We start from the raw sequence: 111,459 nt of genomic DNA on the forward strand, positions 1-111,459 counted from the left end.
GTCTGTTTCATCCGCAGGGTGGGGGTCAGCCCGCCGACCGGGGGTGGTTGGGGGATGCCGAGGTCGTGCCGGTCCGGGAGCGGGAGTCGGGGCTGATCGTGGCTACGGCGGCTGCGGGTGGCGATCTCTCGGGGCTCGGCGTGGGGGACTGGGTGCGGGCCCGGATCGATCTGCGGGTGCGGATGCTGCATGCCGCGCTGCACACCGCCGGGCATCTCGTCGAGGCGGTCGGGAGGACGCAGGGGTGGGAGATGGTCGGGAGCATCCACTTTCCCGGTCAGGCCCGGATCGAGTTCCGGGCGCCGGACGCGGACGCGCGGCTGGCCGACCCGGAGGGGCGGGAGGAAGTGACCGCCGTGCTGCGCGCCGCGGTGGCGGACGCTGTAGCCGACGATCTGCCGGTCTCCGCGCGGTACCTCCCCGACGGACGGCGCGTCGTGCACCTCGACACGCTGCACTCCGCGCCCTGCGGAGGCACCCATGTGCGCAGCCTCGGCGACCTGGCCGACGTGACGCTGCCGACGCTGAAGGTCAAGAAGGGCCGTATCCGCGTGTCCTGCACCGCGACCCACCGGAGCCGTTGATGACACCCCCACCGTCCGGCCGCCGGCCGGTCAGCAGTACCGCCGCCGCGGTCGGCGCGAAGATCCGGCTGCGCCGGCAGCAGCGCGGGATGAGTGCCGCGGAGATGGCCCGGCGCGCCGGCCTGAGCAAGGCCACGCTGTCGCAGTTGGAGGCCGGGAACGGCAATCCCACGATCGACACCCTGGACGCCATCGCCGTCGCCCTGCGCATCCCGATCGCCGACCTGCTGGCACGAGACGCCGACACCGGACCGGTCTTCCGGCCGGGCACGGACATCGAACCGGGCGAAGTCTCACGGGAGTTGCTACGCCGGATCAGCAGCGGCAACAGCCTGGAGATCTGGCGGCTGCGCATTCCGCCGGAGACGGAGCTGGCCGGTGTGCCGCACGCCACCGGCACCATCGAGCACCTGCTGATCGCCACCGGGCGGGTCACCGCCGGCCCCGTCGACGCCCCGGAGGACCTGGGCCCCGGCGACATGCTCGCCTTCGCCGGAGACGCGCCGCACTTCTACCGGACCGGCGCCGAGGAGGTCGACATCACCGTCGTCTTCGCCTCGCCGATCAGCACCTGAGACACGCCTCGCCGAGCAGTTGCCCGAGGCGTTCCCACGACCCAGGAAGACCCCTCATGAGCACCGCCCTCGCCACCACCCCCGCCGGCCGCGCCTTCATCAGCGACAACATGGCGGGAGCCTCCCCGCAGATAGCCCGCGCCGTCGCCGACGCGGCCACCGGGCAGGTCCTGCCGTACGGCAACGACCCGTTCACCGAGAGGGCCCGCCGCAGGCTCGGTGAGATCTTCGAGCGGGACGTCGACGTCTTCCCGGTCTCCACCGGGTCCGCGGCCAACGGCCTGAGTCTGGCCGCCCTCACCCCGCCCTGGGGCAGCGTGCTCTCCCACCCCGACAGCCACATCAACACCGACGAATGCGGCGCTCCGGAGTTCTTCACCGACGGGGCCAAGCTCGTCGGTGTCCCGGGCGGCGACAGCAGGATGGACCCCGCCGCGCTGCGGGCGGCCGTGCGCCGCCGGACCGGTGACGTGCACAGTGTGCAGCCGTCGGTGGTGAGCATCAGCCAGGCCACCGAGAGCGGCAGCGTCTACACCCTGGCGGAGATCCGAGAGATCTCCGCCATCGCCAAGGACGCCGGGCTGCGCGTCCACATGGACGGGGCGCGTTTCGCCAACGCGCTGGTCCGACTCGGCGCCACCTCGGCCGAGATGACCTGGAAGGCCGGCGTCGACGTGCTGTCCTTCGGCGCCACCAAGAACGGCGCGATGACCGCCGACGCCATCGTCTCCTTCGACCCCGCGCTCGCCGGCGAACTCGCCTTCCGCGCCAAGCGCGCCGGGCAGCTCGCCTCCAAGATGCGCTTCAACACGGCCCAGATCGACGCCTATCTCACCGACGACCTCTGGCTGCGCAACGCCCGCCAGGCCAACGCGATGGCCACCCGCCTCGGCGACGGCCTCAAGTCCATCGCCGGGGCAGGCCTGTTGGCCACCCCGCAGGCCAACATCCTCTTCTGCCGCCTGCCCCAGCAGGTCACCGAAGGACTCCTCGCCGAGGGCTACGCCTTCTACCACGACCGGTGGGAGCCCGGCATCGTCCGCTTCGTCACCGCCTTCTCCCACAGCGCCGACGACGTCGACCAGCTCCTGGACGCGGTCCGCCGCCACACCCACTGAACCGCGGCGGCAGGACCGATGAACTCCGCTTCCGTCACGGCGAGTTGATGACGGCTGCCTTTGTCAGGCGGTGACGAGTGGCTTGAGCGGTGGTGCGGGTGTCGGCACGGCGGTGTGCAGGTTCCTGGTGACCTCGGTCAGGTCGGTGATGAACATGCCCGCGAGTTCCGCGGTGAACCCGGTGCGCACCACCAGACGCAGTACGGAGACGTCCTGGCAGGGCGCGGGAAAACTGTAGGCGGGCAGATGCCAGCCACGGGCGCGCATCGCGTGGGAGACGTCGAACACCGTGAAGCCCTGCGTTCCGGGCGCCAACCGGAAGGCGAACGCCGGGAGTTCGGAGCCGTCCGTGATCAACTCGTAGGGGGCGACGGCCTGGATGCGCGCGGCGAGGGCGCGGGCGGTGGAGCGGCTCTGGGCCGCCAGATTGCGCAGCCCTTCGAAGCCGTAGCGGAGGAAGCTGTAGTACTGCGCGACGACATGCGCTCCCGGGCGGGAGAAGTTGAGGGTGAAGCTGGGGGAGCTGCCGCCGAGGTAGTCGACCTCGAACACCAGGTCGTCGGGGAGGGCTTCGGCGTCGCGCCACAGGGCCCAGCCCAGGCCGGGGAAGACATGGCCGTACTTGTGCCCCGAGGTGTTGATGGAGGCGACGCGTTCGAGCTGGAAGTCCCACATCAGGCCCGGGTCGAGGAAGGGGGCGACCATCGCGCCGGACGCGCCGTCGACATGCACGGGGATGTCGGTGCCGGTGGCGGCCTGGTAGCCGTCCAGTGCCATGCAGACGTCCGCGACGGGCTCGTAGGAACCGTCGAACGTGGACCCGAGGATCGTCACCACGCCGATGGTGTTGTCGTCGCAGTACGCGGTGAGCGTGTCGGCCGTGAGGTGGTAGCGGCCCGGTTCCATCGGGACGTAACGCGGCTCCACCTCGAAGTAGTTGGCGAACTTCTTCCAGCACACCTGGACGTTCGCGCCCATCACGATGTTCGGGCGCGCGGTGTCCTTGCCCTGGGCGCGTCGGCGCTCCTGCCAGCGGCGCTTGAGCGCGAGGCCGCCGAGCATCGCGGCCTCGCTCGAACCGGTCGTCGAGCAGCCGCGGACCTGGTCCGGCCGCGGCGCGTGCCACAGCCGGGCGAGCATCCGTACGCAGCGCTCCTCCATCGCCGTGATCTGCGGGTACTCGGCGCGGTCGGCGAGGTTCTTCTCGGCGGTCTCCGCCATCAACTCCCTTGCCTGGGGCTCCATCCAGGTCGTCACGAAGGTCGCGAGGTTCAGCCGGGCGTTGCCGTCGAGCATCAGCTCGTCGCGTACCCGACGGCAGACCAGGTCGGGCTCCGACGCGAACTCGGGCAGCTCGTCGAGGGGCTGGAGGAGGTCGGCGGCCGGCGGGAGACCGCCGGCGCGGGAAACGGTCAGGGTGTCGAACTCGGCTTCGGGCATGACGTCGGTATGCGGGATGGGCATGAGTGTCTGGATGCCTTTCTGGTCCGTGCGGCCCCGTGCACTCCGACGCTAGATCGCTGAGAGGTGCGGCGTATGTGTCGATTACACCGATCCAGTGATCGATTTGCGGACTGATGAACTGGATTTTCCCTTGTACATACTGGACATTACTTTTTGCAGAGCAGACGTCGGCCGATACGACGAGGTCAGCGCCGTCGGACCTGGCTCAGCTCCCGCACCAGCTGGTCGATTTCGCCGTGGGTGTTGTAGAAGGCGAAGGACGGGCGGACGGCGGTGGTGAGGCCGTAGCGCCGCAGGACCGGCTGGGCGCAGTGGTGGCCGGCCCGGACCGCGATACCGGCGGCGTCCAGCTTCTGGGCGATGTGGGCGGGGTCGGTGCCGTCGATGGTGAAGGCCGTCACGCCGACTCCGTTCGGGGGGCCGAGCAGGCGCAGGCCGGGCACGTCGTCGGCGAGGCGGTGTCGGGCGTGGGCGAGGAGTGCCGTCTCGTGGACGTGGGCCGTGTCCAGGCCGATGGATTCCAGGTAGTCGACGGCCGCGCCGAGTCCGATCGCCCCGGCGATGTGGCCGGTGCCCGCCTCGAACTTCTGTGGGGGCGGGGCGTATTGGGTGTGCTCGAAGCTGACGGACGTGATCATCGAGCCACCGCCCTGCCAGGGAGGCATGTCCTCAAGGAGTGCCGAACGGCCGTACAGGACACCGATTCCGGTCGGACCGAAGAGCTTGTGGCCGGACAGGACGTAGAAGTCGGCGCCCAACTCGCCGACGTCCACGCGGAGATGGGGCACGGCCTGGGCGCCGTCGACGAGCACGACCGCGCCGTGCGCGTGCGCCGCGTCGGCCATCGCGCGGACGGGGAGGACGGTGCCGAGCACATTGGAGACATGCGCGAGGGCGACGATCCGCGTGCGGGGGCCGAGAAGGGCGTCGTAGGCGGTGAGGTCCACGGTGCCGTCGTCGTGCAGGGGAACGATCCGCAGCCGGGCGCCCTTCTCGGCGCACAGCGACTGCCAGGGGACGATGTTGGCGTGGTGTTCGAGGGTGGTGAGGACGATCTCGTCACCGGCGCCCACGCGAGTGCGGCCCCAGGTCTGCGCGACCAGGTTGATGCCTTCGGTGGCGCCCCGTACGAAGACGATCTCCTCGGCCCGCCCGGCTCCGACGAAACGCGCGATCCGGCTTCGCGCGCTCTCCAGCAGGGTGGTCGCCTCACGGGCGAGGGTGCGCGCGCCCCGGTGCACGTTCGAGTTGTGGCGGGCGTAGAAGTCGCTTACGGCGTCGATGACTTGGCGCGGTTTGTGGGCGGTGGCGGCGCTGTCGAGCCAGACGAGCGGGCGGCCGTGGACGGTGCGGGAGAGGGCGGGGAAGTCGGCGCGCACGGCGTGCACGGGGAAGGCCGGCGGATGGGGTGCGGCTGTACCGGCGCGGTCCAGCCAGTACCTGGCGGTGTGCGACGCGGGGGTGCTCATGTGTACGGGTGGTAGTGGGCGACCTGGACCTGCTCCAGCATGCCGATCGCGTCGTCCACGAGCACGGCGGCGGAGAAGTACGAGCTGACCAGGTGCGAGGCGACCGCCCGCCGGTCCAGGCCCATCGGCTCCACCGCGATGCCGGGGGCGTGCTCGTGGGGCAGCCGGTCGGGGCGCAGACCGACGACACCCCGGTTCTCCTCACCCACCCGCAGCAGCAGGACGGTCGACGTGGACTCCACCGGGTCGACCGGGATCTTGTCCGTCGGGACCAGGGGCACCCCTCGCCAACTGAGAAACGGACTGCCGTACATCTCGAAGATCACCGGGGGCACACCCCGGCGCGTACACTCCCGGCCGAACGCGCCGATCGCGCGCGGGTGGGCGAGGAAGAACGCGGGCTGCTTCCAGACGACGGTGAGGAGTTCGTCCAGGTCGTCAGGGGTCGGCGGGCCGGTGCGGGAGTGGACGCGGAAGGCGGGGGCGATGTTGTGCAGCAGCCCGAACTCCGGGTCGTTCAGCAGCTCGCGCTCCTGCTGCTCCAGGATCAGCTCGACGGTCAGACGCAGTTGTTCCTCGTGCTGGTTCAACGGCACGTTGTAGAGGTCCGAGACACGGGAGTGCATCCTCAACACGGTCTGCGCCACGGCGAGTTCGTGCTCGCGCGGCTCCGGGTCGTAGTCCACGAAGGTCTCGGGCAGCTCCGCCTCGCCGTGGTGCCCCGAAGCGACGGCCGGTGTCCCCGCGCTGCCGGGCTGCCCGCCTGCCCTGAACTCCGCGAAGGCGCGGGCGAGTTCGGGATGCTCGTCCTCCAACCGCCGTAGCCGGTCCGGGTCCAGGACGAGCAGGGTGCTGTTGGTCAGGGCGACCACCGTGTACGGCCAGTCGCCGCCGCGGAGTGCGGCCTCCTCGTCGAAGAACTCCTCCTCTCCCATGACTCCGAGCACCGTCGGCTCGCCGTAGGCCCCGGTGCCGCGCCGCTCCAGCCGGCCGTGCGCGACGACGTACAGGCCGTCGGCCGGCCTGCCCGCCTCGGCCAGGGTCGTGCCGGCGATGACGTGCTTCGTACGGAACGCGGCCGCGACCTCCTCCAGCAGGCGCAGGTCCATCACGTCCCGCAGGGCGAGGAGTTCGCGCATGTCCTCGGCCATGATCCGGCTGCCGTCGGCGCCCGGGAGCAGGGTGATCCGCCCGTCGCCCACGGCGTAGGCGACACAGCGGTTGACCCGGTACGTGCCGGCCTCCACCTCGACCCAGGGGAGCAGCCTGAGTAACCAGCGCGGGGTGGTCAGCGAGAGCTGTGCCGGGGTCTTGGTGGTGGTCGCGATGCTCCGGGCGGCGCGCGTCCCGAGGCTGGTGGCGGCCGGGGTGGTGGGCTGGTTCCCGTCGTCGACGGTCCGTTCGCTCACGATGATCCCTTCGTGGATTCTCACACCCTGAATTCCCCGGTCAACCGCCTTTTAAATTACCCAATTCGGGGACTTGACCGAAACGATCGTTATGTTCACGATGGGCGCGGGGAAGTTCCTCGACCGCTCGCGGGGCTTCAATCATTCGCACGGCACGCAGGAGACTTGATGGAGATCACCGGAAATACCCGAACCCACTGGGAAGGCCCGCTCAAAGAGGGCGTCGGCCGGATGAGTTTCGGCTCGGGCGCCGCCTCCCCGGATCTGCGCTATCCCCTCAGTCCGATCCCGCCCCAGCGGCAGACGTCCCCCGAGGAGCTGATCGCCGCTGCTCAGGGAGCCTGCTTCACGATGATGCTGTCCCACGTCCTCACGGAGGCCGGCACCCCGCCGAGCAGCGTGACCACGGAATGCGACGCGACGATGAGCGTCGGCACCGGATTCACGCTCATCAACATCAGGGTCCAGGCCGCCGTGCCCGGAATCACCGAGGAGGAATTGCGCCGGGCCGCCGCGACCGCTGAGCAACGCTGTCCCGTCAGCAAGGCGTTGAGCGCTATTCCGTCGAATGTGCAGACGGAATTGGTCTGACCGCGGGCACGCTCGCGAGGCGCTGGGCGCCTGGCCTGAACCGGGCACCCGGTCGATCTCGTCGCGTATTCGGCGGTGGGATTGTCGCGACGATTAGGCGGGGGCAGGGGGGACACTTTGCCGGCCGGGGCGGAATTCTGCGCGGGCACGCCGGACGACCGGGGGCGGAGGAGTTTCGACACGGCCGTGTGCCCGCCGCGTTGCGCGTCGGTGAGGGCGGTGCCTCCCCAACGGTCCGTGGCCGCCGGGTTCGCGCCGTGGCCGATGAGGAACTGGGCGACTTCCACGTGCCCTTCGGATGCGGCGAGGTGCGGGGGCGTGCGGCCGTCGTAGTCACCCGCGCTGAGATCCGCTCCGGCCGAGGTGAGGCGGCGGACCTCGTCCAGGTCGCCCTGGCCGGATGCCCAGCACAGGGCGACGACGTTTCTCGGCGGCGCTCTGATTGCGACGCTTGCGAGGGCCTTGCGCTCAGTTCCGCCGCCGAGGGCGAAGTTCCGGTCGGCGGTCTGTCGTTCGGACAGATGGACGGCGGTGTGCCGCTGGCCGCCGACGGCGAGATCGCGAACTGTTCCGGGTCGATACGGGCCAGTTGGGGGATGTGGTCGGTCACCGCGCCGCCGCGCACCTGAATTTCGTGACTAGTTCGTCCCTGGAGAGGGTCTGGCGTCCGTCGTCGTCGAAGGCGTCGAAGAGCGCGCGATGGGCGGCTTCGAAGGGATCCGTCTCTGCCGCTGATTTCGTGGGCTGTTCTTTCCGGCGGGCGGTTGATGTCATGGTCGTCACCTCGTGCGGGAAGTGCCTGACGGATGAAGGGAGTTCGTCAGGAGAGCATGACGACTCTTATGTTTCACTTCATACCCAGGGGTGGGTTGTCCGCTACGGTCCCCTCACTCGATCAGGGAGGGCATGCGGGAGCAGAATTCGTCCTGCGAGTGCGCGGGGGCGCCCCCTGGGTGAGGTGTGCTTTTCGCGATGGGCGCCCGCTCTTCGCGTGAACAGGCGTCCATCGCGGGGGAGTTGACCCTACGTCGCGAACGACAGTGTGCCGGAGGCTGTCGTATCGCCGTTCTGGGTGACCTGGAAGGCCCAGCCGTCCTCGGCCGGTTCGCATTCGACGTGGACGGGGGAGTTCCACTCGGTGAAGCGCAGGGCCTGCATGTGACAGCCGCTCAGTCGGCCGGGGGAGGCGCCCACCAGGCAGGCCGCTTGGCGGGCCGCCTCCAGCAGGACCATGCCGGGTACGTGGTCGCTGGGGTGGTCGAAGAACCGCGGGTGGCGCAGATCCGCGGGCGCCACCAGCAGAGCTCCGGCGGGGTCGCGGACCAGCATCACATCCCCGGGGGACGGGACCGACACCTCGGTGGGCGAGGGGCGCCCGTGCACGTCGTCCGGAACGGGGTCGGCGGCGGCGTTCGGGCCGCGGAACGTCTCGTACTCCTCCTCCGACAGGACCCGGACACGTCCGAAGGCCGAGCCGAACTCGCGCCCGGCGGCGGAGAGTTGGATCCGTACGCTCAGCGCGACCGGCCACGGCACGTCGTCCACGCGGCGTACGTCGAACACCTCGGCCCGGCACAGCACATCGGTGGCGCCGTAACCGACCACCGGCTCCGTGTCGTTGTCGAGCAGGAAGCCGACGTTCCTGATGACGGGCCTGCTCGTGCTCGGGGCGCCGAGGAAGCGCTGACAGATGTACAGGCCGACCTGGCGGATGGTCTCGGCGGCCAGCATCGGGTCGTGCCGTTCGTCGGAAGCGGAACCCGAACCGCAACCGGCACCGGCACCGGCACCGGCACCGGTACGGGACGTGGCGTACGAGCGCGGCCACTGCGCGGCGAGGAGGAAACGGTCGTCGGGCAGCGCCCGGGCGTCGGTGAGCAGGACTTCGGCGACCGCTCTGCGGTGCACGAGGGTCCGGGACACACAGCTGTCCCAGCTCAGCGTCAGGTGTTCCGGGGTGGTTTCGGGCGGTGCGAGAGAGCGTGATTCAGTCATAAAATAATAGAAGCTATGGTTCTCCGGCATACGTGCGGGAAACGTCGGCCTGTCGGCTAGATTCACCGGAAAAGACGATCCGGCACGCAGGACAGGGGCGACCGAGAAAATGCAGGAACGTGCGGAAGTCACCCGGCGGGCTGTTCTGGCGACGGCCGCGGTGCTGTTCGAACAGCACGGGTACGTCGGTACGAGCATCAGCGACGTGGCGCGTACGAGCGGGTACACCAGCGGGGCGATCTATTTCCATTTCGGCAGTAAAGAAGGACTGGCCCGGGGCGTTCTGGAAGCCCATTTCGCCGAATGGCCGCGCTATGTGGAGCATTGGGAATCCCGGAATGCCCCCGTTCTGGACCGGCTGGTGGGTCTGAGTCTCGCCGTGGCCCGGGAATTCCGGGACAACGTGATCGTCCGGGCCGGCAACAGACTCTGGAGCGAGCGCAGATCCATCCCCGTGTCCCTGCCCCGGCCGTTCGTCGGGTGGATCGACGCGGCTGCCCGCATGCTGACCGCCGCCACGGAAGCGGGCGAACTCGATCCCGGCGTCGATGCGGAGCGCGCCGCGCGGGTCCTCGTCTCCAGCTTCTTCGGCACCCACACCGTCTCCGACGCACTGGACGACCGCCGCAACATCGAGGACGCGGTGACCGACCTGTGGATGATGCTGCTGCCCGGGCTCCAGGCGGCGCCGGTCGATCCGGCGAAGTGTCTGGAGGGGGCCCGGAAGCTCTTGGCGGGTACGCGGGGGCAGCCTGCGGCTGCGGTGCTTGCCCACGACGACTGACCGGCAGCCGGACTGCCCGTGCCTCCACCACAACGCCGGAACGCCACAACGCCGCAACACCTGATCACCAGATCACCGGAATCCGGTGAGGACCGCTCACCTGTCCCGCGACAAACCTGGACGTGCGACAACGCACAGGAACGGCAAGGGACTTCGGCACCGCCGGGCAACGCTCGGCAACGTCCGGCAAGGAGGCGGTCTCATGAGCGAGCGCGTAGCAGTGGTGGTCGGTGCGGGCGGTGACGTTCCTGGCCACGGCGCTGCTGCTCGCGGACGCCGGCTTCACCGTGACGGCGGTCGACCGTACGGAGAAGGCGCTGGACGCGCTGCCCGACGGCATCCGGCGGGAAGTGGGCGACGCGACCGACCCCGCCGTGGCCAGGAACGTCATCGACCGGATCGCCACCGAGTCCGGACCTCCCGAGGTGCTGGTGAACACCCTCGGAGTGTTCCGGCCGGGAGAGGCGGTCGCCGCGGCCCCCGACGACCTGCGGCTCATGATGGACGTCAACCTCGGAGCCGCGCTGTGGCTGAGCCAGGCCGTGGCGCCGTACATGCGCGGGCGCGGCGGAGGCGCCATCGTGCACGTGTCCGCGCGGCCGGCGAGCGAGCCGACCCTCGGTGTGGCCGCCTACAGCCTCAGCAAGGCGGCGCTCAACCACCTCGTCCGCGTTCTCGACCTGGAGCTGCGCCCGCACGGCATCCGCGTCAACGCGGTGGCGCCGCAGCTCCTCGACACGGCCAAGAACCGGGCGATGCTCCCTCCGGAGGTGCTCGCGCACGCCGTACCGCCGGAGACGGTCGCGAACGTCATCGCCTTTCTCGTCGGCGACCTCGCGACGGACATCAGCGGCGCGATCGTGCCGGCCTACGGCGCGTAGCCGGACAGCTCCGACGAGCCCCGCGCCTCACCTCGATGCACGTCACCGTCACCCGCGCCTCACCCCGATGCGCGTCCTTCGCCGGGACGCTGATCTGCGCGGGCGAGTTCGACCGGGGGAACAGTGGCTGGAGCGCGCCCGGCACGCCACCCGGTCCGAGGGCGAGCCGGGGGTTCGGCTGCTGGTGCATCTGATCTCCTCGACGGTTCCGGCGGCACGCGGCCAACACCGCGACGCGCTGGCCGAGTTGACCGCCGCCGAGCAGACGCAGACACACATGAGGGGCGAGCACGGGCTCCGGTCCCGGGTGATCGCCTGGACGGTGGCCACCCAGGCCCGCCTCGGCATGGTCGAGGAGGCGCGGGTCACCCTCGCCGCCCTCGACGAACGGCGGGCCGCCACCGGCGAGATCCGCACCGCCGCCGCGGTGCTCCGCCTCGCCGAGCAGGACCCCGCGGCCGCCCGCCGCGAACTCGGGCCGGTCCTCGACGGCACCGCCCCCGTCACCTCCCTCCTCACCCCGATCGAGGCACGCCTCCTGGACGCGCTCGCCTGCCGCGACCTCGGCGACGAGCACGCGACAGCGACCGCCGTGGAACAGGCGCTGCACCTCGCCGAACCGGACCGGATGATCCTGCCCTTCGCGATGACCGGCGCCTGGGAACTGCTGGAACCCCTCCAACAGCGCACCTCGCACGCCGCGTTGGTCTCCGACATCCTCGACGTCGTCCGCGGCGACACCCCGGCCGGACCGGACCGCACGGCCACGGGACCGACCGAACACCTCAGCCCGAGCGAACTGCGCGTCCTGCGCTACCTCCCGACGAACCTCACCCGCCCCGAGATCGCCACCGAACTGTCCGTGTCGCTCAACACCGTCAACACCCACATCCGGCGGATCTACGCCAAGCTCGGCGCCGGCGACCGCTCCTCGGCGGTCCAGCGCGGCCGTGAGCTGCGCCTCCTGTCGAACGGCCGGGGCTGAAAGCCGCACGATCACCGGATCCCGGCGACGCGGCCTCACCTGTCCGCCCGCGACCATGGGGCCATGGGTGATGACCCCGTCCTGTACCAGATACGGGTCTACGGCCACCTCGGCCCCACCCTGCTGATGGCGTTCCCGGCGTTCGCGCCCGAGCAGCAGGGCACCGAAACCGTGCTCACGGGGCTGCTGCCGGACGCCTCGGCGCTGTACGGCGTCCTCTCCGAGATGGAGGGGCTCGGCCTGGATCTCCTCGAAGTCCGCAGAGTGAGTGCGCGCCCGAACCCGTTCCCACCCAAGGGAGATGCTCCGTGAGCACCGAGCAGCAACAGACCCTCGACGCGATCCTGCGCCAGTCCGCCTTCCCCGTCGGCAGCACCGTCGACGAACAGCGGCTCCAGCTCGGCAAGTTGACGTCGGCGCAGCCGCTGCCCCCCGAAATCACCCTGACATCACGCACGTTGGGCGGTGTGCCGGTCGCCGAGATCACGGTCGACGGCGTCGAACCCCGGCACGTCGTCCTGTACTTCCACGGCGGCGTCTACGTCCTGGGCGACGCGGCCGGTGCCGCCGGACTGGCCTCCCAGGTCGGCCGGCGGACCGCCGCCAAGGCCTACTCCGTCGACTACCGGCTCGCGCCCGAACACCCCTATCCCGCTGCCGTGGACGACGCGTTGGCCGCCTACGAAGCCCTCCTCCAAGAAGGCGTCGCCCCCTCGGACATCGTCCTCGCGGGCGAGTCGGCAGGCGGCGGCCTCGTCGTCGCCACCCTCGTCAACGCCCGCGACCACGGGCTGCCCCTGCCGGCCGCGGCCTACGTCATGTCGCCGTACTCCGACCTCACCCTCGCCGGGGCGAGCATCGACACCAAGGGACCCGCCGACCCGCTGCTCTCCCGGGAACTCCTCGAACCCCGGATCACCGACTACACGGCGGGACAAGACCCTTCGCTCCCGCTGATCAGCCCCGTCTTCGCCGACCTCACGGGCCTGCCGCCCCTCCTCATCCAAGTCGGCAGCCACGAGGTCCTCCTCGACGACGCCGTACGCCTCGCCCAACAGGCCGCCGCCGCGGACGTGTCGGTCACCCTGGAGGTCACCCCTGGGGTGCCGCACGTCTTCCAGGCCTACGGCTTCCTCCTCGACGAAGCGACCGACGCGCTCGACAGGGCCGGGGAGTTCTTGAGAGCGCGGCTGCACGCGTGACCTCAAGTCCCTTGCCCCTGAGGTCTGTTCGCCAACACCGTTCGCATGAGGAGAAGATGACGCCCGGCGAAGCGGTCACCGACGACGAATCGCTGTCCCGGATCATCGCCGCGAACCCGGCCATCTACGGCCACCCCACCTCCACGGCACCGATGGGCGGCCCCGGAGACCCCTCGGCCGTCGTGGATTCCGTCGGTGCTGTCAAGGGAGTGGAGGGTCTGCGGGTGGTCGACGCGTCGATCATCCCCGAGGTCCCCTCGTCGACCACGAACGTCACCGTCATCATGGTGGCGGAACACATCTACCGGCGCGTCTACGGCAGTTGACCTCGGAGGCTCAGTCCGCCGGGCCCTGCTGCGCGGAGCGGGTACGCCGCGCGTCGACCACCGTGTCGGCGACCGGCACCACGATCCAGCACACGTACGCCCAGTGCGTGACGAGCGAGACCGGGATCGAGAGCAGGAAGCCCAGCGCGACCATGCCGATGCGCCGGATGGACCGGGTGAAGACCTCGGGCGGTGCGCCGACACGGTGGAGGTGGTCGCGGCGGACCTCGCGGACCATCAGGATGAACAGGAGACAGGACGCGAACTGCACGGCGGCGTAGAAGACGAACCGGGCCTGGAACGCTCCCTCGCCGCCGATCACGTCCGTCGCGAACGGGGTGATCACCAGCGTGAGCAGCCAGTACATGGTCAGGGACGTCAAGCGGCTGTTGGTCGCCGTGACATAGCGGAACACCCGGTGGTGCGAGCGCCAGTGCGCGGCGATCACCACGAAACTGATCATGAACGCCAGGTAGCTCTCACAGTGCGACGTGGCCGAGTGCCACAACTCGGAGTTGGTCGACCCCTCCGGCACCGGCAGTTCCAGAGCCAGCAGCGTGAGCGCGATGGCGACCACCGCGTCCCCGAAGAACGTGAGCCGGTCACCGGAGACCGCCCGGATCTCCATTTCCTCGTCCTCGGAAGGCAGTTGTCGATCGGTCGAGACATCCATGGCAGCAGAGAATGCCACACGCGGTGGGGAGTGGTACTGCTGGTCCTACCCAGACGGCTGGCGACCGGCGGGTGCGGAAGCGGATCATGGGAAGGGCAGGGCACGGCCCCGACCGGAGACCGCTGATCGCGCAGAACGGACCGCCACATGACCATGGCCTATCTCGCACAGCCAGAGCAGCAGCAGAAACTCGAATGGCTCGACGGCGGCGAGTTCGCCGTCCTCCTGGACGCCGCGGCCACGGGCGGACAGCTGACCGTGGGACGGTTCTCCGTCGCCAAGGGCGAGGCCCCGCCGTACCACAAGCACACCCGTGAGGACGAGGTCTTCATGCTCATCAAGGGGAGTGCGCTGCTGTGGTGCGACGACGAGGAGATGGAGATGTCGGAGGGCGGCATCGTCTTCCTGCCGCGGAACGTGCCGCACGGCTACCGGATCACCTCCGACACGGCCGACCTGCTGATGATCTGCACGCCCGGCGGCATCGAGGGCATGTTCCGGCACGCGGGACGTGACCTCACGACCCCGCGTCCCGAGGGCTTCGAGATCTCGCGGGACATCATGGCCGAGGCCGCCGACCTGTACGGCCAGGTCATCGTCGGCCCGCCCCGCTGACCGACCGCGGGCCCACCACTCCACCGCACCGACCGGAACCACGAAAGGCACCACCATGTCCCGGCAACAGCGCCAGGCCCTCGACGAGATGCTGCGGCACGGCCCGCTCGACCTCGGCGGGGACGTCGCCGAACAGCGCGCCCTCTTCCACGACATGATGACGTCCATCCCGCTGCCGCCCGACGTCTCGACCACCGAGGGCGAACTGGGCGGCGTACCGGTCGTCACCGTCGAGACGCCGGCGACCGACCCGGAAGCCGTCCTGCTGTACCTGCACGGTGGCGCGTACGTCATCGGTTCCGCGGCCGACGCGGCGGGTCTTGCCTCCGAGGTGTCCCGGCGCACCGGTGCGCGCGCCGTCTGCGTCGACTACCGGCTGGCACCCGAGCACCCGTTCCCCGCGGCCGTCGACGACGCCCTCGCCGTGTACCGGGCCCTGCTGGACGACGGCGTGCCCAGTTCCGCCATCGCCTTCGTCGGTGAGTCCGCGGGCGGCGGGCTCGTCGCCGCGACGCTGGTCGCCGCCAAGGACGCGGGGCTGCCCCAGCCCGCCTCGGCCGCGGTCTTCTCCCCGTGGGCCGACCTGAGCGTGTCCGGCGACAGCGCGAAGAGCAAGGCCGACGCCGACGCCTCCCTCACCCCGGAAGGCCTGCGCACCCGCGCCCGCGACTATCTCGGCGACACGGACCCCACCGACCCGCACGCCAGCCCCGTCTTCGCCGAACTGACCGGCCTCGCGCCCCTGTTCATCCAGGTCGGCTCCTACGAGATCCTCCTGGACGACGCCGTACGGCTGGCCGCGCGCGCCGCCGAGCACGACGTCCACGTCGAACTCCAGGTCTGGCCCCAAGTACCTCACGTCTTCCAGGAGTTCGCCGCGATGCTCGACGAGGGCGCCGCCGCGCTCGACGCCGCCGGCGCGTTCATCCGGGCCCGGTGGGCCGACGCGGACACATCCGACGGGGACGCGTCCGGCGAGTAAAGACTCCGCCGTCCGGCGGCTGAACGGCCGTGTGCGGCGCGCCAGTTGAACGACAATGTGCTCCATGGCTACGACGAACCACTTCGGCATCGCGCTGCGGGGGTGGCGCGAGCGGGTGTCGCCGCAGGACAGCGGGCTGGAGGCGGGCGGGGACCGGCGCATTCCCGGGCTGCGCCGAGAGGAACTGGCCGGGCTGGCCGGCCTGTCGGTCGACTACGTGGTCCGGCTGGAACAGGGCCGCGCCCGCAACCCCTCGGTCCAGGTCGTCACCGCGCTGGCGAGGGCGCTGCGACTCGAACCGTCCGAGCGTGACCATCTGTTCCGCTGCGCGCACCTCGCACCGCCCTCGGCCGGGAACGTGTCCCGGCAGGTGCCCGCGAGAGTGCACCGGCTGGTGGGCCAACTCGCGGGCAACCCGACCGCGGTGTTCGCCGCCGACTGGACCCTCGTCGGCTGGAACGGCATGTGGTCCGAGGCGATCGGTGATCCCCGTACGTACGGCTGGGTCGAGCGCAGTCTCGTGGCCGGCATGTTCCGGCCGAGGAGCGTACGGGGGCGGGCACCGATCGCGGCCTGGCCGGTCCGGTCCTGGGCGGGCGACGAGGTCGAGGAGGAGGACCTCGTCGCCGACCTGCGGGTGACGGCCGCCGCCCACCCCCACGACGCACGGCTCGCCGCCTTCGTCGACCGCATGCTGCACGACAGCCCGCGCTTCGCCCATCTGTGGTCCAACGGCACCGCACGCACCCATGTCGGCGACCGCAAGACCGTCGAACACCCCCGGGTGGGCGACCTCGACCTCGATCTCGACGTCGTGATGGCCGCCGGCACCGACCTCAGGATCGTCACGTACACGGCGGCCACCGGGACGACCGACGCGGAGAAGCTGGACGCCCTGCGGGCCACCTGTCCGCCGCAGACCCGCGCCATGTCGCGTACGAGCGGTCCGAGTTGAGGGGTGCGGATGAACCGGTTGCTCCGGTTTGTTACGCTCCCCAGGCCTCCCGCGGGGGAAGTCCGGTGAGAGTCCGGCGCTGACCCGCAACGGTGTGCGTGACGACCTCTGGTCGTCGCGCGAGTCCGATCGCCCGTGGGTGGTGCGACCCGTTGACTGCTCGCCGTGGACTGCGAGAGGGGACCGAGCGGCCGGCACGGTCGTCCGGGCTGTCTCCTCGATCGAGGCTCACCAGGCGGCCCCAGGTGAAGGACCGCCGACCGTGCGCCGAATACCCTTGCCGCCCTTGCTCCTTGGGCTGGTCCTCCTGCTCTGCGTGTCGCTGCTGTGCGGGGTCGGACTCGGCGCCGCCGGGATCGGCGTGGCGGACATGTTCGGGTTCCTGTGGGCCGGTGCCACCGGCGGGACCGTGCACGCGGGCGACGCCGCCGCCTACACCATCGTCTGGGAGATCCGGCTGCCGCGCGTCGTGCTCGCGGCCGTCGTCGGGGCGGGACTCTCGTCCGTCGGCGTGGCCGTGCAGGCCATGGTGCGCAACGCGCTCGCCGATCCCTTCGTCCTGGGCATCTCCTCGGGCGCGGCGGTGGGCGCCAACGCCGTGATCCTGCTGGGCGCGTTCGCCGGCCTGGGGGTATGGGCGCTGTCGGTGTCGGCGTTCGCCTCGGCACTCGCGGCCATGGTCCTGGTGTACGCGGTGGCCCGCTCGCCGCACGGCCTCACCCCGCTGCGGCTGATCCTGACGGGCACCGCGCTGGCGTACGGCTTCGAAGCCGTCACCACCGTGATGGTGTTCGGCGCGGCCCGGGGCGAGGCGGCCCGCTCGGCGATGATGTGGCTGCTGGGCAGCCTGGGCGGGGCGACCTGGGCGCAGGTGCCGTTGGCCGCCGGCACGGTGACGGCCGGTTGGGCGTGGCTGCGATGGCGGGCGGAGTCGCTCAACGCCCTCGCCATGGGCGACGAGACCTCCGCCGCGCTCGGCGTCCAACCGGGCCGACTACGACGGGAGTTGTTCCTCGTCACCGCCGCCGTCACGGGGACCGTGGTCGCGGTCAGCGGGGCCATCGGCTTCGTCGGACTGATGGTGCCGCACCTCGTGCGCATGCTGGTCGGCGCCGATCACCGCAGGGTCCTCGCGGTCGCACCGCTCGCCGGAGCCGTGCTCCTGGTGTGGGCGGACGTGCTGTCCCGGCTGCTGCTCGCGCCCGCCGAACTGCCGGTCGGCGTGATCACCGCCGTCGTGGGAGTGCCCGCGTTCCTGCTGCTGATGCGGCGCGGCGGCTATGCGTTCGGGGGGCGTTGATGCGACTCGACATCGAAGGGCTGTCGGTCGACGCGGGCGCGAAGCGGCTGGTGCACGACATCCGGCTCGTCGTGGAGAGCGGAGCCTTCGTCGGGCTCGTCGGCCCCAACGGCAGCGGGAAATCAACCCTGTTGAGGTGCGTGTACCGGGCGCTGCGACCGGCCGAGGGCGTGATCCGGCTCGACGGCGACGACGTGCACACCATGGAACCGCGCGCCGCCGCACGGCAGTTGGCCGCGCTGCCGCAGGAGTCGTCCGCCGAGTTCGACTTCACCGTCGCCGAAGTGGTCGCCATGGGACGGTTTCCGCACCGGGACCGGACCGCCGCGTCGGACCGGGAGATCTGCGCCGGAGCCATGGCACGCACCGGCGTCACCCACCTCGCCGACCGCGGATTCCTCGCCCTGTCCGGCGGTGAACGCCAACGCGTCCTGATCGCCCGTGCACTCGCCCAACAGCCGCGTGTCCTGGTCCTCGACGAACCCACCAACCACCTCGACATCGCGCACCAGTTGGACGTGCTCTCCCTGGTCCGCGGCACCGGCCCGACCGTGCTGGCGGCCCTGCACGACCTGTACGACACCCCGGGACCGGCGCGCTCCAGCTTCTGTTCGACCTGCTCCCGCCCACCCCTTAAGGACAACCACCCCCATGCGCAAGCTGCTTGCCGCCGCCCTCTGCCTCGCCGCGACCGCCACCGCCGGCTGTGGCGCCACGGTCGAGTCCACACCGCGGGACGCCAGGTCGTCCACCGTCACCCTCACCAACTGCGGTCAGCGGGTGACGTACAAGACGGTCCCGAAGCGGGTCGTCACCAATGACGTCGGCATCACCGAGCTGATGTTCGCCCTCGGCCTGGAGAACCGCATGGCCGGCTTCGCCATGCCCGACGACAAGGGCGACCTGACCGACGTGCCCTGGAAGGACGGCTACCGGAAGGTGAAGTGGCTGTCCAAGGACCAACTCACCAAGGAGAACGTCCTCGACGCCCGCGCCGACCTGGTCTTCGCCGGCTGGAACTACGGCTTCCGCGACGACAGCGGCTTCACCCCCGACGCCCTCAAGAAGCTCGGCATCCCCTCGTACATCCTCACCGAGTCCTGCCGCAACGGCCGCACCGACACCTCGCGCGGCATCATGCCGCCCCTGGACGCCCTCTACGCCGACCTCACCAACCTCGGAAAGCTCTTCGGCGTCGAGAAGCGCGCGGCCACCCTGATCGCCGACTTCAAGAAGCAGACAGCCACCGTCCACAGCGAGGCCCCCGCGAAGAGCCCCAAGGTCTTCCTCTACGACAGCGGCCAGGACGCCCCGTTCACCTCCGGCCGCTACGCCGCCCCCGACCAGATCATCAGCGAGGCCGGCGGCGTCAACGTCATGCACGACGTCAACGACTCCTGGACAACGGTCGGTTGGGAGACCGTCGTGCAGCGCGACCCCGACGTCATCGTGATCTGTAACTACGGCGACGTCAGCGCCGCACAGAAGAGGAAGTTCCTCCTCTCCTACGCCCCGCTGCGCAACGTCTCCGCCGTCAAGCACCGCCGGATCTTCGTCCTCGACTACGTCGACCTCGTCGAGAGCCCCCGCAACCCGTCGGCCATCGCTCGCCTAGGCGCGTATCTCCGGACGGTGGCTGCGGCGCGCACGGCCAACTAGAGCGTGCGTCAAGGGGCTTGGCAGGGTCTGCGTCAAGGGGCCTGGCGCAGTGCGGCGGCCATCCACTCCCGGACGGCCGCCGCCCGCTCCGGGACCCGGTCCGGGTCGGGACCCGACGTGCCGTTCACCGTCGCCACCAGGGACTGGTACCTGGCCGGCAGCTTGAGGCCGGGCGCATCGGCTGGACCCGGGGACACCCTAGGGCTCCACCGCACGCACCTGGTCGTAGCGGCCCACGAAACGGAACGCGCCGTCCTTGACCTGGTACAGGAAGCCGGTGTTCTCCGGGTCCAGCTAGTGCGTGGTGCCCTGGACGAAACGGATCGGCTTGGCCACCCCGTCGTACGCGGTGTGGAAGAGGCGCTCCGCGACCTGCGCGGGCTCGATCGAGGTGGTGGTCCCGAGCGCGTCGATGGCTCGGGCGATCAGGCCGACGGCGTCGTACGCCTCGGCGGACCACCGGCCGGGCGGCTCGCCGTAACGCGCCCGGTAGGCCGCGGTGAACGCCTTCGCCGCCGGGGTGCCGGCCGACTGCGCCTCGGTGTACGGCGCTTCGAATACCCACCCCTCGGCCGCCTGCCCCGCCGCGTCGAGGAAGTCGGCGCGCATGACGGGCTCGAAGGAGGTCACCGGCCCCGTGAACCGCGCCGTGGTCAGGGCGCGGGCGCAGGCCGCCGCACGGAGCGGTGACGTTCCGCCGTAGACCACCGCCTGCGGATGTGTGGCGAGCGCCTTGGCCACGGCCGGGCCGAAGTCGTCCTTGTCCGCGGCGACCTGGTGGACGGTGACGGTGCCGTCGCTGGGCGGTGCCTCGACCAGGTTCCGGCTGATGTCGACGGCCGGCTCGCCCGCCGCGCCGTCCTGGATGACCGCCGTGCGACGACTGGGGCGGGTCCTGGTCAGGTAGTAGAGGATCGGCAGGGTCCGTGAGGTGTCGGACGCCCTGGTCGTACAGAGGGCGCGCAGGGCCGTGGTGGACAGCCTCGCGGCGTCGTCGGCGACCGACACCAGGACCACCGGCATGGACGCGGCCGAGTAGAGCGGAGCGGCGGCGCGGGCACCGGCCGTGGTGCTCGGGCCGATGACCGCGCTGACGGCGAGCTGGGCGAGCACCCGGCGGGCCGTCTCCCGCGCTCGGGTCGCGTCGCCTCCGTCGTCGTAGGAGGAGAGAGCGAGGTGGTAGGCGACGTTCTTGCGGGCGTTGTGGGTGGCGACGGCGAGGAGCGCGCCCTGCTTCTGCGCCTGGCCCAACGTCTTCTGAGTGCCCGTCAGGTCGGCGTGGAGGGCGAGGGTGTGGGTGGGTACGTCGTGGTGTGAGCCGCTCGTCGCCGTGTGTCCTCGGGCCAGCAGGACGGCCGCGCCGGTACCGGACGCGGCGAGCACGGCGGCTGCCGAGCCGCCGACGGCCAGGATGCGGCGGCGTGAAATCCCCTGTGCGGTAGACGGGTTGAGGAGCTCGGGTGCGGACGGTCCTGCCGTGCGGGGCGGTGGGTCGAGGGCGCGGGCCGAGCGCTCGGCGACCAGCCGGAGGACGGCGGGCGGCAGCCATTCGGTCGCCGACGGCGGGCCGTCGGCCGGGTGCTGGTCGTCCGTCAGCGCGGAGTGGACGGCCGCTGCCGTCGGCCGTAGCGCGACGTCCTTGGCGAGGCAGCCGTCGATCACCGTCCGCAAGGGCGAGGGGAGTTGGGCCAGGCCGGTGGGGTCGGGGGGTTCGTGGACGGTGCGGTACAGGACCGCGGGTGCCTCGCCGGTGCCGAACGGCCGTCGGCCGGTGGCCGCGTACGCCAGCACGCAGCCGAGCGAGAACAGGTCGCTGGCCGGCCCCACCTCACCGCCGCGGGTCAGGGCCTGCTCGGGGGAGAGATAGCCGGGGGTGCCGACGACCGCGTCGGGAGCGGTGAGCGCGGTCGTGCCGACGCCCTTGGCGATGCCGAAGTCGATGAGCCGGGGGCCCTCCGGGACCAGCAGGATGTTGCCGGGCTTGACGTCCCGGTGCACCAGCTCCACGGCGTGCAACTCGCCCAGCGCCAGGGCCAGTCGGGCCCCGAGCGCGACCACCGTGTCGGCGGGCAGCGGCCCGAGGCCGTCCACCGCCTCGGCCAGCGAGGGGCCGGGGACGAACGCGGTGGCCAGCCACGGTTCACGTGCCTCGGTGTCCGCGGCCGTCACCGCGACCACCCAGCGGCCGGTGAGCCCGGTGGCCAGCCGCACCTCGCGCCGGAACCGGGCGCGGAACGCGGGATCGGCCGCGTACTCGGCGCGGATCACCTTCAGCGCGACCGGCGTCCCGTCGGCGGTCCGGGCCAGATAGACCACGCCCATGCCGCCCACGCCGAGCCGCGCGAGCACCCGGTGCCCGCCCAGGGTCTCCGGGTCCTCGGCCCGCAATGCCTGCATGCTGTGGCTCCTGTTGCCGCTCCGCGAAGTCTCCCCTGCCGGTCAGGAAGCGGACACCGCCACCGGACCGGCGTACACGAAGCGCCCGTCCTCGACCTGGTAGTGCTGCACCTGCCGGGTGACGAGCTGGTGGTCGGCGTCGAACGCGTACGTGGTGACCAGCCCCTTGAACCTGGCCTTCGCGAGCGCGTCGGCGAGCCGGGTGCGGGTGGGCCGCCGCCTGCCCGTTCCGGCGAGTGCGGTGAGCCGGTCCGCCAGCAGACGGGTGACGTCGTAGGCCTCGGCCGCCCAGTCGCCCGGCGCGGCGCCGTAGCGTTTGCGGAAGGCGGTGGCGAACGGCCGTACGGCCGCGGCGCCCGGGTCGATGTACGGAGCCAGGACCTGCCAGCCCTCGCTCGCCGCGCCCGCCGCCGAGACGAACGCGGGCGTGGCCGAGGAGACGTCCAGGAAGCGCGGGCCGGTGAAGTCCCGTGCGGCCAGGGCGCGGGCGAGCGGGGCGGCACGTTCGGGGGTGCCGGTGTAGTAGAAGCTGTCGACGCCGTGGGCGAGCATGTCGGCGACCACGGTCGACACGTCCGGTGCGAGAGCGGGGACGACCCGGGCGTACAGCGCCATGCCGACCGCGCCCGTCGCGCTGTGGACGACGTTGACGGACTCCATGCCGGTGATCCCGCCCGCGCGGTCGACCAGCAGCCCCGGTCGACGGGACCCGTGCGTGGCCAGCGCGGTGACGGTGGCGAACGCGGAGTAGGCGGTCAGCGGGGCGGCCCGGAAGTAGCTGTGCGGCTTGGCGAGGAGGGCCGACTGGACGGCGGAGACCGAGAGTTCGGACACGGTCACCAGCGGCAGCTTGGCGCTCTCGTAGACCTCCACGGCACTCTGCGCGGAGGCGTAACCGGTGGGGCCGAGCACGGCGAAGACATCGCGGTCGCCGGTGAGTCGACGGGCCACCGCCTGGGCGCGGGCCGGCTCGCCCCGGTCGTCCAGGATCCGCAGGGTGAGCGAAAACGGCTTGTCCTTGCGGGAGTTGAACTGCTCGACGGCCAGCCGCGCGGCCCGCGCCTGTGCCGTCCCCGCCGCCTTCAGCGGGCCGCTCAGATCGGCCTGCACGCCGATGGTCCAGGCCCGCCCGGTGGCCGAACTCGCCGGTGTCTTCGCGTCGTTGTCCCGCAGGGCCGCCCACAGGGCCGCGCCGCCACCGGCCGCGAGCAGTGCCGTACCGCCCGCGGCGAGGGCCAGCACCCGACGCCGGCCCGGCCCCGCGACCTCCGGTTCGCCGGAGACCTCGGTCGGTTCGATGCCGGGCAGCGCCAGCATCTCCGCCGACCGGTCGGCGACCATCCGGACCACCGCGTCCGGCAGCCAGCCGATCGAACCGGCCGGGGCATCCTCCACCAACTCCGCGTCCAGCACTCTGAGTTGGGGTCGATCCTCGGGTTCCTTGGCGAGGCAGCGCGCCAGCAGGTCCCGCAGTTCGACGTCCTCGACCCCGTCCAGTTCCGGCGCGTCGTGCACGGTCCGGTACAGCAACGCGTCCGCCGTGCCGCTGCCGAAGGGCAGCCGCCCGGTCGCCGTGTACGCCAGCACGCAGCCCAGCGAGAACACATCGCTCGCCGGACCCACCGGCAACGCCCGTGCCTGCTCGGGGGAGAGGAACCCGGGCGTACCCACGACCATGCTGTCCGAGGTCAACTCCGTCTCCCCGGCGGCCGTGGGCCGGGCGATACCGAAGTCGATCAACCGCGGCCCGTCCAGCGCGAGCAGCACATTGCCCGGCTTCACGTCCCGGTGCACCAACCCCGCCTGATGTACGGCGTCCAGGGCCCGCGCGAGCACCTTGCCCAGCACCCGTACCACCCGGGCGGGCAAGGGCCCGCACTCCAGCACCGCCTCGGCCAGCGACGGCCCCGGCACGAAGGCGGTCGCCAGCCAGGGCGCCGGGCCCTCCGTGTCGGCGCCCAGCACGGGCACCACCCACGGGCTGTCCACCCCGCGCGCGGACTCCGCCTCACGCCGGAACCGGGCCCGGAACTCCGCCTGTTGGGCGAACTCGGGCTGGATCACCTTCACCGCGGCGAGTTCCCCGGCCGCACCGCGCGCCAGGTAGACCACCCCCATACCGCCCGCGCCCAGCCGCCCGAGCAGCCGGTAACCGCCCAGCCGCGAAGGATCGTCGGGAAGCAGCCGCTCCATCACGACCCGCCCTTCGTGGCCGACGCGGAAGGGCTCGCCCCACCGGCAGTGCTTCCGATCTCCTCCTGCGCCCGCAGCAGCATTCGCGGAAGCACCTCCGCCACAAGGGAGTTGAGCTCCTCCTGGCTGCGACCGCGCCCGCCGCACACGGACGTACCGGCCACCACCGAGCCCAGCACCGCCTGTTGCCACCAGTACGGGTACGGGCCACCGTGCGTGTCACTGACGCACTGTCCGGTCTCCAGCAGCAGATCGTCGCCGCTGGTGTTGCCGCCCTCGCCCCGCGCGAACGACAGCGACTGGAGCCCCGTCAGACGCTCACCCGGCCGCTGCGTCTGCTCCGTGCAGTCGAGGTCCTCCTCCAGCATCCGGGCCTGCTCCCACGAAGCGTCCAACGCGGTGCGGTGCACGGTGACCGTGGCCGACAGCCGCACGGCTCCCTTCGCGCCGGCGGCGGGCACCTGGAAGTGCCGGGTCAGCGTGGCCAGCGCGTCCCCTGGTAACGGCTCCAGCCGCCACAGACAGTCGTCACCCAGCACCGCCCACTGTGCGGGGTCGCTCTCGTACGGCGTCGCCCGCGTCACGCCGGTCCCGAACAACTCCGGTCCGGAGATGACCCGTTCGATCAGCGCCCGGGCCTGCGCGGCGGTCTTCGGCTCCTTGCCCGGATCGGTCTCCGGGGTCGCCGACGCGGCCGACCGGGAGTCTGCGGTCGCGGTGCTGCTCCGGGACGCCCCGGACGTCGTCGGCGGCGACGCGGAACCACCGCCACCCCCCGTGCACCCCAGGACCAGCGCCCCGCAGGCCGCCGCCACCCCGCCGACACGGACTGCTCTGGCATACGCCACGACGTCGCCCCCTCTACGGCCTGTCGTGCGGCCGAACCCATGCCCGTACCGATGCGCTCGGGCAGGGGACGGTTCCCCGCCCTCCGCTTCTGTTTCCGGTTTCGCACAGGATTCGTACAGACACGTCGATCGTAGTGCTGGGAACCTCAACTCCCCCTGCGTAAAGCGAAGTTCGAAGCGGCGGTCTCACCTGGCGAGTTCGGTCGACTCGTCCAGTTGCGTCAGCTTCCGCGGATTGCGCACCACGTAGATCGTGGTGATCCGGCCGTCCTCCACCACGAGACTGATCGCGGAGGGCTCGCCGTCGACCTCCATCAGGCCTGCCGGCTCGCCGTTGAGCCACACGGGCAAGGTGTCGAACGAGGCCACCGACCGGTGCGCACGGGCGAGGATCGGCGCCACCGACTCGGCCCCGTGGACCGGGGCGAGCGCGGCGGCGACCACCCCGCCGCCGTCGGTCACCAGCACCACGTCCGGCGCCATCACCTCCAGCAGCTCCTGCAACTGCCCGGTCCGCAGCGCGCGCAGGAACCGCTCCACCACCGCCTGCTGCTCCGCCCGGCTCACCCGCACCCGCGGCCGCCGCGCCGCCACATGCTCCCGGGCACGCCGCGCGACCTGCCGTACGGCGGCCGCGGACTTCCCGACGACCTCGGCGATCTCGCCGTACGGCAGCTCGAAGACCTCGCGCAGCACGAACACCGCACGCTCGGTGGGCCCGAGCGTCTCCAGTACGGTCAGCATCGCGAGCGAGACGTTCTCCGCGAGTTCGACGTCCTCGGCCATATCGGGACTGGTCAGCAAGGGTTCCGGCAGCCACTCGCCGACATACTCCTCGCGCCGGCGCGACACCGTGCGCAGCCGGTTGAGCGCCTGCCGGGTGACGAGCCGGACGAGGTACGAGCGCGGGTCCCGCACCTGCGACCGGTCGACGTCGGCCCACCGCAGCCAGGACTCCTGCAACACGTCCTCCGCGTCGGCCGCCGACCCGAGCATCTCGTAGGCGACGGTGAACAGCAGGCTGCGGTGGGCGACGAACGGGTCCTGGCTCATGCCGTCGACGCCATGTCGGCTCCGGTGCGCCCCGCCTGGAGCGCCGGTGGAATCCCGCACGCGTCCGCGTAGCCCTGAGAGGTGATGCCGTGCGCGGTGTTGCACCTGGCCGCCATGTTGGCGAAGCCGATGAACACGGTGAGTTCGACCAGCGCCGCCGGGCCGAGCCGGTCGAGCAGGCTCTTGGACAGGTCGTCGGTGACGGTCGGCGGTGTGTCCGTCATCGCCTCCGCGTACGCGAGCACGTCCCGCTCCAGCGGCGTGAACACCTCCGACCGCCGCCAGCGCGGCACCTGGCTCGCCTTGGTCAGGTCCAGGTTCTGGTTCAGCGCCTGGAAGTAGGTGATGTCGAGGCACCAACTGCAGCCGACCTGTGCGGCCACGGCCATGTGTGCGAAGGTCTTGAGGCTCGCGTCGGCCGCGTCCCACGCGGCCACCCTGGCCGAGAACTCCTGGTTGGCCGCGGCGAGTTCGGGGTTGTTCCACAGCACCTCGACGGGCTCGGGAACGGCTCCGAGCTGCTTGATCATGTTCTCCCGCAGTTCGGCGGGAAGCTCGGCCTTCGGAACGCGAAGTGTCACGGTGTTCTCCTCGGTCTGTGCGCCAGGTCGGCGGTTCGGACATGAAGACACCGGCGGGCTCGCGGATGTGACACCGGGACGAAGATCGGCGAAGGCCCGCCGGGACGACTGACGACCCCGACTCGGGGTACTCACCGCTCCATGCGGATGAGCGTGGTGGACGTGGGCTCGAACACGGTTCGGCTGGTGGTGGCGGACCTGGTGGACGGCGTACCGCTGCCCGTGCACACGGCCAAGTGGAAGCTACGGCTCTCCGAGCACGTCGGGCAGCCGCACGGGGAGATCCCCGAGGACTCCGTACGGCACCTCGTGAAGGCGGTGTCGGACGCCGCGGAGACCGCCCGGAGCTGGGGCGCCGCAGGGCCACTCGCCTTTGCCACGGCGGTGGTTCGCGGCGCGCCGAACCGGCTCGACGTGCTGCACGCGGTGCGCGCCGAGACCGGCGTACGGCTGTGCACGCTGCCCGGAGAGGTGGAGGGCGAGCTGACCTTCCTCGGCGCCCGGCGCTGGATGGGCTGGCGCGCGGGGCCGCTGGCCCTGTTCGACATCGGCGGCGGATCCTTCGAAGTGGCCTTCGGGCGCGGCCGGTTGCCCGACTTCGTGGCATCGCTGCCGCTCGGCGCGGGCCGGCTGACCCGGGACTTCCTCGACGGCCAGGACCCGCCGCCCGAGCGCGCGGTCAAGGCGCTGCGTCGCGAGGCACGGCACCAACTCCGGGACGTGGCCGCACGGATCCGCTGGGAAGGACCCCGGACCACGGTCGTGACCTCCCGCACCTTTCAGCAACTGGCCCGGCTCTGCGGCGCCGCCCCCGGACGCCAAGGTCCCTTCGTGGAAAGGCGGTTGGCGCGGTCGGAACTGCGCGTGGGCCTCGACCGGCTGGCCGCCCGCACGGCCGCCGAGCGGGCCCTGCTCCCCGGCGTCTCGGCACCACGGGCCGCGCAGAGCCTCGCCGGAGCCGTGGTCGGGCACACAGTCATGAAGCTCACAGGCATCAGGCACGTCACCGTCTGCCCCTGGGGCATCCGCGAAGGAGTGCTGTTGCGGTACATCGAGGACGGCGGGTCGTGGTGGACGGAGATGACACGGCACAGCGACGACGCCGATGCCGGGAGAGCGGTCGCCCTGCGTATCGCGCCGGTGCCGGGGAGTTGATGCGGGTTTCGCCGGCGTGCCGGACCAGTCCTCCGACGATGGGGTCATCCTCGTCGACGTACCCTCAACGACACTGTATGCAGGGCCTGTTGAGCGATTCCGCTTGCGGTCGGGGTGAGGGCGTACAGGACGTCCCGGCGTACCGGTATGCTCTCGACTGTTGTCTGACGGCAACTATGTCGCAAGGGTCGCGGGAGACCGTTCGGTGGGGAGGGCAGGGACATGGTGGTGCCGCAGCCGCGGGGCGACGACCTGCTGTCGGTGGGTGGCGCAGAGGCCGGCCCGGAAGCCTGGGTGGCCTGGGAACCCGCCGTCCTGCTGGTCGAGGACGACGCCGGTGACGCGCTGCTGGTGGAGGAACTGGTCGCCGACAGCGCGCTGAAGATACGGCTGCAATGGGTGCGGTCGATGGCCGAGGCCGCCGAGGCGCTCGCGGCCGACGTGCCGGACTGTGTCCTGCTCGACCTGCATCTGCCGGACGCGCAAGGGCTCGAGGCGCTGTCCCGGGTACGCGCGAGCGCCGAGCGCGCGGCTGTCGTGGTCCTCACCGGCCTCGCCGAGGAGGAGACCGGACTGGCCGCCGTCGCCGCCGGAGCGCAGGACTACCTGATCAAGGGCCGGGTCGAGCCGGGACTGTTCGGACGGGCGGTGCGCTACGCGATCCAGCGCAAGCAGGCCGAGCGGGCGGCCGTCGCGCTCCAGGCCAGCCGGATGCAGGCGCAGGAGAACGCCCGCCTGGAGCGGGGCCTGCTGCCCCGACCCCTGCTGCGCGGCGAGGGCGTGGAAACGGTGACCCGCTACCGCCCCGGGCGCGCGCAGGCGCTGCTGGGCGGCGACTTCTACGACATCGTGCAGAGCGTCGACGGCACCGTCCACGCGGTGGTCGGTGATGTCTCCGGGCACGGTCCCGACGAGGCCGCCCTCGGTGTGGCCCTGCGGATCGCCTGGCGCACACTGGTGCTCAGCGGCGTCACGGGCGCCGAACAGGTGGCCCGGCTGGAGGAACTCCTCGTCGCCGAGCGCGCCCGGAGCGAGGTCTTCGCGACCCTCGTCAGCCTCTCCGCCGCACCAGGAGAACGTACGGCCCGGGTGGTGCGCGCCGGGCACCACGGACTGCTGATGCGTGACGGCTGCGGTGTGGAGTGGGTCGAGGTGTCCGGCGGTCCAGCCCTGGGCGTGGTGCCCGGCCTCGCGGACTGGCCGGTCGAGAACCTGGCCGTACCGGCACACGCCGCCGTCGTGCTGTTCACCGACGGCCTGTTCGAGGGGCATGTCGGGCGGGGCTCGGAGCGGCTCGGGGAGGACGGGCTGCTACGGCTCGCGCGGGAGCGGGCCGCGCTGGCCCCGGAGCCGTTCGTCGACGAGCTGATCGCCTGCGCCGAGAGCCTGGCCGAGGCACAGGGCGGCCTGGCCGACGACGTGGCCGTGATGCACCTGCACTGGACATGAACGTGATGCACCTGCGGCACCTGCTCCGGACGTGATTCACCGCGTCGGAAATGAGCAGATGGGACGAGAGGATGTCGGGACGGGACGAACGGTGACGGGACGAACGATGAGGGACATGGCGGGCGGAACAGGGATCGGACGACGGTTGACGGTGCAGGGATGGTTCTTCCTGGCGCTGTCGCTCATGGTGCTGCTGGTGGTGATCGGCACCGCGATCGGCGCCAACCTGCTCAGCCGGACGGCCGCCGTCACCGACGATCTGCTCCGACGCGTCCAGCCCGCCCAGACCGAGGCGTACCGGTTGCAGGCCGCCCTGGTCAACCAGGAGACCGGCGTCCGCGGCTACGCGATCGCCGCCGACCGGCAGTTCCTCACCCCGTACACCAGCGGCAAGCAGGACGAGGCCCGCTCGGCGGCACGGCTGCGCGCACAGCTCGGGGACCGGCCCGAACTCCTCGCCGATCTGCGGGCCGTGGAGCGCGGAGCGGCCGCCTGGCGACAGAACTACGCCGAGCCCCTCGCCGCCGCCGTCACCCCCGGCCGGCCGGGCGCCGTCGACCAGACCACCGTGGACAGCGGCAAGCACGAGTTCGACCACCTGCGCGGTCTCTGGGCGAAGCAGAACGTCGACCTCGCGAAGGCCGTGAAGGAGGGCCGGACCCACCTCGCCCACCAGCGAACGGTACGCAATGTCGTCCTGAGCGCCATGGTCGCCGCCTTCCTGCTCACCGGCGTCGTCCTCGCCGTACTCGTACGACGGCTGGTGACGCGTCCGCTGGAGGCGCTGACCAAGGCGTCGGAACAGGTCGCGGCGGGCGACTTCGCGCACCACATCCACGGGGACGGCCCGGCCGACCTCACCGCGGTGGCCGGAGCCGTCGAGGGCATGCGCAGACGGATCGTGGCCGAACTCGACGCCTCCCGGGAGCAGGGGGAGGTACTGAGCCGGCAGGCCGAAGAGCTGGACGCCCAGGCCGTCGAACTGCGCCGGTCCAACGCCGAGTTGGAGCAGTTCGCGTACGTCGCCTCGCACGATCTGCAGGAGCCGCTGCGCAAGGTCGCCTCGTTCTGCCAGCTCCTGGAGAAACGCTACGGCGACAAGCTGGACGACCGCGGCCTCCAGTACATCGACTTCGCCGTGGACGGCGCCAAGCGCATGCAGGTCCTCATCAACGACCTGCTGACCTTCTCCCGCGTCGGACGCCTCGACGACACCCGGGAGCGGGTTGGTCTCGGCCCGGCGCTGGACAAGGCGCTGCGGAACCTCGCGACGGCCGTCGAGGAGTCGGACGCCCGGATCGACCGGCCCGAGACCCTGCCCGAGATCGTCGGCGACCCGACGCTGCTGGCGATGCTCTGGCAGAACCTGGTGGGCAACGCCCTGAAGTTCCGCCACTCCGACCGCGCCCCGCACGTCTCCGTCACCTGCGACCCCGATCCCGAGAACCCCGGCATGTGGCGCCTGAGCGTCACCGACAACGGCATCGGCATCCCCGAGGAGTTCACGGACAAGGTCTTCGTCATCTTCCAACGGCTGCACAGCCGCGACGCCTACGGCGGCACCGGCATCGGACTCGCCCTGTGCAAGAAGATCGTCGAACACCACGGCGGCCGGATCTGGATCGACACCGAGGCTGTCGAGGGCACCCGCTTCTGCTTCACGCTCCCCTCCGCCGAGGACACCACTGAGACCACCGAAGGGGCGTCGGATTCCGAAGCCCCTGAAGCCACCGACGACGACAAGGCCCTGACATGACCCTCCCTGGCGCGACCCCGATCGACGTCCTCCTCGTCGAGGACGATCCGGGCGACGAACTGATGACCCGGGAAGCCTTCGAGGACAACAAGATCGGCAACACCCTCCACGTCGTCCGGGACGGCGAGGAGGCCCTCGACTTCCTCTACAAGCGCGGCGAGCACACCGAAGCCCCGCAGCCCGACCTCATCCTCCTCGACCTCAACCTCCCGAAGTACGACGGCCGTCAGGTCCTGGAGAAGATCAAGTCCGACCCCGAACTGGCGCACATCCCCGTGGTCGTCCTGACCACCTCGTCGGCCGAGGAGGACATTCTGCGCAGCTACAAACTCCACGCCAACGCCTATGTCACCAAGCCGGTCGACCTCGACCAGTTCATCGCCGCGGTCCGGCAGATCGACGACTTCTTCGTGCAGGTCGTACGACTGCCCCACCGGTTCGACTGAGGCGCCGCGGGGTTTCGTACGAGGTGATGCACCGGGTTGTCCGCTCCAGAGGATCGCGGCCGCTTGGGTACAGGAATCTCGGGTAGGCCACCCCCATGAGCGGCGAATCACCACACTGCCGACTTCCCTGAGGTGTCGAGGTCTTGGCAGCGGACGGGGAGGCGGACCGGATACCGGCGCGGGCGGAGGGCACGGACGCCGTCGCGGGCCGGATCGCCGATGCCGTGGACGGGCTGGCCGACCTCTGGACCACGGCGGCGACCGAGGCGTCTGTACGGCTCTCCCCGCATCAACTGCGCGCCCTGCACGCCCTGGAGAGCACACCGGGCGCGAACCTGACCATGCTGGCGGACCGACTGGAGGCCGGACTGCCCACGGTGAGCAGACTGTGCGACCGGCTGGAGGCGGCCGGGCTGCTGCTCCGGGAGGCCGCGGCGCACAACCGCAGGGAGATCCACCTGCGGCTCACCGCGCACGGCCGGGACGTCCTCGCGGAGGTCGCCGAGCTCAGGTCCCGGGCGCTGACCGAGGTCGTACGAGGTATGGCACCGGACGACCGCGCGGCCCTGGAACGCGGTCTGCGGGCGTTCGTCGTGGCGCAACGGCAGCGGCCGTCCGCCGAGGGCGGATGATCACGCCGTCGCGGGGTCGCGCCCGTTCCAGTCGAGACAGACCACGGCGGCGTCGGCGCTCAGGTCCGTGCTGCCGAAGTGCTCGGACAGCCGCGCCACCACCGAGCGCGCGACCTCCTGCGGAGCCTGTGCCGGCCCCGCGTCCAGGGCCCGGCGCAGCGCCTCCTCGCCGAACGGGGCGCCCTCCGGTGAGCGGGCCCCGTGGACGCCGGTGCTCACGGCCACGAGCCGGTCGCCGGGTCGTACGCTGAAGACCTGCTCCTCGTAGGCGGTCTCCTCGAACATGCCGAGCGGGAGCTGTGCCTCCAGTTCGATGTGCTTCACCGTGTCGCCGCGCCGGCGGTAGAGCCGGGGCGAGCCCGCGTCGACGGCCTGCACGGTGCCCGTCGCGAGGTCGAAGCGGAGCAGCAGGGTCGAGGCGTACACCTTGCCGCCGAACTGGGCGTACACGGCCTGGTCGGCCAGCCGGGCCTGGTCCGCGAGGCAGAGGCCGGCCCGGCGGGCGTTGCGCAGGGCACCCACCGTGACGCTGGTGAGCAGCGCGGCGTCGATGCCCCGGCCCATGCCGTCGGTCACCGTCACGGTCAGCCGGCCGCCGTCGGTGCTCCAGTCGAAGTTGTCGCCGCCGACGGTGTACGCGGGCTCCAGATGGGCGCCGATCACGAACTCGGGACGGTCGCAGCCGCGCCCCGGCAGGAGCTGCCACTGCATCTCGGCGGCGAGCGTGAGCCGCCGGGTGCGGCGGGCCAGGAGGTACAGGTCGGTGTCGCGCTCCGCCGTGCCGATCTCGTGGCCCAGCGCGGTGGCGAACTCGGCCAGCCCGCGCACCCCGTCCGGGTCGGCGCCGGCGGCGGGCAGCCGGGCGGAGAGGACACCGAGCCGGTCGCCGCGCACGGTCACCGGGACGTGCACGGTGACCGTCCCGTCCGCCGAGGGTTCGACGACGGGCGTCTGCGTGGTGAACGCCCGCCCCGCCGGGCCGTCGTAGGCGGACAGCGGTTCGCCGGTGCCCGGCAGCGGGGCGACCGGGCGCAGCACACGCAGGCCGTAGTCGGCGAGGAGGAGGGTGACCTCCCGGGCTCCGGCGCGGTCACCGAGCAGGCGGCGGGCCGTCTCCACCAGAGCGTGGGGCGGGGCCGATCGCAACACGCTCTCCACGGAGGGGAGCGGCTCAGAGGTGCTCACGGCGTTCACCCTTCCGGCTCAGTGTCTTCACACTAGCGTCACGCCGCAGGGTGCGGGGTACGACGGTGCGCACCTCACCGCCCCCGCCAGTCCAGACACACCACCAGGGCGTCGTCGTCCGGAGTCGGCGTGCCGCGATGGCCGGTCAGCTCGCGCAGCACGGCCCGCGGCACCTCGGCGGCGGGCAGCAGCCGCGTGTGCTGGATCGCCCGCGCCAGCGCCGTGTCCCCGTAGGCCTCGCCCTTGGGCGAGGCGACGGCGTACACCCCGTCGCTGACGAAGAGCAGCCGGTCCCCGGGCTCGACCAGGAAGTCCTGCTCGACGTAGTCGGTCTCCTCGAACATGCCCAGCGGCAACTGCGCCTCGAACGCGACCCGTTCCACCACCCCGTCCCGCAACCGCAGCGTTTGCGGCGATCCCGCGTCCACCACCCGAGCCCGCCCGGTGGTGAGGTCGAAGTCGAACATCAACACGGACATATGGCTACGGCCCCGGTAGTGCGCGTACACGGCCTGGTCCGCGAGGGCCGCCTGGTCGCCGAGCGGAATGCCCGCCCGGCGTGCGTTGCGCAGGGCGTTGACCACGAGGTTCGTCAGCAGCGATGCCTCTATGCCCTCGCCCATGCCGTTCGAGACGTAGAGCGTGAGGTGGTCGGCCGTGGCGGACCAGTCGAAGTTGTCGCCGTGGATCGCGTACGCGGGCTCCAACTGCGCGCCCAGGTCGAACTCGGAGCGCGAGCACGAGCGGCCGGGCAGCAACTGCCACTGCATCTCCGCCGCGAGGGTCAGCCGGTCCTTGCGCCGGGCCCGCAGATACAGGTCGGTGTCGCGCTCGGCGACCAGCACCTCGTGCCCCAACACCTCGGCCAGCTCGGTCAGTTCGGTCAGACACTCGCGCACGTGCCCGCCGCCGGGCAGCGTCACCGAGAGCACGCCCAGACGGTCCCCGCGCACACTGATCGGCAGATGCACCCGCACGCTGCCGTCGCCGAAGTTCCCTTCCACGAACGGCTCTTGGGCACCGAAGGCGCGGCCCGCCGGGGTGTTGTGCACGGAGACGGGCGGCAGGGTGTGCGGCAGATCGGTCACCGGCTGCAGCACGGTGAGGCCGTAGTCGGCCACGAGCAGCTCCACGGAGTCCGCCGCGTACCGCAGGCCCAGCTCCCGGCCGACGACATCGGGCAGTTCGTGGGGAGCCGCCGTGCGCAGCGCCCGCTCGACAGCCATGAATCTGTTCACGATCGTAGGTATGCCAATCTCTCGCCCGGGGCACGCGTCGCCCGCCCTGCGGTGGGCCGTACGGCCCCGTCGTCGCGTGTCGTCTCGTCCATCCGTGTTCGTCGCGCGTGCCTAGTAGGCTGGGGCTCGTCCCTGTGCCTGCGAGAGTGTGACCGTGACGTCCTTCCACCCCCGCCCCGAACCCGCCGAGGTCGCGCGTGTCACCTCAACGGCGGCGGAACTGCTGGAAGTTCTGTGGGGGCGCGCCTCGACGGCGCCCGCGTCCGCCTCGCAGCTGCGGGTCCTGTTCATCCTGGAACACCACGAGGGCATCAACCTGCGCACCCTCGCCGACCACCTCGCCTCGACCCCACCGTCGACCAGCCGGCTCTGCGACCGTCTGCAGGCCGCCGGTTTCGTCGACCGCGAGGTGAGCCCCACGGACCGGCGCGAGGTGCGCCTGTACCTCAGCAGCGTGGGGCGGTCCTTCCTGTCGGACCTGCGGGCCCGCCGCGAGGAGGCGCTCGGCGCGGTACTGGCGCAGATGCCGGCCGCCGGGCGCAACGCGCTGCTGACCGGTCTCGAGGCGTTCTGCGCGGTGGCGTCGGCGCAGATACACGACCACGACGAGTCCTCCGGCAGCCGTACCGCCTGACCGGTCAGCCCGACAGCCGACCGCTCGGCGGCTGCCCGTAGTTCGTGGCCGGCGCACGGAGTGGCCCCCGCCGACCGGGACATCCCAGATCCTTCCCCCTGCTGCGACGACACCCGATACTTTCTTGCCTCACGGCCATAGTTGTCAAACGGCAAGTTTTACGGGTGCGGGTGCCGACGAGCGGTCGAGCAGGGGGAGTTCGGTACGCGTTGCGGTCCGGTCAGCCGAGCTCGGCGCCCCGTGTCGCCGCCTCGGCCTCGGAGTGCGCGTCGCCGGTGGCGAGCGTGCCGCCCGAGCTCTCCAGGTGCGCCCGCACGAACCACTGGAACTGCTCCAGGTCACGCAGTTGCCCGATCAGCAGGTCCTCGGTGGCGGGGTCGATCCCGCCCGCCTCCTTGATCCCGATGCGCAGGTCCTCGAGCAACCCCGTGTAGACGTGGTCGAGCGCGCCGAGGTGGGCGATGGCGTCGGCCCGGCCGATGGAGTAGTCGTTCCAGGTCCGCTCGGCCACCAGCGTGCCCGGTGTGCCCGGCGCGATCCCGCCGAGCGCGGCGATGCGCTCGGCCACGTCGTCGGCCATCTCCCGTACCCGGTCGACCTGCGGGTCGATCATCTCGTGCACGGCGATGAAGTGCGGCCCGACGACGTTCCAGTGCACGTGCTTCAACGTCAGATGGAGATCGTTCAGCGAGTGGAGCCGCAGCCGCAGCACACCGATCAGCCGGCCCGCGGCCTCGCGCTCGATACCGGGAACGGTGTACTTCGGGGTCAGGTCCTTGATCTCCTCGGTCATGGTTCACCTCAGGCAATTCGGTAGGGCGTGCGGTTCCTTACCTGCACTCGGGTGCCCGGGTCCGCCGCGGTCAGACATGCGGTCACTGCGTGATGGGTCACGTGACGGTCACCACATCCGGCCAGACATGCAAAGGGCCGGAAGCCCTCGGCCTCCGGCCCGTTGTCCGACCCTGTTTCCGCGACTCAACTCCGGGCGAATTCCAGCAGATCCGCGTTGAACCGCTCGGCGAACTTCGGCACCATCGCCAGACCGTGCGGAGCGCCCGGATAAACCTTGTAGATCGCGTCCTTGACGAGCTTCGACGATTTGTCGCCGGAAGCCACGATGGGAACTATCTGGTCGTCGTCGCCGTGCACGATCAACGTGGGGACGTCGATCTTCTTCAGGTCCTCGGTGAGATCGGTCTCGGAGAATGCCTTGACGCAGTCATAAGCGCCCTTGATTCCCACGGTCATGCTCCAGAGCCAGAACTCGTCACGGGTTCCCTGGGTGACCGTCGAGTCGTCCCGGTTGGCGCCGTAGAACGAGGCACTGAGATCTTTGTAGAACTGCGAACGGTCCGTCTCCACGCCTTTGCGGATGCCGTCGAAGACGTCGATCGGCAGACCTTCGGGGTTCGCGTCCGTCTTGAGCATCAGCGGCGGGATCGCGCCGAGCAGGACGGCCTTGGCGACGCGGCCGGTGCCGTGGCGGCCCATGTAGCGGGTGACCTCACCGCCGCCGGTCGAGTGGCCGACGAGAATCACGTCGTGGAGGTCCAGGGCTTCGATGACCGCTGCCAGGTCGTCGGCGTACGTGTCGAGGTTGTTGCCGTCCCAGGGCTGGCCGGAACGGCCGCCCCCGCGCCGGTCGTGGGCCACGGCCCGGAAGCCGTTGTCGGCCATCACCTTCAGCTGGGGGTCCCACGCGTCGGCGGTCAGCGGCCAGCCGTGGGAGAAGACGACGGGCTGTCCCGCGCCCCAGTCCTTGTAGAAGATCTGCGTGCCGTCCGTACTGGTGGCGAAGGGCATGGTGTTTTCCTCCCGAAATGCTCGGACTGCTCGAGTACGTCATACGGGGAATCGACGGAAGGGGGTCGGCGGCGAGAGCCGGCCGGAATGAACACGTCGACCACAACACTCTAGGGGAGGCGAGGTGCATCCGCGTGTCGAGCGAATGCCTCGGCCGCTTCCACCGTAACCCGGGGAGCGCGCGAAAAACGTCGGACCGTGGATCGATCTTTCCCGCCCGCGCGATGGCTACGGTTTCGGCCATGCCAGAACTGACAGCGCGGAACGTCGGCCCGTCCGGAATCGAGATCGCCTACGAACGTCTCGGTGACCCGGAAGCCACTCCGGTCCTGCTGATCATGGGAGCGGGCGCCCAGATGATCAATTGGCCCGAGGGATTCTGCCGGGCGCTGGTCGACCGGGGTCTGCACGTGATCCGCTTCGACACCCGAGACGCCGGCCGCTCGACCCACTTCCCCGACGCACCCGTGCCGGACTTCGCGGCGGCCCTGGCCGGCGACCTCTCCTCGGCGTCCTACACGCTCTCCGACCTGGCGGCCGACACCGTCGGTCTGCTCGACGCGCTCGACCTCACCGACGTCCACCTCGTCGGCTCCTCGATGGGCGGGATGATCGCCCAGATGATCGCGATCGAGCACCCGGAGCGGGCCCGCTCGCTCACCTCGATGATGTCCACGACCGGCGAGCCAGGAGTGGGGGAGGCCGACTTCTCCGTGTTCGCCGGACTGGGAGCACCACCGCAGGAGCGGGAGGCCTTCGTCGCGTGGCAGGTGTGCGCCCTGCGGCTCGCCGCGTCCCCGGGCTTCGCGTTCGACGAGACCGCGGCGGCCGAGCGGGCCGGACGCGTCTTCGACCGCGGATACGACCCCCTCGGCATCCAGCGCCAGGGCCTCGCCGTCGTGGCCACCGGCGACCGGACCGAACGGCTGCGGTCACTGCGGGTGCCGACGCTGGTGGTGCACGGCGCCGACGACCTCGTGTGCGACGTCAGCGGGGGTCGTGCCACGGCCGCGGCGATTCCCGGTGCCGAACTGCTGATCCTGGGCGGAATGGGCCACGGCCTTCCGCAGGAACTGTGGCCCGAACTCGCCAACCACATCAGCGAGTTCATCCACCACGTCGAGACGGTGACCGCCTGATCGCTACCCCTGCCCCGAGCCGCCGCGCGCCCACCGCGCGGCGCGGACCTTGCCGTCCCTGATGTCCTGCCGGGGGAGTTGGAGACCGAGCGAGACCTCCAGAGCGTGGAAGTACAGCTCGAAGTCGTCGACCAGATAAGGGTGGTCCAGTTCGGCGCGGCGCAACGCTCGGTTGAGGAAGTCGAGTTGGCCGCCCCGGTAGTAGGGGGCCCTTCCCCGTTCGTACCCGAGCAACTCCGGTGTGCCCCGGCCCTCGTCGATGCGACCGCCCTCGCGCGTGTAGGTGAAGGTGTAGAGGCCCTTCGCGGACGTGGCGGTCAGCCGCACGGTCTCCGTGACTCCGAGCCGGGCGAGAGCCGCGCTGTCGGGCCGGGAGCCAGGTGGGATCTCGTGGTACATCAGGAACGCCCAACCGCCCGACTCCCCGAAGCAGAAGGTCTGCCAGACCTGGTCCCCGTACTCGCGGCCCGGCTCGTCCATGTCATGCAGGTCCGACAGGCGTGTCCCGGCGGCGACTTGGGCCGGGTCGGCTCCGTGGAGCAGGGCGACCTGTTCGGCGCCGACGTCCGCGCCGCGGAAGAAGGCCAGGGTGGTGTAGGGATTCTGGTCGCGCCATTCGCCGACGATCCAGGCGAAGCGCTCCAGCGGATCGCGTCCGCAGGGCCGCGCCGGGTCCGTACCGTCCATGCCGCCGTCGCGGAATCTGCTGCCCCACGCGGGGTTGATCCGGTCCAGCAACTCGGCCTGCCCGGTGACGAGATTGACGGCGGGCCCGCGGCCGGGGGAGTGGGCCACGATGTGTTCGGCGAGATCGCGGACCGCTTGCTCCGCGACGAAGTACAGCACCTGGTCGTGGTCCCGGGTGGCGAAGAACTCCCAGTGCGGACCGCGAAGTCCGCGCACGGTGCCGTCCTCGTCCAGAACGAGGAAGAGGCCACCGGAGTCGCCCCTGCTCCGCGTGTACTGGTCCGCCGATGTGCCGACGGGCGGGAACATGATGTCGTCGAGCAGGTCGGAGCCCGCCGTCATGGTGTGCCACGCGCGTCTGAGTGCGCGCTCCGTTGTCCGCATGGGCGTCAGTATGCAATGCACCGCTGGTCCGTCCGCCGACCGGCCCGCACCTCAAGTCGCGGGACAGGCAACGTAGTTACGGAGGTGTGCGAGGGCGTGCCCGCCAAGCGCGGCAGGGAGACAACACGATCTCGAACCCGTAACCGCCTCAACCCGGCGGCATGAGCGGGGATGTGGCGCCATCCGGGGCGTCCGTCAACGGGATGCGGGCGGTGATGCGTTTGCCGACGGGTTCGCGCCGGGCCTCGAAACCTCGTGCCACCGCCCGTACGATCTCCAGGCCGTGCTGCCCCACCCGTTGGGCGTCCGCGGCACGGGCGGCCGGCAGCACCGGGTCGGAGTCCCACACCGCCACCTCGACCAGGGCATCGACGATCCGTAGCTCCATCAGCACCGGACCGGGCGCGTACTTACGGGCGTTGGTGACCAACTCGCTCACCACCAACTGCGTGAGATCCATGGCACGGGCCGACACCGGCAGCCCGTACTCGGTCCGCGCCCGGGCGAGGAACAGCGCGGCCAGTCGACGGGCCTCGGCGATGCACGAGCCGTCCCCGTCCAACGCCACGGTGGACCGCAGGGCCCGGGCCTGCGGCGCTGTGTCGTCGTCCGCCGACGAATCTGGTTCCATCCGGATCGTTTCACCGCCTTCCGCGTGCCCGGCGCATACCCCGTGAAGCAAAGGGCACTCCGTCATTTTCTGTCGGCTCCACCGGACACAAGCATCAACCGTACGATGCGGGGCAGCACTTCGGATGAAAATCCTGATCCGTCGAAAATCCTGATCCGTATCGCTCAGCGACTTGTGTATGAGGACAGATGGTGAACACCGAACAAGCGGGGCAGCCGCGGCGGTTGTCGGTCAGGACCGACATCGTCGGCGGCACCCTGGTCGTGGCCGCGGCCGGAGAGATCGACCATCAGTCAGGCGGTGCGCTGAGGGAGGCGCTGGACCCGCCGGAGGGCGCCGCGCCGCGCGTCGTCGTCGACCTGAGCGATGTCACCTTCATGGACTCCAGCGGCATCAACATCCTCATCGCCGTGCACAGCGCGCTCGCCGAATCGGGCGGTTGGCTACGACTGGCCGGAGCCGCCCCGGCCGTGCTGCGCATCATCCAACTCGTCGGGATCGACGGATTCATCGACTGCCACCCGACCGTCCAACAGGCCCTCGAGAACTGACCGTTGCCACCAGCTGCGCGGGGCCCGTCCACCGGTCGTACGAGATCGGCGGACAGGCCCCATGCCGTACTACCCGCGACGGCCCGTCGGACCCTGGGTGACCGAGTCCTGCTCCCCGGTGCCGGCGGAGGTGTCGGAAACGGTGTCCGGGTCGGCCGGGGTCTCTTGGGAGCGGTCGGCGTTGCCGGGCCACCACGCGGCGTGGCCGATCAGGGCGGTGAGGCTGGGCGTGAAGAACATCGCCATCACGAACGCGGCGACGGCGATGCCGAAGGAGACGGCGAAACCCATCTCGGTGAGCAGCGCGTTGCCCGCCAGCATCATCGTCGCGAAGGTCGCCGCGAGGATGAAACCGGCCGCGGCCACGGTGGGCCCCGCGTGCCGTAGCGCCATGCTCGCCGCCTCCCGCGGGTCGCGGCCCTCGCGGGCCTCCTCGCGGAGCCGGGCGATCATCAGGATGTTGTAGTCCGTGCCGATGGCGACCACGAACAGATACATGATCACCGGGAGCATGAACATCAGCCCCGGATGTCCCTGCGCGTCCTGGAAGATCCAGACGGTCGCGCCGAGGGTGGCACCGAAGCCGAGACCCACCGAGGCGATGAGGTACCAGGGCGCGACCACACTGCGCAGCAGCAGTCCCAGGATCAGCATGATCAGCAGGGCGGCGACCGGGAAGACGGTCCGGTAGTCGTGGTTGACCGCGGAGTTGATGTCCTTGTAGATCGAGGACATACCGCCGACCACGGCCTCGGTGCCGTCGGGCGCGGCGGAGTGCGCGACCTCGCGCACCCGGCCCACGGCGTCGATCGCCTTCTCCGTGGACGCCTCGTACTTCAGCGTGACGGTGAAGTCGGCCGTGGTGCCGCCCTGGTTGACCTGGCTCATCCGGGCGCTCGCCACACCGTCGACGGCCCCGAGCTTCTCCGCGTAGGAGGTGAAGGCGCCCTTGTCGAGCGGCCCGCCGTCGGTGCTGGAGAGATAGACGTCGGTGGGGGCGGCGGCGCCCGCCGAGTACGCCTTCTGCATCTCGTCCTGGACGACCATCGACTCCTTGGTCTTGGGCATGGAACCCGAGGCCAGGTCGAAGGTGGCCTTGTAGCCGAGGGTGCCCAGCGACAGCGCCACGAGGACCAGCCCGGAGAGCGCGGCCGTCAGCGCGGGCCGGCGCTGCACACCGCGGCCGAGGGCAGCGAACCGGGCGTTCTCCGGCTCCCGTTGCCACGACTTGGAGGGCCAGAAGACCTTCGGCCCGATCAGCGACACCACGGCCGGGATCAGGGTCAGGCCCGCGATCAGCGTGACGGTGACCGAGATGGCCAGCGCCGGACCCATCTGCTTGAGGAAGCCCAGCGTGGACAGCACCAGCGCGAGGAACGCGATGATCACCGCGCCGGCGGCCGACGCGATGGCCTCGCCGACCCGGGCGACCGCGTTGACCATGGCCTGCTTCGGTTCGTCACCGGATCGCAGGCGTTCCCGGTAGCGGAACATCAGGAACAGGAAGTAGTCCGTGCCCACGCCGAACAGCACGACGATCAGGATCGACGAGACGGAACTGTTGGCCTGGAGGCCGAACAGCTTGGTGGCGTACGCGATCAGCCCGTTGGCGATGGACGCCACCACGCCGATCAGGACCAGCGGCAGGAACGCGAGGATCGGCGCGCGGAAGATGATCAGCAGGGTCACCAGGATGATGAGGAAGGTGCCGATACCGATCAGCGCCTCGCCGCGTTTGGAGGAGTCCTGCTGGTCGAGCGCCTGCGCGGCGGAACCGCCCAGCTTCACGTCGAGGTCCGTGCCCTTGGCCAGTTGCTTGACGTCGTCGCGCAACACCTTCGCGGCATCGGCCTGTACGGGCTGACCGGCGTTCTTGCTGTCCATCTGGACCAGGGTCATGGTGTACCTGCCGTCCTTCGACGGCTGGCCGGGGACCACCTTCTGCACCTGGTCGATGTGCTTCTTGCCCAGTTCGGTCGTGATCCGGGCGACGTCCTTCTTGTCGGCGGCGGTGAGCCTGCCGCCGTCGGTGCGCTGGTACAGCGCGATCGCGGACGGGGTGAAGGCGCTGGGGAACGCCTTCGCCTGGAGATCCGCCGCTTTGATGGACTCGTAGCTCTTGGGCAGGAAACTGCTCTCGTCGCTGTTGGACGGCAGACCGGGGGCGGTGGCGACAATCGCCACCGCCGCGATCAGCCATGCCACGATCGTCCAGACGGGGTGTCTGACGACGCCACTGCCAATACGTCGAAACATGCGGGAGGTCCTCCTGGGAAGGAAGATCACCGCAGCCCGGGGAGCGGACCCCGGCATCGGCGACCCCGACCGGTCCTCACCCGTGGGGCCGGTCGAACGGTTGTCTGTCTTCTTGTCCTATCGGTCACGCGTGCCGATTCATAACACGCGCACTGCTGCGGCACAGGGTCCGCACGAACGGGTGGTTGTCGGTGACCCGTCCTCCTCCGCCCCGTTGAGCCGCTGGGCGGCACGACCGCCGGCCCGGCGGGTGCGAGGAGAGGGAATCATGGGAACAGCGAAGTGGTCCACGGCTTTTGGAGCCGCGGGGTTGGTCCTCGTGGCCGTCACGACCTCCGCCGCCGCTCAGGGGCAGCCGCCGCACGCACGCCAGGCCGGACGCGCCGTGCTCACGAACGCGGACAACGGCCGGACGGTGCCCGCGAGCTCCGGTGGCGATGTCGAGATCCGGCTCACCCACTCCCGCGAGCGCGGATTCACCTACACCTGGACCGCTCCGGAATCCGGCAACTCCGCGGTGCTCGCCCATGCCGCCGACGCCACGTACCCGTCCGGAGACGCCACGGCCGTTTTCCACGCGGCATCCGCCGGTGTCGCCACCGTCAGCGCACAACGCCGCTGCGTCCCTGACCCCGGCAGCCTCTGCCCCCTGATCGTCGAGACCTGGAAGGTGACGATCGAAGTGAAGTGACCGACTGTCGGTCGGCCGAGCCCCCGGCATCGATAGGGTGCATCCGGAGGTGGTCAAGTGGCCGACAGTGTGCGGGAGTTGAGCGGGTCGCCGGAATCCACGACGGTGGTGGTCATCGGCGCGGGCCCGGCCGGACTGACCGTCGCGAACCTGCTGCGGCGCAGCGGGATCGACTGCGTCGTCCTGGAACGGCAGACCCGTGAGTACGTGGCACAGCGCCAGCGCGCCGGCATCGTCGAGACCCGCGCCGTCCGCATGTTCGACTCGTGGGGGCTCGCCGACCGCGTCCTGGGCGGTGTCCCGCACGACGGCATCCTGGAACTCCGCGTCGACGGCGAGACCCACCTGGTCTCCGACTACGACGGCTCCGAGGGCCCCACCGCCCGCCTCTGCCCCCAGCAGATGCTGGTCCAGAAGCTCACCGCCGCCTTCCTGGAGGACGGCGGCGACCTGCGCTTCGAGGCCGCGGACGTCTCCCTGCACGACCTGACCGGCGACCGCCCCACCGTCCGCTACCGCACCGCGGACGGCGAACTCCGCACCATCGCCTGCTCCTTCGTCGCGGGCTGCGACGGCGACCACGGCATCAGCCGTACGTCCGTCCCCGACGGGGTCCTCACGCCGTACGCCTTCGATCACGGGATCGGCTGGCTGACGGTCATGGCCGACGCCCCGCCGCCTGCCCATCCGCTGCTGGCCGTCAGCGCGCAGGGCTTCGCCGCGCACTTCCCGCGCGGCCCGTACGCCAGCCGCTACTACCTCCAGTGCCCGCCCGACGACCACCCCGACGCCTGGACCGACACCCGCGTCTGGGACGCGCTGCGCACCCGGCTCGGCGACCCGGCCCTCGTCTCCGGCCCGATCACCGACCGCGAGATCTTCCGCCTCCGCAGCCTGGTCCACGACCCGATGCACTACGGCCGTCTCTTCCTCGTCGGCGACGCGGCGCACATCGTCTCGCCGATGGGCGGCAAGGGCATGAACCTCGCTCTCTACGACGCCGATCTCTTCGCCCGGGCCGTACGGGACTCCGTGCACGACCACGACGACACGGCCCTGCGTACCTACTCGCAGCGGTGCCTGCGCCGGGTCTGGAACGACCAGGAGTTCTCGCACTGGATGACCCGCATGCTTCACGACGCCGGTGATGCCACCGACTCGGGTCCTTTTCACCGGAGTTTGGCGCGCGCCCGGCTCGACCGGCTCTTCACGTCGCCGGGTGCGGCCGGCGCCTTCTCCGAACTCATGACGGGGATGGACTTCGGAGAGGACGCCGGGCCGCAACCGCGGTGACCCGTCAGGCCGTTGAGCCGCCGGCGGTCAGGTGCCGGGCGAAGAACCGGACCGCGCTGTCCGCCTCGAACCGGGGCAGTTCCTTGTGCGCGCCCGAGTTGATGTGCAGCGACTTCTCCTTCGAGGCGAAGGCGTCGAACAACGCGAGACCGGACGGGCGCGGGATGTGTTCGTCGTCCCACTGGAGCGCGAACTCGATCGGAACGGTGATCCGTCGCGCCGACTCGGCGAGGGACTCGTCGTACCAGAAGAGCCCGAACACCGCGGCGGTGATGCGGGGTTCGGCCGCCGTCAACGGCACTCCGATCGCGGTGCCCATGTTCAGGCCGTAGTAGCCGACCGGACCGTCGGCACCGATCTCCGGCAGTTCCTGGAGGGCGTCGAGAGTGGCCAGCCACTCCGGTACGGCGCGCTCCGCGAGGTGGGCGTTGTAGCGGACGACGATCTCGCCGACCGGTTCGCCCGCCGCCATCGCCCGCTGCATCATGGCGATCTCCCGCTCGTCGTGCGCCGTGCGGGGGCGGCCGCCGTGGCCGGGTGCGTCGATGACGGCGACGTGGAAACCGCCCTGCGCCACGAGGAGTTGGGCGCGGCCCGTCATGGCGGGGGACTTCCTGTGGTTGCCGCCGCCGTGCCCCATCAGGACCAGGGGTGCGCGGTCGGCACCGGATTCGGGCGACCAGAGGGCGCCGGTGACCTCGCCCATGGTGAAGTCGTGCTGGATGACACCGTCGGACGTCGTCTCGGCGGTGAAGTGGAAGTGCGGTGAGTTCATGGGGTGCTGCCTTTCGGGATCGCCTTGTCGTGCGGCGCTCCCGGCGACCTCTAGGTCGCTGGCCCAACCGTGGAGAAGAGGGGGAGCACCCACCTGGATACTGCGTTCATGAGTCTCACCTCCTCGCGTGCTGTCACGGCCTACGGCAAGTTAGCAGCACGCTCGTGAGCGCGGCCAACGCTTTATCGCCCGCGGGCCGCCGCCGCACTATCGCATGCGCGTGCATCTAATGTCTTGACATCTTCCGGGGTCGACGACGAAGGTTGAGGAGATCGCTCCCGGACGGGTGGAGGCCCCATGCGCGCACGTGACGCCGCACCTCACGGTGTCGTCCCGGGCGCGCGGCTGATCATCCGGCGGCATGTCGACTACTGCCGTACCGCCTCCGCGGTCTGTCCTTCCGTACATCCCTGACCCGTGCCGGTCCATCGGGCCGGCCGTCTCCGCGCGTTCTCGGAAGGAACCACCATGTCCGGCCCCGCCCTGCGGCTCGCCCTCGAAATCGACGGTGACGGCGCCCATCCCGCGGCCTGGCGCCGCGCCGCCCACTCGCCCGACCATCTGCTCAGCCCGCGCCGGGTGGCCCGGGTCGCCGCCGACGCGGAGAACGCCGGGTTCACCCTGCTCACCCTGGACGACGGGGCACTCCCGCCCGGCGCCGGACCCGACACGGTCGGCCGGATCGGCGCGGTGGAACGGGCCGCGTTCATCGCCGCGTCGACGAGTGTCGTCGGCATCGCGCCGGTCGTACCGCTCACGTATGCCGAACCCTTCCATGTCTCAAGCCAGTTGGCGTCCCTGGACCACATCTCGGTCGGACGCGCCGGGTGGGTGGTGAGCGAGGAGTCACGGCCCGAGGCGGCCTCCGTCTGGGGACGCCCGCTCGTCGACGGAGCGGCGGCCCGCGCTCGCGAGTCCCGTGACGGCGTCGAGGTCGTCCGGGAGCTGTGGGACTCCTGGGAGGACGACGCGGTCATCCGCTCCGTCGCCACCAGCCGCTATCTCGACCGCGACCGGCTGCACTACGTCGACTTCACCGGCGACACCTACACGGTGAAGGGCCCGGCGATCGTGCCGCGTCCGCCGCAGGGCCAACTCGTCGTGCTCGGCCGCCCCGACCGCGTGCCCGGCCACCTTCTCGACATCGCCCTCGTCGACGGCCGTGACCTCGCGGCCGTCACCGCGAGCGCGTCCGCCGCCGGAACACCCCGTACATTCGCCGAGATCGAGATCGCCCTCGACACCGCGCACGCCACCGCCGAGGAACGCGTCGCCGACCTCGAACAACACACGCCCTGGACCGACCGCGGACGGCTGCGCCACATCGGCTCCGCCGCCGGACTCGCCGCGCTCCTGGGGGAGTTGAGGGACGTGGTGGACGGAGTGCGCCTGCACCCGCTGGTCCTGGACGAGGACCTGCCGGAACTGTCCCGGCTGGTCCTGCCCCACCTCTTCGAACGACGGCACGCGCTACGGCCCCTGCCCGCCGCGACCTTGCGCACACACCTGGGCCTCGACCGGCCCGCGAACCGGTACGCCGCCGCGGCCGCCCAGGAGGAAGCCCGATGACCCGCACCGACCCTCTCGACGTCCCCCGCCCCGATGCCCGACTCCACTTCGGGGTCTTCTTCCAGGGCGTCAACCACTGGACGGTCTGGTCCGACCCGGCCAGCGGCTCCCAGATCGACCCCGCCAACTTCCGGCGCGTCGCCCAGACCGCCGAACGCGGCCTGTTCGACGCGTTCTTCCTCGGGGAGGGGCTGCGGCTGCGCGAGGTCGACGGACAGATCCACGACCTCGACGTCGCCGGACGGCCCGACGCCATCACCCAACTCGCCGCGCTGGCCGCCGTGACCGACCGCATCGGCCTGGTCAGCACCTCCAACACCACCTTCAACGAACCCACCGACCTCGCCCGCCGCCTGTCAGGCCTCGACCTGCTCTCCGAGGGCCGCGCCGGCTGGAACGTGGTGACCACCGACAACGCCTGGACCGGCGCCAACTTCCGCCGCGGCGGCTACCTCGACCACGCCGACCGCTACCGGCGCGCCGAGGAGTCCCTCACCGTCGCCCGCGCCCTCTGGGACGGCTGGACGGACGGCACCGTGTCCGGCTCGGCCGCCGCTCCGGCCTGGGCGGCACCTGGCGCCGTACGCCAAGTCCGCCACCAGGGACCGCAGTTCGACGTCGACCTCGCCCCCACGCTGCCGCGCAGCGCCCAGGGACACCCGGTGATCTTCCAGGCCGGGGACTCCGCGGAGGGCCGGGACTTCGCCGCCCGCAACGCCGACGTCATCTTCTCCGCGCACGGCAACGACTTCGACGACGCGCTCGCCTTCGCCGACGACCTACGGGCCCGACTGCGGGCCGCCGGCCGTCCCGAGGACGACCTGCGCATCCTTCCGGGCACCGAGATCATCATCGGCGCCACGGAGGAGGAGGCCCTGGAGAAGAAGCGCTGGATCCGCCTCCAACAGGTCACCCCCGCAACGGCGTTGGGCATCGCCGGCCTGCTGTGGGGCATCGACCTCTCCGGCCGCGACGCCGACGGACCGCTGCCCAAGGAGGACCCGGTCGTCGCCGAGAACGACGGTTCCTTCGGCGCACGGCGCATCGCCGATCCGCGCCAAGTCGTCGCCGAATGGCGGGAGAAGGCCGACGCCAACCGCTGGTCGCTGCGCGAGACCGTCATCGCGCTCGGCCCCCAGCGCGGCCATGTCGGCACCCCGGAAGGCCTCGCGGACAAGTTCGCCCACTACGTCCGGCACGGCGCGGTCGACGGCTTCAACGTCACGCCGTACCTGATCCCCGACGGCCTGGACGACATCGTCGACCTGCTCGTGCCCGCACTCCAGGAACGCGGCGTCTACCGCACCGACTACACCGGTACGACGCTCCGCGAACACCTGGGCCTGCGCGAACCCCTCACCTGCCGCGCTCGGTAGACCAACTCGGCGCACCCGTCGGCGCGTTCACCGCTCGTCAAGGAGGCGCAGACCCAGGGGAGTCGCCGAGTGCCGTACGAACTGGCCCTCCCGGCGGCTGGCGATCAGCCCTCCCTCGCGCAGGATGCCGAGCTGGTAACTGGCGCCGGGCAGCGAGATGTCGGCCGCCGCGGCCACCTCGGACGTCGTCCGCGCGCCATGGTCGGCGAGATGCGCCAGGACGACCGTCCGGGTACGGCCCAGGAGCCGCTCCAGCCCGTCCTGGTTCGCGCGGACGATCTCCAGGGGATGTTTGGCGACCGGGTAGACCAGCACCGGCCCGAGCGTGGGGTCGGCGAGCGCGGTGGGCCTGCGCCAGCAGAAGTACGACGGGACGAGCAGCAGGCCGCGCCCCTCGAGGTGGAGGTCCCGGTCGACGGGATAGTCCACCTCGAGGACGGGGTCGTGCCAACGGGCGTGCGGGCGCAGCGTGTTGAGCAGCGCGGAGGTGCCACCGTCCAGGAGCGCGCGGGACCGCAGCTCGACGTCGTCGCCGACGGCTGTCCGGACGCGCGGCCAGTACGGTTCGAGCAGCGTCTTGGCGGACAGCTCCACGGCTCGCGTGAACGTCACCAGGCCTTTGGAGCCGGGCCTGTCGAGGGTGGACACCCAGGGCGGCAGCGGCTGCGACTCGGCGAGCCGGGACAGCTCACGGGTCAGCCGGGTGCGGGAGGTGGCCCGCACCTCGTCGAGACCGGCGGCCAGACCGCCGTCGGGGACCGATGGCGTGAGGAAGTCGGGGATGTAGCCCACGGAGGGAATCAGCGTCTGCAACGGCGACAGGGCGCGCCGGGCCCGCGGATCCGCCGCCAGCCCCGCACGCACCGACCGGCGCCAGTGCCCGAACTCGAGCGCCCCCTGCCGCGTGTCCAACCGGCAGACACCGCACACGAGTTCCCACAGAACATGCGGCCGGCGGGCGACCCGGATGTGCTGCAGGTCCCGCGAGGTGAAGTGGATACGGAGCATGCGGCCTCTTTCCTGCTCGACATCGGTACGCAGTGTCGGTGAGGGACAGGGCCGCGCGAGAACCGGCGCGCCCCTATGAGGGGGACGACTGAGGGGCGCGCATGGTTGTCGACGGGGGACGGAGGGCCGTGTCAGGCGGTGCCTCCCCGCTCACGGGGCGTCTTCTGGCCGGCCTCGACGGCCACCGGCAGCCGGTTCTCCGCCGGCGGCAGCGGGCAGGTGGCCAGGTCGGTGTAGGCGCACGGCAGGTTCGTCGCGCGGTTGAAGTCCAGGACGACCGTGCCGTCGGCGGCCGGCGGGGTGAGGGCGAGGGCCCGGTTTGCGGCGTAGGTGGTCACCCCGGAGGTGGCGTCGGTGAAGAGCAGCAGCAGGCTGCCCGGCACCCGTCCGGGGAACGCGGTCAGGGCCAGCGGACGCCCGTCGAGTTCGAACTCGACCCGGCCCGGCGCGTCGTACACGTGCTCAAGGCCCTCGACCGCCGCGCCCACCGTCGTCGGACGCGGTGTGTCGAAGGCCGTGTAGCGGCCCTGGACCACCCAGCGGGGATCCGGCGCGTAGGCGGGCGTACCGGCGAAGTCGGTGCGCAGCGGCGCGTCCGGATGGCGGGGCCGCACGATGTCGTTCCCGCCGCGCTTGGCGACCTCGATCACGGCATCGCCCCAGACCGCGTCGACCCCGCCCCGCTCGGGCAGCACACCGAAGCGGTGCTCACCCCGCACCGGCGTTCCGTCCACGACGAGTTCCTCACCGTCGTCCAGGGCCACGGCGACCCCGGCCGCGTCGGTCCACCAGGTGCCCGGCGCGTCCGGGAAGCGCTGCGGCCGGTCGTCGAGCCAGTGCAGCCCGGTGATCGCCAGGAACCCGTGCGGAGTGGCGAGCCGTTCCTCCTGCCCGCGATACCACTCCAGCCAGTCCTGGGTGAAAGCCTGGAGATCCGTCGTCGTCAGGTCAACGGTCATGGTCGTCGCTCCTTCGTCGTGCGGGCCCCGGTCTCGAAGCGGGGTCGTACCAGTGCCAACCCCGGCCGCCCGGCGGGGGATTCCGGTGCGCGTGTGACAGCTTTGTGTCAGCGGGGGCACCTTCCACCCGTACGTGGGACGGCATTGTTCGAATTCCGGCCGCTAGCATTTCTTCACGTCGCGCCATGAAATTGCATGACGGGATTTCATGGGGCTGTCGTGTGCGCCAGCCCAAAATCGTGTGCCGGCCGAAAAGCGGTCTTGTCGAACGGAGAGGGTTCGCCCCTGATGCAGAACTTCACGAACGGAATGGCCTCCGACCTCATCCCGGGAACATGGGTGAAGAGCCGTATGTCCGAAGCGAACGGCATGTGCGTCGAACTGGCCGCGCTGCCCCGGGGCGGCGTGGCCGTACGAAACTCGACCGATCCCGCCGGACCCGCGCTGATCTTTACAGCCGAGGAGATGAGCGCTTTCCTCGACGGTGCGAAGAAGGGCGAGTTCGACACCCTTGGTAGTCCCAACTAGGCGGCGGAGTACACAAGTTAGGGCAACTCCTCCGACCTGGGCGTGTCATCATGTGAAGCTGACTGCCCGTCGAAGGAGAAGGCGTGTCCCGGGATCCGATTCCGATCAATCGTCTGGCCCGGCATACGGCCGGGCCGGACACGACAAAGACGGCGGCCGTCATCATGCTTGGTCTTGCCGTCAAGGAATTGCGCGACGCTGCCGGTCTCACGCAGAAAGAGCTGGCGAAGGCCACCCTCGTTTCGAATTCGACAATCAGCCGGCTGGAAAACGCCGACTCCATGCCGGAAAGGCGCACGGTCGAAGCGGTGATGACACATCTGAAACTCGACGGACCGGCCCGGGACGAGTTGACGATGTTGTTCTCCCGCGCGCAGGAACCGGAATGGTTCCAGAACAGATTCGACGACTGCACCCCCGACTATCTGCGGCGGCTCCTCGGCCTCGAGTGCGTCGCCATCGGGCTCACCACGTACGACGTACGTCTGGTGTCGGGCCTGTTGCAGACTCCCGAGTACGCGAGCTGCATCCTCCGCACGGGTCTGCACCTCACGGAGTGGGGCGGCCCCGAGATGGCGCTCCGAGTCGCCATGCGCCGGGAGCGCCAGGAGCGGGTGTTCGGCCAGGCCGAACCGCCGCGCTGTGTGTTCCTCATGGACGAGTCCGTCCTCTTGCGGCGGGCCGGCTCGGACCAGGTGATGCGCGACCAGATGCGCCATCTGGCGGCGATGGCCCAACTCCCGCACATCACCATCAGGTTCGTGCTCCTCGACCGGATGATCGCCGGCAACGAGGCCTCGATGGCGGGCGGCATGGCCCACCTCCAGTTCGGCCGCGGCGGCCTTCCCGACCTCGTCTACGTCGAGGGCTACCGCAAGGCCGACTACTACAACAAGCCCGCGCTGAGCGCAGAGGAGCGGGCCAAGCCCTGGCCGACGAAGGAGAACGACTTCGAGCGGCACCTCCAACTCCTGCTGCGCATCCAGGGCGAGGCATGTGCCTCACCCATGGAGAGCCGACGCATGCTGGACGAGGCCGTCGAGCGGTACTCCTAGTCGCCGAACAGGACCTGCTACCGGGGCGGTACTCTCCCCAGCCCGCCGAACTCGGTCCACTCGATGCTGCGTTGACGCTGCTGGAGCTCGGAGTCGGGGCGCCAGTCGGTCACATCGACGAGTCCCGGATCCTCCACGACGAGCCCCTCGAAGATCTCCGCCACATCGGCCTCCTCCCGGACCCGGCCCCAATGGCCCCCGGTCTGGACCCGCATGAGCTCGGTGACGTCGTCGCGGACCTTGGGATCGTCGCTCACGAGCTGGCACACGACGACGAAGCTGCCCGGGACGAGCCGGTCAACGACCCGCTCCACCAGGGCCTTTGGGCCGGCGCTGTCCGGCAGGCAGTGCAGCACGGAGACGAACAGGGCGGCCGCCGGCTTGGTGAAGTCGATGAGCCGGGTGAAGTCCGGGTGCCCGAAGACCGTGTCGGTGTCCGTCATGTCGACCGACAGGATCGCGGTGTTGTCGTTCTCGTCGAGCAGGGACTGACCCAGCGAGAGGACCACGGGATCGTTGTCGATATAGACGACATGGGAATCGGGGTCGACCTCCTGCGCGATCTGGTGCACATTGCGCTGCGTCGGAAGACCCGAGCCGAAATCGATGAACTGCCTTGTCCCGTGCTCCTCCGCCAGCACCCGGACCACGCGCTGGAGGAACCACCGGTTGTTCAGCGCGATCTCACGCGAGGTGGGTGCCACTTCGAGCAATAACTCGCAGGCATTCCGGTCCGCTTCGAAGTTGTTGCTGCCGCCCAGCAGCCAGTCGTACATCCGTGCCGCGCTGGGCAACGACAGATCGACATGATGGTGCTCCACCAACGGCCCGTCCCCTCGCCGATTCCGCCCCGTCCGCAGGGGAGTTGCCCATCCTAGGAGGGCGGCGCTCAGCCGCACCAGCGCTGATTCGGGTGAAGCGCGGCGTGGGATGGCGCGAACGTGGCGGATCGGAGTGACCGCGAGGAGACAGCGCACGCCGGGGGTCACAGGTGCCTCAAGGGCGCCTCCGTGTCGCTGAGTTGAGGGAGGGCCCGGCGCGCGGCGGTGAGCGCCGCCTCGACCGCGGACGGTTCGACGCCCATCAACTCGGCCGCCTCCGCGACGGGGAGTGCCAGCAGGCGGCACAACACCACGCTGTCCGCGGACACGTGGGGGAGCCGCCGGTACAGCTCGGCCAGAACCGGGTTCAGCGCGGCGACACGTTCGCCCTGTCGCTCCACCTGAAGCCGGAGTTGTTCCCAGACCTCGGCCGCCGGGCAGGGCCCGCTCATCAGCCACTGCCAGTCTTCGCGGGCGGAGGCGAGCGTGTTCTCCACCGCGGCCGAGGAATGCTCCTCCGCGGAGAGGCGGGCCTGGGCATAGAGCGTGTAGCGGGGGCGGTTGCGTTCGGCGAAAGCCGCGAACCCGAGGTCCGCGATCACCGGATCAACCGCCGATGACGTAAGGCGGCCGGTGTGGATTCGGTGCGGTGACACGGTCGGTCGCACGTTCGGTGGCACGGAGGAATGAGAGGCTCCTCGAAGGCGAGCTGTTTCGTCCCCGGGGATTTCCGTCGAGCGTTTTCCCGGGTGGGCCCTCAATCGTGCCCGAAAGGAAACTACCGCGTGGAACAGAGCGACCGAACGGCTCCGGCTCTCCATGCAAAGTCATTTTTACGCACTGAACGTGGCGATCGGTCGACGTCTCATTCCATTACGGTTCGATCATTTCCGATCAACCGCACCGCTGATTGCGCACCCGGTCGTATTGGGTCGCATTCACTCGACCTCGTTGAGCTTCCCGGTGGCCACGTCGAAGACGAAGCCCCTGATGCCGTCCTTGTGCACGATGAAGGGGTCGGCCTTGATACGGGCGATCGACTGCCGTACGTCGGTGTCCAGATCGCCGAAGGCCTCCGCCGCCCACGACGGGCGGATACCGGTGTCCTCCTCGATCGCGGCCTTGAAGCCGTCGTCCGTGAAGGTCAGCATGCCGCAGTCCGTGTGGTGGACGAGGATGATCTCCTCGGTGCCCAGGAGCCGTTGGCTGATCGCGAGCGAGCGGATCTCGTCCTGGGTGACGACACCGCCCGCGTTGCGGATGACATGGGCCTCGCCCTCGTTCAGACCGAGGATCGCGTACACGTCGAGCCGCGCGTCCATGCAGGCCACCACGGCGAGGTGCTTGGCGGGCGGAAGGGGGAGCGGGCCTTGGAAGGTCTCGGCGTAACGGGCGTTGTTGGCCAGCAGTTCATCGGTCACGGACATGGTGGACCTCGGTTCTCGTGTGCTCTTACGGGTGCCGTGCGGGAGTCGGGGACGCGGCACGGCAACAGAACACGTCGAACACGTGGACACGACGCGAGGGCCAGAAGCCCGTCAGCGTGGTGGTGAAGCTCGGCACCCGACCAGTGAACCCTCCCCTACCGGAAACTGGCAAGGAGCGGTCCGCCGCATCAGCCCCCGGGCCGCCTCACCCCCTACGGATCACGGAGCAAGGGATGAGCACCTTCCCCACCGCACGAGACGTCAGGACCACCCCCGAAGGACTCCTGTGGGAGCCGAGCAACCGCTGGGTACGCGGCCGCAAGGGCGACACCACCGTCGTGGACAGCAGGCACCCCGTCCTCGTCTGGGAACCGGACGTCCCCGTACCGACCTACGCCTTCCCGCACGACGAGATCCGCGAGGACCTCCTCCACCCCGCGAAGAATCCCCCGACCGGCACACACACCGGATCACGCATCTTCTACGACCTCGAACTCGCCGGTGAGTCGACGGAGAACGCGGCCTGGACCTACCCGGCCGACGACCTGGCCGGACACATCGCCTTCGAGTGGTTCCGGCGGGTCGGCCGGGGCCTGGACCACTGGTACGAGGAGGAGGAAGAGATCTTCATCCACCCCCGGGACCCGCACAAACGCGTCGACGCCATCCCCAGCAGCCGGCACGTCCGGGTCGCGATCGACGGCGCGGTCGTCGCCGACACCCACCGCCCGGTCCTGCTCTTCGAGACCGGCCTGCCGACCCGGTACTACATCCCGCGCGAAGACGTCCGCCTGGACCTGTTCGAACCGACCGACCACAGCACCGGGTGCCCCTACAAGGGCACCGCCACGTACTGGTCGTGGCAGGGGGAGGCCGGAGTTCCCAGTGCGCCCAGTGCTCCCAGTGTTCCTGGTGTTCCGCCGAACATCGTCTGGAGCTATCCGGAGCCGCTGCCCGCGGTCGGCGCCGTGAAGGATCTGCTCGCCTTCTACAACGAGGCGGTCGACATCGTCGTGGACGGCGAGACCCTGGAGCGCCCGGTCACGCCGTTCACCGAGACGCTCGCGGAGCGGTCGCCGAGGTGACGTACTGATGAAGTCCGGCCCTGTTGGTGCGCGTTGAGGTTAAACAGCGCCAACAGGGCAGTCGACATTGATGGAGAGTCACACCAAGGACGAGAAGAAGAAGCAGGAGCCGAAGCGCAAGGTGCTCGATCTGACCGCTGTACAGGTGGTGGCGAGTGCGCTCGCGACCGTGGTGGGCGCCGTGTTGGCGTCCCTGCTGGGGGTGACCGGGACGATCATCGGCGCCGCCGTGGTCAGCACCAGCGCCACCACCGGCGCGGCGGTCTTCCAGCACGCGTTCCGGCGAACGGGCGAGGGGATTCGCAGAAGAGTGCCCTCGGTGGCGCTCGCGCTGACGCCGAGTGAGGAGCGGGCGTTGCAACGCGCGGACGCCCGGGCGGCGTTCGCCTTACCGGACCGTCCCTCGGCGGGTGCCGCGCCACCGTCCGACGACGAGTCGGTCACCATCTATGGGACCCGTCGTAGCGGCTCCTTCTGGAAGTCCATCGGCTGGAAGAAGTTCGCCCTGGCGACAGGCCTGGTGTTCGCCCTGGCGATGGTCACGGTGACCGTGGGGGAACTGATCATGGGCAAGCCGATCGCTGCGGCGGTCAGAAACGAATCCGGTACGGGAACCTCGTTGGGCGGCGGCTCGGCGGGAACGCACGCTCCCGCGAACAGCCCGACACCCACGCCGCTCACGTCCAGCAGTACGGGGTCGTACTCGGGCGGCACCGCCTCACCGTCCGCGAGCGCGGAGCCCGGGACCGGTTCAAGCTCCGGTGCCCGCCCGAGCCACAGTGCCGCCTCCAGCCCCGCGGCCTCGGCGTCGACGGTGCCGTCGGCGAGCGGCGACGTCGTGAACAGCCCCGACGCCACCGCCCGTTGAGCGGGCCCGACCCTACTGGGGCGTCCGGTTCGCGTCCGCCAACGCCGGCTGATCGGGATGGCCGGGAAGGTCCAACTGCCTCCCGAACCGCCGCGAGGCCAGCAGCGCGAGCAACGCCGTGAGCGCCGCCAGCGCGGCGAGTACGGCCATCAGCCCCGCGAACCACGACGGTGCCGCAGTGATCCGCAGCGCATCGGAGAGGCGTGTGGAGTGGAACCGCCCGTCGAACAACTGGAGGGCGGCCAGCGCGGCCGGCACCACCATGGACACGGCGAGCACGGACAGGCCGCCGTGCAGGATCACCGCAGGCGCCAGCAGGACGCACAGGATCGAGACACCCAGCACGCATCCGAAGGCGGTGCCTGAGGCTCCCGCACGGTGCAGCGGGAAGTACAACAGCCCGCACAGCACGAGCGCCGCCGCCGCGATCAGCCTCGGCCAGAGCGGGGGAGCGGCCCGCCGGGTCGCCGTACGCACACGTCGTGGCCGGTGTTGACGAACAGCCGGACGGTGGCCGTCCGTACTTTCCGGATCGGGCGCGTCGTGCGCGTCCTGTCCCGGAGCGGTGGACCTCGGGGTGTTCTGGTCCGCCGCACGTTCCGAGCCACGAGCGGATACGTCCTGCTCCTCGGCCAACCGGCCGATCAACTGGACGAGTTCCTCGACGGGCCTGCCCGCCGCGGCCCGTACCGCCTCCTCACCGCAGTGCGGTTCCAGCGGCGCCTGCTGCAGCAGGGCCATCAGCCGCGTGACGTCCTCCACAGGCCGGCTCTCGGCGGCGGCGCGGATCGCCTCGTCGGCGCAGTCGGGATGGCGCGGCGGCCGGGTCAGCAGGGTCACCAGGCGCGTCACGTCCTCCACGGACCGGTCGACACCGACCGCCCGCAGGGCGTCGACGGTGGCCTGGGCGTACTTCGGCGACTGCTCCAGCAACGTGATGAGCTGGAGGACCTCGTCGAGCGGCCGGTCGGCGACGGCGGCCTGCACCAGGCGGTGCATCGGATCGGAGTTCTCGCCCTCGTGGCCGGTGCGGGCGGGACCCTCTTGCGACGGACGTGACGTCGGCGGCGATCCGTCGGCCGGCCCTCCGTCGGAGGGCGCGAGCGGGTCGACGGCGGTGCCGTGAGGTATATCGGGTCGGTCCGGGCTGGGCGAGAAAGAGCGGGTGGTCATGCTCGGCTCTCCATGAAGAGGGTGATGCTGCTATCGCCCCCCGAAGCGCGATGAACAAGCTGATCCCGTCCATTACTAGGTCCCCGCCCGCCACCACGCCACGCGAATACGCCACCCGTGTGACCCCGGCCCACCTGCCGGACGCCTCCGCGAGACCCGCCCGCTCATCCGTTCGGTCGCTCTGTCAGGAGCTGTACGGCGAACGGGCCTGATTGACGGCCCGGAGAGACGCGCCGTACTCTCCCCCTGTAGTGATGGCATAAGGAAGCTGGTGGAATTCCAGCACGGTCGCGCCACTGTGAGCCCGCCGCCGGAAGGTGGAGGGCGAGTCAGACACTGAACCTTCACTCGCCCGTACACGCAAGGGACGCACGATCCCGAAGGAGGGCTCACCTTGAGCAGCGTTTCCACATCCCGTCCGGTGTCCACGCCGGTTGTCCTGCCCGTCTCGAAGTCGATCGTCTGGCTGGTCGGCACCGCGCTGATCGCGCTGGCGGTCTACTACTTCATCGGTGTCGACCAGGGCGCCGTGTCGGTGTTCGGCAACGACATGCACGTCCACGAGTTCGTCCACGACGCCCGCCACTTCCTCGGCTTCCCCTGCCACTGACCCTCCGCCGGCACCTGGACGTACGGACAACTCGACATGGAAAAGAAGCTCATACTGCGCGGCGTACTCGCCGGCGCAGTCGCGGGCCTGCTCGCCTTCGTGTTCGCGCGCATCTTCGCCGAGCCACAGATCGCCAAGGCCATCGACTACGAGAGCGGCCGTGACGCCGCCCAGAACGCCCTGGACAAGGCGGCCGGCCTGCCCGTCGAGGGCCACGAACACGAACTCTTCAGCCGCACCATCCAGGCCAACGTGGGCATCGGCGCCGGCATGATCCTCTTCGGCATGGCGATGGGCGCCCTGTTCGCCGTCGCCTACGCCGTCTGCCTGGGCCGCACCGGCGGGCTGCGGCCGCGCAACCTGGCGCTTCTCGTCGCCGGCGGCGGATTCCTCGGCATGTACCTGGTGCCGTTCCTGAAGTACCCGGCCAACCCGCCCGCGATCGGTCACGAAGAGACGATCCAGCAGCGCAGCGCCCTGTACCTGATCATGATCGTGTGCTCCGTCGCCTTCCTCGCCGGAGCGGTCTATCTCGGAAAGCACCTCCAGGCACGCTTCGGCAACTGGAACGCCACCCTCCTCGCCGGCGCCGCGTTCGTCGTGGCGATCGGGATCGTCATGCTGCTTCTGCCGCAGCTCGGCCATCTCTCGTACAACAAGGCCAACTTCGGCAACCAGGCCACCGAGACACCGCTGCCGCTGAAGGACACCAAGGGCAATATCGTCTACCCGGGCTTCCCCGCCGACGTGCTCTTCACCTTCCGCTTCTACTCCGTCGCCGCGCAGCTCATCCTCTGGACGGCCCTCGGCCTGATCTTCGCCCCCCTCGCCGAACGCCTCCTCAACCCCACGCGCCCGGACGCCCCCGCACCCTCCCAGGAACCGGACCCCGTCCCGGCCTGACGGGCCTTTTCTACGACGAGCGCGGTGACCGATGCGATCACCGCGCTCGGTGCTTTTCCGCCCGCCTCACGGTCTGCGTGCGACTCCGACGTACAACGGGATCCGGCCGGTGTCGCCTTGTTCTGCGCCCGGGGCGCCCAACGGCCTGTGTCGCGAGGTGAGTTCAAGCCCGCGAGTGTCGCGGTCACGGCTGTGCCGGTGCCTCCGTGCCGCTCCCCCCGTGCCAGGAGCCGTTCGTCGATCTTGATACGTTGTGCGGGCCAGTCGTGCCACAACCGAGGCCAGGGAATCCGGTGGAAATCCGGAACTGACGCGCAGCGGTGAGGGGGACGGGCGGGGCACTGATGCCACTGGGGCGACACGGGCCGGCCGAAGGAGCCGGTGTGCGATGTGCCGGGAAGGCGCTCCGTCCGGACGAACCCGAGTCCGAAGACCTGCTGGCGCCTTCTCGCCCTCGGCGAGGGGGAGTTCACAGGCCAGGCTCCGCGTTCGAGCCCCGACAGGCAAGGCATGCCCGTGATCCGTACCGCCCCCGTCCCGCTGCGCCGCCGTACCGCGGCCCTCCTCATCGCGCCCGCCCTGCTGCTCACCGCGTGCGGCGGATCCGACGGCGACAGTGCCGACGGCGAGACGGAGAAGTCCGCCGCCGGCTTCCCGCTCACCCTCACCGACTGCGGGAACAAGGTCACCTTGAAGTCCGCGCCCGAGCGGGTCGTCTCCCTCAACCAGGGCACCACCGAGATCCTGCTCTCCCTCGGCCTCGCCGACCGCCTGGCCGGCACCGCCACCTGGACCGACCCGGTGCTCAAGGGCCTGGAGAAGGCGAACGCGACCGTGCCGCGCCTCGCCGACAACGCCCCCTCCTTCGAGAGGGTCCTCGACGCCGAACCCGACTTCGTCACCGCCTCGTTCGTCTCGACGCTCGGCAAAGGCGGCGTCGCCACCCGCGAACAGTTCGAGAAGCTGGGCGTGCCGACATACGTCTCGCCGGCCGACTGCGCGGGCAAGGACAACGACAGCGGCGGCGACGGTTCGCGCAGCACACCGCTCACGCTCGACACCGTCTACGGCGAGATACGGGACCTGTCGCGTGTGATGGGCGTCGAGGCGCGCGGCGACAAGCTCGTGGCGCAACTCAAGGAGCGAGTGCGCAAAGCGACGGCCGGGCTCGACGCCTCCGGCACCTCCCTCATGTACTGGTTCGCCAACTCCCAGTCGCCCTACCTGGCCGGCTGCTGCGGCGCCCCCGGCGCCATCACCCGTACCGTCGGCGCCGAGAACGCCTTCTCCGACACCCATGACGAGTGGCCCCAGATCAACTGGGAGACCGTCGCCGACCGCGATCCCGACGTCATCGTCCTCGGCGATCTGACCCGTAAGTCACAGACCGCCGAGACCGCCGAGGCGAAGATCCACTTCCTGGAGACCAACGCGGCCACCCGCAACCTCACCGCCGTCAAGAAGAAGCGGTACATCCTGCTCAGCGGTCAGGCGATGAACCCGTCCATCCGTACCGTCGAAGGGATCGAGCAGGTCGCCGCCGGCCTGCGCGACTTCGGACTCGCCAAGTGACCGTCCGCACCCTGCTGTTGACGGGTGGCGGGCTTATCGCGCTGCTGGTTTCCGTGGCCTTCGCGGTGACCGTCGGACCCGCCGACATCTCCACGGCCGACGTGTGGGCGTCCGTCGCGTCCCACCTCGGCGGCGGCCGGAGCACGCTCGCTCCGCTGCGGGACGGCATCGTCTGGGACCTGCGTATGCCCCGTACGCTGCTCGCCGCCGTGTGCGGGGCCGGGCTCGGGCTGTGCGGCGCGGTCATGCAGTCGCTGTTGCGCAATCCGCTGGCGGATCCGTTCGTGCTCGGTGTCTCCACCGGGGCGGTGGCGGTCGTGGTGCTCGGCGTGGGCGGCGGAGCCGTGTCGCTGTCGGCGGGCGCCTTCGTCGGGGCCCTGCTCTCCTTCGGGCTGGTGATGCTGCTCAGCCACAGCCTCGGCGCGAGCATGGACCGGGTGGTGCTGTCCGGCGTGGCCGCCATGCAACTCTTCTCCGCGCTGACCTCGTTCACGGTGCTGACCTCGGCGGACGCCGAGACCACCAAGGGCGTGCTGTTCTGGCTGCTCGGCTCGCTCTCCGGTGCGGACTGGGGGCAAGTGCTGCTGTGCGCGGGCGCGTTGGCCGTCGTCCTGGTCGTGTGCCTCGGCCATGCCACCACCCTGGACGCGTTCGCCTTCGGCGAGGAGGCGGCGGCCGGCCTCGGCGTGAACCTGGCCCGCGCCCGTCTGATCCTGCTGTGCGCGACGGCGCTGCTCACGGCGGTCCTGGTCAGTTGCGCCGGCGCGATCGGCTTCGTGGGGCTGGTCCTGCCGCATGTCACGCGGGCACTCACAGGTTCCGGGCATGTACGCCTGCTGCCGGTCACCGCGCTGACCGGAGCCGTCTTCCTGGTGTGGGTGGACACCCTCGCCCGTACCGTCGTCGATCCCCAGGAGGTACCGGTGGGGGTGGTGACGTCGCTGATCGGCGTGCCCGCGTTCGTGGTCGTGCTGCACCGGGGCCGGAGGAAGGCATGAACACACCCGCAGACGGCGACATGAGCACCCCCGCACCGGACACCGGCCTCCACGCCGACCGTGTCTCCCGCCGCACCGACGGCCGCCTCATCGTCGACGGCGTCACCCTCACTCTGCGCCCCGGCGAGACCGTCGGCCTCCTCGGCCCCAACGGCTCAGGAAAGTCAACGCTGTTGCGCCTGCTCGCCGGAGTACTCCCCGCCTCCACCGGCGTAGTGACGCTCGACGGACGGCCGTTGCCCGAACTCGGACGCCGCACCACCGCCCGCCGTATCGCCGGCGTCGAGCAACACACCCACACCCAGACCGAGTTGACCGTCCGCGAGGTCGTCGCCCTCGGCCGCATCCCGCACCGGCGCGCCTGGTCACCGGCGACGGCCGCCGACTCCCGTGCCGTCGACGAGGCGTTGGAACGCACCGGGCTGACCGACCGCGCCGCCCAGTCCTGGCACACCCTCTCCGGCGGCGAACGCCAACGCGCCCAGATCGCCCGGGCGTTGGCCCAGGAACCCCGCGAACTCCTCCTCGACGAGCCGACCAACCACCTCGACATCCAGCACCAGTTGGACCTGCTCGACCTGATCGCCGACCTCCCGGTCACCACCGTGATCGCCCTGCACGACCTCAACCTCGCCGCGATGTACTGCGACCGCCTGCTCGTCCTGAACATCGGCCGCACGGTGTCCGAGGGCACCCCGACCGACGTCCTCACCCCCGCCCTCATCAAGGACGTCTACGGCGTCCACGCGGAGGTCGGCCATGAGCCCGGACATCCGGTGATCCGGTTTCTGCGGCGGGGGAGGGGGACGTCGTAGCCGCGGGTGACTCGTGTCTGCAACTGGCCCAGGCGCAGCCGGTGTTGGGCTAGTGCACGGAGAACCCACCGTCCACGAACACCGACTGCCCGGTGACATAGGCGGAGGCGCCGCTCGCCAGGAACACCGCCGCGCCCGCGAAGTCCTCGGCGAGGCCGTTGCGGCCGACCATGGTGCGTGCGGCCAGTGCCGCCACCTTTTCCGGGTCCGATGACAGGCGTTCGTTGAGCGGTGTCATGACGAAGCCCGGGACCAGGGTGTTGCAGGTGACACCGTGCGGCGACCAGGCCTCTGCCTGGGAGCGGGCCAGGGACTCCAGTGCGCCCTTGGAGACGCCGTAGGCGCCGCTCTGCACGAACGCTCGGTGTGCCTGTTGGGAGGTGATGTGGATGATGCGGCCGAAGCCCCGTTCGGCCATGCCGGGGCCGAAGCGGCGGCCCAGGAGGTAGGGCGCCTCCAGGTTCAGCGCCATCGTGGTGTCCCACACCTCCTCGCTCAACTCGCCCATCGGCGGCCGCAGGTTGATGCCGGCGCTGTTCACGAGAATGTCCGGCTCCCCGAACACCTCGGCCGCGGCCTCCGCCGCCGTCCGCACCCCGTCCCGGGTCCCCAGATCGCCGCGCACCCAGGCCGCCCGGCAGCCCGCCGCCGTCAACTCGTCGACCGTGGCGGCCAGTTCCCGCTCCTTGCGGGCCACTACGACCACCGCGGCCCCCGCCCGTGCGAGGGCTCCGGCGACGGCCCGGCCGATGCCGGAGCTGCCGCCCGTCACGACGGCGACCCGGCCGTCCAGAGAGAACAGTTCGGAGAGATAGTCGCGAGAGATCATTCCCGCACCCTAGGGGCTACCCGGATCCGGTTCCGAGGACGGGCCCCTCGCACCGGCGGCACCAAGTAGGTACCATCGCTGTATGCCATCGCTGAATGTGTCCTTCACCGAAGAGGAACTAGAGGGAGTCCGGGCCGCCGCCGCGGCCGAGGGGAAGAGCCTCAAGCAGTACCTGCACGACCTCGGCGTCCGCGAGATGCAGCGCGGACTGTTCGTCGCCGGCGCGTCCGCGTGGGCCGAGCGGTTGCGCGGCGAGTTCGACGACGCCTTCCCCGACGAGGTGCCGCCCGCCGAGCGTGACGGGGTCGCGGCCGCCTGATGCACCTGTACATCGACGTCTCCTGGCTGCTCGACGTCCAGGAGGCCGCCCTCGGCCACGAGGACATGTCGATCTCCGACTACTCCGCGCTCGTGGCCGCCGTGTCCCGGCACAAGACCAAGCTGCCGACGCTCGCCGTTGCCGACCCGGACGCCGCCTGGCGGGCCGCCGCGCTCATGCACACGATCGTGCGCCTGGAGCCGCTGCCGCACCGCAACAGCCTCTACGCCGCGTTCGTCGCCGCCCAGTACATGGGCCAGTCCGGCGAAGGCATCGACCCGCCCTACGGCGCCCTCTCCGACCTCGTCCGCAAGATCCGCGACACACGTGTCGGTGTCCTCGCCGTCGCCGACCAGCTGCGGTCCTGGAAGGTCTGACCTGCGCGGGACCGTACGGCGCCGGTGACCGCGCGGCCGTGGCCCTGCGTAGGCTGTCCCCGTGTCCACCGCCCGTCTGCGTCGCGTCGCCGTCCTCGTGCTCGAAGGCGCCAAGCCGCTCGATGTCGGAATCCCCGCGCAGGTGTTCACGACCCGGGCGAGCATGCCGTACGAGGTGCGGCTGTGCGGTGCGGCGCCCGGGCTGGTGACCGGCGGCGACGGGCTGTCGTACCACGTCGCCGACGGTCTCGACGCGATGAACTGGGCCGACATCGTGTTTCTGCCCGGCTATCGGTTCCCGGACCGGGAGGACCCGCCGCAGGCGGTCCTCGACGCGCTGATCGCCGCGCACGAGCGGGGCGCGAGGCTCGCCGCGATCTCGACCGGCGCCTTCGCGCTCGCCGCCACGGGGCTGCTCGACGACAGGCGCGCCACGACGCACTGGCACTACACACGGGCGCTCGCGGCGAAGTACCCACTCGTCAAAGTTGACGAGAACGTCCTGTTCGTCGACGAGGGCAGCGTGCTGACCTCGGCGGGCGCCGCCTCCGGTATCGACCTGTGCCTGCACATCCTGCGCGGCGACCTCGGAGTGGCCGCGTCCAACCACGCGGCCCGGCGCCTGGTCGCGGCCCCCTACCGCAGCGGCGGTCAGGCACAGTACGTGCCGCGCACCGTGCCCGAGCCGCTCGGTGAACGGTTCGCCGCCACGCGCGAGTGGGCGCTGCACCGGCTCGGCGAGCCCCTCACCCTGGAGACGCTGGCCCGGCAGGCCGCCGTCTCACCGCGCACGTTCTCGCGCCGTTTCGTCGAAGAGACCGGCTACACCCCGATGCAGTGGGTCATGCGCGCCCGTATCGACATGGCCCGCGAACTCCTCGAACGGTCCGAGCGCGGTGTCGAGCAGATCGCCGTCGACGTCGGTCTCGGCACCGGCGCGAATCTCCGGCTGCACTTCCACCGCCTCCTCGGTACGACCCCGAGCGAGTACCGGCGCACCTTCGCCCAGGGCGAGTAGCTCCGCCCTTTCCCACGTGGCTCCGCCGTTTCTCACGGTGTGGCGAAATCCTTTTGAACCATGGCGATCACGCCACTGTCCCCGACGGCCCCCGCGCGCGAGCCTGGTGGAGAACCGAAGGGACTCAACTCATGACTCGCATTGCCATCAACGGATTCGGCCGCATCGGACGCAATGTGCTGCGCGCCCTGCTCGAACGCGACACCGACCTCGAGGTCGTCGCCGTCAACGACCTGACGGAGCCCGCGACGCTGGCGCGCCTGCTCGCCTTCGACACGACGTCCGGCCGGCTCGGCCGCCCCGTGACCGTCGACGGGGACACCCTTGTCGTGGACGGCCGGCGCATCAAGGTGCTCGCCGAGCGCGAACCGGCTGACCTGCCCTGGGCCGCGCTGGAGGTCGACCTCGTCCTCGAGGCCACCGGCCGTTTCACCTCCGCCAAGGCCGCCCGCGCCCACCTCGACGCGGGCGCCCGGAAGGTACTCGTCAGCGCGCCCTCGGACGGCGCCGACGTCACGCTCGCTTTCGGGGTCAACAACGACGCCTACGACCCGGCCACGCACACGATCGTCTCGAACGCCTCCTGCACCACCAACGCGCTGGCACCGCTCGCCGCGGTGCTCGACGAACTCGCCGGTATCGAGCACGGCTTCATGACCACGGTGCACGCCTACACGCAGGAGCAGAACCTCCAGGACGGCCCGCACCGCGACCCCCGTCGCGCCCGTGCCGCCGCCGTCAATATCGTGCCGACCACGACCGGCGCCGCCAAGGCGATCGGTCATGTCCTGCCGAACCTCGACGGCAAGCTCTCGGGCGACTCGATCCGGGTCCCCGTACCGGTGGGCTCGATCGTCGAACTCAACACCACCGTCTCCCGCGACGTGACCCGCGAGGACGTGCTGGCGGCCTACCGCACGGCGGCCGAGGGCCCCCTCGCGGGTGTCCTCGAGTACTCCGAGGACGCGCTCGTCTCCTCCGACATCACCGGCAACCCGGCCTCGTCGATCTTCGACTCCGCCCTCACCCGCGTCGACGGCCGCCATGTGAAGGTCGTCGCCTGGTACGACAACGAGTGGGGCTTCTCCAACCGGGTGATCGACACACTCGAACTCCTCGCCGCGGGCTGATCGAGCGCACGGGGCTCGGAACCGCGGGACGTCACCGGGACGTGGGGTGCCGTACTGTCCGGCCATGCCGACGTTGCCGAGCCCCGATCCGCTTCCGCCCACCGAACCGCGCCGAGCCCGTCAACTCGGGCTCGGCGTCGGTCACTTGCCAACCGGGCCACACAACGCGCTCACGGACGTGCCCGGCATCCGCGTCGGACACACGACACTGATCCGCCCGCCGCGCGTGCACAGCGGCGTCACCGCGATCGTGCCCGAAGGCGTGGGCCCCGACAGCCCGTTGCCCGCCGGGGTGTTCGCGGGCAACGGCTACGGCAAGCTCCTCGGCACCACCCAGATCGCCGAACTCGGCGCGCTGGAAACCCCCGTGCTGCTCACCTCGACCCTGTCCGCCTTCCGGGTCGCGGACGCCCTGGTCGGCTGGATCCTGGAACGGCCCGAGGGCGCAGCCGCGCGCAGCGTGAATCCGGTGGTGGGGGAGTGCAACGACGGACTCCTGTCCGACATCCGCGCGCGCCCGGTCCAGGAGGAACACGTCCGCGCCGCACTCGACTCGGCGTCCGCCGGGCCGGTCGCCGAGGGCTCGGTGGGCGCGGGCACCGGGATGACCGCGCTCGGCTTCAAGGCCGGCATCGGCACCTCCTCGCGCCGGGTGCCGGTCGAGGGCCGCGAGGTGACGCTCGGCGTACTGGTGCAGGCCAACTTCGCCGGCACGCTGCGGGTGTCGGGCCGTACGGTCGCTCCCGCCGATGTGGGTGTCCCCGCCGAGGCATCCGCATCCGGCCCGGAGATCGGCTCGTGCATGATCGTGACCGCGACCGACGCGCCTCTCGACGCCCGCCAGTTGACCCGGCTGGCCCGCCGCTCGGTCTACGCGTTGGCCCGGGTCGGCGCCGGCTACGGGCACGGCAGCGGCGACTACGGCCTCGCGTTCGGCACCCGACCCTTGGGCACACCCGCCGGGCCCGCGGTGGTGCCCGATGCCGGGCTCGATCTTCTCTTCGGCGCTGTGCTGGACGCCGTGGAGGAGGCGGTGCTCAATGCGTTGCTGACGGCGACCGTTGTGACTGGTCCGTACGGGCACACTCGGTATCCGCTGCCTCCGGCGCCGCTTCTTGCCCTGCTGGGGTGAACGCGAGGGTCTGGAGGTCGCGCTCGTACCAAGTGCCTTGCTTGCCGCCCAGGTCGGAGGGGTGGGCGGGGCCGACCGGAGTGAAGCCGGCCTTGGTCAGCACCTTTTGGGACGCGATGTTCGTGTGGGAGGTGGCCGCTCTGAGCGTGCGCAGGCCGTGCCGTTCGGCCGCCAGTCGGCACAGTTCCCCGACGGTCGCGGTGGCCACGCCCTGGCCGGCCACGTGCTGGGCGACCCGGTAGCCGAGGTCCGCCGAGTGATCCTCGGTGAGGTCGAACAGGTTGAATCGGCCGAGGACCGAGCCGTCGTCGGCCACGAGGACGTAGAAGGCACAGACACCGGCCTCCTGTTCGGCGAGCAAGGCTTCGTGGCGTGCGGCGAACTCCTCGAAGTAGTCGTCGCCGCGGTCGGAGATCGAGGCGGCGAACCAGGCGCGGTTCGCGAGTTCGAAAGCCAGGACGGCCGGGGCGTGGTCGGCGCGCAGGCGCTGCAGTTCGGGCATCGGCCGTCTCCGTCCCGCCGTCACTTTCTGACCAGGAAGCAGATCGCGTCGGCGTCCCGTGTCTCCGGCACGCCCCGGTGGGCCAGGTCCTGGATGAAGCGTTGCCGGGAGACGGGAGTGTCGCCGGCCGAGTACGGACAGCTCGCGTACATGCGCTCGGTGGGCTCCTGGCCGGACCAGGTCAGCTCCTCGGTCAACCAGCGCACCACACCGGGATCGACCGGGCGGACCTCGCCGGAGTCGAAGGTGTGATGACACCGGGGGCATTCGACTTCGCTGGGCATGTGCGCCATTGAAGCCGCCGACCGCTTGCGCCACATCCGCCTGAGGTCGTAAGGGACGCCCGGAATGGTTCTCCGGGACATCCCTTCGTACACGGATGCGGTGACCGCGCCCGAAACGGCAGGCGGTGGGCCACAGTTGGAACTTCGCGAAGATCGTCTCGTCGCTCACCGACGACTTCGTCGATCACACCCCGCAGCCCGGCCCCAGCCCCGCGTCCCGCGCCAACAGCGCCGCCTGCACCCGGTTCTCGCACCTGAGCTTCGTCAGGATCCGGCTGACGTACGTCTTCACCGTCGCCTCGCTCACATGGATCCGCTCGCCCGCGTCGGCGTTCGACAAGCCCTCGCCGAGCAGCGCGAGCACGTCGAGTTCCCGCGTGCTGAGCGCCTCCGCTCTCCGCGGCGCGCGGCGACCGCGGACCGTACGGCAGCACGCCCGCGACGCGGAACCCGCCGTCCGCCACGGACCCCGCGTTCACCATGCCGCCGACCAGCCGGGCCCGTTCCTCGCCCCCGCCGACCAGCTCATCACCAGCAGTGCGATCCCGAAACCGCTGAGCAGACCGCCGATCGCGCCGGTGGCGACCAGGACGCCCGCCGGGAAGATCCGTCGCAGTGGAGAGAGCACCGCGGCCGCCAGTGCCGCGACGGTCATCCACAGGGGGCCCTCGGCCGTCTGGCTCGCTGCCATGCCCAGGGCCAGGACGACGGCCAGCACCGACTCGCCGACGATCTGCCTTCGGGACCACATGCGTACCGTGCTCAGTCGGTTCCGGACGCCGAGGGCCATCGTCTTCGCGTTCACGCGGCCACGGTATGCACCATGGTCCGCGCGCACAGCATCCGTTCGTCTCGTCCACGTGCGACCAAAGTCGTACGGGCCGTGCGGGGCGCGGGCTCGCCCACGTGCTGTTTCCGTGCCGGTCAGGCGTCGTTCTCGAAGGACTTGACCTGGCACTCGACCTTGTACTTGTCGTAGTCGGGCAGGTTCATGCTGTCGCCGCTGGCCATGGCCCAATTCCCTTCGGAGACAACACTCTTGATCCCGTGGGCGTTCATGCACTTGACCATCGCCCGCACCCCGTCGCTGTAGCGCGGATTCCTCGCCGGGTCCATTTCCACCGGCTGGAGCGGGTACTTCGACACGCACGCCTTGACCGCGGGGTTGCTGTCCACGGCCTTCTGGCCCTTGGGCAGTCCATGCTCGGTCAGGCAGTGTGTCCAGGCGTCCCAGAGCCTGTTGACGTCGTCCTGATCGTCGTCGAGACGGATCCGTACGTGCCCGGCGTCCGGGGCGGCCGTCGTGCGGGCGACGCTCGCGGAGGGACTGGCGATGGAGGCCACACCTTCGTCGCGGGTGCCGCCCGCGCCATCGCAGGCGGCGAGCAGGACGAGGGTCGCACCCGAGGCCGCGACGGTCAGCAGGGGGCCCACGACGCCGTGGCGGAGGGGAGGGATGGAGGATGACATGGCCTCAACGTGCCGTCCCCGTATGAAGATTCTGTCAGCGACCGGTCAGCGATCCGTCAACGTCCTGACCACCACGACGGCAGTCGCTTCCCGGCCGTCGCGACGGCCGGGAACAGTCACTCGTGTCACCACTTCCGTGCCCTCCTGCCGCAGGCCCGATCGGCGGACGACGCCCCGACAACTTCTGTCCCGACGCTGTACGGGCATCCGGTGTTCGAGATACCGTCACCACGCAGCTGCCGACTGAAACGATTCAATCCACTGCCGCGCAAGGGGACAGCATGGCCTCGAACAGCACACCGGACAAAGGCATTTCCCGTCGCACAGCTCTGGCCGCCGCGAGCACCGTCGGACTCACCGCGATGTCCCTCTCCACCGCACTCCCCTCGGCGGCCGCGGTCCCCGCCGAGCAGGCCTCCGCCTCCCTTTCCGGCAGCCCGACCCGTCGTCCCGGCGGCTGGCACCGCTACGTCCAGGGCCCGTCCTCGCGTACGGTCCGCCCGGTGTGGATCACCTCGTCGAGCGGGGACGTGAAGAACCCCGACGCGCTGCTCAGGCCCGGCGGAACCAGATCCGTCCTGCGGCGCCCGCAGCCCGTGGCGGCACCGACCTGGCCCGCCGGCACCACCGCCGAGGCCTCCTCGTCCCACGCGGGCAACAACGGCAACGACGGACAGCCGCGCACCTACGACGCCTCCAACGCGATCGACGGCGACCCGGACACCTTCTGGAACGACGACACGCTGGGCGTGTTCCCCGACGTCCTCACCGTCACGCTGCCGCAGGTCACGTCCTTGTCGGGCATCACCATGATCTCCAACAGCGACGGCGTGCCGACCGACTACACCGTCGACGTGTGGCGCGACGGCGACTGGCACACCGCCGCCACGGTCGCGGGCAACAGCGCGGTGCAGAAGGCCGTTCCGTTCGCGGACAAGGCCGACACCGATCGCGTACGGATCACCGTGACGAACGCGCAGGACACCTCGCACGGGAACTTCACCCGGGTCAACGAGGTCTGGCCCGCGCCGGTCGAGCCGATCCCGGTACCGAGTGTCACCGTGGACTTCGGCAAGGTCGTGGTCGGATATCCGCAGATCCGGTTCACCTCCGCCTCCGCCAACTCCCCGGGCGTACGCGTCGCGTTCTCCGAGACCCGTCAATTCCTCACCGACCGCTCGGACTTCACCCGCGCCGACCAGGCGGGCGGCGCCGGAGGGGGCACGGACCAGTTCGCCGTCCCCGCGAAGGGCGCCAACTGGACCGACCACAAAGGCTTCCAGGCCGGTGACAAGGTCTTCGCGGACGGCCTGCACGGATTCCGCTACCTCAAGATCAGCCTCGACGCGCTCGCCTCGGACAGCCCCGCCGCGCAGCCCTGGGGGACGGTGGAAATCGACTCCGTGGCGCTTCAGTTCACCGCGTACGTGGGCACACCGAGCACCTACCGCGGCTGGTTCCTGTGCTCCGACGACGAGTTGAATCGTTACTGGTACGGCGCCGCGTACACCAACGAACTCGTCACCGACACCTTCCGTCAGGACGACGTCGACCCCCGCAACGCGTGGAGCGCCACGCTGGAGGGGAAGTTTATCCTCCAGGACGGTGCCAAGCGCGACCGCGACCCGTACGTCGGCGACCTCGCCGTCTCGGCGCGCACCCTCTACCTGACCCACGACGACGCCGCCGCGGCGGCCCGCAACGTCCTGGCCGACCTCGCCGACCACCAGCGCGCCGACGGCTGGATACCGCCCGCCTCCATCGGCAACTACACCCTGCCTCTCTTCGACTATCCGCTGTACTGGGTCACTTGCAGCTGGGACTACGTCCTCTACACCGGGGACCGCGCGTACGCGACGCGCTACTACCCCACCCTGCTGAAGGTCCTGGACACCTGGTACCCGAGCGTCACGGACGACGCGGGCCTGGTCAGCAAGGGCCTCAACGGCACCGGCGGATACGGCGACTACGCCTTCCTCGGCCGCACCGGACGCGTCACCTACTACAACGCGCTCTACGTCCAAGCCCTCCAGAACGCCGCCCAGTTGGCCCGCCTGCTGGGGCAGCAGGCCGACGCCACGCGGTGGAACACGCGCGCCGACACGGTCGCGCAGGCCGTCAACTCACTTCTGTGGGACGCCGGTTCGGGCGCCTTCCTGGACTCCTCGACGGGCGCGGTACGGCACGCGCAGGACGGCAACGCGCTGGCCGTCGTCACCGGCATCGCCGACGCGGACCGCGCCGCATCGGCGCTCGCCCATCTCGACGCGACCACGAAACGGCCGTACGGGAACGCCTTCATGGACAACGACACCATCTTCGACCAGGCCTCCCAGCGGGTCTACGCCTTCACCTCCTACCCGGAGATCGAGGCCCGCTTCCTGGCCGGTCGGGCCGAGTCGGCTCTGGACCAGATCCGCCGTACATACGGCTGGATGGACCAGAACGACCCCGGCATCACCAACTGGGAAGGCATCGGCCCGGGCGGTTCTCTTTACGAGGGTGCCTACACCAGCATGGCCCATGGCTGGTCCACCGGTGTCCTGCCGGCCCTCACCCATAACCTGCTGGGAGCCCGGCCGACTTCGCCCGGATACGCCACGTGGGAGGTGCGTCCGCAGCCCGCCGGTGTCGACTGGGCCACGGGCCAACTTCCCACCCCGCACGGCCCCTTGGGTGTCGAGTGGGAGAACGGCGACCGCGTCTTCCGCCTCACCGTCCATGTGCCCGGGCACACTCAAGGTTCGGTCGCCTTCCCCGGCGACGCGCGCGGGCAACGCGTGAGCGTCGGCAAGCGGACGCTCTGGGACGGGCGTCGCGCGGCGACCCGGGACGTGAGTGTGGTCGACGGCACGGTCACCGTGTCGGGCCTCGGCCCGGGTGAGCACAGTTTCGTGAGCGAGCAGCGTGGCAACTGACGCCTTACGCAGGAATGTTGTCCGGTGTCGCGCGAGCGCGGCACCGGACAACGGGGCGAACATGGCGTGACCCGCGTCCCGTTGGGGATGGCTCAGAGAGCCCGTGCGCGTTCCGGCACGACGACCGGCTCCAGTCGGCGCACTCGGTGCCGGGCGCGGCGGGCCAGGGGCCGTTCGACGAGGGCGTACGAGGCGAGGGCCGCGGCGAGCGTGGCCGCGAGGCCGGCGGGGAGCAACAGGTCGCCCCGCACACCGAGATCGTGCAGCAGCCGGATGACCGGGTAGTGCCACAAGTACATGCCGTAGCTGAGGTTGCGTCCGATCCAGACCGGCGTGGACAGTGACAGCAGACGCGAGGGCCAGGACTCGGGGCACAGTTCGAGGGCGGCCACCACGCAGGCCGTCAGTACGGCGGCGATCAGGAATCCGACCGTGTACCAGACCGGGTTCCACCCGCTGACCTCGGTGATCGGGATCTGCCAGGCGATCAGCCCCAGCAGTGCGAGCGCGGGCGGGCAGAGTCGTCCGGCCCAGCGGCGCATTGACGCCAGCCGGGGGTCGTCGGCGCGCAGCCGGGCCAGGACGAGGGCCAGCAGCGCGCCGATGAGGAGCTGGTCGGCGCGGGTGTCGGGGCCGTTGTAGATGCGGTGCGCGGCCGAGGGATCCCAGAGCACCGTCCGCCAGATCACCGGCAGGACGCACAGCACCGCGACACAGGCCAGCACCGCGCGCGTCCTCGCGTACCGCAGCAGGGCGAGCAGCAGGAGCGGCCAGGCGAGATAGAACTGCTCCTCCACCCCCAGGGACCAGGTGTGGCTGAGCGGCGCGGTGAGATCCGAGTACGTGCCGGAGTCCCCGGCCCGGACGAGATTCACCACCGACCCCGCGGCCAGCGCCGCCGCCATCCACGCCCCGCGGAACAGCGGCAGCGCGAACACCACGGACAGCAGGGCGGTGACCGCGCACATCACCAGCAGGGCCGGCATCAGCCGCAGCCACCGCCGCCGGTAGAACGACCACAGGCCGATGCCGCCGGTACGGGCGTACTCGCGCACCAGCAGCCGCGTGATGACGAAACCGCTGATCGTGAAGAACACGTCCACGCCCACCGAGCCGCCGGGCACCAGGTCCGGCTCCACGTGGTAGACGATCACCAGCACCACCGCGATCGCCCGCAGGCCGTCCAGTCCCCCCACCCGGCCACCACCGCGCAGGGCCGACGCGAAGCCCCGTCCGGCGCCTCTGCCCCGCCCCGCGGACAAGGGGACGTGCGGCGGCGCCGCATCAACTTCAGGGCGCTGCTCCGTGGCCTCTTCTGCCGTGCTCCGTTGGAGGGTGCTCATAACCGCGTCGTCTGCCCGGACGAGCGGGGATCACACAAATTCTCATGTTCCCCTCAGGCGGGCGCCGCCTTCCGGGCCCCGAGGACCGGCCGTGGGGGCGTCAGCCGTATTCCAGCCGGGCCGCTCTATCCGCTAACATAGAATAATTAGCTAGATGAATAGCCTAGTGCTGTCGAGGAGTGGCCGTGGACTTCGGGCTGACCGACGAGCAGGACCTGTTGCGCGCGACGGCACGGCAGTTCGTCGCCGACGTGTGTCCGGCCGAGAAGGCCAAGTGGTGGGACGAGGAGGGCGTCGTACCGCCCGAACTGTTCCGTGGCATGGCCGATCTGGGGTGGTTCTCCCTCCCGTTCAGTGAGGAGGAGGGCGGTGACGGCGGCAGTCCGCTCGAACTCATCCTGATCGCCGAGGAGTTGGGGCGGTCCAGTTTCGACGTCGCCATGTGCTACATCGGGGTGCTCATCCCGGGGATCACCGTCTTCCGGTGGGGCGACGAGGCACAGCGCGACTTCATCCGCGAGCAGGTGATGACCGGGCGCCACCGGCTCGCCGTCGGCCTCAGCGAGCCGGACAGCGGATCCGACGCCGCCGCCCTGCGCACCACCGCCGAGGAGCATGGGGACCAGTTCCTCGTCCGGGGCCAGAAGGCGTGGTGCACCGGCGGCGGACTGCCCGACACGACCATCGCGACCTACGTGCGTACCGGCCCTCGCGAGCCCAAGCACGGCGGCATCAGCCTGTTGCTCGTCGATCCCGCCACGGAGGGCGTCGAGGTGCGCCGGACGCCGACGCTGGCCCGGCACATCCTCGGCACCAACGAGGTCTTCTTCAACGACGCCCTGATCCCGAAGGAGAACCTCGTCGGCCCGCGCGACGAGGGCTGGAAGGTCATGCTCTCCAACATCGAACTGGAGAAGGTGATCATCACCGGGGGATATCTGGGCGCCGCGCAGGCCACCCTGGACGAGATGCTGGAGTACTCCCGCACCCGGCACGCCTTCGGCCGTCCGATCGGCAACTTCCAGGCCCTCGCCCACGCCATGGCCGACCTGCAGACCGAGATCGACTCCGCCCGACTGCTCGCGTACCGCGCGGCCTGGCTGCTCGCGCAGGGCAGACCGTGCACACGGGAGGGCTCGATGGCCAAGCTCAAGGGGTCCGAGACATATGTGGCGGCCGCCCGGCTCGGGATGCAGGTCTGCGCCGGGCACGGCTTCTCGACCGAGAGCGTGATGAGCTTCCGCTACCGGGAGTCGATCGTGGCCACGATCTCCGGCGGAACCAGCCAGATCCAGCGCAACGGGATCGCGCGGAGCATGGGGCTGCGGTCCTACTGACCCCCACCCGGAGTCTCTTGCTCCGCCAGCCACGCCTCGTGCCGCGCGAAGTGGCCCTGGTCGCGGGTCACCCAGATCCCGGAGACCCGGGCCAGCACGGCCCGGGTCGGCAGCAGCACCATCTCGCCGGCGATGTACCAACGCCGGCCCTCCCGCCGCTCGACCCACGCCCGGACCTCCAGCGGCCGTTGCACCGGTACGGGCTTGACGAAGCTCACGCTCAGTTCCGCCGTGACGCTCAACACCCGGTGCAGCAGCGGGAGATGACCCAGGCAGTCGTCCAGTACGGCCGCCGTCCAACCGCCGTGCGCCACATTCGGGCCACCCTCCTGGTCGCGGGGGCAGGCGAGTTCGAACACCGCCACGCCGTCGGCGTCGAGTCGTTCGCCCTCGACACCCAGTCGGCAGGAACCCGCGACGCGGCACGCACCGCACAGCGCCACACCGCCCGGGGTGCGGGGCGGCTCCTGGAAGTCCGCACCCGCCCAGGGCCCCGTCGGCGTCCTCGCCCCACCAGTCGTACTCGTCACGCTGCTTCTCCTCGGATCAGACGCATGGATCAGACGCATGCATCAGGCATGCGGGTCAGACATCGGCGAGCAGCGGGCGCAACTTTCCGGCGATCAGCTGGACTTGGCGTGCCACCATCTCCTCGGGCATCCCGGCCAGCGAGGCCCACAGGAACACCCCTTCCACCGGCAACCCCGCCACGTACGCCCTGATGGCCTCGGCGATGTCCTGCGGGGTGCCGTACAGGAACTGACCGACACCGGTCGCCCGCAGTCCCGTCTCCCGCCACTTCTCGGGGTCGATGGGGCGGGGGGCCGGCTGGTCGGTCCCCTCGACCATGTACCGGCGATAGCTGTCCCACTGGTAGCTCAGGTGCTTGCGGACCACCGGCCAGTCGCCGTCGGGGTCCTCGGTGACGAACGTGGTGAACGAGCCCTGCATCCGCGCCGCCGACACGTCGTAGCCGCTCTCGGCGAGCCCGTCCCGGTACGGCGCCAGCAGCGCGGGGTTGAGGGACAGCAGTCCCGTGCCCAGCCGTCCGGCCCGGCGCGCTCCCTGCGGGCCCTGGTAGCCGAGCCAGATCGGCAACGGGTCCTGGACCGGGCCGGGGGTGACCAGGGACTCGGACCACAGGCCCCGGATCTCCCGCACCCGCTGGTCCGTCGTGGAGTACCGCTTGGCCAGGTCGCCGCCGTAGAGGCGGTATTCGGGTACGCGGTAGCCGGTGCCGAGCCCGAGGTCCAGGCGGCCGTCGCTGATGATGTCGACGATCGCGGCCTGTTCGGCGATCTCGGGGGCCGCGTGCAGGGGCGCGGGGATGACCGCGGTGCCCAGCCGGATCCGGCGGGTGCGGGCCGCGACGGCGGCGGCCATGGTGAGCGGCTGCGGGAGGTATCCGTCCTCGAAGCCGTGGTGTTCGGAGAACCAGACCGAGTCGATGCCGAGCCGGTCCGCCTCCTCGCACATCTCCAGGGTGAAACCGTAGACGCGGGCCCAACTCTGTTGCCAGGGCGGGGGGTTGCGCATGTCGAAATAGATGCCGACCTTCATGAGGGGCCACCTCTCCTTGTGTCGTCGGCGAGTCGGATCGTCGCGCGGGCGACGGCGACGCCGTCCCCGGGCGGCAGCAGCCGTACCGGACGCAGATCCATCGACTCGATCTCGGGCAGGTCCTCGACCATCGCGGAGATCCGCAGCACGGTGTCTTCGAGGGCTCTCAGGTCCACCCCGGGGCCGCCCACCCGGCCGTCGAGGAGCGGAGCGGCCCGCAGCGAGCGGACCATCTCCCGGGCGTCGCGGTCGCTGAGCGGGGTGACGCGGTGGGCGACGTCCGCCATCAGGTCGGCGTAGTCGCCCGTGAGACCGAACGCGATCACCGGGCCGAACACCGGGTCCGCGCCCACGGAGAGGAACGCGTCCGGGCCCCGGGAGTCCGCGTCCTGCACGGAGATGCCGTACGCGTCCAGCAACTCGGCGGCGATCCGGGCCGGCACGGGTCCGGGAGCGCGGTCGGCGACCAGTGCGCGGGCCCGTTCGGTGTCGACGCCCGCGAGGTCCGGTATGACGCCCGCCGGGGTGCCGCGCCAGGTCTGGTAGGCGGCGGCGTGACCGAGCGAGGTGGCCGCGGACTCGGGGAACGCGTAGGTCGGTACGACGAGTTGGCCCCGGTGCAGGAGATCGGCGACGCCCGCGCCGCCCAGGAAACTCGCGACCACCGTCTTCGAGGGTGCGGCCTCGGCCGCGTCGAGGATCGCCGCGGCCACCTCGTCGGGCTTGTCGGCGAGCGGGGGCATGAAGAGGACCACGGCCGCGTCGATGTCGTCGTCGGCCAGTACGGCGTCCAGCGCCTGCCGGTAGTGCGCGGCGGTGGCCATGGGGGTGAGGTCCACCGGGTTGGTGACGTCCGCACGGGGCGAGAGGGCCGTACGGAGTGACTCCCTTGTGTGCGGGGCGAGTTGGGGCACCCGCAGTCCGCTCGCGTCGCACGCGCCGACGGTCAGGGCGGCGGGACCGCCCGCGTTGGTGATCACGGCGACGCGGTTGCCCGGCGGGGGTGGCTGATGCGCGAGCAGGAGCGCGACGTCGAAGAGTTCCTGGAGGCTGCGGGTACGGATGACGCCGGACTGGGCGAAGAGCGAACCGACGGCCGCGTCCGCGTGGCCCGGGTGCACCGCGACGATCGGCTTGCGCGGGGCGACCCGGCGGGCGACGCGGGCGAACCGGCGCGGGTTGCCGAAGGTCTCGACGTGCAGCAGGATCACCGAGGTCTCGGGATCCTCCTCCCACCACTGGAGCAGGTCGTTGGTCGAGACGTCCACGGCGTGGCCCACCGACACGAACCCGGAGAAGCCCAGCCGCAGTCTCCGGGCGAAGTCGAGCACCGCGAGTCCGAGCGGTCCGGACTGGCTGGACATCGCGACCCGGCCCGGCGTCGGCAGTGCGGGGGAGAAGGTCGCGGCCAGCCGGGCCGCGGGCGTCGTGTTGACCACGCCCATGCAGTTCGGGCCCACCAGCCGCATCCCGGAGGCGCGGGCGAAGCGGGCCAGCTCCAGCTCGGTCGCCCGGCCTTCGACTCCCGTCTCCCCGAAGCCGGTTGAGACCACGACCACGGCCTTGACGCCGGCCGTCGCACACTCCCGTACGACATCGGGGACCGCCTCGGCCCGTACGGCGACCAGCGCCAGGTCCGGTACCTCGGGCAGCTCGCGGACGCTCGGGTACGCGCGGACCCCGGCGACCTGGTCCGCTCGCGGATTGACGGGGAACACCGTGCCGCGGAAACCGCCCCGCAGCAGGTTGGCCACGATCTCGTGGCCGATCGTCAGGGGGCTGCGATTGGCGCCGACCACCGCGACCGAGCCGGGTTCGAGGAGCGGTCGCAGGGAGCGCCGTACGGCCGTGTGCTCGCGACGTTCGGCGCGGGCGACGGCCTGGGCCTGCGGGTCGACGGCGATCTCGAAGTGGACGATCTGGCCCGGCGGCCCGGACTCGACGCGGTAGCCGGAGCCGAGGAACACGTTGATCATGCGGGTGTTGTCGGCGAGGACGTCGGCCTCCAGGACCCGGATGCCCCGGGCCCGGGCGGCAGCGGCGATGTGCTCCAGGAGCAGCCTGCCGAATCCCTCGCTCTGGTGGTCGTCGCGGATGGTGAAGGTGACCTCCGCGTGTTCCGGCTCCTCGGGATCGCGGACATAGCGCACCAGACCGGCGATCTCGTCACCGGCCAGCGCGACCAGCGCCAGTTCGTTGAGGTAGTCCACGTGCGCGCCGCGCCGGATCACGTCGTCGCGGGCGCGGACCACCGGACCGAGCGAGCGATAGGCCAGGGTCGCCCGGGACAGGCCGCCGACGAACGCGACCAGGCGGTCGGCGTCCTCCGGCCGCACGGGCCGGACGAAGGTCGACCGGCCGGTGCGCACGAGGCCCGGTCGTTCCAGATCCTCGGGATACGGCGGACTGCTCATCGGGGTGTCGCCGCTCAGACGGCCGCCTCCTGAGGACTCTGCTCGGGCAGGTGGAACAGTTCGTCGAAGGTGCCGCGGGTTACGCGCTCGCGGATGTCGGCGGGCACGCCGTCGAACAGCTCGTGCAGGGTGGACTGGGTGTGGCCGTAGGTGCCCTCGAGGTGGGGGTAGTCGTCGCCCCACATCACGTTGCGGTAGCCGGTCGACTCGACGATCTCCACCGAGCTCTTGTCGTGCTGGAAGGAGGCGTACACCTGCTGCCTGATGATCTCGCTGGGCAGCCGGCTGAGCTTGGGGCGCACGAACATGCCGTGCTGCCGGTAGGCCTCGTCCATCCGGTCGCCGATGGCCGGCACCCAGCCCGCGCCGCCCTCCGCGATGAGGATCTTCAGGTCGGGGTGGCGGTCCAGGGCACCGCCCGCGACCATGTGGGACACGACGCGCATGCCCGGATAGGTGGTCTCCATGTAGTTGACGACCGCGCCGCCGGGCCCGCGGAAGACGACGTTCTCGCCGCCCGTGCCGATGTGGAAGCCCAGCACCAGTCCGGCCCGTTCGGCCGCCGTCCACAGCGGTTCCCAGCGGTCCAGGGCGTACTCCTCGCCCGGCCGGGTCTGGCACGGCAGGAACACCGACTGGAAGCCCATCTCCGCCACCCGCTCGACCTCGGCGACCGCGTCCTCGACGTCGGCGGTCGACACACAGGCGGGAGTGATGATGCGCTTCTGCTTCCCGAGGACCTCGGAGTGCGCCCAGTCGTTCCAGGCCCGCACGGTCTCCCGGGCGAGTTCCCGGTCGGTGATCGACACCAGCCAGAACCCCATGGAGGGGAAGGCCAGTTGACCCCAGACGCCCTCCTGGTCCAGGTCCTTCAGCCGGACGTGGAGGTCACGGGCGCCCGGCGGTCGCATGGCGTCCATGAAGTCGTTGAGCTGGCGGTCGATGCGCTCGCCGTCGATGTACAGCACCTCGTACTTGTCACCGCGCTCACTGCGCGGCGCCCGGTCGGCGAGGCGCGGCGGCAGCGCCTGGACCCACAGATCGTCGGGTTCCATCACATGGGAGTCCCCGGAGTTGACCCAGATCTTCGTCATGACGCTCCTTCGGGTCAATAGATGCAATCAGTTAGCGAGTTTAGTGGTATCGGTTGCCGGTTGGAAGGCCGGGCGGGGTGGAGATCAGCTCCGACGCCGCTCGATCTCCTCCGCCAGCTGCGGAAGCACCTGGAAGAGATCCCCTACGACGCCGTAGTCGGCGAGTTCGAAGATCGGGGCGTCCGCGTCCTTGTTGACGGCGACGATGGTCTTGGAGGTCTGCATGCCCGCGCGGTGCTGGATCGCCCCGGAGATCCCGGCGGCGAGGTAGAGCTGCGGGGAGACCTGGGTGCCGGTCTGGCCGACCTGGTGGCTGTGCGGGTACCAGCCCGCGTCGACGGCGGCCCGGGACGCCCCGACGGCCGCGCCCAGGGTGTCGGCGACGCGCTCGATGAGCGCGAAGTTCTCGGCGCCGTTCACACCCCGGCCGCCGGAGACGACGATGTCCGCCTCGGTCAGCTCGGGACGGTCCCCGCGCTCGCGGGGCGTGCGGGACAGGACCCTGACGGCGGTGGAGACGGGGCCGAAGGTGATGTCCCGCTTCTCCAACTCCGGTGTGACGGGAGAGGGTTCGGGTGCGACGGCGTTCGGCTTCACCGTGATCACCGGGGTGCCCCGGGTGATCTGGGCCGTCACCCGGTAGGTCGCCGCGAACGCGGACTGCTCGGTGACCGGGCGGCCGTCCGCGCCCACCGTGATGTCCACGGCGTCCGTGACCAGCCCCGACCCGAGCCGGAGCGCGAGTCGTGCGGCGATCTCCTTGCCGTCCGGTCCCGAGGGCAGCAGGATCGCCGCCGGGGCGGTGCCTTCGGCGATCTGGGCGAGGGCGTCGACGGCCGGGGTGACGAGGAACTCCTCGACCTCCGGCGCGTCGACGAGGTACACCTTGTGCGCGCCGAACCGGCCCAGGACCTCGGTCGCGGTGTCCGCGCCCGGGCCGAGGAGGACGGCCGTCGGCTCGCCCAACCGGCGTGCCAGGGTGAGGAGTTCGAGGGTCGGCTTGCGGACGACGCCGGCGGTGTGATCGACGAGTACGAGGATCTCGGCCACGGTGCTGTGCTCCCTTGGGTGGGTCAGGCGAACTTCTTGGCGGTGAGGAACGCGGCCAGCCCGACGCCGCCCGTCCCGTCGTCGGAGACGAGTTCTCCCTTGGTGCGCGGCGGACGCCTGGTGGCGGTGTCCACCGCCGACCTCGCGGCCGTGCGGCCGACCTGTCCGGCGTCGATGCCGAGGTCGGCGAGGCCGAGGGTCTCCAGGGGCTTCTTCTTGGCGGCCATGATCCCCTTGAAGGAGGGGTACCGGGCGTCGCCGGAACGGTCGGTCACCGACACGACGGCCGGCAGGGTGCCCTGGACGCGCTCGGTCGCGGAGTCGCCTTCACGGCGGCCGGTCACCGTGCCGTCCTCGACGGTCAGTTCCTCGATGTGAGTGACGGCCGGGACGCCGAGCCGCTCCGCCAGCAGCGCCGGGACGACCGCCGAGCCGCCGTCCGTCGAAGCCATCCCGCACAGCACGAGATCAAAACCGTGGCGCTCGATCGCCCGGGCCAGGACGAGCGAGGTGGCGAACACGTCGCTGCCCTCGATGTCCTCGTCGGCCACGTGGAGCGCCGAGTCCCCGCCCATGGCGAGGGCCTTGCGCAGGGCGTCCTTCGCGTCGTCGGGACCGACGGTGAGGTAGGAGACCTGGACATCGGATCCCGACTCGGCGATCCGCAGGGCCTGTTCGACGGCGTACTCGTCGAGTTCGGACAGCAGCGAGTCGACCGACGCGCGGTCGGTGGTGCCGTCCTCGGTGAAGGTGCGGTCCGCCGTGGCGTCGGGCACGTGCTTCACACAGACAACGATCTTCACGATGCTCTCCCGAGGATGTCCACGATGCCCTCCGAGGTCTAATGAGTGCTAATAGTTAACTATATAGATCGAGCAAGCGCGAGACTTCCCCGCTAATCCGTCGAATTGGTTGACTGATTGCGCTGATAGCTGGAAGATCTGGGCAGCTGAGCCGCGAGGAGGCGCCATGGCCGGGCACACGGACACCGGGGACAGGTACTTCGAGCCACAGGTGGAGACCATGGCCCGGGACCGGCTGCGGGCCGGACAGGAAGAGCGGGTGGTGGAACTCGTCGAGTACGCCTACGCCCACTCCGCCTTCTACCGGCAGCTCTGGGACGAGCACGGGGTCCACCCGCGCGAGGTCCGCTCGCTGGACGACTTCCGGGCGCGGATCCCGTTCATCACGAAGGACATGGTGCGCGCTTACCGGGCCCGCACCGGCGACCCCTTCGGCGGGCTGCTCTGCGTCCCGACCGAGGAGCTGACCTCCGTCTCCTCCAGCTCGGGCACCACCGGTGACCCGGAGTTCTTCGCGGAGATCTGGGAGGGCGCGCCGCCCCTGGTCACCGCACAGGTGCGTGACCTGTGGGAACTCGGCCTCAGGCCCGGAGACCGGGTGTTGAGCCCGCCCGGCACCTTCCGCAACCTGATGGACCCCGGCTACCAGGCGCTCGGCGCGGTCGTCATCGAGGTGGACACCTGGCTCGGCAGGATGGACGAGGTGATCGAGGCCCTGCGCACCTACCGCCCGGCCTACCTCCAGATGATGTATCCGCAGATGGTCGAGCTGGAGCACCTGGCCGCCACGACCGACCTCAAGGAGGCCTTCTCCTCCCTCAAGGGAGCCTCCTGCGCCGGGCAGCCGCTCAGCCGCAAGATGCGCGAGCGGATCCGCGACGACTGGGGCATCGACGTCTACGAGTACACCAGCGCCGCCGACACCGGCACCGCGTGGGAGTGCCGCGAACACGACGGCTTCCACCTCTGGGAGGACACCGTCTTCGCCGAGTGCGTCGAGGTCGACGAGCACGGCTGGCGCGACGCGGCCGAGGGCGACCTGGGCGAACTCGTCGCCACCGACCTGGACAACCGGGCCGCGCCACTGATCCGTTACCGCAGCGAGGACCTCGTCCGGCTGTCCCGCGACCGCTGCGGCTGCGGACGCACCCACGCCCGGATGTGGGTCGCCGGGAGGCGCGGCGACGAGACGCTGGTCCACGGACGTTCCGTGGTCCTGCGTGACATCTGGCAGGCGGTCGAGGACCAGCCGGAGACCGTCGCCGGCGTCTTCCAGATCGTCCGCGACCGCCGCGAGGTCGACGAACTACGACTGCGCGTCGGCTACGACCCCCGTCTCACCGGGGACGTCGACGCCCTGGCCGGACGCCTGAGCGAGGCCGTGCGGGAGCGGACCGGCGTCAAGCCGGTGCTCGACATGCGCACCGAGGAGGACCTGTTGAAGACCATGACCAGCGTCGCCAAGTTCCCCCGGGTGGTGAAGAGTTGATGGCCCGCGCCGACACCCTCGCCCGCGCCCGGACCCTGGACCGGCCCCCACTCGCCTACCTCGTGCGCTTCCCCACCCCCGACGGCAGCCGGGACATGGAACTGACCTGGGCGGAACTCGCCCGCGACACCGCCTGGGTCACCGCCCGCCTCCGGGAGCACGGACTGACCGCAGGACAACGGGCGTTGCTGACCACCTCCGGCTTCGAGGGTTTCTGGGGCCACGCCGTGATCGGCGCCCTGCGCGCGCTGAAGGTGCCGTACGGCATCGCGGAGGCGATGGGCTGGGACCACCGGCGGACCGCGGTCTTCCATCGCGAACTCGCCCCGCACGCGGTCATCGGCCTCTCGGCGGAGACCCTGGAGGGACTCGCCGGCGCGGCCGACCTCGGGGAGATGTTCCGGACGACGCCGCTCGTGCTGGCCCGGCCCGCCGCCGTACCGGTGCTGCGCGGGGTGGGCGTGACCGCCTCGGTGATCGCGACCGTGGGACCGGCCCTCGCCCTGGAGTGCCCCGAGCGCGGCGGCGCGCATGTCAACGCGGCCGAGTGGCGGGTCGGCGTGCGGGACGGACAGCTGTCCGTGGCGGCGGGGGAGGAGCGCGTCTCACCGCTGCCGGAGACCCCGCTCGGCATCGCCGGAGACGTGCTCACCGGCCGCTGCGCCTGTGGCAGCGAGGACCCACGGGTCCTGTTCGCCGAGGCCAACCAGTCACTGTCAGCGAGGAGTTGAGAATGTCCGCAGGAGTGGTCGACGGCCGGGTCGTGGTCGTCACCGGTGCCGGGAACGGCATCGGCCGGGCCCATGCCCTGGCGTTCGCCGCGCACGGGGCGAAGGTCGTGGTCAACGACCTGGGCGGCGGGCGCGACGGAGGCGGCGCCTCGGCCGGGCCCGCCCAGGCCGTGGTCGACGAGATCGTCGCGGCGGGCGGCGAGGCGGTGGCCAACACGGACGACATCTCCGCCTGGGACGGCGCCGGCCGGCTCGTCCGGCAGGCCGTGGACACCTACGGAGGTCTGGACGTCCTGGTCAACAACGCCGGCATCCTGCGGGACCGGATGATCGTGTCGATGACCGAGCGGGACTGGGACAGCGTGATCGCCGTCCACCTCAAGGGCAGCTTCGCCACCCTGCACCACGCCGCCGCGTACTGGCGCGAGCGTGCCAAGTCCGGCCACGACAACGACGCCCGGATCATCAACACGACCTCCCCGTCCGGCATCTTCGGCAACCCCGGCCAGTCGAACTACGGCTCGGCCAAGGCCGCCATCGCGAGCCTCACCGTCATCGCCGCCGCCGAACTCGCCCGCTACGGCGTGACGGTGAACGCCATCGCGCCCACCGCTCTCACCCGGCTGACCGAGGACATCGAGATGATGAAACGGGCGGCCGAGGCCCAGGACCTCACCCCCGAAGCCATCTCGCCGCTCGTGGTGTGGCTCGGCTCGGCCGCCTCGCGCGAGGTCACCGGCCGGGTCTTCGGCGTGGTCGGCAACCGCGTCACGGTCCTGGAGGGCTGGGTCAACGGACCCGGCGCGAGCGCGGAGTCGCGCTGGACACCCGAGGAACTGACCTCGGTCGTCCCGAACCTGGTGGCCAAGGCGGCTCCGAACGCCGACGCACTCGGCAACAGGAACGGGGCGTGAGGAACATGACGAGCACTCAAATACCCGTGGCGGAGGGCCTGTTCACCTGGCCGCCCGACGAGAGCACCCCCCTCCGCCTCATCGGCTCCGAGTGCGCGGCCTGCGGCCTGGTGAGCTTCCCGGCCGCCCCGGACTGCGTCCGCTGCGCGAGCACGGACTCCAAGGAACGGCTGCTGTCGGAGCGCGGGACGCTCTGGACGTACACCACCCAGGACTTCCGCCCGCCCTCCCCGCCCTACGACGGCCCCGAGGCCTTCGAGCCGTACGCGGTCGGGTACATCGAACTCCCCGGTGAACTGCTCGTCGAGGCCCGGCTCACCGAACCCGACCCGGACAAGCTCAGGCTCGGGCAGGACATGCGGCTGACCCTCGTGCCCTACACCGTCCAGGACGACGGCACCGAGGTCATGACGTTCGCGTTCGCCCCCGTCGAGGAGGAGACACCGTGACCGAGGCCGTCATCATCGGCGCGGGGCTCCACCCCTTCGGCCGGTTCCCCGGGAAGTCCGCACTGGACATGGGTGCGGACGCGGTACGGCTCGCGCTCGCCGACGCGGGCGTCAACTGGCCGCACATACAGGGTGGTTACATCGGCAGCTACGAGGTCGCCAACCCCGACGCGATCGTCTCCCGGCTCGGCCTGACCGGCGTACCCCTGCGCGGGGTGTTCAACGGATGTGCCACGGCCGGTACGGCGGTGGCACTGGCGGCCCGCGCCATCGAGACCGGCGAGCACGACCTGGCCATCGCGATCGGCCTCGACAAGCACCCACGCGGCGCGTTCGCCGCCGACCCGTCCGTGGCCGGCATCCCCTCCTGGTACGGACAGACCGGCCTCTTCCTCACCACCCACTTCTTCGGCATGAAGATCAACCGCTATATGCACGACCACGGCATCTCGCACGAGACGCTGGCGCGCGTGGCGGCCAAGAACTTCGGCAACGCGGCCCGGAACGAGAAAGCCTGGCGCCGAACTCCGTTGTCCGTGGCGGAGATCCTCGCCTCGCCGGTCCTCAACTATCCCCTCCGCCAGTTCATGTACTGCGGCCCGGACGAGGGTGCCGCGGCCCTCGTGCTGTGCCGGGCCGACCAGGCCCACAAGTACACCGGGCAGCCCGTACGGATCCGGTCCACCGCCCTGCGCAGCCGTCGGCTCGGTGCCTTCGAGGTGCAGAGCCCGTCCTTCCCGGTCGGGGAGATCGTCGTGAGCCCGACCGTGGACGCCTCGCGGGAGGCCTACGAACGCGCGGGCATCGGTCCCGAGGACGTCGACGTCGCCCAACTCCAGGACACCGACGCCGGATCGGAGATCATCCACATGGCGGAGAACGGCCTCTGCAAGGACGGCGAGCAGGAACGCCTCATCGCCGAGGGCACCACCGAGATCGGCGGCCGGCTCCCGGTCAACACCGACGGCGGACTGCTCGGCAACGGCGAACCGATCGGCGCGTCCGGACTGCGCCAGATCCACGAGATCGTCCACCAGCTCCGTGGCACGGCCGGCGACCGGCAGATCCCCGGCACACCCCGCGTCGGCTACACCCACCTGTACGGCGCGCCGGGCGTCTCGGCGGTCACCATCCTGAGCACCTGAGGGCAGAGCGGACATGGCAGACGACATGCAGGACCTCGCGGCCGAGGCACGCGCCTTCCTCGACGCCCACGCGCCGAAGGCCCCCGACCGCACCGCCCCCGTCTGGGGCGAGGGCGACGACTCGATGGCGTACTTCAGCAGCCTCCCGCCCGAGGCGGAACGCGAGCACGTGCAAAAGGCGCGCGACTGGCAGCGCGTCCGCCACGAGAACGGCTTCGGCTGGATCACCGGCCCGGTCGAGTACGGCGGCCGGGGCCTGACCCCGGTCCACGACCTGCTCTACGACGCCGTCGAGTCCGAGTACGACGTCGCCGACACCGGAGTGCTCAGCGTCATCGGCCTCGGCATGATCGGACCGACGATCCTCGCCCACGCCCAACCGCACATCAAGGAGCGGTGGTTGCCCGCGATGTACCGCGGGGACGCCATCGCCTGCCAGCTGTTCAGCGAACCCGGCGCGGGCTCCGACCTGGCGAGCGTGGCCACCAAGGCGGTGCGCGAGGGCGACCACTGGGTGCTCAACGGCCAGAAGGTGTGGACCTCGGTCGCCCAGCACAGCCAGATCGGGCTCGCCCTCACCCGCACGAACCCGGACGCGCCCAAGCACCGCGGGATCACGGCCTTCCTGGTCCCGATGGACGCCCCGGGCGTCGAGGTCCGGCCGCTGCGGCAGATGACCGGCGGCGCGGACTTCAACGAGGTCTTCCTCACCGACGTCCGCATCCCCGACGACCACCGGCTCGGCGAGGTCGACGGCGGCTGGAGCGTCGCCCTGACCACCCTGATGAACGAGCGCGCCACCGTCGGCAGCGAGGGCGCGGGACCGGTCGCCGCCGCCCTTTCCCCCGACCATCTCTCTGCCCTGATGCGCGCCACCTGGACCTGGGACGACCGCGCCCTGCGCGCCCGGCTCGCGGAACTCCTGGTGGACGTCCTGGCGACCGGGCATCTCAACTCCCGTGCCCTGCGCGGTCTGCGTGCCGGCGGCACACCGGGTCCCGAGAGGTCCGTCTCGAAGCTGATGTACGCCCAGAACCTCACCCGCGCCGCACACTTCGTCTCCGATGCGCTCGGACCCCGGATCATCGCCGACACCGGGCAGTGGGGAACGTACGCCTGGTCCGAACTCCTCCTGGCCACCCCGGCGTTGCGCATTCTCGGCGGCACCGAGGAGATCATGAAGAACATCCTCGCGGAACGCGTGCTCGGACTGCCCAAGGAGGTGCGGTCATGACCGCCGACGACAGTGAACTCCGCGAACTGCGGGCATCCGTACGAGAGTTCCTCGACGCCAAGTCACCCGAGGAAGCCGTGCGCAAGCTCATGGAGAGCGAGCCGCGCTTCGACCCGGCCGTGTGGGCGCAGGCCTCCGAACAACTGCGGCTGCCGGGCCTGGTGATCCCGGAGGAGTACGGCGGTGACGGCTTCGGACTGGTCGAACTCGGCGTCGTACTGGAGGAGATGGGCCGCGCCCTGCTGTGCGCACCCTTCTTCGCGACGGTCGTCCTCGCGGCCCAGGCACTGCTCGCCTCCGGTGACCGCGATGCCTGCGCACATCACCTCCCCGGCATCGCGGCCGGCACGACGACGGCCGCACTCGCGGTGTCCGAGGACAGCGGGTCCTGGGACCCCGCCCTCATCTCCGCGCGCGCGGTGCCGGACGGGGAGGGCGGCTGGAAGCTCAGCGGACGTAAGTCCTTCGTCATCGACGGCACCACCGCCGATCTGGTCCTGGTCGTCGCCCGTACCGTCGCCGGTCCCTCGCTCTTCGCCGTCGACCGGGACGCCCCCGGCCTCGCGGCCGAACCGATGGAGACCCTCGACGCGACCCGGGCGATGGCACGCCTGACCTTCGACGCGGTGCCCGCGACGCTCGTCGGCGCGGACGGACGAGCCGGGCTCACCATGGCCAAGGTCCTCGACATCGCGTCGATCGCACTCGCCGCCGAGCAGTCGGGCGGGGCCCGCCGGTGTCTGGAGGCGAGCGCCGAACACGCCCGCACCCGGCACCAGTTCGGCCGGCCGATCGGCTCCTTCCAGGCGGTCAAGCACAAGTGCGCGGACATGCTCGTCCAGGTGGAGCTGGCCGAGGCCGCGTCCAGGGAGGCGGCGCGACTGGCCGACGAGGGCTCCGCGGAGTTCCCCGTCGCCGCGGCCGTGGCACACGCCTGCTGCTCACGGGCGTACATGTTCGCGGCGATGGAGAACATCCAGGTCCACGGCGGCATCGGCTTCACCTGGGAACACCCTGCCCATCTCTACTTCCGGCGGGCCAAGTCCTCGCAACTGCTCTTCGGCGGTCCTGCGGTCTACCACGAGCGGCTGCTGGACCGGCTCGGGATCTGAGCCGGGAAGGGCACGACGACGAAGGCCCCGGGGCTGTCCCCGGGGCCTTCGTCGTCGCTGCCGGTCAGCCCCGGGCGGCCTCGCCCAGCAGCGCCTTCGCGATGATGACCTGCTGGATCTGGCTCGTGCCCTCGTAGATGCGGAAGAGCCGGGCGTCGCGGTAGAAGCGTTCGACGGCGACCCCGCGCATGTAGCCCGCCCCGCCATGGACCTGGACCGCGCGGTCCGCGACCCGCCACACCATCTCGCTGGCGAAGTACTTCGTGCAGGACGGGCCGATCTTGGTGTCCGTTCCGGCGTCGAACGCGCGGGCCGCCTCCAGGACCGTGGCGCGTCCGGCGTAGTAGTCGGTCATGGAGTCGGCGATCAGCCCCTGGACGAGTTGGAAGGAGCCGATGAGCTTCCCGGACTGGCGGCGGGTGCGGGCGTACTCCACGGACTCGTCGACCAGCCGCTCGGCCATGCCCACGCACAGGGACGAGATGTGCACCCGGCCGTGCGCGATACAGCCCATCGCCGTGCCGAAGCCCCGGTTCAGACCGGCCTCGCCGCCGACGAGCGCGGACGCCGGCACGCGGACGTCGTCGAAGTACACGTCCGCCGTCCAGGCGCCGAACTGGCCCATCTTGTGGTCCTTGGGAGCCACGGTGAGGCCCGGGGTGCCGGCCGGGACCAGGAACGTCGAGATGCCACGGGTGCGCGGGGCGTCGGGGTCGGTGCGGGCGAAGACCATGAAGACATCGGCGAGCGGGGCGTTGGTGATGTACCGCTTGGCACCGTTGATCACCCAGTCCTCGCCGTCCAGGTGTGCCCTCGTGGTCAGGGTCGAGGGATCGGAACCCGCCTCCGCCTCGGTGAGCGCGAACGACGCCAGGACGTCGCCCGAGGCGATCCTCGGCAGCCACTCCGCCTTCTGTTCCTCCGTGCCCCCGACCATCAGGACGTGCCCGGCGATGCCGTTGTTGGTCCCGAACATCGAGCGCAGGGACGGGGTGGTGTATCCCAGCTCGAACATCAACTGGGCCTCCTCGTACATCGACAGGCCCAGCCCGCCGTACTCCTCGGGCAGCGCGAACCCGAACAGGCCCATCTTCTTGGCCGCCTCGCGGATCTCCGCGGGCATCTCGTCCTTCTCGTCGATCTCCGCCTCGACCGGCACGACGCGCTCGCGCACGAAGCGCCGGACCTCGGACAGCACCGCGCTGAAGTCAGCAGCGTCCATGTCGACTCCCTTATTGCCCTTGGTTATCTGTTTCTGTCTCGTCCGGCTTGCGCTCCGGCCGGTAGCACGCGGCCAGCAGCGCCGCGGCGCTCGCCGTGCCGATGCCCACGGCCAGCAACGCGGGCCCCGCGCCCGCCCGTTGGCGGCGCAGCACTCCGTCCAGCGAGTACCTGCCGGGGCCCAGTGCCGCGAGGGCCACAGCCGCGCCGCCCACGACACCGACGTACTCCCAGCCGCCCTTGAAGACGAAGAAGCCCTTGCCGCGATGGTCGGTGCGGGCCGCCACGGTCATCAGCCCGACGGCGGCCGCCGCCGGGAGGGGGCCGGCCGCGCCGAGCGCGATCCCCACGCCGGCCGCCATCTCGGTCCCGGCCGCCATCCGTGCGTGCACCTCGGCGGGCCGCAGACCGAGCGCCTCGAACCAGCCCGCCGTGCCCTTCAGTCCGCCCGGCCCGGCGACCTTGTTCCAGCCGTGCGCGAAGAGCATCGGGCCGAGCGTCGCGCGCAGGACGAGCGCGGCGATGTCGTGGCCCCGCTCCTTCACTGGCCGACCCCTGTGGCCCGTCCGGCGGGGACGGCACCGTACAACTGCGGGACGGCGTCCACGAGTTCGTCGTACGTGAGGGCCCCTCCCGACCGGCTGGGATGGACCGCGGCGACGGTCCAGCCCTGGAGCCGGTTCAGCCGGTCGCCCTCGATGCGCAGGACCTGGCCGGTGAGCCAGGCCGCGCTGTCGGAGGCCAGGTAGACGACGACCCCCGAGGCGTTGGCGGGGTCACGCGGGTCGAAGCCCTCCACGGCCTGGAGGGAGGCGCCGACGTCCAGTCCGTCCGTCATCCGGGTCGCCGCGATCGGCGAGATGGCGTTCGCGGTGACGCCGTACTTGCGCATCTCCAGAGCGGTCAGGACCGTGAGACCGGCGATTCCGGCCTTCGCGGCACCGTAGTTGGACTGCCCCTGATTGCCGAACAGACCGGTTCCCGACGTCGTGTTGATCACGCGGCCGGTGACGCGCTCACCGCGCTTCGACGCCTCGCGCCAGTACGCGCACGCGTGCCGGGTGAGCGCGAACGTGCCCTTGAGATGGACCGCGATCACGGTGTCGAACTCGGCCTCGGTCATCGAGAACAGCATGCGGTCGCGCACGATCCCCGCGTTGTTCACGACGATGTCGAGGCGTCCGAACTCCGCGACGGTGTCCGCGACCATGGTCTCGGTGGCCGACCAGTCCGTCACCGAGGAGTGGTTGGCGACCGCCTGTCCGCCGAGCTTGGTGATCTCGGCGACGACCTCGTCGGCGGGGGAGTCGCCGGTCTGTTCCCCGTGCACGCCGGCGCCGAGGTCGTTCACCACCACGGTCGCGCCGGCCTCGGCGAGCGCCAGACAGTGCGCCCGGCCCAGCCCCCTGCCGCCGCCCGTCACGATGGCGACCTTGTCGTCGAGGATGCCCACCTGCTACCTCCCGGTTGAGTCGAGTTCGCGGAGTACGTCGTCGGTGTGCTCGCCGAGCGTCGGCGCGCCACCGCGCGGCTTGTCGTCAACACCCCAGAAACTGACGGGTGTTGCCACCGTCCGCAGCGGTGGCGCGTCACCCATGCCGGGCTGCTCGACGAACGCCCCCACGGCTTCGGCCTGCGGATCGGCCGCGACCTCCGCCAGCGTCTGCACCGGCGCCCACCACACGCCTTCGGCGTCGAACCGCTCCGCCCACTCGTCGAGCGGTCGCCTCGCGAACTCCGCGTCGAACTCGGCGATCAGTTCGCGTACATGGCCACGTCGCGCCTTGCCGGTGGCGAACCGTTCGTCCGTCTCCAGGTCCGCGCGGCCGAGCGCCTTGACGACGCCGGGCCAGTGCCGGTTGCCCTCCAGACCGACCAGCCAGAACCAGCGGTCGTCGGCGGCCCGGTAGGAGTTGTAGAGCGGGGACTCGTGTTCGGTGCGGTGCCGGGTGCGGCCGCGCCTGCCGAAGAAGTTCTGCAGGGCGAGGTCGTTCCCGTTGGCGTAGGTGCCGGACCGCAGCAGCGACACGTCCACCACGCCGCCCTCGCCGGTGCGTTCACGGCGCAGGAGCGCGGCGAGCACGCCCGCCACCAGGTTCGACGCGGCCGTACGGTCACCAAGTCCCGGCCGGATCCCGGGCGGTGGCTCGCCGGCCGGGTTGAGCATGGCGGCGATGCCGGGCCGGGCCCAGAAGGCGGAGACGTCGTACCCGGCACGGTCGCGCTCCGCGCCTGCCCAGCCGTAACCGGTCAACGTGCCGACGACCAGGCGGGGATGACGCACGCGCAGTTCGTCCGGGGCCAGGCCCAGCCTTTCCAGCGCGCCGGGCCGGAGGTTGGTGACGAAGACGTCGGCACGCTCCAACAGCCGTTCCAGTACGGCCTTCCCGTCCTCCGAGCGCAGGTCGAGGACGATCCCGCGCTTGCCGCGGTTGTCGGTCTCGAACGGGGGCGCGCTGTCGATGTCCTGGCCGACGTGCCGGAGCGTGTAGCGGTTGGGATCGCCGGTCGGCGCCTCCACCTTCACCACGTCCGCGCCCCAGTCCGCGAGCATCGTGGCAGCGGCCGGCGCCGCCACCCACATGCCCAGCTCGACGACCGAAATGCCCTCCAGTGGCCGCACGACCCACCTCCCTGTCTGTCGGTCCGCCCGCTACTTGCCCTGGAAGTCGCCGGGACGGCGCTCCCGGAAAGCCTTGAGTCCCTCGACCCGGTCCTCGGTGGAGAACAGCACCGAGACGGTCTCGCGCTCGTACGAGATCGCCGCCTCCAGGTCCATCCCGAGGCCGTAGTCGACCAGCCGCTTGCCCGCCGCCAGGGCCAGTGGGGCCCCGGCCGTCAGCGCGGCGGCGAGTGCCTCGGCGGTGCCCAACGCCTCGCCGGGCCCCGCGAGTTCGTTGACCAGCCCGAGGGCGTGCGCCCGCTCCGCGTCGATCGGTTCGCCGGTGAGGATCATCTGCTTGGCGATCGCGGGCGGGATCAGCCGCGGCAGCCGCTGGGTGCCGCCCGCGCCCGGCAGTACGCCGAGCTTCATCTCGGGCAGGCCCAGCCGGGTGCCCCGTTCCGCCACCCGCAGGTCGCAGGCGAGCGCGAGCTCGAGACCGCCGCCGAAGGCGAACCCGTGGACGGCCGCGACCGAGGGCTTGGGGAAGTCCTCCAACAGCGCGTACGCGTCGGTCAGTCGCCGCACGAAGGAGTGGAACTGCCGTGGCGCCGTGAACGACTCGATCTCACCGATGTCGGCCCCGGCCGAGAACGCCCGGCCCGCCCCGGCCACGACCAGGGCGCGTACGTCGTCGTTGTCGCGCAGTTCGTTCAGCGCGAGGGTGAGCCGGTCCACGGTTTCGGACCCGATCGCGTTGAGCCGATCCGGCCGGTCGAGGGTCAACACGGCGATGTGGTCCCGGAGTTCGACACGCAGCACGGTGCCCACCTCAGACCATCGTCAGGCCGCCGCTGACCGAGAGCGTCTGCCCGGTCAGGTAGGCGGCGTCGTCGGAGGCGAGGAAGGCCACCGTGCCGGCGATGTCGGCGGGCTGGGCGACGCGGCGCAGCGGGATCGCCCGCACGGTCGCGTCGTACATCTTCTGGCTGTACTCGGCGACCTGCCCGAGCAGCGCGGTGTCGGTCGGCCCCGGGCAGACGCTGTTCACGGTGATGCCGTGCCGGGCCACCTCGCGGGCGAGTGCCTTGCCGAAGGCGATGACACCGCCCTTCGTCGCGGAGTACACGACCTCACCGGAGGAGCCGACCCGGCCCGCGTCCGAGGCGATGTGGACGATCCGGCCGCCGCCGCGCTCGATCATCGGGTCGAGGACGGCCCGGGTCACCGTGATCGTGCCGCGCAGATTGACGGCGATGATCCGGTCCCAGGTCTCCTCGGCGCTGTCGACGAACCGGCCGATGACATCGACGGCCGCGTTGTTGACCAGGATGTCCACCGGGCCGAGTTCGGCGGTCACGCGCTCCACGGCCGTGCGGACGGCCGTGCTGTCGGAGATGTCCGCGCCGACTCCCGTGGCGCGCACGCCGTACCGCTCGGTGAGGAGGCCCGCGACCTTGCCGGCCGCCTCCGCGTCGAGGTCGCAGACGGCGACCGCGGCTCCCTGGGCGGCGAGCCGGTCGGCGATCGCTTCACCGATGCCACGGCCCGCTCCGGTGACGAGTGCCACCTTGTCCCGTACGCTCACGCGGCCTCCCTCGCCCGGCTGTCGATACCGCGCTATTGTATAACTACTTCAGCTGAATAAGCGAGATGCCTGAGCGGAGTCGAGCATGCGCCGTACGATCTTCACCGAGGAGCACGAGCTGTTCCGGGACACCGCCCGCTCCTACTACCTGCGGGAATGCGCCCCGTACGGCGAGCAGTGGGAGCGGGACGGACAGGTGAGCCGGGCCGCGTGGGCGGCCGCGGGCAAGGCCGGGCTCATCGGCTGGCAGTTCCCCGAGGAGTACGGCGGCCAGGGGATCTGGGACTTCCGCTACAACGCCATCATGGCCGAGGAGATGGCGGCCACCAGCTCGGTCGGCATCGGGCTCGGGCTCCAGAACGATGTGATCCCGCCCTATCTGGCACGCCTCACCACCCCTGAGCAGAAGGCGCGTTGGCTGCCCGGAGTGACCAGCGGCGAGACGATCTGCGCACTCGCGCTGTCCGAGCCGGCCGCCGGATCCGACCTCAAGGCCATCCGCACCACCGCCCGCCGGGACGGCGACGAGTGGGTGATCGACGGGTCCAAGACGTTCATCACCAACGGCATCCTGGCCGACCTGGTCATCGTCGCCTGCAAGACCGACCCCGACGCCGGACACAAGGGCATCAGCCTGATCGTCGTCGAACGCGGCGCCGAGGGCTTCGAGCGCGGGCGCAAGCTCGACAAGGTCGGCATGAAGGCACAGGACACCGCCGAACTCTTCTTCCACGAGGTCCGGGTCCCCGCCGAGAACCTCATCGGGCAGGAGGGGCGCGGTTTCTACCACATGATGGGCAACCTCCCCACCGAGCGCCTCGCCATCGCCGTCTCCTCGCTGGCGGCCGCCGAGCGCGCCTTCGAACTGGCGCTGGACTACGCGAAGACCCGCACCGCGTTCGGGCAGCCGATCGGCGAGTTCCAGGCGAACCGGTTCGCCCTCGCCGACATCAAGGCCCGGCTGGGTGCCGCCCGCGTCTACCTCGACGGCTGCATCATGGCCCTGTTCCAGGGCGAGTTGACGGCCGAGGAGGCCGCCGCGGCCAAGTACTGGACCTCGGAGACCGGCTGGCAGGTCATCGACCGCTGCATGCAGCTCTTCGGCGGCTACGGCTACGTCAACGAGTACGAGATCGCCCGGATCTGGCGCGACAGCCGGGTGCAGCGGGTCTTCGGCGGGACCTCGGAGATCATGCAGGAGATCATCGGGCGGTCTCTGGGGCTCTGACTGCTGATACATGCATTGACTACCTTGGGTAAATAGGTTAGCTATTTAACCTGATGGATGCACGGTAACGGACGGGCTGAAGGAGGCATCCGTGGTCGACGTCGATGTGAAGTTGCACCAGGACAGGGCGGAGAACGACCTGCCGCAGCCCAGGCTGGTCATCGGCGGCAGGCACATCGCCGACGCGAGCGGTGGCCTCTACGAGCACCGCAACCCGGCGACCGGACTGGTGCAGGCGCACATCCCCCTCGCGGGCCCCTCCGAGGTGGACCGGGCCGTGGCCGCCGCCCGCCAGGCCTTCGAGGTGTGGGGAGCCATGCGCCCCGCCGAGCGCCGCCGACTGCTCACCCGTTTCGCCGGGCTGCTGCGCGACCACATCCCCGACTTCGCGGCGATCTGCCCACTGGAGAACGGCGTCTGCATAGGCGGCTGGGCGGACAACGTCGGTCCACACGTCGCCGAGTGGACCGAGTACTACGCCGGCTGGGCCGACAAGATCGAGGGCATGGTCGGCGCGGCCTACAGCTCGCACGAGAACGTCGAATACACCATCGCCGAGCCCTACGGCGTCATCGGCCACATCATCACCTGGAACTCGCCCGCGCTGTCCCTGGCGATGAAGGTCCCGCCCGCGCTCGCCGCCGGCAACACCGTGGTCATCAAACCGGCCGAGTCCACGCCGTTCTCCGCGCTGCTCTTCGCCGACCTGGCCCATGAGGCGGGTATCCCCGACGGAGTCATCAACGTCGTCACCGGACTCGGCGACGCCGGATCGGCCCTGGTCACACACCCCGGCGTGGACAAGATCTCCTTCACCGGCGGCCCCGCCACCGCGCGCCGCATCATGGCCGACGCCGCGCTGAGCCTCAAACCCGTCCTCTTCGAACTCGGCGGCAAGTCGGCCAACCTGCTCTTCGCCGACACCGACCTGGACACCGTCGTGCCCTACTGCGCGGCCTTCGCCATGAGCAACACCGGCCAGGGCTGCGCACTGCCCACCCGACTGCTCGTCGAACGGCCGGTCTACGACGAGGTCGTCGCGCGCGTCGCCGGTGTCGTGGCCCACCTGCCCGTCGGCGATCCTCTCGACCCCACGACATACATCGGGCCGCTCATCACCGAAGCCGCCCGCAACCGCGTCCAGAGCATGATCGACAAGGCGGTCGAGGCCGGCGCCGGGCGGCTCGTGCTCGGCGGTGAACGCGTCGACACCGAGGGCTACTTCGTTTCCCCGACGGTGTTCGCCGACGTGGACAACCGGAGCGACCTCGCCCAGCAGGAGATCTTCGGTCCCGTCCTCGCCATCACCCCCTTCGACACGGAGGACGAGGCCGTCGCCCTCGCCAACGACACCCAGTACGGCCTGTCCGCCTACATCCAGTCCCGTGACATCGCACGTGTCAACCGCCTGGTGCCCCGTCTGAGAGCCGGGACGGTCTACGTCAACCCGGGCCCGAACCCCATCACTTCGCCCGCCACGCCGTTCGGCGGCGTCGGGATGAGCGGGTTCGGCCGGGAGGGCGGCAAGGCCGGTCTGGACGAGTTCGTCAGCGTCAAGGGTGTCGGCGTCGGCCGCGTCTGACTCCCCATCTCCCGAAAGCCTTTGGAGCCAAGAGCATGCATTCCGCCCGCCGCCTGACGTTCGGCGACATCATCCGTGAGCACCGCAGGTCCTTTCCCGCCGGCGTCGCCCTCGTGGACGGCGAAGTCCGGCTGACCTGGCCGCAGTTGGACGAGCGCACCAACCGCCTCGCCCAGGCCCTCGCGGCCGCCGGGGTCGGCCCCGGCGACCGCGTCCTGTGGCTGGGGCAGAACTCCTTCCGCATCTGGGAACTGCTCGGCGCCGCCGCGAAGATCGGCGCCATGGTCTGTCCCGGCTACTGGCGCTGGGCCGCCCCCGAAATGGCGTTCGCCGTCGAGGACTTCGACCCCAAGGTCGTGGTCTGGCAGGACGAGGAGATCGGCGACACGGTCGACAAGGCCAGGGCCGAACTCGGCAGCGACCACCGGGCGTTGTGGCTGCGCCACGACACTGAGGGCCCCGGCTCCTACGAGTCCTTCCTGGCCTCCGGCACGGATGCGGACCCGGCCGTCGACGTCGACCCGGACTCCGCGCTCCTGGTCATCTACACCGCGGCCATCTCCGGACGCCAGTCCGGCTCGATGCTCTCGCACCGCAACCTCCTCGCCATGGGCGCGAGCGCCGCCTGGATGGGGGACATCGGCACCGAGACCGCCTTCCTGGGCGCCGGACCGATGTTCCACATCGGCAACTACCAGTTCTGGGGCGTCCCGGCCTTCGTGCACGGCGGCAAGAACGTCGTCGTCCGCCGCGTCGTCGCCGAGGAACTGCTCCCGCTGCTGGCGGCGGAGCGGTGCACGCACGCGTACCTGATGCCGCCGACCATCGCCCAACTCGTCGCCCTCAACCGGGAGGCGGGCCACGACCTCTCGCATCTGCGGGCCAGCGTCGCCGCCCCCCTCTGGCAGGGCACGGTGCCCACCGACACCAGCCGCTTCACCCGCAACGGCGGCGGCGAGGGCCGCGGCTACGGCCAGACCGAGGTGACCGGCTTCGCCGTGACCGGCGCCTACGGCGGCGCCGGCACCGGCAACGCGGGACGGCCCGGCCCCTTCACGGCCGTACGCATACTGGACGGCGCAGGCGGGGAGTGCGAGATCGGCCAGGCAGGCGAGATCTGTGTGCGTGGCGACCTGGTGCACCTCGGCTACTGGAATCGCCCCGAGATCAACGAGGACCGTTTCCGCTTCGGCTGGTGGCACACCACCGACCTCGGCCGGCGTGAGAGCGACGGCACGATCAGCTTCCTCGGCACCACGACCCGCATGCTCAAGTCGGCGGCGGAGAACATCTTCCCGGCCGAGGTGGAGAACTGCATCGAGTCGCACCCGGCCGTCAAGGAGGCCGCCGTGATCGGCGTGCCCAACGAACGCTGGGCCCAGGACGTCAAAGCGGTCGTCGTCCTGCACCCCGACGCCGGACCGGTCACGGCCGCGGACGTCATCGAGCACTGCCGGGCGCGGATCGCCTCGTACAAGAAGCCGAAGACGGTCGAGTTCGTCGACGTGCTCCCGCGCACCAAGGACTTCGCCAAGGACTACGAGGTGCTCGACGAGCGCTTCGGCGGGGGCGGCTATCCCGGCGGCGACACACTCGGCGCGGGGCGGTGACGCCGTGAGCGACCGCCAACCCGTCGTCGTCGGCGTCCATGCCACCGAACAGGCCCTGTCCCTCCCGCACCGCGACGCGATGGGTCTCGCCCTCGAAGCGGTGCGCGGCGCGATCGAGGACGCCGGGCTGGCCCCGTCGGACGTCGACGGCGCCCAGGTCGACTGGCCGGGTCCGGGCGGAGTCCCCGGCGAGGGCAGCTCGTGGGCCCGGATGCTCGGCCGGGACCTGCGCTGGACCAGCGACTCGATGCTCGACAACGCGGGCTCCCGAGGCCTGCTGAAGGCGGCGGCGGCCGTACGGGCCGGGCTCGCCGACACCGTCGTCGTCGGCGGCTGCAAGTTGGTCGCGCGTGGTGCGGGCCCCGTCGGCGCCGGGGTCCCGCTGGAGTTCGCCGACGTCTGGGGCAGCTATGTCGTCGCTCAGTTCGCCCTGGTGGCGGCCCGGCACATGCACGAGTACGGCACGACCTCCCGCCAGCTCGCGGAGGTCGCCGCCACCGTCCGCAACAACGGCACCACCAACCCCGAGGCGATGATGTACGGCCGCGGTCCGTACACCGCGGACGACGTGCTCGCCTCCCGCATGGTGGCCACACCGTTCCACCTGCTGGACTGCTGCATCGTCGGCGAGGGCGGCGCCGCCCTCGTGGTGACCACCGCCGAACGCGCCCGCGACCTGCCCCACCCGCCCGTCGCCGTGCTCGGCGGCGGCATGGAGTACCACCAGGCCGCGTACGCCAACCCCGCCCTGTACCGCGAGGTCGGGCAACTCGGGCGGGACGCGGCCATTCGCGCGTACGCCATGGCAGGCGTCGGCCCGCAGGACGTGGACGTCTTCTCCCTCTACGACCCCAACTCCTTCGAGATCATCCGCCAGTTGGAGATCCTCGGCCTGTGCGGCGAGGGCGAAGGCGGGCCGCTGGCAGCCAGTGGTGCCATCGCCGTCGGCGGCAAGCACCCCGTCAATCCCGACGGCGGCTGCCTGGCGTACGCGTGGAACGGAACCCAGCAGATGACCCTCAAAGTCGTCGAGGCCGTACGGCAGTTGCGCGGCACGGCCGTCCACCAGGTCGAGGGCGCGGAACTGGCGGTCGTCGGCAACGCGGGTTCAGGCGCGCAGCACTACGAGATGAGCGTCCTGGGGAGGACACGATGAGCCGCCCCGTGCCCGTGCCCACCGAACTGTCCCGGCCGTTCTGGGACGCGGCCCGGCGCGGTGACCTGGTGATCCCGTACTGCCCGGCCTGCGGGCTGCGCTTCTTCGTGCCAGAACCAGCCTGCCCCGGCTGCATGTCGACGGACTGGCGGTACGTGCCCAGCGCCGGCCGGGGCACCGTCTACTCCGTGACCGTCGTGCACCGCGCACCCGGCCCCGGCTTCGACACGCCCTTCGCGCTCGCCGTGATCGACCTCGACGACGGCGCCACCCTGCTCACCCACGTCGACGCCGGCGACCCGGACGACGTCGTCATCGGCCTGCGCGTACGCGTGGACTTCCGGCCGCTCACCGACGACATCACGCTGCCGTACTTCGTACCGGTCCCAGCCGATTGAAGGAGATGGATGCCGTGACCAACACGCCGGTACGGGTCCCGAAGATGGCCGAGCTGGTGGCGGCACAGCTGCGCCGCAAGATCGTGCGCGGGGAACTGGCCGAGGGAGAGGCGCTGCCCGCCGAGACGGCCCTGATGGCGGAGTTCGCTGTCTCCCGGCCGACGCTGCGCGAGGCGTTCCGGGTACTGGAGTCGGAGTCCCTGATCAGTGTGCGCCGGGGTGCCCGGGGCGGGGCCCGGGTGCAGATCCCGGAGGGCACGGTGGCCGCGCGCTACGCGGGAGTGGTCCTCGAGTACCGCGGTACGACCCTCAAGGACGTCTACGACGCCCGGACGGTCATCGAGGCGCCCTGCGCCCGTCTGCTGGCCCAGCGCCGCACCGACCAGGACCTGGAGCGGCTTCGGGCCTCCGTCGCCGAGGCCGAGGGACTCATGGACGACCCCTCGGCCTTCATCCGGGCCCACATGGAGTTCCACGCCCTCGTCGTCGAACTCGCCGGCAACGAGACGCTGAGCGTCCTCAACGGCATGGTCAGGAACATCATCGACCAGGCGAACTGGTCCCATGTCGACCTCGACGCCGGCACCCCCGAGAACATCCGGGCCAACCGCCGGGGCTTCCGCGCCCACGGCGCGCTCGTCGAGCTGGTCGCCGGGCGCCGGGCCGAGGCCGCCGAGGAGCTGTGGCACCTCCATCTCCAGGAGGCCGAGGACTACCTGCTGCGGAGCAGGTCCATGACGACGGTCCTGGACCTGCTCGGCTGACGACCCGTCAACTGCCGCGCAGGTCCCGCACGATCGGCTCCCACACCTCGGCGTCGATGTCGTACGCGGTGTAGAAGGACACCCGGTCCACCAGAGCCCCGTAGCGACGCCTGATCTCGTCCGCCACCCGCTCCGGCTCCGCGACGACCGCGAAGGTGTGCAGGACCTCGTCGTCGACGAGGCCGCCCATCGCCTCCCACTTGTCCTCGCGGGACGACTTCGACAGCGCGTTCAGCTCGTCGCCGAGTTCGCCCCAGCCGTGGAGTTCCAGGACGCCGCGATAGGCGGGTGTGCTGCCGTAGAAGGCGATCTGGCGGCGGGTGCCGTCGATCGCGCGGGCCAGTTCCTCCTCGGTGCGGCCGGTCGCGGTGAGCAGCAGATGGGAGACGGAGAAGTCGCCCCGGGCGCGGCCGGACCGTTCGAGGCCCGACTCGACGGTCGGGAGGGTCACTTCCCGCAGATAGCGCTCGGTGGTGAAGCCGTGCGCCAGGAGCCCGTCGGCGACCTCGCCCGCCACCCGGGTCATGGCCTCGCCGACCGCGGCCACGAAGACCTTCGGGGCGCCGCCGGGAGCGGGCGGGGGCGAGAAGAACGGGGACATGAGCGTGTGCGTGTAGAAGTCGCCGCGGAAGTCGAGCTTCTCGCCGTCGTTCCAGGCGGCCCAGATGGCACGCAGCGCGCTCACGTACTCCCGCATGCGGGCCGCCGGACGGCTCCACGGCATGGCGAAGCGCCGTTCGATGTGCGGTTTGATCTGGCTGCCGAGACCGAGCGAGAAACGGCCCCCCGAGTAGGCCTGCAAGTCGTGTGCGGTGTACGCGAGTTGCATGGGCGAGCGGGCGAACGCCACCGCGATCGCCGTGCCGACCTCCAGCCGGTCGGTGTGCTCGGCCGCGAGCAACAGCGGCAGGAACGGGTCGTGTTGCGACTCCGATGCCCACAGACCGTCGTAGCCGGCCTTCTCGTGGTGCCGCGCCTCCGCCACGACCTCCGTGGTGCCCCACACACTGAGCTTGCCGTCGACCTTCATGCCGCTCCCTCTGCTGTGACCGCGTCCAACCCGATCCGCCCCGCGAGCAGTTCGCGGTGGTACGCCGGGTCGCCGAACAGGAGTTGAGATGTCTTGGCCCGCTTCAGACAGAGGTGGGCCGGGTGTTCCCAGGTGAAGCCGATGCCGCCGTGGACCTGGATGTTCTGCTCGGTCGCGGACAGGCACGCGTCGGAGCAAAACGCCTTGGCCAGACTCGCCACCGCGGACAGGTCCGGGTCCTCGTCGGCGGCGGCGAGCAGCGCGTAGTGCGCCGCGGCCCGCGCCGACTCCACGTCGAGCAGGACATCGGCGAGAAGGTGCTTCACGGCCTGGAAGGAACCGATCGGCCGCCCGAACTGGTGCCGCACCTTGGCGTACTCGACCGCCATGTCCAGCGCGCGGGAGGCCACTCCGACCTGCTCGGCGGCGAGTGCCACCGCGCCCCGGTCCAGCACCTGGGAGACGAGGTCCCAGCCGTCGCCGTGCGTACGCAACCGGGTCGCCGGTACGTCGTCGTAGTCGAGGCGGGCCTGTCGGCGGGTGGGGTCCATCGTGGGCAGGGGGGCGCGGGTGAGACCCGGCGCGTCGCCGTCCACGCAGAAGACGCCGATGCCGTCGTCGGCGCGGGCGACGGTCAGGACGACATCGGCGGCAGCACCGTCCAGCACGAACGTCTTGTGTCCGGTCAGCAGCCAACACCCGTCCGACGCACGGGCGTTGAGCTGGACGCCGGTCGCGTCCCAGCGGGCGGAGTCCTCGGTCAGGGCCAGTGCCCCGACCGACTCGCCCGAGGCCAGCCCCGGCAGCAGTCGCTTGCGGGCGTCCACGTCGTCGCAGCGCAGCAGCGCGGTCGTCACCAGCACGGCCGAGGAGAGGAAGGGTGCGCACAGCAGGGCCCGGCCCAACTCCTCCATGACCACGCCCACTTCGACCGGGCCGCACCCCGCACCGCCGTACTCCTCGGGAACGGCCAGCCCCTGAAGGCCGAGTTCCGTGCCCATCCGGCGCCACAGCGCGCGGTCGAAGCCCTCCGGCGTCTCCATCAGCCGTCGCGTCTCGGTCTCGGGGGAGGTGTCCGCGAGGAACGCCCGTACCGTGCGCCGCAGTTGTTCCTGCTCGTCACTGAACGCGAAGTCCATGGCGCTCAGCCCTCCGCACCGGCGCGACGACGACCGCGCGAAGCGATGATCTTCTCCACCGCGGCGATGTGGTCCGGGTCGTGCATGCTGTCCCGCTCGGCGAGCAGCGCGGGCTCCAGTACGGCGGCGATGGCCTGCTCCAGATGCAGGTTCACCGCCCGCTTGGTGCCGCGCAGCGCCTGCGCGGGCAGCGCGGCCAGCCGTCCGGCCAGGTCCATGGCCTCGTCCATGAGCTTGTCCTTCGGTACGACGCGGTTGGCGACGCCGAGCCGGACCGCCTCCTCGGCGCTCACCCGCTCGCCCAGGAACAGGAGTTCCTTCGCCCGGGGCAGGCCGACGAGCAGCGGCAGGACGAGGGCGCCGCCGTCACCGGCGACGAGACCGACCTGGACGTGAGGGTCGGCCACATAGGCGTCGTCCGCGATCAGCACCAGGTCGCTCAGCAGGGCCAGGCTGCAACCCAGGCCCACGGCGGGCCCGTTGACCGCCGCGATCACCGGCAGCGGGCAGCGGACCAGACCGGTGATGATCCGCCGGGCCTCGTCCACGTTCCGCTGCCGGAAGGCGGGGTCGCGCTGGACCCGGGTCATGATGTCGAAGTTGCCGCCGGCGCTGAACGCCCTGCCGCGTCCGGTGAGCACGACGACCCGCGCCTGCGGGTCGTCGGCGACCGTGTCCCAGACCGACGCGAGGCCCGAGTGCAGTTCCTCGCTCATCGCGTTGAGCTGGTCCGGCCGGTTCAGCTCGATCAGCCGGACCGGCCCGAGGGCCGTCACCACCAGATCCGTCATCTTCACCGCCACCGTTCAGGAACAGGTCAGTAGAGTTGAATGCTATAACTAATTGAGCTTTATGAGAACCGGATCGCAGGGTGACGAGGACGACGGAGGACACGCATGCCGGAGCAGGAGTACGAGACCGTGCGGGCCGAGGTGGCGGACCGGATCCTCACCGTCACGCTCGACCGGCCCGAGAAGCTGAACGCCTTCAACCCACAGATGATGAGCGATCTCCTCGACGTCCTGGACGCGGCCGACGCCGACGACGAGGTACGGGTGATCGTCGTGACCGGCGCCGGTCGCGGCTTCTGCGCGGGCGCCGATGTCAGCTCCGGCGGTTCGTCCTTCGACCACCGCAGGGCGGGCGCCTGGCACCGGGACACCGGCGGCCGGGTCGCGCTGCGGATCTTTTCCAGCACCAAGCCGGTCATCGCGGCGGTCAACGGTCCGGCGGCGGGCGTCGGGGCCAGCATGACCCTCCCCATGGACATCCGGCTGGCCTCGACCTCGGCGAAGTTCGGGTTCGTCTTCGCGCGCCGGGGCATCGTGCCGGAGTCCGCTGCGAGCTGGTTCCTGCCGCGGGCCGTGGGGATGCAGCGGGCCATGGAGTGGGTGGCCACCGGCCGTGTCTTCGGCCCCGACGAGGCACTGTCCGCGGGCCTCGTCCGCTCCGTGCATCCCCCCGAGGAACTGCTGCCCGCGGCGTACGAACTCGCCCGAGAGATCGCTGAGAACACTTCGGCGATCTCCGTGGCCCTCTCCCGCCAGATGATGTGGCGGATGCTCGGCGAGCCCCACCCGATGGCCGCGCACCGCCTCGACTCGCGGATCATGAGCCAGATCGGCGGCGGCCCGGACCCCGTGGAGGGCGTCGAGTCGTTCCTCGCCAAGCGGCCCCCCGTGTTCCCCGGCCGCGTCAGCAAGGACCTGCCGGCCGTCTACCCCTGGTGGCAGGAGGAGGAGTTCCGGCCCTTGGGGGAGTAGGCGTCACCGGGGGCCGGGCAACGTGCCCGTGGTCGGCCGAACTCCGAGGGATGGAAGGCTCGTTGCCCACCATGTCCGCGCCGAGGCAGGCCCTGCCGAGTGCCGGCTCTCCGGCGACCCGCCGCGGACGGACTGCCGCCCCCGGCTTCCGCACCGTCGCCTTCTGGAAGGGGCGTCCCTCCTTCGGGACCGGCCTTTGAGGGACCGGCCCGATCGCGGCCCGGATCGTGGCCGAAACCGGCCGATCGCGATCCCGGGCAACCGCAACGGGTCGATCATGACCGCGGCCAGGTGGGCGCCCTACCTCGCCCTGGACAAGGGACGGCCCCCGGCACGACACTTTGGCAGACCGATGAGACCTGTCTGAAACATTGTCGTCGTTTCCCTGAAGTGTTAGCGTCCGGATGGCGGGCATTCAGTTGAATGCGTTAGCTATTCCGCTCCAGGACGGTGACCATGAGCGATGGTTTCCTGCATGAGTCCTTCCACGGTGTCGACTGGGGAGTCGCCACCGCGGACGCCATCGCGGCCCCGCCGCCGCCCCTGGCGGAGCGCGGGGGCCACTTCCGGCAGTGGACCGACGACATCCGGCATCTGGTCGGCGTCACACCCGACACGCACCGGATGGTCGCCGGCTGGCCCCTCCTCCAGCCCGACGGACCCGACAGCTGGGACCGCGCGGCCCTGGACCGCTGCGACCGCGAGCTCGACTCCCTGCTCGCCCTCGGCCTGCGCCCGTGTCTCACCCTGTTCGACCGGTCGCTGCCGCCCTGGCTGGAGGACGCCGGAGGCTGGCTGGAGCGCGACACCGCCGAGCACTTCGCCGCCTTCGCCGCTGAACTGGGCCGCCGCTACGGCGACCGCGTGACCCGCTGGATCACCTCCACCGACCTGGCCGGACCCACCCTCGCCGACCATGTGGCCGGGATGTACACACCGGGCCGAGGCATCGGACGCGCGGGCCTGCCCGCGGTCCACCACATCCTGCTCGCCAACGGACTCGCCACCCGCGCTCTCCGCGCGGCCGGTGCCGGCGGCCGGATCGGGACCACGGTCACCCTCGTCGGCGGCTACCCGGCCACCGAGGACCCCTTCGACCGGCTCGCCCTGGACCGCCTGCTGAGCTGGACGAACCGACTCTTCCTCGACCCCCTGCTGCTCGGCGAGCACATGGTGACCGAGGACGACGTCGCACCGATCGAGGACACCGGCTGTGTGCGCCCCGGGGACCTGGACGTCATCGCCACCCCACAGGACCTTCTCGGCCTGTCCTGGCACACCCCGTTCCGCGTCACCGCACCGGAGAACCTCGCCCGCGCGCTGCCGGCCGACAAATGCCAGAGCAGGCTCAACGAGGTCAACCGTCTCCTCGTCGGCCTGGGCTTCGCGGTCGTCCCCTTCGACGACGTGGAGACGACGGCGTACGGCTGGCCCCTCCTCCCCGAGGGCCTGGCCGACGCGGTCGCGGACCTCCACGACCTCTACGGCGAACTGCTGCCGCCGCTGTCCGTCGTCGACAACGGCATGGGCGATCTGGACCTCGTCGACGAGGCCGGCTACAGCGACGACGCCCGCCGCCGGTCCCTGCTGCGCGCCAGGCTGTCCTGGCTGGGCCGGGTCATCGAGCGCGGCGTGGACGTCTGCGGCTACGAGTACTGGTCGGTGCTCGACAACCTGGAGGCGAAGTTCCGCTACACCCGCCTCTACGCGATGGCCGTCCCCGACCACGAGCCGCCGCCGCGCCCGCCGATGCCCTCGGACTGGCTGCGGGCCGGAGCCTTCGCCGGCCCCGAGGCACCGGGCCCGGGGCCCGGGCTCACCCTGGTCCCGCCCGGCCCCGGGGATCAGCGGGTCGGAGCCTCGTAGTCCCGGCCCCGGATCAGCCGCACCGGCGTGTAGACGAGCACGTCCTCGTCCCGCTGGTTGCGTACGGTGATCCGGCTGGTGACCACGCCCCGGCCGGGTTTCCCGGACGGCCGGGAGGCGGTGGTCTCGACGACGGCGTACAGCGTGTCGCCGACATAGACAGGGCCCTGCACGGTCATTTCCATGTGCAGGAACGCCAGCCCGGTCCCGTGCAGCACGTTCGTCTGGAGTACGAGACCTTCCGCGATGCAGTACGTCAACGCGCCCGGGACCAGCCGTCCCGTGTAGCCCCCGTCGGCCGCGTGCGAGGCGTCCCAGAAGAGCGGCTCGTTGAAGCCGCCCCAGGTGACGAAGTTGACCAGGTCGGTCTCGGTGACCGTGCGGCGGGCGGTCCGGAAGATCTGTCCGACCGGCATCTCCTCGTAGGTCAACCCCCGTACCAGCGGCGGGATGTCGGTGCGGGTCTGCTCTGCTGTCATCGGGCGCTCCTCGTGCGTACGGGCGGTCACAGATCGATCGGGTGCTTGTCGCCGACGCCCTCGAAGTCGGGGGCGCGCTTCTCGCGATGCGCGGCGAGTCCCTCGACGACCTCGTGCCCGCCGAACCCGAAGAACTCCAGCCCTAGTGAGGCCTCGAAGAGCGGCTGGGCCGTGCGGTACCAGTGGTTGAGGGACCGCTTGGTCCAGCTGATGGCGCTGGCCGGACCGGCGGCCAGCAGGGACGCGACCCGCAGCCCCTCGGCGTGCACGTCCTCGTCGTCGACGCACTTCGACACCAGGCCGATCCGCTCGGCCTCCTCGCCGGTGAGCGCCTCGCAGGTCAGCAGGTAGTACTTGGCCTTGGCCATCCCGCACAGCAGCGGCCAGCAGATGGCCGCGTGATCGCCGGCCGCCACCCCGAGCCGGGTGTGCCCGTCGACGATCTTCGCCTTGCGTCCGGCGATCGAGATGTCCGCGAGCATGCCGACGACCAGCCCCGCACCGACCGCCGGTCCGTGGATCGCGGAGACCACGGGCTTCGAGCAGTTGATCACCCCGTAGACCATGTCCCGTGCCTCCCGCATCGTCCGGGCGCGCACGGCGTAGTCCTCCGTCATGGCCTCGATGGAGTCGAAGGTCCCGCCGGCCGAGAAGGCCTTGCCAGCTCCCTGGACCAGTACCGCGCGGGTCTGCTCGTCCCGGTCGACGACCGGCCAGACATCCGCCAGCTCGCCGTGCATGCGCGGATCTACGGCGTTGAGGTTCGGTGCGTCGAGCACGATGCGCAGCACACCGGGCGCGGGCCGCTCGAAGGTCAGACTCGTGAACGGGGCGTAGGAATCGGTCACGTCGCACTCCTGGTGTATTCAGTGCGGATACTATAATTATCTAACTGTATCGAGGGGCGGGCGGCAAGCGGCCGGTACCCGTGCCGTACCGAGGACGGGAAGCTCGGCATGGATCTCACCTTCAGCGAGGAACAGGACGAACTGCGCAAGGTCGTACGGTCGTTCCTCACCCGGCACGCCACCGAGGCGGACGTGCGCCGCCTGGCCGCCGACCCGCGCGGCTACGACGTGGTCGTGTGGCGCCGCCTGGCCACGGAGATCGGACTGCAAGGACTCGCCGTACCGGAGGAGTACGGCGGCTCGGGCTTCGGCTACGTCGACCTCGGCGTCGTCTTCGAGGAAGCGGGCCGCGCCCTGCTGTGTGCCCCGTACTTCGCCACCGTCGCCCTGGCCGCCGAGGCACTGCTGCGCTGCGACGACGAGGCCGCCCGCGCCGAGCTGCTGCCCGGCATCGCCGCCGGCCGGACGCTGGCCACTCTCGCGCTCACCGAGGACGAAGGACGCTGGGACGCCCCGGGCATCCGCCTCAACGCCCTTGAGGGACCGACCGGTTGGCGGCTCACGGGCGCCAAGACCTACGTCCCCGACGGACACCTCGCCGACCTGATCCTGGTCGCCGCCCGCACCCCCGCCGGCATCAGCCTCTTCGCGGTCGAGGCGGCCGACGCCCCAGGCCTCACCCGCACGCACCTCCCCACCCTCGACCAGACCCGCAAACAGGCGCGCATCACCTTCACGGACACCCCGGCCCGCCTGCTGGGCACCGACGGCACGGCCTGGCCGGTGCTCGAACGCACCCTCGCCACGGCCTCCGTCCTCCTGGCCGCCGAACAGGTCGGGGGAGCCGCAGCCGCTCTCGACATGGCGGTCGCGTACGCCAGGATCCGCGAGCAGTACGGCCGCCCCATCGGCTCCTTCCAGGGCATCAAGCACAAGTGCGCCGACATGCTCGTCGAGATCGAGTCCGCCCGCTCGGCGGCCTACGCCGGACTGTGGGCCCTGGACGCCGGTGACGCCACGGAGATCGCCGTGACCGCCGCCGTCGCGCAGGCCTACTGCGCGGAGACGTTCACCAGGGTCGCCGCCGACACCATCCAGGTCCACGGCGGCATCGGCTTCACCTGGGAGCACCCCGCACACCTCTACCTCAAGCGCGCCAAGAGCTCCGAGGTGCTGCTCGGCACCCCCGCGTACCACCGGGAGCTGCTCGCGGCCCGGCTCGGCATCTGACCCCCAGGAGAAGCAGACATGGAAGTGGACTTCGGGCCCGCCGTACGCGACTTCCGCGACGAACTGCGGGACTGGTTCGCGGACCACCTCGTGGGGGAGTTCGCCGAGCACCGGGGCGTGGGCGGCCCCACCGACGGCGCCGCCTGGGACGTACGCCTCGCCTGGGACCGCGAGCTGTCGGCCGGGAACTGGCTGGGCGTGGGCTGGCCGAAGGAGTACGGCGGACGCGGCCTCGGACTGCTCGAGGAGATCGTCTTCGAGTACGAGTACGCCCGCGCGAACGCCCCCTACCGCGCCACCGTCAACGCCCTCGACCTGCTCGGCCCGCTGCTCCTCGCGACGGGCGACGAGGCCCAGAAGAAGCGCTTCCTGCCCCCGATCCTCGCCGTCGAGGAACTCTGGGGACAGGGCTTCAGCGAACCCGGCGCGGGCTCCGACCTGGCGTCCGTCCGCACCCGCGCCGAACGCGACGGCGACCAGTGGGTGGTCAACGGGCAGAAGGTGTGGACCTCGTTCGGCATCCACGCCGACTGGCTCTACGTCCTCACCCGCACCGACCCCGACTCCCGGCGCCACAAAGGCCTGACCCTGCTCCTCGTCCCGACCGACCAGCCCGGCGTGGAGATCCGTCCCATCCGCAACCTCGCAGGCCAGGACGAGTTCGCCGAGGTGTTCCTCTCCGACGCGCGCACCGGCGCGGACATGGCCGTCGGCGAGGTCGGCCAGGGCTGGCGCACCGCGATGGCCACCCTCGGCATCGAACGCGGCACCACCCTGCTGCCCCAGCAACTCGGCTTCGAGCGCGAGGCCGAGGCACTGATCGAACTGGCCCGCGCCCGGGGCGCGTTGGACGACCCCATGCTGCGCCGCCGGATCCTGGACGCCTGGATCTCCGTACGCATCATGCGCACCACCAACCTGCGCACCCTCGCCGAACTGACCGCCGGCCGCACACCCGGCGCGCAGGCCACCACGGCGAAGCTGTACGCCTCGACACGGCACCAGCAACTCGGCCACCTGGCCATGGAGTTGGCCGGACCCGCCGGACAGATCGTCGGCGAGGACTACGAACTCGACACCCGGCAGCGCTCGTTCCTGCTCTCCCTCGCGGAGACGATCTACGGCGGTTCGAGCGAGATCCAGCGCAACATCATCGGCGAACAGCTCCTAGGTCTGCCCAAGGAGCCGCGCCCATGACCTCGATCGAGGACCGCCTCGACCGCGTCGAGTCGCACCAGGCCATCCAGCAACTGCCCATCCGCTACGCCCTGGCCGTCGACTCCCGCGACCTCGACGCCTGGGTCGGCTGCTTCCGCCCCGACGTCGACATGGGACGCCACGGCCGGGGACGGCAGGTCCTGCGGCAGCACATCGAGCCGCTGGTGCGCGGCTTTCACCGTTCGATACATCAAATCTGCGGCCACCGCATCGAGTTCACCGGCCGCGACACCGCGACCGGCGCGGTCTACTGCCGCGCCGAGCACGAGGTGGGGGACCGCTGGATCGTGATGGCGATCTGCTACTTCGACGAGTACGCGCGCGTGGACGGCGACTGGTACTTCTCCCGGCGCCGCGAACAGCACTGGTACGCGGCCGACGTGACCGACCGCCCGCAGGCGGTCGGATTCAACGGCTGGGAGGGCGCGGGAGAACCGGCACTGCCGGACGCCTTCCCCACCTGGACGCCCTTCTGGAAGGAGACGTGATGGCACGGTTGTCGAGCAGGACGGCATTGGTCACCGGTGGAGGCCAGGGTGTGGGCCGTGGCATCGCCCTGGCGCTCGCGGGCGAGGGCGCGGCCGTGGTCATCACCGGCCGCACCGAGAGCAAGCTGAAGGACACCGCAGGGGAGATCGCCGAGCGCGGCGGGCGGGCGTACACCGTGGTCGGGGACGTGGGGGAGCGGGACGACATCGACCGGATGGTGGCCGAGACGGTACGGGAGTTCGGCGGCCTCGACGTGCTCGTCAACAACGCCCAGTCGTCGGTGCAGCGACCGCTGGAGAAGACGTCGTACGACGATGTCGAACTCACCTACCGCAGCGGGCCGTTGGCCGTCTTCCACGCGATGCAGGCCGCCCTGCCCCACCTGCGGGAGAGCCGGGGCAGTGTGGTCAACCTCGGTTCCTCGGCGGCGGTGCAGGGCGAGGCGACCTTCGCGGCGTACGCCATGGCCAAGGAGGCGAT

109 protein-coding genes, 4 pseudogenes and 3 riboswitches (1 of these 116 only partly in view) are annotated in these 111,459 nt (G+C 70.8%); of the genes and pseudogenes, 63 read left to right on the forward strand and 50 right to left on the reverse strand.

What is annotated here, in order from left to right:
* The 3 genes from JHN63_RS00830 to JHN63_RS00840 all read left to right on the forward strand — a co-directional run.
* Positions 1-584: metal-dependent hydrolase (locus JHN63_RS00830; protein ID WP_200676671.1), on the forward strand; the 584-nt coding region annotated here is incomplete at its 5' end.
* The gene (locus JHN63_RS00835; RefSeq protein WP_200676672.1) at positions 584-1,159 is read left to right on the forward strand and encodes a helix-turn-helix domain-containing protein; all 576 of its coding nucleotides are present in this window, start codon (positions 584-586) and stop codon (positions 1,157-1,159) included. The genes JHN63_RS00830 and JHN63_RS00835, both read left to right, overlap by 1 nt.
* A gap of 56 nt (positions 1,160-1,215) precedes the next feature.
* A complete protein-coding gene (locus JHN63_RS00840; protein WP_200676673.1) occupies positions 1,216-2,277 on the forward strand; it encodes a low specificity L-threonine aldolase in 1,062 nt (353 codons plus the stop codon).
* Positions 2,278-2,340: 63 nt separating this feature from the next.
* Here the strand turns inward: JHN63_RS00840 and JHN63_RS00845 are convergent, their stop codons facing one another.
* From JHN63_RS00845 to JHN63_RS00855, 3 genes are all read right to left on the reverse strand, one after another.
* A complete protein-coding gene (locus JHN63_RS00845; protein ID WP_200676674.1) occupies positions 2,341-3,741 on the reverse strand; it encodes a glutamate decarboxylase in 1,401 nt (466 codons plus the stop codon).
* A 185-nt stretch (positions 3,742-3,926) separates the two neighbouring features.
* Positions 3,927-5,210 (reverse strand): SufS family cysteine desulfurase, encoded by a 1,284-nt coding sequence (locus JHN63_RS00850; RefSeq protein ID WP_200676675.1) that lies wholly within the window; start codon positions 5,208-5,210, stop codon positions 3,927-3,929.
* Positions 5,207-6,619 (reverse strand): family 2B encapsulin nanocompartment shell protein, encoded by a 1,413-nt coding sequence (locus tag JHN63_RS00855; RefSeq protein ID WP_200676676.1) that lies wholly within the window; start codon positions 6,617-6,619, stop codon positions 5,207-5,209. Before JHN63_RS00855 ends, JHN63_RS00850 begins: the two co-directional genes overlap by 4 nt.
* Before the next feature lie 168 nt (positions 6,620-6,787).
* Between JHN63_RS00855 and JHN63_RS00860 the strand changes: the two genes are divergently transcribed.
* Complete coding sequence (locus tag JHN63_RS00860) at positions 6,788-7,210, forward strand: OsmC family peroxiredoxin (RefSeq protein WP_200676677.1); 423 nt, start codon at positions 6,788-6,790, stop codon at positions 7,208-7,210.
* A 224-nt stretch (positions 7,211-7,434) separates the two neighbouring features.
* On the opposite strand, the pseudogene JHN63_RS54175 reads toward JHN63_RS00860, so the two are convergent.
* A pseudogene (locus JHN63_RS54175) lies at positions 7,435-7,731 on the reverse strand (ankyrin repeat domain-containing protein); the annotation flags it as partial.
* A 502-nt stretch (positions 7,732-8,233) separates the two neighbouring features.
* On the reverse strand, positions 8,234-9,205 hold the full coding sequence (locus JHN63_RS00870; RefSeq protein WP_234475732.1) for a ScbA/BarX family gamma-butyrolactone biosynthesis protein: 972 nt from the start codon (positions 9,203-9,205) through the stop codon (positions 8,234-8,236).
* A gap of 109 nt (positions 9,206-9,314) precedes the next feature.
* Here JHN63_RS00870 and JHN63_RS00875 point away from each other — a divergent pair, with 109 nt between their 5' ends.
* The 6 genes and pseudogenes from JHN63_RS00875 to JHN63_RS00900 all read left to right on the forward strand — a co-directional run.
* Positions 9,315-9,989, forward strand: a complete 675-nt coding sequence (locus tag JHN63_RS00875) for a ScbR family autoregulator-binding transcription factor (protein WP_200676678.1) — start codon at positions 9,315-9,317, stop codon at positions 9,987-9,989.
* A gap of 239 nt (positions 9,990-10,228) precedes the next feature.
* Positions 10,229-10,870, forward strand: coding sequence for an SDR family oxidoreductase (locus JHN63_RS00880; protein WP_307781779.1), 642 nt, complete (start codon positions 10,229-10,231; stop codon positions 10,868-10,870).
* 67 nt (positions 10,871-10,937) lie between these two features.
* Complete coding sequence (locus JHN63_RS00885; RefSeq protein WP_234475734.1) at positions 10,938-11,855, forward strand: helix-turn-helix transcriptional regulator; 918 nt, start codon at positions 10,938-10,940, stop codon at positions 11,853-11,855.
* 63 nt (positions 11,856-11,918) lie between these two features.
* Positions 11,919-12,167, forward strand: coding sequence for a hypothetical protein (locus JHN63_RS00890; RefSeq protein ID WP_200676679.1), 249 nt, complete (start codon positions 11,919-11,921; stop codon positions 12,165-12,167).
* Positions 12,164-13,057, forward strand: a complete 894-nt coding sequence (locus JHN63_RS00895) for an alpha/beta hydrolase (protein WP_200676680.1) — start codon at positions 12,164-12,166, stop codon at positions 13,055-13,057. Before JHN63_RS00890 ends, JHN63_RS00895 begins: the two co-directional genes overlap by 4 nt.
* A pseudogene (locus JHN63_RS00900) lies at positions 13,042-13,383 on the forward strand (GMC oxidoreductase); the annotation flags it as partial. The gene JHN63_RS00895 and the pseudogene JHN63_RS00900, both read left to right, overlap by 16 nt.
* A gap of 10 nt (positions 13,384-13,393) precedes the next feature.
* Here the strand turns inward: JHN63_RS00900 and JHN63_RS00905 are convergent.
* Positions 13,394-14,056, reverse strand: a complete 663-nt coding sequence (locus tag JHN63_RS00905; protein WP_200676681.1) for a TMEM175 family protein — start codon at positions 14,054-14,056, stop codon at positions 13,394-13,396.
* Positions 14,057-14,203: 147 nt separating this feature from the next.
* Between JHN63_RS00905 and JHN63_RS00910 the strand changes: the two genes are divergently transcribed.
* The 6 genes and pseudogenes from JHN63_RS00910 to JHN63_RS00935 all read left to right on the forward strand — a co-directional run bounded on the left by JHN63_RS00910 (position 14,204) and on the right by JHN63_RS00935 (position 19,567).
* The gene (locus JHN63_RS00910) at positions 14,204-14,671 is read left to right on the forward strand and encodes a cupin domain-containing protein (RefSeq protein WP_200676682.1); all 468 of its coding nucleotides are present in this window, start codon (positions 14,204-14,206) and stop codon (positions 14,669-14,671) included.
* A gap of 55 nt (positions 14,672-14,726) precedes the next feature.
* Positions 14,727-15,653, forward strand: coding sequence for an alpha/beta hydrolase (locus JHN63_RS00915; protein WP_200676683.1), 927 nt, complete (start codon positions 14,727-14,729; stop codon positions 15,651-15,653).
* A gap of 64 nt (positions 15,654-15,717) precedes the next feature.
* A complete protein-coding gene (locus JHN63_RS00920) occupies positions 15,718-16,608 on the forward strand; it encodes a helix-turn-helix transcriptional regulator (protein ID WP_200676684.1) in 891 nt (296 codons plus the stop codon).
* Positions 16,609-16,662: 54 nt separating this feature from the next.
* A riboswitch (cobalamin riboswitch) is annotated at positions 16,663-16,743 on the forward strand.
* Positions 16,744-16,885: 142 nt separating this feature from the next.
* Entirely contained in the window at positions 16,886-17,908 is a 1,023-nt protein-coding gene (locus JHN63_RS00925) for an iron ABC transporter permease (RefSeq protein WP_234475768.1), read from the forward strand.
* Positions 17,908-18,339 (forward strand): annotated as a pseudogene (locus tag JHN63_RS00930) (ABC transporter ATP-binding protein); the annotation flags it as partial. The gene JHN63_RS00925 and the pseudogene JHN63_RS00930, both read left to right, overlap by 1 nt.
* A 220-nt stretch (positions 18,340-18,559) precedes the next feature.
* On the forward strand, positions 18,560-19,567 hold the full coding sequence (locus tag JHN63_RS00935; RefSeq protein WP_200676686.1) for an ABC transporter substrate-binding protein: 1,008 nt from the start codon (positions 18,560-18,562) through the stop codon (positions 19,565-19,567).
* A 32-nt stretch (positions 19,568-19,599) separates the two neighbouring features.
* Here the strand turns inward: JHN63_RS00935 and JHN63_RS00940 are convergent, their stop codons facing one another.
* From JHN63_RS00940 to JHN63_RS00965, 6 genes are all read right to left on the reverse strand, one after another.
* On the reverse strand, positions 19,600-19,764 hold the full coding sequence (locus JHN63_RS00940) for a hypothetical protein (protein WP_200676687.1): 165 nt from the start codon (positions 19,762-19,764) through the stop codon (positions 19,600-19,602).
* Between the two features lie 97 nt (positions 19,765-19,861).
* Positions 19,862-21,964, reverse strand: coding sequence for a bifunctional serine/threonine-protein kinase/ABC transporter substrate-binding protein (locus JHN63_RS00945; protein WP_307781780.1), 2,103 nt, complete (start codon positions 21,962-21,964; stop codon positions 19,862-19,864).
* 42 nt (positions 21,965-22,006) lie between these two features.
* Positions 22,007-24,157, reverse strand: coding sequence for a bifunctional serine/threonine-protein kinase/ABC transporter substrate-binding protein (locus JHN63_RS00950; RefSeq protein WP_200676688.1), 2,151 nt, complete (start codon positions 24,155-24,157; stop codon positions 22,007-22,009).
* Entirely contained in the window at positions 24,157-25,005 is an 849-nt protein-coding gene (locus tag JHN63_RS00955; protein WP_200676689.1) for a hypothetical protein, read from the reverse strand. Before JHN63_RS00955 ends, JHN63_RS00950 begins: the two co-directional genes overlap by 1 nt.
* A 186-nt stretch (positions 25,006-25,191) precedes the next feature.
* Entirely contained in the window at positions 25,192-26,058 is an 867-nt protein-coding gene (locus tag JHN63_RS00960; protein ID WP_200676690.1) for an RNA polymerase sigma-70 factor, read from the reverse strand.
* Positions 26,055-26,639 carry a carboxymuconolactone decarboxylase family protein gene (locus JHN63_RS00965; protein ID WP_200676691.1) on the reverse strand — a complete coding sequence of 195 codons (585 nt, stop codon included), beginning with the start codon at positions 26,637-26,639 and terminating at the stop codon, positions 26,055-26,057. Before JHN63_RS00965 ends, JHN63_RS00960 begins: the two co-directional genes overlap by 4 nt.
* A 141-nt stretch (positions 26,640-26,780) precedes the next feature.
* Between JHN63_RS00965 and JHN63_RS00970 the strand changes: the two genes are divergently transcribed.
* The 5 genes from JHN63_RS00970 to JHN63_RS00990 all read left to right on the forward strand — a co-directional run bounded on the left by JHN63_RS00970 (position 26,781) and on the right by JHN63_RS00990 (position 32,077).
* Positions 26,781-27,794: a Ppx/GppA family phosphatase gene (locus tag JHN63_RS00970; RefSeq protein WP_200676692.1), complete on the forward strand. Its 1,014-nt coding sequence runs from the start codon at positions 26,781-26,783 to the stop codon at positions 27,792-27,794.
* A gap of 222 nt (positions 27,795-28,016) precedes the next feature.
* Positions 28,017-29,243, forward strand: a complete 1,227-nt coding sequence (locus tag JHN63_RS00975; RefSeq protein WP_200676693.1) for a PP2C family protein-serine/threonine phosphatase — start codon at positions 28,017-28,019, stop codon at positions 29,241-29,243.
* A gap of 115 nt (positions 29,244-29,358) precedes the next feature.
* Positions 29,359-30,999: an ATP-binding protein gene (locus JHN63_RS00980; RefSeq protein ID WP_200676694.1), complete on the forward strand. Its 1,641-nt coding sequence runs from the start codon at positions 29,359-29,361 to the stop codon at positions 30,997-30,999.
* Complete coding sequence (locus JHN63_RS00985) at positions 30,996-31,445, forward strand: response regulator (protein WP_200676695.1); 450 nt, start codon at positions 30,996-30,998, stop codon at positions 31,443-31,445. The genes JHN63_RS00980 and JHN63_RS00985 overlap by 4 nt, the downstream gene beginning before the upstream one ends.
* Before the next feature lie 143 nt (positions 31,446-31,588).
* Positions 31,589-32,077 (forward strand): MarR family winged helix-turn-helix transcriptional regulator, encoded by a 489-nt coding sequence (locus JHN63_RS00990; RefSeq protein WP_200676696.1) that lies wholly within the window; start codon positions 31,589-31,591, stop codon positions 32,075-32,077.
* Here the strand turns inward: JHN63_RS00990 and JHN63_RS00995 are convergent, their stop codons facing one another.
* Entirely contained in the window at positions 32,078-33,271 is a 1,194-nt protein-coding gene (locus JHN63_RS00995) for a PP2C family protein-serine/threonine phosphatase (protein WP_200676697.1), read from the reverse strand. It lies immediately after the preceding gene.
* Positions 33,272-33,336: 65 nt separating this feature from the next.
* Positions 33,337-34,488: a PP2C family protein-serine/threonine phosphatase gene (locus JHN63_RS01000; RefSeq protein ID WP_200676810.1), complete on the reverse strand. Its 1,152-nt coding sequence runs from the start codon at positions 34,486-34,488 to the stop codon at positions 33,337-33,339.
* 160 nt (positions 34,489-34,648) lie between these two features.
* On the opposite strand from JHN63_RS01000, the gene JHN63_RS01005 reads away from it, so the two are divergent.
* Positions 34,649-35,134 carry a MarR family transcriptional regulator gene (locus JHN63_RS01005; RefSeq protein WP_200676698.1) on the forward strand — a complete coding sequence of 162 codons (486 nt, stop codon included), beginning with the start codon at positions 34,649-34,651 and terminating at the stop codon, positions 35,132-35,134.
* 220 nt (positions 35,135-35,354) lie between these two features.
* On the opposite strand, the gene JHN63_RS01010 is transcribed toward JHN63_RS01005, so the two are convergent.
* On the reverse strand, positions 35,355-35,927 hold the full coding sequence (locus JHN63_RS01010; RefSeq protein WP_200676699.1) for a Dps family protein: 573 nt from the start codon (positions 35,925-35,927) through the stop codon (positions 35,355-35,357).
* Between the two features lie 185 nt (positions 35,928-36,112).
* Complete coding sequence (locus JHN63_RS01015) at positions 36,113-36,940, reverse strand: alpha/beta fold hydrolase (RefSeq protein WP_200676700.1); 828 nt, start codon at positions 36,938-36,940, stop codon at positions 36,113-36,115.
* Between the two features lie 242 nt (positions 36,941-37,182).
* On the opposite strand from JHN63_RS01015, the gene JHN63_RS01020 reads away from it, so the two are divergent.
* The gene (locus JHN63_RS01020) at positions 37,183-38,079 is read left to right on the forward strand and encodes an alpha/beta fold hydrolase (RefSeq protein WP_200676701.1); all 897 of its coding nucleotides are present in this window, start codon (positions 37,183-37,185) and stop codon (positions 38,077-38,079) included.
* Between the two features lie 3 nt (positions 38,080-38,082).
* On the opposite strand, the gene JHN63_RS01025 is transcribed toward JHN63_RS01020, so the two are convergent.
* A complete protein-coding gene (locus tag JHN63_RS01025) occupies positions 38,083-39,150 on the reverse strand; it encodes a hypothetical protein (protein ID WP_200676702.1) in 1,068 nt (355 codons plus the stop codon).
* A gap of 148 nt (positions 39,151-39,298) precedes the next feature.
* The gene (locus JHN63_RS01030) at positions 39,299-39,781 is read right to left on the reverse strand and encodes an ATP-binding protein (protein WP_200676703.1); all 483 of its coding nucleotides are present in this window, start codon (positions 39,779-39,781) and stop codon (positions 39,299-39,301) included.
* A 188-nt stretch (positions 39,782-39,969) separates the two neighbouring features.
* Between JHN63_RS01030 and JHN63_RS01035 the strand changes: the two genes are divergently transcribed.
* Positions 39,970-40,332, forward strand: coding sequence for an STAS domain-containing protein (locus tag JHN63_RS01035; protein WP_200676704.1), 363 nt, complete (start codon positions 39,970-39,972; stop codon positions 40,330-40,332).
* Between the two features lie 69 nt (positions 40,333-40,401).
* Here JHN63_RS01035 and JHN63_RS01040 read toward each other — a convergent pair whose 3' ends face one another.
* Positions 40,402-42,588 carry an MMPL family transporter gene (locus tag JHN63_RS01040; protein ID WP_200676705.1) on the reverse strand — a complete coding sequence of 729 codons (2,187 nt, stop codon included), beginning with the start codon at positions 42,586-42,588 and terminating at the stop codon, positions 40,402-40,404.
* A 268-nt stretch (positions 42,589-42,856) separates the two neighbouring features.
* On the opposite strand from JHN63_RS01040, the gene JHN63_RS01045 reads away from it, so the two are divergent.
* Both JHN63_RS01045 and JHN63_RS01050 read left to right on the forward strand, forming a co-directional pair.
* The gene (locus tag JHN63_RS01045; protein WP_200676706.1) at positions 42,857-43,279 is read left to right on the forward strand and encodes a hypothetical protein; all 423 of its coding nucleotides are present in this window, start codon (positions 42,857-42,859) and stop codon (positions 43,277-43,279) included.
* Between the two features lie 57 nt (positions 43,280-43,336).
* Positions 43,337-44,572 carry a 4-hydroxybenzoate 3-monooxygenase gene (locus JHN63_RS01050; RefSeq protein WP_200676707.1) on the forward strand — a complete coding sequence of 412 codons (1,236 nt, stop codon included), beginning with the start codon at positions 43,337-43,339 and terminating at the stop codon, positions 44,570-44,572.
* A 4-nt stretch (positions 44,573-44,576) separates the two neighbouring features.
* Here JHN63_RS01050 and JHN63_RS01055 read toward each other — a convergent pair whose 3' ends face one another.
* Positions 44,577-45,347, reverse strand: a complete 771-nt coding sequence (locus JHN63_RS01055) for an alpha/beta hydrolase (RefSeq protein WP_200676708.1) — start codon at positions 45,345-45,347, stop codon at positions 44,577-44,579.
* A gap of 468 nt (positions 45,348-45,815) precedes the next feature.
* Here JHN63_RS01055 and JHN63_RS01060 point away from each other — a divergent pair, with 468 nt between their 5' ends.
* Together JHN63_RS01060 and JHN63_RS01065 are read left to right on the forward strand one after the other, a co-directional pair.
* On the forward strand, positions 45,816-46,916 hold the full coding sequence (locus JHN63_RS01060; RefSeq protein ID WP_200676709.1) for an LLM class flavin-dependent oxidoreductase: 1,101 nt from the start codon (positions 45,816-45,818) through the stop codon (positions 46,914-46,916).
* Positions 46,913-48,292, forward strand: coding sequence for an NtaA/DmoA family FMN-dependent monooxygenase (locus JHN63_RS01065; protein ID WP_200676710.1), 1,380 nt, complete (start codon positions 46,913-46,915; stop codon positions 48,290-48,292). The genes JHN63_RS01060 and JHN63_RS01065 overlap by 4 nt, the downstream gene beginning before the upstream one ends.
* Before the next feature lie 27 nt (positions 48,293-48,319).
* Here JHN63_RS01065 and JHN63_RS01070 read toward each other — a convergent pair whose 3' ends face one another.
* Together JHN63_RS01070 and JHN63_RS01075 are read right to left on the reverse strand one after the other, a co-directional pair.
* Positions 48,320-49,300 (reverse strand): helix-turn-helix transcriptional regulator, encoded by a 981-nt coding sequence (locus tag JHN63_RS01070; protein WP_200676711.1) that lies wholly within the window; start codon positions 49,298-49,300, stop codon positions 48,320-48,322.
* A gap of 131 nt (positions 49,301-49,431) precedes the next feature.
* Positions 49,432-50,259, reverse strand: a complete 828-nt coding sequence (locus JHN63_RS01075) for a DUF1684 domain-containing protein (RefSeq protein ID WP_200676712.1) — start codon at positions 50,257-50,259, stop codon at positions 49,432-49,434.
* A gap of 288 nt (positions 50,260-50,547) precedes the next feature.
* Between JHN63_RS01075 and JHN63_RS01080 the strand changes: the two genes are divergently transcribed.
* A complete protein-coding gene (locus JHN63_RS01080; RefSeq protein WP_200676713.1) occupies positions 50,548-50,787 on the forward strand; it encodes a DUF397 domain-containing protein in 240 nt (79 codons plus the stop codon).
* A 164-nt stretch (positions 50,788-50,951) separates the two neighbouring features.
* Positions 50,952-51,842 (forward strand): helix-turn-helix transcriptional regulator, encoded by an 891-nt coding sequence (locus tag JHN63_RS01085; protein WP_267953690.1) that lies wholly within the window; start codon positions 50,952-50,954, stop codon positions 51,840-51,842.
* A 17-nt stretch (positions 51,843-51,859) separates the two neighbouring features.
* Here the strand turns inward: JHN63_RS01085 and JHN63_RS01090 are convergent, their stop codons facing one another.
* From JHN63_RS01090 to JHN63_RS01100, 3 genes are all read right to left on the reverse strand, one after another.
* A complete protein-coding gene (locus tag JHN63_RS01090; protein ID WP_200676715.1) occupies positions 51,860-52,663 on the reverse strand; it encodes an SAM-dependent methyltransferase in 804 nt (267 codons plus the stop codon).
* A 164-nt stretch (positions 52,664-52,827) separates the two neighbouring features.
* Positions 52,828-53,265, reverse strand: coding sequence for a sigma factor-like helix-turn-helix DNA-binding protein (locus tag JHN63_RS01095; protein ID WP_200676716.1), 438 nt, complete (start codon positions 53,263-53,265; stop codon positions 52,828-52,830).
* A 336-nt stretch (positions 53,266-53,601) separates the two neighbouring features.
* On the reverse strand, positions 53,602-54,090 hold the full coding sequence (locus JHN63_RS01100; protein WP_200676717.1) for a carbonic anhydrase: 489 nt from the start codon (positions 54,088-54,090) through the stop codon (positions 53,602-53,604).
* 233 nt (positions 54,091-54,323) lie between these two features.
* On the opposite strand from JHN63_RS01100, the gene JHN63_RS01105 reads away from it, so the two are divergent.
* Positions 54,324-55,175 carry a DUF427 domain-containing protein gene (locus tag JHN63_RS01105; RefSeq protein ID WP_200676718.1) on the forward strand — a complete coding sequence of 284 codons (852 nt, stop codon included), beginning with the start codon at positions 54,324-54,326 and terminating at the stop codon, positions 55,173-55,175.
* Between the two features lie 70 nt (positions 55,176-55,245).
* Positions 55,246-56,043: a hypothetical protein gene (locus tag JHN63_RS01110; protein WP_200676719.1), complete on the forward strand. Its 798-nt coding sequence runs from the start codon at positions 55,246-55,248 to the stop codon at positions 56,041-56,043.
* Positions 56,044-56,055: 12 nt separating this feature from the next.
* Here the strand turns inward: JHN63_RS01110 and JHN63_RS01115 are convergent, their stop codons facing one another.
* On the reverse strand, positions 56,056-57,216 hold the full coding sequence (locus JHN63_RS01115; RefSeq protein WP_200676720.1) for a hypothetical protein: 1,161 nt from the start codon (positions 57,214-57,216) through the stop codon (positions 56,056-56,058).
* Between the two features lie 263 nt (positions 57,217-57,479).
* Positions 57,480-57,553, forward strand: a riboswitch (cobalamin riboswitch).
* A gap of 57 nt (positions 57,554-57,610) precedes the next feature.
* Between JHN63_RS01115 and JHN63_RS01120 the strand changes: the two genes are divergently transcribed.
* The 5 genes from JHN63_RS01120 to JHN63_RS01140 all read left to right on the forward strand — a co-directional run bounded on the left by JHN63_RS01120 (position 57,611) and on the right by JHN63_RS01140 (position 62,114).
* Positions 57,611-57,826, forward strand: coding sequence for a CbtB domain-containing protein (locus JHN63_RS01120; RefSeq protein ID WP_234475736.1), 216 nt, complete (start codon positions 57,611-57,613; stop codon positions 57,824-57,826).
* Positions 57,827-57,862: 36 nt separating this feature from the next.
* A complete protein-coding gene (locus tag JHN63_RS01125; RefSeq protein WP_200676721.1) occupies positions 57,863-58,729 on the forward strand; it encodes a CbtA family protein in 867 nt (288 codons plus the stop codon).
* 244 nt (positions 58,730-58,973) lie between these two features.
* A riboswitch (cobalamin riboswitch) is annotated at positions 58,974-59,186 on the forward strand.
* A gap of 53 nt (positions 59,187-59,239) precedes the next feature.
* Complete coding sequence (locus JHN63_RS01130) at positions 59,240-60,301, forward strand: ABC transporter substrate-binding protein (RefSeq protein ID WP_200676722.1); 1,062 nt, start codon at positions 59,240-59,242, stop codon at positions 60,299-60,301.
* On the forward strand, positions 60,298-61,299 hold the full coding sequence (locus JHN63_RS01135) for an iron ABC transporter permease (RefSeq protein WP_200676723.1): 1,002 nt from the start codon (positions 60,298-60,300) through the stop codon (positions 61,297-61,299). Before JHN63_RS01130 ends, JHN63_RS01135 begins: the two co-directional genes overlap by 4 nt.
* A complete protein-coding gene (locus JHN63_RS01140) occupies positions 61,296-62,114 on the forward strand; it encodes an ABC transporter ATP-binding protein (RefSeq protein WP_200676724.1) in 819 nt (272 codons plus the stop codon). The genes JHN63_RS01135 and JHN63_RS01140 overlap by 4 nt, the downstream gene beginning before the upstream one ends.
* A gap of 49 nt (positions 62,115-62,163) precedes the next feature.
* Here the strand turns inward: JHN63_RS01140 and JHN63_RS01145 are convergent, their stop codons facing one another.
* A complete protein-coding gene (locus JHN63_RS01145) occupies positions 62,164-62,943 on the reverse strand; it encodes an SDR family NAD(P)-dependent oxidoreductase (protein WP_200676725.1) in 780 nt (259 codons plus the stop codon).
* Between the two features lie 82 nt (positions 62,944-63,025).
* On the opposite strand from JHN63_RS01145, the gene JHN63_RS01150 reads away from it, so the two are divergent.
* From JHN63_RS01150 to JHN63_RS01170, 5 genes are all read left to right on the forward strand, one after another.
* Entirely contained in the window at positions 63,026-63,262 is a 237-nt protein-coding gene (locus JHN63_RS01150; RefSeq protein ID WP_200676726.1) for a hypothetical protein, read from the forward strand.
* Entirely contained in the window at positions 63,262-63,639 is a 378-nt protein-coding gene (locus JHN63_RS01155; RefSeq protein WP_200676727.1) for a toxin Doc, read from the forward strand. The genes JHN63_RS01150 and JHN63_RS01155 overlap by 1 nt, the downstream gene beginning before the upstream one ends.
* Positions 63,640-63,700: 61 nt before the next feature.
* A complete protein-coding gene (locus JHN63_RS01160) occupies positions 63,701-64,657 on the forward strand; it encodes a GlxA family transcriptional regulator (protein ID WP_200676728.1) in 957 nt (318 codons plus the stop codon).
* A 131-nt stretch (positions 64,658-64,788) separates the two neighbouring features.
* Positions 64,789-65,787: a type I glyceraldehyde-3-phosphate dehydrogenase gene (gene gap, locus JHN63_RS01165; RefSeq protein ID WP_200676729.1), complete on the forward strand. Its 999-nt coding sequence runs from the start codon at positions 64,789-64,791 to the stop codon at positions 65,785-65,787.
* Positions 65,788-65,851: 64 nt separating this feature from the next.
* The gene (locus tag JHN63_RS01170) at positions 65,852-66,919 is read left to right on the forward strand and encodes a P1 family peptidase (RefSeq protein ID WP_200676730.1); all 1,068 of its coding nucleotides are present in this window, start codon (positions 65,852-65,854) and stop codon (positions 66,917-66,919) included.
* Here JHN63_RS01170 and JHN63_RS01175 read toward each other — a convergent pair.
* The 5 genes and pseudogenes from JHN63_RS01175 to JHN63_RS01195 form a co-directional block, all read right to left on the reverse strand.
* Entirely contained in the window at positions 66,825-67,421 is a 597-nt protein-coding gene (locus JHN63_RS01175; RefSeq protein ID WP_200676731.1) for a GNAT family N-acetyltransferase, read from the reverse strand. The two genes, JHN63_RS01170 and JHN63_RS01175, sit on opposite strands and share 95 nt — an antisense overlap.
* 20 nt (positions 67,422-67,441) lie before the next feature.
* Positions 67,442-67,705, reverse strand: coding sequence for a hypothetical protein (locus tag JHN63_RS01180; protein ID WP_200676732.1), 264 nt, complete (start codon positions 67,703-67,705; stop codon positions 67,442-67,444).
* 184 nt (positions 67,706-67,889) lie between these two features.
* Positions 67,890-68,129 (reverse strand): annotated as a pseudogene (locus JHN63_RS01185) (response regulator transcription factor); the annotation flags it as partial.
* A gap of 51 nt (positions 68,130-68,180) precedes the next feature.
* Positions 68,181-68,510, reverse strand: coding sequence for a hypothetical protein (locus tag JHN63_RS01190; protein ID WP_200676733.1), 330 nt, complete (start codon positions 68,508-68,510; stop codon positions 68,181-68,183).
* 119 nt (positions 68,511-68,629) lie between these two features.
* Positions 68,630-69,175: a hypothetical protein gene (locus JHN63_RS01195; protein ID WP_200676734.1), complete on the reverse strand. Its 546-nt coding sequence runs from the start codon at positions 69,173-69,175 to the stop codon at positions 68,630-68,632.
* Positions 69,176-69,456: 281 nt separating this feature from the next.
* Between JHN63_RS01195 and JHN63_RS01200 the strand changes: the two genes are divergently transcribed.
* Entirely contained in the window at positions 69,457-72,093 is a 2,637-nt protein-coding gene (locus JHN63_RS01200; protein ID WP_200676735.1) for an alpha-L-rhamnosidase C-terminal domain-containing protein, read from the forward strand.
* A gap of 92 nt (positions 72,094-72,185) precedes the next feature.
* On the opposite strand, the gene JHN63_RS01205 is transcribed toward JHN63_RS01200, so the two are convergent.
* The gene (locus JHN63_RS01205; RefSeq protein WP_200676736.1) at positions 72,186-73,436 is read right to left on the reverse strand and encodes an acyltransferase; all 1,251 of its coding nucleotides are present in this window, start codon (positions 73,434-73,436) and stop codon (positions 72,186-72,188) included.
* Positions 73,437-73,621: 185 nt separating this feature from the next.
* On the opposite strand from JHN63_RS01205, the gene JHN63_RS01210 reads away from it, so the two are divergent.
* Complete coding sequence (locus JHN63_RS01210; protein ID WP_200676737.1) at positions 73,622-74,773, forward strand: acyl-CoA dehydrogenase family protein; 1,152 nt, start codon at positions 73,622-73,624, stop codon at positions 74,771-74,773.
* On the opposite strand, the gene JHN63_RS01215 is transcribed toward JHN63_RS01210, so the two are convergent.
* The 6 genes from JHN63_RS01215 to JHN63_RS01240 all read right to left on the reverse strand — a co-directional run bounded on the left by JHN63_RS01215 (position 74,767) and on the right by JHN63_RS01240 (position 81,676).
* Positions 74,767-75,303: a PaaI family thioesterase gene (locus tag JHN63_RS01215; protein ID WP_307781781.1), complete on the reverse strand. Its 537-nt coding sequence runs from the start codon at positions 75,301-75,303 to the stop codon at positions 74,767-74,769. The two genes, JHN63_RS01210 and JHN63_RS01215, sit on opposite strands and share 7 nt — an antisense overlap.
* A 55-nt stretch (positions 75,304-75,358) precedes the next feature.
* Positions 75,359-76,333, reverse strand: coding sequence for an LLM class flavin-dependent oxidoreductase (locus tag JHN63_RS01220; RefSeq protein WP_200676738.1), 975 nt, complete (start codon positions 76,331-76,333; stop codon positions 75,359-75,361).
* Entirely contained in the window at positions 76,330-78,747 is a 2,418-nt protein-coding gene (locus JHN63_RS01225) for a GNAT family N-acetyltransferase (RefSeq protein ID WP_200676739.1), read from the reverse strand. The genes JHN63_RS01220 and JHN63_RS01225 overlap by 4 nt, the downstream gene beginning before the upstream one ends.
* Positions 78,748-78,761: 14 nt before the next feature.
* On the reverse strand, positions 78,762-79,841 hold the full coding sequence (locus JHN63_RS01230) for an amidohydrolase family protein (RefSeq protein ID WP_200676740.1): 1,080 nt from the start codon (positions 79,839-79,841) through the stop codon (positions 78,762-78,764).
* Positions 79,842-79,925: 84 nt separating this feature from the next.
* Positions 79,926-80,891: an electron transfer flavoprotein subunit alpha/FixB family protein gene (locus tag JHN63_RS01235; RefSeq protein ID WP_200676741.1), complete on the reverse strand. Its 966-nt coding sequence runs from the start codon at positions 80,889-80,891 to the stop codon at positions 79,926-79,928.
* A 23-nt stretch (positions 80,892-80,914) separates the two neighbouring features.
* A complete protein-coding gene (locus JHN63_RS01240; protein WP_374222881.1) occupies positions 80,915-81,676 on the reverse strand; it encodes an electron transfer flavoprotein subunit beta in 762 nt (253 codons plus the stop codon).
* A gap of 184 nt (positions 81,677-81,860) precedes the next feature.
* Here JHN63_RS01240 and JHN63_RS01245 point away from each other — a divergent pair, with 184 nt between their 5' ends.
* The 7 genes from JHN63_RS01245 to JHN63_RS01275 are packed head-to-tail and all read left to right on the forward strand — an operon-like array spanning position 81,861 to position 88,768.
* Positions 81,861-83,183, forward strand: coding sequence for a phenylacetate--CoA ligase family protein (locus JHN63_RS01245; protein ID WP_200676743.1), 1,323 nt, complete (start codon positions 81,861-81,863; stop codon positions 83,181-83,183).
* Positions 83,183-83,914, forward strand: a complete 732-nt coding sequence (locus JHN63_RS01250; protein WP_200676744.1) for a hypothetical protein — start codon at positions 83,183-83,185, stop codon at positions 83,912-83,914. The genes JHN63_RS01245 and JHN63_RS01250 overlap by 1 nt, the downstream gene beginning before the upstream one ends.
* A gap of 2 nt (positions 83,915-83,916) precedes the next feature.
* Positions 83,917-84,828 (forward strand): SDR family oxidoreductase, encoded by a 912-nt coding sequence (locus JHN63_RS01255; RefSeq protein ID WP_200676745.1) that lies wholly within the window; start codon positions 83,917-83,919, stop codon positions 84,826-84,828.
* A 5-nt stretch (positions 84,829-84,833) separates the two neighbouring features.
* The gene (locus JHN63_RS01260) at positions 84,834-85,277 is read left to right on the forward strand and encodes a Zn-ribbon domain-containing OB-fold protein (RefSeq protein WP_200676746.1); all 444 of its coding nucleotides are present in this window, start codon (positions 84,834-84,836) and stop codon (positions 85,275-85,277) included.
* Complete coding sequence (locus JHN63_RS54180) at positions 85,274-86,422, forward strand: thiolase family protein (RefSeq protein ID WP_200676747.1); 1,149 nt, start codon at positions 85,274-85,276, stop codon at positions 86,420-86,422. The genes JHN63_RS01260 and JHN63_RS54180 overlap by 4 nt, the downstream gene beginning before the upstream one ends.
* A 13-nt stretch (positions 86,423-86,435) precedes the next feature.
* Positions 86,436-87,656, forward strand: coding sequence for an acyl-CoA dehydrogenase family protein (locus JHN63_RS01270; RefSeq protein WP_200676748.1), 1,221 nt, complete (start codon positions 86,436-86,438; stop codon positions 87,654-87,656).
* Positions 87,653-88,768: an acyl-CoA dehydrogenase family protein gene (locus JHN63_RS01275; RefSeq protein WP_200676749.1), complete on the forward strand. Its 1,116-nt coding sequence runs from the start codon at positions 87,653-87,655 to the stop codon at positions 88,766-88,768. Before JHN63_RS01270 ends, JHN63_RS01275 begins: the two co-directional genes overlap by 4 nt.
* A gap of 64 nt (positions 88,769-88,832) precedes the next feature.
* On the opposite strand, the gene JHN63_RS01280 is transcribed toward JHN63_RS01275, so the two are convergent.
* Genes JHN63_RS01280 through JHN63_RS01305 form a run of 6 tightly spaced genes read right to left on the reverse strand, consistent with a single transcriptional unit; the run spans position 88,833 to position 94,179 of the window.
* The gene (locus tag JHN63_RS01280; RefSeq protein ID WP_200676750.1) at positions 88,833-89,990 is read right to left on the reverse strand and encodes an acyl-CoA dehydrogenase family protein; all 1,158 of its coding nucleotides are present in this window, start codon (positions 89,988-89,990) and stop codon (positions 88,833-88,835) included.
* Between the two features lie 10 nt (positions 89,991-90,000).
* Complete coding sequence (locus tag JHN63_RS01285) at positions 90,001-90,534, reverse strand: DoxX family protein (RefSeq protein WP_200676751.1); 534 nt, start codon at positions 90,532-90,534, stop codon at positions 90,001-90,003.
* Positions 90,531-91,442, reverse strand: coding sequence for an SDR family NAD(P)-dependent oxidoreductase (locus JHN63_RS01290; RefSeq protein ID WP_200676752.1), 912 nt, complete (start codon positions 91,440-91,442; stop codon positions 90,531-90,533). The genes JHN63_RS01285 and JHN63_RS01290 overlap by 4 nt, the downstream gene beginning before the upstream one ends.
* Before the next feature lie 3 nt (positions 91,443-91,445).
* Positions 91,446-92,612 (reverse strand): CaiB/BaiF CoA-transferase family protein, encoded by a 1,167-nt coding sequence (locus JHN63_RS01295; protein WP_200676753.1) that lies wholly within the window; start codon positions 92,610-92,612, stop codon positions 91,446-91,448.
* A 30-nt stretch (positions 92,613-92,642) separates the two neighbouring features.
* On the reverse strand, positions 92,643-93,413 hold the full coding sequence (locus tag JHN63_RS01300) for an enoyl-CoA hydratase/isomerase family protein (RefSeq protein ID WP_307781782.1): 771 nt from the start codon (positions 93,411-93,413) through the stop codon (positions 92,643-92,645).
* A 10-nt stretch (positions 93,414-93,423) separates the two neighbouring features.
* Positions 93,424-94,179, reverse strand: coding sequence for an SDR family NAD(P)-dependent oxidoreductase (locus JHN63_RS01305; protein WP_200676755.1), 756 nt, complete (start codon positions 94,177-94,179; stop codon positions 93,424-93,426).
* Positions 94,180-94,264: 85 nt separating this feature from the next.
* On the opposite strand from JHN63_RS01305, the gene JHN63_RS01310 reads away from it, so the two are divergent.
* The 6 genes from JHN63_RS01310 (at position 94,265) to JHN63_RS01335 (ending at position 100,917) form a co-directional block, all read left to right on the forward strand.
* On the forward strand, positions 94,265-95,407 hold the full coding sequence (locus JHN63_RS01310; protein ID WP_200676756.1) for an acyl-CoA dehydrogenase family protein: 1,143 nt from the start codon (positions 94,265-94,267) through the stop codon (positions 95,405-95,407).
* Positions 95,408-95,498: 91 nt separating this feature from the next.
* Positions 95,499-96,989: an aldehyde dehydrogenase gene (locus JHN63_RS01315; protein ID WP_200676757.1), complete on the forward strand. Its 1,491-nt coding sequence runs from the start codon at positions 95,499-95,501 to the stop codon at positions 96,987-96,989.
* A gap of 35 nt (positions 96,990-97,024) precedes the next feature.
* Complete coding sequence (locus tag JHN63_RS01320; protein ID WP_200676758.1) at positions 97,025-98,599, forward strand: AMP-binding protein; 1,575 nt, start codon at positions 97,025-97,027, stop codon at positions 98,597-98,599.
* Between the two features lie 4 nt (positions 98,600-98,603).
* Positions 98,604-99,755, forward strand: a complete 1,152-nt coding sequence (locus JHN63_RS01325; RefSeq protein WP_200676759.1) for a thiolase family protein — start codon at positions 98,604-98,606, stop codon at positions 99,753-99,755.
* Positions 99,752-100,153, forward strand: a complete 402-nt coding sequence (locus JHN63_RS01330; protein WP_200676760.1) for a Zn-ribbon domain-containing OB-fold protein — start codon at positions 99,752-99,754, stop codon at positions 100,151-100,153. Before JHN63_RS01325 ends, JHN63_RS01330 begins: the two co-directional genes overlap by 4 nt.
* 5 nt (positions 100,154-100,158) lie before the next feature.
* The gene (locus tag JHN63_RS01335; RefSeq protein WP_200676761.1) at positions 100,159-100,917 is read left to right on the forward strand and encodes a FadR/GntR family transcriptional regulator; all 759 of its coding nucleotides are present in this window, start codon (positions 100,159-100,161) and stop codon (positions 100,915-100,917) included.
* Between the two features lie 7 nt (positions 100,918-100,924).
* Here the strand turns inward: JHN63_RS01335 and JHN63_RS01340 are convergent, their stop codons facing one another.
* From JHN63_RS01340 to JHN63_RS01350, 3 genes are read right to left on the reverse strand one after another with little or no spacing between them, the layout of a single operon-like run.
* Positions 100,925-101,947, reverse strand: a complete 1,023-nt coding sequence (locus tag JHN63_RS01340) for an LLM class F420-dependent oxidoreductase (protein WP_200676762.1) — start codon at positions 101,945-101,947, stop codon at positions 100,925-100,927.
* A complete protein-coding gene (locus tag JHN63_RS01345) occupies positions 101,944-103,086 on the reverse strand; it encodes an acyl-CoA dehydrogenase family protein (RefSeq protein WP_200676763.1) in 1,143 nt (380 codons plus the stop codon). Before JHN63_RS01345 ends, JHN63_RS01340 begins: the two co-directional genes overlap by 4 nt.
* A 5-nt stretch (positions 103,087-103,091) precedes the next feature.
* Positions 103,092-103,877: an enoyl-CoA hydratase/isomerase family protein gene (locus JHN63_RS01350; protein WP_234475738.1), complete on the reverse strand. Its 786-nt coding sequence runs from the start codon at positions 103,875-103,877 to the stop codon at positions 103,092-103,094.
* 105 nt (positions 103,878-103,982) lie between these two features.
* Between JHN63_RS01350 and JHN63_RS01355 the strand changes: the two genes are divergently transcribed.
* Both JHN63_RS01355 and JHN63_RS01360 read left to right on the forward strand, forming a co-directional pair.
* Positions 103,983-104,849, forward strand: a complete 867-nt coding sequence (locus JHN63_RS01355) for a crotonase/enoyl-CoA hydratase family protein (protein ID WP_200676765.1) — start codon at positions 103,983-103,985, stop codon at positions 104,847-104,849.
* Positions 104,850-105,305: 456 nt separating this feature from the next.
* The gene (locus JHN63_RS01360; RefSeq protein ID WP_200676766.1) at positions 105,306-106,715 is read left to right on the forward strand and encodes a family 1 glycosylhydrolase; all 1,410 of its coding nucleotides are present in this window, start codon (positions 105,306-105,308) and stop codon (positions 106,713-106,715) included.
* Here JHN63_RS01360 and JHN63_RS01365 read toward each other — a convergent pair.
* Together JHN63_RS01365 and JHN63_RS01370 are read right to left on the reverse strand one after the other, a co-directional pair.
* On the reverse strand, positions 106,694-107,194 hold the full coding sequence (locus JHN63_RS01365; protein ID WP_200676767.1) for a MaoC family dehydratase N-terminal domain-containing protein: 501 nt from the start codon (positions 107,192-107,194) through the stop codon (positions 106,694-106,696). The genes JHN63_RS01360 and JHN63_RS01365 overlap by 22 nt on opposite strands.
* A gap of 26 nt (positions 107,195-107,220) precedes the next feature.
* Entirely contained in the window at positions 107,221-108,042 is an 822-nt protein-coding gene (locus JHN63_RS01370; RefSeq protein ID WP_200676768.1) for an enoyl-CoA hydratase/isomerase family protein, read from the reverse strand.
* A 108-nt stretch (positions 108,043-108,150) separates the two neighbouring features.
* Between JHN63_RS01370 and JHN63_RS01375 the strand changes: the two genes are divergently transcribed.
* The 4 genes in view from JHN63_RS01375 to JHN63_RS01390 are tightly spaced (at most 18 nt apart) and all read left to right on the forward strand, a layout consistent with a single transcriptional unit that may run on beyond the window.
* On the forward strand, positions 108,151-109,272 hold the full coding sequence (locus JHN63_RS01375) for an acyl-CoA dehydrogenase family protein (protein ID WP_200676769.1): 1,122 nt from the start codon (positions 108,151-108,153) through the stop codon (positions 109,270-109,272).
* 18 nt (positions 109,273-109,290) lie between these two features.
* The gene (locus JHN63_RS01380; protein ID WP_200676770.1) at positions 109,291-110,469 is read left to right on the forward strand and encodes an acyl-CoA dehydrogenase family protein; all 1,179 of its coding nucleotides are present in this window, start codon (positions 109,291-109,293) and stop codon (positions 110,467-110,469) included.
* A complete protein-coding gene (locus JHN63_RS01385) occupies positions 110,466-110,978 on the forward strand; it encodes a nuclear transport factor 2 family protein (RefSeq protein WP_200676771.1) in 513 nt (170 codons plus the stop codon). Before JHN63_RS01380 ends, JHN63_RS01385 begins: the two co-directional genes overlap by 4 nt.
* Positions 110,978-111,459 carry the 5' portion of an SDR family NAD(P)-dependent oxidoreductase gene (locus tag JHN63_RS01390; protein WP_200676772.1) on the forward strand. Its footprint extends 274 nt past the window's final position, so only the first 482 of its 756 coding nucleotides appear in the window; the start codon lies at positions 110,978-110,980; its stop codon lies off the right edge, out of view. The genes JHN63_RS01385 and JHN63_RS01390 overlap by 1 nt, the downstream gene beginning before the upstream one ends.

The sequence above is a fragment of the Streptomyces sp. MBT65 genome (assembly GCF_016612545.1).
In the GTDB taxonomy this organism is placed as follows: domain Bacteria; phylum Actinomycetota; class Actinomycetes; order Streptomycetales; family Streptomycetaceae; genus Streptomyces.

Excerpts from the sequence above, each read along its gene's own strand:
- JHN63_RS00920 (WP_200676684.1), top strand. The coding sequence starts at position 15,718 with ATGGCTACGACGAACCACTTCGGCATCGCGCTGCGGGGGTGGCGCGAG.
- JHN63_RS00860 (WP_200676677.1), top strand. The coding sequence starts at position 6,788 with ATGGAGATCACCGGAAATACCCGAACCCACTGGGAAGGCCCGCTCAAA.
- JHN63_RS00975 (WP_200676693.1), top strand. The coding sequence starts at position 28,017 with ATGGTGGTGCCGCAGCCGCGGGGCGACGACCTGCTGTCGGTGGGTGGC.
- JHN63_RS01375 (WP_200676769.1), top strand. The coding sequence starts at position 108,151 with ATGGATCTCACCTTCAGCGAGGAACAGGACGAACTGCGCAAGGTCGTA.
- JHN63_RS01205 (WP_200676736.1), bottom strand. The coding sequence starts at position 73,436 with ATGAGCACCCTCCAACGGAGCACGGCAGAAGAGGCCACGGAGCAGCGC.
- JHN63_RS01145 (WP_200676725.1), bottom strand. The coding sequence starts at position 62,943 with ATGATCTCTCGCGACTATCTCTCCGAACTGTTCTCTCTGGACGGCCGG.
- gap (WP_200676729.1), top strand. The coding sequence starts at position 64,789 with ATGACTCGCATTGCCATCAACGGATTCGGCCGCATCGGACGCAATGTG.
- JHN63_RS01280 (WP_200676750.1), bottom strand. The coding sequence starts at position 89,990 with ATGGACGCTGCTGACTTCAGCGCGGTGCTGTCCGAGGTCCGGCGCTTC.
- JHN63_RS01055 (WP_200676708.1), bottom strand. The coding sequence starts at position 45,347 with ATGAACTCACCGCACTTCCACTTCACCGCCGAGACGACGTCCGACGGT.
- JHN63_RS01385 (WP_200676771.1), top strand. The coding sequence starts at position 110,466 with ATGACCTCGATCGAGGACCGCCTCGACCGCGTCGAGTCGCACCAGGCC.
- JHN63_RS01025 (WP_200676702.1), bottom strand. The coding sequence starts at position 39,150 with ATGCGGACAACGGAGCGCGCACTCAGACGCGCGTGGCACACCATGACG.
- JHN63_RS00885 (WP_234475734.1), top strand. The coding sequence starts at position 10,938 with ATGCGCGTCCTTCGCCGGGACGCTGATCTGCGCGGGCGAGTTCGACCG.
- JHN63_RS01035 (WP_200676704.1), top strand. The coding sequence starts at position 39,970 with ATGGTGAACACCGAACAAGCGGGGCAGCCGCGGCGGTTGTCGGTCAGG.
- JHN63_RS01015 (WP_200676700.1), bottom strand. The coding sequence starts at position 36,940 with ATGCCCTTCGCCACCAGTACGGACGGCACGCAGATCTTCTACAAGGAC.
- JHN63_RS00970 (WP_200676692.1), top strand. The coding sequence starts at position 26,781 with ATGCGGATGAGCGTGGTGGACGTGGGCTCGAACACGGTTCGGCTGGTG.
- JHN63_RS00950 (WP_200676688.1), bottom strand. The coding sequence starts at position 24,157 with ATGGAGCGGCTGCTTCCCGACGATCCTTCGCGGCTGGGCGGTTACCGG.
- JHN63_RS00850 (WP_200676675.1), bottom strand. The coding sequence starts at position 5,210 with ATGAGCACCCCCGCGTCGCACACCGCCAGGTACTGGCTGGACCGCGCC.
- JHN63_RS01150 (WP_200676726.1), top strand. The coding sequence starts at position 63,026 with ATGCCATCGCTGAATGTGTCCTTCACCGAAGAGGAACTAGAGGGAGTC.
- JHN63_RS01000 (WP_200676810.1), bottom strand. The coding sequence starts at position 34,488 with ATGGCTGTCGAGCGGGCGCTGCGCACGGCGGCTCCCCACGAACTGCCC.
- JHN63_RS01355 (WP_200676765.1), top strand. The coding sequence starts at position 103,983 with ATGCCGGAGCAGGAGTACGAGACCGTGCGGGCCGAGGTGGCGGACCGG.
- JHN63_RS01140 (WP_200676724.1), top strand. The coding sequence starts at position 61,296 with ATGAACACACCCGCAGACGGCGACATGAGCACCCCCGCACCGGACACC.
- JHN63_RS01220 (WP_200676738.1), bottom strand. The coding sequence starts at position 76,333 with ATGAAGGTCGGCATCTATTTCGACATGCGCAACCCCCCGCCCTGGCAA.
- JHN63_RS00935 (WP_200676686.1), top strand. The coding sequence starts at position 18,560 with ATGCGCAAGCTGCTTGCCGCCGCCCTCTGCCTCGCCGCGACCGCCACC.
- JHN63_RS01360 (WP_200676766.1), top strand. The coding sequence starts at position 105,306 with ATGAGCGATGGTTTCCTGCATGAGTCCTTCCACGGTGTCGACTGGGGA.
- JHN63_RS01195 (WP_200676734.1), bottom strand. The coding sequence starts at position 69,175 with ATGTCATCCTCCATCCCTCCCCTCCGCCACGGCGTCGTGGGCCCCCTG.
- JHN63_RS01230 (WP_200676740.1), bottom strand. The coding sequence starts at position 79,841 with ATGACGAAGATCTGGGTCAACTCCGGGGACTCCCATGTGATGGAACCC.
- JHN63_RS00960 (WP_200676690.1), bottom strand. The coding sequence starts at position 26,058 with ATGAGCCAGGACCCGTTCGTCGCCCACCGCAGCCTGCTGTTCACCGTC.
- JHN63_RS00905 (WP_200676681.1), bottom strand. The coding sequence starts at position 14,056 with ATGGATGTCTCGACCGATCGACAACTGCCTTCCGAGGACGAGGAAATG.
- JHN63_RS01130 (WP_200676722.1), top strand. The coding sequence starts at position 59,240 with ATGCCCGTGATCCGTACCGCCCCCGTCCCGCTGCGCCGCCGTACCGCG.
- JHN63_RS01010 (WP_200676699.1), bottom strand. The coding sequence starts at position 35,927 with ATGACCGAGGAGATCAAGGACCTGACCCCGAAGTACACCGTTCCCGGT.
- JHN63_RS00835 (WP_200676672.1), top strand. The coding sequence starts at position 584 with ATGACACCCCCACCGTCCGGCCGCCGGCCGGTCAGCAGTACCGCCGCC.
- JHN63_RS01040 (WP_200676705.1), bottom strand. The coding sequence starts at position 42,588 with ATGTTTCGACGTATTGGCAGTGGCGTCGTCAGACACCCCGTCTGGACG.
- JHN63_RS01270 (WP_200676748.1), top strand. The coding sequence starts at position 86,436 with ATGGCAGACGACATGCAGGACCTCGCGGCCGAGGCACGCGCCTTCCTC.
- JHN63_RS01250 (WP_200676744.1), top strand. The coding sequence starts at position 83,183 with ATGGCCCGCGCCGACACCCTCGCCCGCGCCCGGACCCTGGACCGGCCC.
- JHN63_RS01030 (WP_200676703.1), bottom strand. The coding sequence starts at position 39,781 with ATGGAACCAGATTCGTCGGCGGACGACGACACAGCGCCGCAGGCCCGG.
- JHN63_RS01170 (WP_200676730.1), top strand. The coding sequence starts at position 65,852 with ATGCCGACGTTGCCGAGCCCCGATCCGCTTCCGCCCACCGAACCGCGC.
- JHN63_RS01335 (WP_200676761.1), top strand. The coding sequence starts at position 100,159 with ATGGATGCCGTGACCAACACGCCGGTACGGGTCCCGAAGATGGCCGAG.
- JHN63_RS01020 (WP_200676701.1), top strand. The coding sequence starts at position 37,183 with ATGCCAGAACTGACAGCGCGGAACGTCGGCCCGTCCGGAATCGAGATC.
- JHN63_RS00945 (WP_307781780.1), bottom strand. The coding sequence starts at position 21,964 with ATGCAGGCATTGCGGGCCGAGGACCCGGAGACCCTGGGCGGGCACCGG.
- JHN63_RS01065 (WP_200676710.1), top strand. The coding sequence starts at position 46,913 with ATGACCCGCACCGACCCTCTCGACGTCCCCCGCCCCGATGCCCGACTC.
- JHN63_RS01365 (WP_200676767.1), bottom strand. The coding sequence starts at position 107,194 with ATGACAGCAGAGCAGACCCGCACCGACATCCCGCCGCTGGTACGGGGG.
- JHN63_RS01105 (WP_200676718.1), top strand. The coding sequence starts at position 54,324 with ATGAGCACCTTCCCCACCGCACGAGACGTCAGGACCACCCCCGAAGGA.
- JHN63_RS01225 (WP_200676739.1), bottom strand. The coding sequence starts at position 78,747 with ATGAGCAGTCCGCCGTATCCCGAGGATCTGGAACGACCGGGCCTCGTG.
- JHN63_RS01045 (WP_200676706.1), top strand. The coding sequence starts at position 42,857 with ATGGGAACAGCGAAGTGGTCCACGGCTTTTGGAGCCGCGGGGTTGGTC.
- JHN63_RS01345 (WP_200676763.1), bottom strand. The coding sequence starts at position 103,086 with ATGGACTTCGCGTTCAGTGACGAGCAGGAACAACTGCGGCGCACGGTA.
- JHN63_RS01070 (WP_200676711.1), bottom strand. The coding sequence starts at position 49,300 with ATGCTCCGTATCCACTTCACCTCGCGGGACCTGCAGCACATCCGGGTC.
- JHN63_RS01085 (WP_267953690.1), top strand. The coding sequence starts at position 50,952 with ATGCTTGGTCTTGCCGTCAAGGAATTGCGCGACGCTGCCGGTCTCACG.
- JHN63_RS00875 (WP_200676678.1), top strand. The coding sequence starts at position 9,315 with ATGCAGGAACGTGCGGAAGTCACCCGGCGGGCTGTTCTGGCGACGGCC.
- JHN63_RS01320 (WP_200676758.1), top strand. The coding sequence starts at position 97,025 with ATGCATTCCGCCCGCCGCCTGACGTTCGGCGACATCATCCGTGAGCAC.
- JHN63_RS00890 (WP_200676679.1), top strand. The coding sequence starts at position 11,919 with ATGGGTGATGACCCCGTCCTGTACCAGATACGGGTCTACGGCCACCTC.
- JHN63_RS01380 (WP_200676770.1), top strand. The coding sequence starts at position 109,291 with ATGGAAGTGGACTTCGGGCCCGCCGTACGCGACTTCCGCGACGAACTG.
- JHN63_RS01340 (WP_200676762.1), bottom strand. The coding sequence starts at position 101,947 with ATGAAGGTCGACGGCAAGCTCAGTGTGTGGGGCACCACGGAGGTCGTG.
- JHN63_RS01080 (WP_200676713.1), top strand. The coding sequence starts at position 50,548 with ATGCAGAACTTCACGAACGGAATGGCCTCCGACCTCATCCCGGGAACA.
- JHN63_RS01260 (WP_200676746.1), top strand. The coding sequence starts at position 84,834 with ATGACGAGCACTCAAATACCCGTGGCGGAGGGCCTGTTCACCTGGCCG.
- JHN63_RS01180 (WP_200676732.1), bottom strand. The coding sequence starts at position 67,705 with ATGCCCAGCGAAGTCGAATGCCCCCGGTGTCATCACACCTTCGACTCC.
- JHN63_RS01310 (WP_200676756.1), top strand. The coding sequence starts at position 94,265 with ATGCGCCGTACGATCTTCACCGAGGAGCACGAGCTGTTCCGGGACACC.
- JHN63_RS01275 (WP_200676749.1), top strand. The coding sequence starts at position 87,653 with ATGACCGCCGACGACAGTGAACTCCGCGAACTGCGGGCATCCGTACGA.
- JHN63_RS01115 (WP_200676720.1), bottom strand. The coding sequence starts at position 57,216 with ATGACCACCCGCTCTTTCTCGCCCAGCCCGGACCGACCCGATATACCT.
- JHN63_RS01245 (WP_200676743.1), top strand. The coding sequence starts at position 81,861 with ATGGCCGGGCACACGGACACCGGGGACAGGTACTTCGAGCCACAGGTG.
- JHN63_RS00840 (WP_200676673.1), top strand. The coding sequence starts at position 1,216 with ATGAGCACCGCCCTCGCCACCACCCCCGCCGGCCGCGCCTTCATCAGC.
- JHN63_RS01350 (WP_234475738.1), bottom strand. The coding sequence starts at position 103,877 with ATGACGGATCTGGTGGTGACGGCCCTCGGGCCGGTCCGGCTGATCGAG.
- JHN63_RS01100 (WP_200676717.1), bottom strand. The coding sequence starts at position 54,090 with ATGTCCGTGACCGATGAACTGCTGGCCAACAACGCCCGTTACGCCGAG.
- JHN63_RS01255 (WP_200676745.1), top strand. The coding sequence starts at position 83,917 with ATGTCCGCAGGAGTGGTCGACGGCCGGGTCGTGGTCGTCACCGGTGCC.
- JHN63_RS00985 (WP_200676695.1), top strand. The coding sequence starts at position 30,996 with ATGACCCTCCCTGGCGCGACCCCGATCGACGTCCTCCTCGTCGAGGAC.
- JHN63_RS00980 (WP_200676694.1), top strand. The coding sequence starts at position 29,359 with ATGGCGGGCGGAACAGGGATCGGACGACGGTTGACGGTGCAGGGATGG.
- JHN63_RS01200 (WP_200676735.1), top strand. The coding sequence starts at position 69,457 with ATGGCCTCGAACAGCACACCGGACAAAGGCATTTCCCGTCGCACAGCT.
- JHN63_RS01175 (WP_200676731.1), bottom strand. The coding sequence starts at position 67,421 with ATGCCCGAACTGCAGCGCCTGCGCGCCGACCACGCCCCGGCCGTCCTG.
- JHN63_RS01155 (WP_200676727.1), top strand. The coding sequence starts at position 63,262 with ATGCACCTGTACATCGACGTCTCCTGGCTGCTCGACGTCCAGGAGGCC.
- JHN63_RS01075 (WP_200676712.1), bottom strand. The coding sequence starts at position 50,259 with ATGACCGTTGACCTGACGACGACGGATCTCCAGGCTTTCACCCAGGAC.
- JHN63_RS01330 (WP_200676760.1), top strand. The coding sequence starts at position 99,752 with ATGAGCCGCCCCGTGCCCGTGCCCACCGAACTGTCCCGGCCGTTCTGG.
- JHN63_RS00870 (WP_234475732.1), bottom strand. The coding sequence starts at position 9,205 with ATGACTGAATCACGCTCTCTCGCACCGCCCGAAACCACCCCGGAACAC.
- JHN63_RS00915 (WP_200676683.1), top strand. The coding sequence starts at position 14,727 with ATGTCCCGGCAACAGCGCCAGGCCCTCGACGAGATGCTGCGGCACGGC.
- JHN63_RS01060 (WP_200676709.1), top strand. The coding sequence starts at position 45,816 with ATGTCCGGCCCCGCCCTGCGGCTCGCCCTCGAAATCGACGGTGACGGC.
- JHN63_RS01125 (WP_200676721.1), top strand. The coding sequence starts at position 57,863 with ATGGAAAAGAAGCTCATACTGCGCGGCGTACTCGCCGGCGCAGTCGCG.
- JHN63_RS00910 (WP_200676682.1), top strand. The coding sequence starts at position 14,204 with ATGACCATGGCCTATCTCGCACAGCCAGAGCAGCAGCAGAAACTCGAA.
- JHN63_RS00845 (WP_200676674.1), bottom strand. The coding sequence starts at position 3,741 with ATGCCCATCCCGCATACCGACGTCATGCCCGAAGCCGAGTTCGACACC.
- JHN63_RS01110 (WP_200676719.1), top strand. The coding sequence starts at position 55,246 with ATGGAGAGTCACACCAAGGACGAGAAGAAGAAGCAGGAGCCGAAGCGC.